This is a genomic window from Curvibacter gracilis ATCC BAA-807 (assembly GCF_000518645.1).
Taxonomy (GTDB): Bacteria; Pseudomonadota; Gammaproteobacteria; order Burkholderiales; family Burkholderiaceae_C; genus Curvibacter; species Curvibacter gracilis.
The window spans coordinates 339,554-431,925 of record NZ_JADZ01000004.1 but is presented as its reverse complement, the minus strand read 5'-3'; the positions used below and the strand labels follow the sequence as shown (position 1 = coordinate 431,925).

Below are 92,372 nucleotides of genomic sequence, written 5' to 3'. Positions count from 1 at the left end.
GGCTCGGGTGCAGGCTCGGGTGCAGGCTCGGGTGCAGGCTCGGGTGCAGGCGGTATCGCCGGTGGAATCGGTGGCTGTTCAGTGGGGGGCGTTGGAACGACATCTCCCTCCAGCACCGGCAGGCGCGTGCCGCACTGTCCGCACACCTTGGCCAAGGGCCCTGCCTTGGCCTGGCAGCCCGGGCAAACACGGCCTGCTGCCACGGGTGGTGGCGGATTCGGGCTGGTTTGAGGCTCGTGGGTGTCGCACATCACGGTGGGCAAGCGATTGCGACAGTTACCACAAAACCTGGCGTTCACACTGACGACTTGATCGCAGTGAGGACATCTCGCAGCAGAGGCCTCTTTCGAAGCCGACTGGTCAGAAATCACCGGAGGAGCAACATCCCCCGAGAGGCGCGTGCCGCACTGTCCGCACACCTTGGCCAATGGCCCCACCTTGGCCTGGCAGTCCGGGCAAACACGGCCTGCTGCCGCGGGTGGGGGCGGATTCGGACTGGCTTGAGGCTCTTCAGGGCGCTGCGCCGGGGTGGCCAATTGTTGGCTGCAATGGCGGCAGAACCGGGCGGTGGCACTGACGACTTGATGGCAATGGGGACACTGCACTGCAGGCTCCTCTTTCGTGGGTAAAAAGGAGGACGCGCCGACGCCGGCAACACAATGCTCGACCAGCACCCCTCCCCAATGGACAGATCAAATATGGGAGGCGGTGTCTTAAAAATAAGCTGCGGATATTCACCATCCCTCTGGATGGACCCTGGTCTTTTGCTTGACAGATGCCCACCCTCTCAGCGATCTAGCACTCACTGAGCCACCAGCCCATGCTAGGGTGCCTCATTGAACAAGCCCATAGGACGATGTTCCATGCCACCACACATCGGTCATACGTTTGAAACCAAGGGCGCGACCAACGCTGATCGGTCGTGCCCGGCTTGTATAGTTCACCCGCGTCGGTTGAGTCATTTCAAAATGACAAATAAAAACCCAGGGAGGGTCAGTGCGTGCTCAAGAAAATCAACCAAACCCTGCTCGATTTGTACGACCATGCCCATCAGGGCGGCGTTCAAGCCCTGAGCGAACAGGTCTTCAAACGACTGCAAGAAGTCTTGCCTGGTGAATCCGGGGCTTTGTACGAAGCGCGGATGTCGCCCGATCAACCCACCCGGGTTCAGTCGTGCCTTGCCTTTGGCAATGCCCGCGAGAAAATCAACTACCGGGTCAGCCATGTCGACTCTGATCGCCTGCGCGGGGCGGGTGGGGTTCGCTCGCGCGACCGCCTGATTGAGCGGGCCACCCGCCAGCCAGGCCAAACCTTCAGCCAAGATATTCACAGCATTGGCGATAAGCAGATTTACGCCTATGCCAAAAAATTCGAAAGCCGGCAGGCCCTGTTGCACGTACGACAGCAAGGCCAGCAATACCAATTGTTCTCACTTTGGCGGGCCAGCCTGAATAAACCATTCTCAAGCGATGAACTCAAAATCGGTACCCTGGTGATTCCGCATGTCTTCAAGGCCTTGGATATCGCCCAAACTTTGGCTTGCATGAAGAATGGGCAAGACAACCAACTGATCTGCAACTGGCGGGGCGATATCGTGATGCAAGTCGGCCGCAGTGCTGAACTGCTGGAGCACGAATGGCCGGGCTGGACCCAGCCCCGCCTACCCGATGTCCTTCTGGACACCTTTCGCACCAGTTGGGGTCAACGCGCCATGGATTTTGTGGGCCGAAGAATCCGCGCCCATGCGCAAATCAGCGAATCACTGTTACTGATCCAATTGAAAGCCCGTGACAAAAACACCGACCTCACCGCGGCTGAGCGCCTAGTGGCGGAATGGGCAGCTCACGGCCTCAGTTACAAGGAAATCGGACAAAAGCTGGGCACATCCCCCGCCACGGTGAGAAACCAACTGCACCGTGTTTATCAAAAACTAGGGGTGACGGGAAAGGCGGCTCTGCGCGCCTCGTGACTCACACGCTAACAGACCCGCTAGAAGCTATAAGAGCCTTGATAGTTTCCTTGGGATCTATAAAACATTTCAAACTGATCGGAGAAGGCGCCCATGTGGGCGCCATTTCGCTCGTCATCCACGGATGCCCCGCGCCCAAGCGCCCAGGCCCTAGCCCCCATGCCGGGCACGGGCCCCATAGGTCACCGTTCCATGGACAGGGACCGCTGGCTCGATTGCAATGCCTTGACCAGCCAACAACAGGGAGAGGGGGAGAAATGCCATGCCTGCCGTGAGCATCGTGATGCCGGTGTACTTCGAAGAGAGCGGCCGCCTGCTTCGGGCGATTCAATCGGTGCTGGACCAAGCTGTGGACCTCGAACTGCACCTGGTCGCAGACGACGGCCTCGACTACTCGACCCTGCTGAGCGATGCCCGTATCCGCCACCACCGCACCGGTGGCGTGGGACGAGGCCCGTCTGCAGCGCGCAACCTGGGCCTGAGTCAATGCCGGGGCGAATGGGTGGCGTTTCTGGACAGCGATGACTACTTCTCAGCCCACAAACTCGAACGCCTGATCCCTTTGGCCCGCCAGCATGGACTGGCCCTGGACAACCACCAAGTGGTGTTTTCCGATGGCAGCGCGGCACCCGCCTCGATGGTGGCCGCGGATACCCCCTCGGGACTGCAGGACCTGGATTTTTGTCTGGCGATCAATAACCCCTTGTGGCCAGTTTTTGATCGCCGTTGCATCGGCCCCGCCCGCTTTCTGGAAGACCTGCGCTTTTCCGAAGATTCGCTATTCAACCTCTCGGTGATCGCCCAGAACAATGGCCACGCCGGTTTCCTCAACGAAGCCCTGCACCACTACGTGGTGCGGCCCGACTCGCTGTCGCGCCGCGGCCCGGTGGGTGATGTGGCCGAACAAAGCTACCTGCGCATTCTGCAGGCACTGAACAGCGCACCCCTGCCCCAGGAAACACGGCGCACACTGTGCGACTTTTACGCACAACGCATCGCCACCAACCGGGCCTTTGTTCAGTGGGCCGGCCAAGCCGGCAATGAACGCCTGTCGTTTCAAACCTTTGTGATTCAAAACGAACAACACAGCTCAGCCCTTGCAGGCTGAGGCATTTGGCAATGGTGTCACCACGCCGAATCCGATGGCAAAACGCTCACAGCGGTATCACGGATAGCGCCCGAAGCACAGTATCAAGCAGCCTCACGCTCCTGCATGGAGGCCTCAAAATCTGCCTGTGAAATTGAAAGGGCATTCAATTAAACAGGGGCGGGTCTTGCATTGGCCCATTGCCCCCTTCAACTTGCTCAAACCCGACTGCCAAGCTATCGCCGACTGGCTGATGGCAACGCATGGTGCTCCCAACACAAACCCATTTCACGCCAGGCGCACAAGAACAACCCAAACAGGGATTGGCGTCTTTATCAGGCACATCCCCGCCACTGACAGCAAGGCCACTGACCGACGCCTGCACGATTTGCAAGTGCCTTGTACCGTACAGAATTTCAGCAATATTGGAATAGTGAAGAATTTCTGAGTAACAAAGGGCAAAATGAAAAAATCGACCTAAGTGCTCCTCTTTATTAAATGTCGAAACTCACCCTGCACGCCAAGGCAATTTACTAAAACCTTGTGACGCTAATTCATTGCCAGAAAAGTAAATATTAAACCCAGCCAATGTTGGCTTTATCAAAATAAGACCAAGCCCAAAGAGAGGAAGAAGAACAATCAAACACATTAAAGCCAATATCGGATAAATTATCGACAGTGTTGCACAGTACTTTCTACCATCACCAATCTCGATTCCAAACAAGAAGTTATCACACCCCACATAAAGAGTTGGCACCAAATCCATTTTGAAGGCTCTTGAAAGAAAATTATCAAGATTTTTTGGAACCTTAATATTTTGAAGCAAAGTACCATCCGAAAGCTCGATCACCGGATATTTAAAGTAACTTTTATCGATGACAGCATTACCAAGTAGGGCTATATTTCCGGTATATTTTTTCATACATCTTTCTTTCAAACGATTCCTGGCCCACGGGCACCTACCTTAAAGCACCCAAGCAAATCATTTGCACCACGCTTTTAAATATTAAATATTTGATCCTGAGTTTTCACTTGGGCATGCAACTCGTCGGATTCGTCATCCCAAATGACAGCAGGTTGCACCATTCACCCGGCAATTAAAAATTCGGCCACCCTTCTGCTTCACTTGGAAATAAGTATTAGTGCCATCCATGTGCTTGGACAAAAGACTGATTTCACTGTAATCAACGCCCAAAACACCGGACGCCTTGGTCACCAGATCGGCATCCGACAACATATTTTTTCCGTCACAGTCGAGCAAGCGGTCGTCATCAGTGCCATGGTCGTGATGACCAAACCCAAAAAAGCGGTTTTCTTCACTTCAAAATCACCCTCAACAAAAAAGCATCTATTTCAAGCCGCCTTGTACTGAGCCAATTATTCATGGTGGTTTTTGCCCACGCTAACGGTCAAACCCGGATTACCCCATAGAACGATGTTCCATGCCGTGTCCCATACGCCATGGCTTACCATCGCACGACTCCAGAGATAAACCCGCCACCCAGTAATATTGCAATTTCGATCAAATCAATCAATTCAAAGTCTGCAAATTCATTCAAGCCCACGCCCCTTGTGCCGACCGCCCTCGCTGACTTCTTGAACCACCTGCGCGCCCACCCCGCCGCCCAAACCCGCTTTCTCGACCGGGTGCGGCGCGATGCGTTGGCGCGCCTGTTCTACCAACACCCCGGGCTGAGCCGCCATGCGGTTGAAGATGCGATCGGCCAGGCCCTGATGGATCTGGTGAGGGGGCGGATCGGAGCCGGCTTTGTGTGCGCCGAGTCGGCCCACAGCAGCGCCTATGCCGATGCGCTGGCGCGCTACCTAGTGACGCAGATCGTGCCGCGCAAGCTGGTGGACCTGTACCGCACCGAGCAGCGTGGCGGGCCCAAGCTGTCGCTCGAAGCCCTGTGCGAAACCCCCGAGGGCGAGTCGTGGCTGGAGCGCGAGATCGGCCGCCAGGGGCTTCACCCGGGCCCGGTGGCGCTGGAGCAGGAGCAAGACCTGCAGCGCCTGCAAAACTGCCTGCAACAACTGAGCCCCCCCCTGCGCGCCGTCGTGGACGGCCGGCTGGCCGATGAATCGCAGGCCCAGACCGCCGCCCGCCTGGGCCTAGGCAAGGTCGAGACTGTGAAGAGCCGCATGTTCTCGGCCCTCAAGAAGCTGCAACAATGCATGGGCAGCCAGGCCCTGGCCGCAGGGCCCCGCGCCGGAGCCCCCACATGAGCCTCACCCCACCTTCCCCCCCGCCGCAGGATCCGGATGACGAGCGCCCCTTGAGCGCCGAAGAGGCCCTCTGGGTCGAGGCCCTGTACCGCCCCCTGAGCGCCACCGAGCAGGCCGAACTGGCTCGCAGCCCACAGGCCCCCTGGCGGCTGCGGGTGCTGGCGGCCTGGGGCCAGTTGCAGGCGCGCACGCAGGCCGAAGAAGGTCGGGCGGCAGCCCAGGCGCGCTTTGCCGCCCTGTTGCAGCCGGCTGCAGCCCAAGCCCATGGGGTGAGCCCGCTCTGGGCCGCCTTGCGCCATTGGGTACAGCAGCATGTGGGTGCCACGGTGTCGGTGCTGGCGGTGCAGACCGCGGCCCTGCTGTGGCTGGCCTGGCCCGCCACCGCCCCGATGCAGGGTGTGACCGAGCGCGGCGCAGGCCCGCATTGGCGTGGCGTGACGGCCGCTTGCGCCCCTTGGCGTGTGCAGTGGCGCAGCGATTTGACCGTGGCTCAGCAAGAGCGCGCCCTGCTGCAACTGCAGCTGCAAGTGCGCTCGGGCCCCGATGAGGCCGGCCGCTACACCCTGGCCGGCCCCGGCACGGCCGCCGAGTTGCAGGCCGCACTGGGTCCGTTGGTCACCCACCTGGAAGCCAACCCCGACTGCTCCACCCCCCAACCCAGCCCACCCCCTGCAAAGCCATGAAGCCAAGCCCCTGGAAAAATCCCCTGAATCTGGTCGCCGGCTGGCTGGGCCGGCGTGAAAGTGCCCTGCTGCTGCTGCTGATCGTGCAGCTGGGCGTGGCCTTGGGCCTGATGTCGGCCTGGCAGGCACAGGCCCCTCGCAGCACTGGGGGCAGCCGCGGCGCCGAGGCCCCGGCCTGCGGGCCGATCGAGGTGGCGTTTGCGCCCGGCGCCAACATGGGCAGCCTGGGCCGCTGGCTGGGCAACTTCAATGCCAGCATCGTGCAGGGCCCCAATGAGCGCGGCGGCTTCGAGCTGCGGGTGCCGGGCCAAAGCCCGGAATCGGTGCGTGCCAGCCTGGGGCCACTGGCCGAATCGGTGCAGGTCAATCCTCTGTGCCCGGGCCGGCCATGAACCGGCTGCAGTGGTTGAAGCCCACCAGCGGGCGCGCCCTGGGCCGTGACATCGGGGCCGGGGTGCTCGGGGCCCTGGTGTTTTTCAACGAATACCTTTCGCTGGCCAATTCGGCCGCCGGTGGCCACCTGGCGCAGGATCTGCCGCTGTGGGTGGGCCGCACCAGCCTGCGCTGCGTGCTGGCCGTGATCGTGGCGGTGTTGCTGGTCACGGCCCTGTCGCTGCGCCCGCGCCAGCTCATCGGGCCCCGCGCCAGCCCCATGCTGGTGTTGGGCTGGCTGCTGTGGGTGGGCTGGCAGCTGCCGCCCATCCAGGCCCAAGGCATGCTGGGCCTGAGCTGGGTGGCCACCGGCCTGGTGGTGGTGGCGGGCCTGACGCAGCTGATGCTGGCGTTGTTCCGCGCCGGCCCCTGGATGGGCCGCACCTTGTCGCCCCTGGTAATCGGAGCCACGCTGTTTGCCGGGGCCATCGGCATGATCAGCTCTGAAGTGGGCAAGCTGGCCAACTGTGCCCCCACGGGCAATTGGCAGGGCCTGATGGTGGCCGCCTCGGTGGTGGTGCTGAACCTGATCTGGAAGCTCGTGTTTCGCAAGCGCAAAGCCTGGAAAGACCTGGGCCTGGCGGTTGGCATGGTCAGCGGCTGCGCGGTGTATTTCGTCTGGCGCGAAGTGGCCCCCGATCCGGGGCTGTGCCGCACGCTGGGCAGCGCAGCGGCCAACCCCGGCGCACTGATCGAATGGCTGGACTGGAGCGGCTTCTGGCCGGCGCTGCAAGAGCCCCGCCTGGTGCTGCTGCTGAGCCTGGGCGGCCTGGGCCTGGGTACGGTCTGCACGGCCGACACCTTCAGTGCCCTGAACATGCTGACCCCCGACCCGAAAAAAGACCCACAGCCCGCCCAGCCCCTGTCATTGAACTGGGAGTTGCTGGTCAACGGTGCCGGCAATTTCATCTGCGGCCTGCTGTGCCTGCCGCCGGTGGCCACCTCGCTGAGCCGCAGTCAGTTGCAGGCCGCACAAGACGGGGGCGCGCTGGCCGCGCTGTTCCACGGCCTGACCCTGGCGGCCCTGCTGGCCTGGGGCCTGCCCCTGGTGGCCCTGATTCCGCAGGCCGTGCTCGCCGGCTGTGTGGTGCTGGTGGCCATGGACATGCTGACCGAACCCCTGCGCACCCTGATGCGCTGGATGCTGCACGAACACCAGCCCTCGCCCGCCCTGGGGCGGGCCGTGCTGCTGGTGCTGCTGGTGGTGGCGGTGGGCCTGGGGGTGCACAACTCGGCCATCGGCATGGTGTGCGGGCTGCTGCTGAGCTGGCTGGGCCTGCTGATCGCGCGGCCCCGGGCCAGCGCCACCTTGCAGTGGCGCGGCCAGGCGCTGGAGCTGAGCCTGGACGGCGACTGGCTGTTCTTCAACGCCCGGCATACGCTGGACGCGCTGGAACCCCAATTCCAGGCCATGTGCCAGACCCTTCGCCAGGCCCAGTCCCACCCCCCCACATCGCTGGTATTGCGCCTGCACAACATCGGGCGGGTGGATTTTCTGGCCCTGAGCCAGTTGCAGAAAACCCTGACGAAATGGACCCAGAGCGGTCTGCCCCTGGGCATCGAAGGCGCGGGCCAGGTGCCCGACGAGGTGCTGCGTCTGCTGTGGCACCAGACCATTCAGGCCCAGAAGGCCTGAACGCCTCTCCGGTTCAACCCCAGCGAAGGGGTCAAGAAATTTCTTGAAAACAGCACCAACCTTTTGCGCCGCCGCGCGAATCAGGGTGGAGGCCCCGCTGCGCCAACTGCAAGCCGGGCCCGGGCGCGCTCAGCGCCAGCGCTTTTTTTCAATCAACCACCGACAGGAGCCCCGCCATGACAAGCACCTCTTTGAGCCAGCTTTACCAACGCGTGATCGAAGACCACATGGGCCTGCTGACCCGCGTCGACGATGACGGCGACGTGCACTTTCGCCACCCCGAATACGGGCACTTCTACATCGCCCTCGACGCTGAGCGCGACCCCGAGTACCTGTCGATCTGCTATCCCAACTTTATGAGCGAGGAGTCCACGCCACTCGGCGTGGCCGAGGTCCTGCCCCTGATCAACCAGACCAACCGCAGCTGCAAAGCCGCCCACGCCTGGTTGGTGGAGCACGCTGGGGGGTTTCGCATCAGCGGCAGCGTGGGCTGTTTTCTGGCGGCCTGCGACCAGGCCCCCAGCGCCGGGCTGATCCAAGTGGTGCTGCCCCGCAACCTGGCAGCCCTGCGCCATCTGGCCCGCACGGTGCAACAAGCTTGCCAGGAGCAGGCCGCTGCATCGACCCATTGAGCCGCGTCACACCTCTATTGCAATGATTTTTTACATTTAAGATCGCAATAAATTACTTATAAATTTAGACCTTTGCATTTATGCATCTGCTGACAGGGAGGCGGGGCAAAAACAGACTCAAACCGTGGCCCCACGGGCTGATGATTCTGATTTTCTCCTTTTGGATCATAGGCTTGGCTGCACCAGCGCATGCAGTGGAGGCCGTAGGCCGCAAGCTGGCGCTGGTGATCGGTAACAGCACTTATGCCCCGGTGGTGGCTCTGAAAAACCCCGGACGTGACGCCGATATGATCGCCGCGTCACTGACTCGACTGGGTTTTGCTGTTTCTTTACAAAAAGACCGCAACCAGCAGCAGATGAACCAGGACGTGGAGGCCTTCGCACGCCAGGCGTCGGGTGCCGACGTGGCCCTGGTGTACTACGCCGGCCATGGCCTGGAGGTGGATGGGCAGAACTTTCTGATCCCGGTGGATCAGTTTCCCAACCAGTTGGCCACCGCTGATCTCAAGCGCGCAGGCCTGTCGATCAATGCGATTCAAACAGCCTTGAACCGGGCCCAGGTGCGCGTGTCTGTGCTGGTGATGGACGCCTGCCGCAGTCTGCCCGGCCGGGGCAACGCCTCCCAGGGCTTTGCAGAACCCGTGCCGGCGCGGGGCCTGCTGCAGTTGTTCTCCACCGCCCCGGGCAAGGCGGCCGCGGACGGTGCCGGCAGCAACAGCCCCTTTGCCACCGCCTTCAACCGCCACCTGCAAAACCCCCAACTTAGCCTGAAGGAAATCGTCGAGCTGACCCAGGCCGAGGTGGACCAGAGCACCCAGGGCGCGCAGCGCCCCTGGGTGGTCAGCGGCCTGGCGGGCGATCTGCGCCTGGCCGGCCCTGCCGTACCCGAGGCCAGCCGCCGCGGGCGCGTGCCCGCCGCTGGAGCGGTGCAGACGGCCTCGCTGCAGAGCAGTTCACAGCGCCGCGGCAGCGGCCCGCCCGACACCCCTTTTCTGCGTCTGGATGCCGGCAACCACCTGGGGCCGATCTGGGCCCTGGACAGTGACGCCAGCGGTCGCTGGCTGGCCACGGCAGGCGACGACAAAACCGTGCGGGTGTGGCAACTGCCCGAGGGCCGCCTGCACAGCACGCTGCGCCCCCCACTGGGCGACGGGCCTGAGGCCCGCCTGCTGGCCGTGGCCCTGTCGCCCGATGGAGAGCTGGTGGCCACCGGGGGCGCCACCGGGCTGAGCTGGGACGGCAGCGCCTCGGTGTATCTGTTCGACCGCCGCCTGGGCCAGATGCGCCGGCGCTTGGCCGGCCTGCCCGGCCTGGTGTCGCAGCTGGCCTTCAGCCCCGATGGGCGCCTGCTGGCCGTGGGCCTGAGCAGCCGGCAATTTCAGGTGCGGGTGTACGCGCTGGACTCGGAGGCCGAGCCCCAGATCCTGGCGGCCGAGGCGGCCGACAACCGCCCCATGGTCAGCACGGCGGTGGCCTGGGCTGCCGACGGGCGACTGGCTGCCGCCGGCAGCGATGGTCAGCTCTACAGCTTTGGCCGTAATGAGGGCACCGGCCGCATCACCCCCCGCCCGCTGGCCGCCGTGCGCCTGCCCACACTGGCCAGTACCCCGAAAAGCCTGAGCTTTGCCCCCGACGGCCGCACTCTGGCCGTGGCCTATTCGCCCCTACTGACGGCCCCCGCGGGCAGCGGCCCCGGTCCGGTGCTGGAGCTGCGCGACGCCGCCACCCTGCAGCCCCAACTGGCCCTGGACACCCAGGGGCTGAGCAATCGATTCCCGGCCGACACCCCGGCCATGGACCTGGGCCGTGCCGCCCAGTTGGCCGGCCTGGACCGCGTGGCCTGGAGTGCCGACGGCCAGCAGCTGCTGGGCGTGGGGCAGTGGAGTGTGGACGGCTTCACCCAGGCCCGGGTCTGGAGCAGCCGCAGCGGCCAGGTGCTGCGCAATGTGGCCACCGGCCGCAACACCGCCCTGGCCGTGCGCCAGTTGTCCCAGGGCGGCTGGGTGCTGGGCTTTGGCGATGGCGCCTGGGGCCGGCTGGACGGTGCAGGCCAATGGCAGGCCCTGGCGCCCTCACCCGCTGCCGACCTGCGCGGCAGCTGCTGCCAGGGCGCCCTGCGCCTGGACCCCGAAGGCCAGCGCGTGCAGTTTGGCCTGGCGCCCTGGGGCCGCCAGCCCCAGGTGTTTGACCTGCGTCGCCGCGAGCTGCGTGCCGGCCCGCTGGCCCAGGGCCTGCTGCCGCTGCAAAACCAGCTGGGCGTGCAGGACTGGATGAACAACACCGCCCCCCAACTCAACGGGCAAAGGCTGGTGGTGAACACCGGTGGGCGCCCGCACCCACTCGATGAGCCCACCCAGTCGCTGGCCGAGCTGCCCGACCGCAGCGGCTTTGTGCTGGGCACGCAGCTGGCCCTGCATCGCTTTGACCGCCAGGGCAGCGCGCTGTGGAGCGCGCCCCTGCCCGGCATTGCCTGGGGCCTGAACATCGACCGCAGCGGGCGCCTGCTGGTGGCCGCGCTGGGCGATGGCAGCCTGCGCTGGTTTCGCCTCAGCGATGGGCAGGAGCTGCTGGCCTTGTTTGTGCACAGCGACGGCAAGCGCTGGCTGCTGTGGACGCCCTCGGGCTACTTCGACGCCTCGCCGGGCGGCGAAACCCTGGCCGGCTGGCACCTGAACCGCGGTGCGGGCGAGAGTGCCGACTTCTTTGCCCTGCAGCAGTTCCGCGAGCGCTTTTACCGCCCCGATGTGATTGACCAGTTGCTGCTCACCCTGGACGAAGAACAGGCCCTGACCCAGGCCAACGCCCGGGCCCAGCGGCAGGAAGCCCGCGCCCGCGTCGACCAGTTGCTGCCCCCGGTGCTCGAAGCGCTGGACGCCCCCAGCGGCTTTGCCGACAGCACGCTGACCCTGCGCCTGCGGGTGCGCAGCGCCGACGACGCCCCGCTGCGGCGCCTGCGGCTGTGGGTCAATGGCGCCGTGCCCGCCCCCGCGGACTGGCAGCAAAACACCGGCCCCGACGGCGAGTTGCGCCTGCGCCTGAAACTGCCCCTGCGCGACAGCGTGTTGCGGGTGCTGGCCGACAACCGCCATGGCAGCAGCCAGCCGCTGCAACTGAACCTCAGCTGGCAGGGCGCCAGCAGCCCCCCCGCCAGCACAGCGCTGGCCCGTCCCTTGCCACGCGGCGCCAGCGAAGGCGCCCAGGCCCTGCCGCGCCTCTGGCTGCTGGCCGTGGGCGTATCGCGCTTTGCCGACCCGGCCATGCCCGCGCTGCGCTTTGCCCACCTGGACGCCACCGCCTTTGCCGACACCCTGCGCCAGCAAGCAGGCCGCGCCTACCGCGAGGTGCAGACCCGGGTGCTGACCGATGCCCAGGCCGACCAGGCCAGCATCCTGGCCGGCCTGCAGTGGCTGCAGGCCCAGATGGCCGAGGGTGATGTGGGCATGGTGTTCCTGGCCGGCCACGGCTTCACGATCGGGGCCGACCACCGCTACTACTTTGGCAGCCACGATGCCCGGCTGGACCAGTTGCCCGACACCGGCGTGCCCTACAAGGCCATTCAGGACACCCTGGTGGCCCTGAACCTGCGTGGCGGCGGCAGCCGCTCGGTGTTTTTCATCGACACCTGCCACGCCGGCCTGGGCCCGCTGAACGCGCGCGGCAGCGCCGTGAAGCTGAGCAATGGCGAAGCCATGGCGCAAGAGCTGAGCCGCCCCGACAGCCAGGTGCTGGTGTTTGCCAGCAGCCGCGCCGACCAGCTCAGCTGGGAATACCCCCAGGCCGGCCACGGCGCCTACACCCAGGCCCTGCTCGAAGGCCTGGGCAGCGCCTGGAAGGCCGACCCCTACGGCCTGGGCCAGGTGACCTACAAGGGGCTGGACGCCTGGGTCTCGGCCCGCGTGCCCGGCCTTACCCAGGGCCAGCAAACCCCGCGCCTGATCACCCCGGCCGGCGGGCTGGATGACTTTGCCCTGGCCCGACGCAACGCGCCCTGACCCCCGCCAGCCCAACATGCACAACGACCTGAATACTCTGGTCCTTCGCCTCTACGATCTGGCGCAGCAGGCCAACACGGAAGAGTTCTCACAACAGATCCTGCGCGAGATCCGGCCGGTCATTGCTTTTGACTCGGCCGCCATCTATTCGCTCACGCTGTTCCGAGACCGCACTATTCGTTTCAATGCCTGCCTGTCCGAATCGGACGCACGCGACAAGCTGGCGTTGCGTTTCAAAACCGTCTGCAGTGAGACTCTGGACGAGCAAGGCCGTGTGCGCAGCCGCGACCGACTGGTAGAACGCGCTTTCAACCGCCCCGGGCGCTCTTTTCATGCCGACGTGACGGCTATTGGCGACAAAAAATTGTTGGCCTATGCCAGGCAATTCGGCACTCAACACGCTTTTCTGCACACAGCCCGACTGGGTCAGGACTTCGGTGCCATCTCCTTGTGGCGGGCCCGGGCACCCAATCACTACCAACTGCGTGATGTGGCGGCCGGCAACCTGCTGTTGCCCCATGTCTTCAAGGCCCTGCAGATCAAACGCAAGATCACCGCACTCCAATACGGCCACGACCACCCTACCCACTGTCAGATCGTGTGCGACGAGCGCGGTAACCTCTTGTTCAGCGACGGCGGTGCCAGCGATCTGCTGGACCAGGAATGGGCCCAATGGAGCCCCCCCTACCTGCCCACGCCCTTCCTGCACGACCTCATGCGCCAGGGCTACTACCAGGGCCGCTGCCTGCGCGCCACTGTGCAGTCCAGTGCCCGCCTGTTCGTCATCCGGCTGCAGGCCGTGGCCACAGGCCAGCAACTCACCCCTGCCGAACTGGCCGTGGCCCGACTGGCCGCCCGTGACCTGAGCTACAAGGAAGTCGCCCGCGAACTCGGCACTTCGCCTGCCACCGTGCGCAACCAACTGCACAGCGTCTACGGCAAGCTCAACATCAGCGGCAAGGCGGCTTTGAGCCATGCCTTGCGGGCCGCCTGACCTCGACGAAAGCCGTAACGCCCCCATGGACACGCTTCATACCCGGCTCCTGCGCCTGTACGACAACGCCCAGCAGGCCACCGTGGACGAGTTCGCCCAGTCGATGCTGCCCGAGTTGCGCGCGGTGGTCGGTTTCGATTCGGCGGCCATCTATTCGCTGACCCTGCTGCCGGACAAGTCGATCCGCTTCAATGCCTGCCTGTCCGAGGCCGATGCCCGCGACAAGCTGGAATACCGCGTGCGCGAGTTGCGCGACGGCCACATGGAAGCCGGTGGCCGGGTGCGAAGCCGGGATCGACTGATTGAACGAGGCTTCAACCAACCGGGGCGTTCCTTCTTCCTGGACACCCGCTCGGTCGGTGATCGTGAACTGCTGGAATACACGCGCCGCTTCAAGACTGAACACGCCTTTTTGCACGCTACCCGCATGGGGCGGGAGGTGGGCGTGCTGTCGCTGTGGCGCTCACGCAGGCCCGATGCATTTCAGCTGGCCGATGCGGCGCGCGGTGATGTGCTGATCCCGCACCTGTTCAAGGCGCTGCAGATCAACCGCAAGATCACCGATCTGGGTGAAAAAGCCGGCAATGGTTCGGCCTGGCAGATCGTTTGCGACGAACAAGGGGGCATTCTGTTCAGCGACGAGGGGGCCAACACCCTGCTGGGCCAGGAATGGGCCCAATGGAGCCTGCCCCGCCTGCCCACGCCCTTTCTGCACGACCTCATGCGCCAGGGCCACTACCAGGGCCGCTGCCTGCGCGCCACCGTGCAGTCCAGCGCCCGCCTGTTCGTCATCCGGCTGCAGGCGGTGGCCGCAGGCCAGCAACTCACCCCTGCCGAGTTGATCGTGGCTCGCCTCGCCGCCCGCGACCTGAGCTACAAGGAGGTGGCCCGGGAACTGGGCACTTCGCCTGCCACCGTGCGCAACCAACTCCACAGCGTCTACGGCAAGCTCAACATCAGCGGCAAGGCGGCTTTGAGCCATGCGCTGCGCGCCGCCTGACACCATGGTTCGGCTCCAGACGCACTGCCCATGAACATCAATCCTTTCCTGCTGGATCTGTACCACCAAGCCAGTCAGACCGACGCTGCCAGCCTGGGTACCCAGGCCCTGAACGATCTGCAGGGCCTGCTGCCATTCGAGGCCGGTGCTCTCTACTCCGTGTCGATGTTCGAACAACAGGCCCTGCGCTTCAACGCCTGCCTGTCTTACGGCCACGCGCTGGAGAAGCTGCGCTACCGCTTCGAGCATGTGGCCAACGAACGGCTGAACGCGCAACAGGAGGTGTGCAGCCCCGACCGCCTGCTGCACCGCGCCACTCGCCAACCCGGCCACACCTTTGCGCAGGATGTGTCGGGCATTGCCAGCCCGGGGATCCGGGCCTACGCGCGCCAGTTTGAAACCGCTCATGCCCTGCTGCACACCCAGCGCCAGGGGCAGCATTACCAGATGCTGTCCTTGTGGCGGGCCGACAAGCGCCAGGCTTTCGCGCAGGAGGAGCTGTACCGGGCCGACCTGCTGCTGCCCCATGTGTTCAACGCGATGGCCCTGGCTGACCAGTTCCAGGCCCGCGCCACCCTGCCAGGGGCCACCTCCCAGGCCGAGCTGGTGGTGGATCGTCAGGGCCATATCGTCATCGCCAGCCTGCAGGCGCTGGATTGGCTCAGCCAGGAATGGACGCAATGCAACGATGCCCGCCTGCCCGCCCCGCTGACGCAGGCCTTGTTCGACAGCCCGCAGAGGCGCTTTCAGGGGCGGCAGATCAACGCCGAACTGCGCCCTGGCGGGGCCCTGTGGCGGGTGCGCCTGCAACGCCGGGACAACCCCCAGCAACTGACGCTGGCCGAGCAGCGCGTGGCCCGGCTGGCCGCGGGCGGCCTGAGCTACAAGGAGGCCGCACGCGAACTGGGCATTTCACCGGCCACCGTGCGCAACCAGCTGCACAGCATCTACGGCAAGCTCAACATCAGCGGCAAGGCGGCCCTGGGCCATGTGCTGCAGGCGGCCTGAGGCCCGGGCCCAGACCGGTCATAGAACAATGTTCCATAGCCTGCGTCGCCTGGATTCCCTAGCATGGCTAACGTGCGGCGACCCGCCGGCCGAGGCCCGACCACAGCCCCCGAACACCGACGCGACCCACACCAGGCCGGCCTCCCGAACCGGACGCACCTCTTGATTTCTGACCCCGCGCAAGACGACCTGCCATGACTCCTGTTGCCATGAAACCCCGCCCTTGGCTGCCCCTGGCGCTGGCCACCAGCCTGCTGCTGTTGAGCGGCTGCGCCGTCGACCCCAACAATGGCCGCAACCTGCTGGACCTGGACGAGGTCACGGCCACCCAGATCCAGTCCTTCGCCCTGTCGCAGAAGAACGGTGTGCTGCGGCGCACAGTGCAAGGCCGCTTCCAGCTCAAGCTGTATGACCGCAACGGCGTCATCAACCTGCCCGCCGAGCCCAGCGGCTACCTGATCAGCCACAGCAGCGTGCTGCCCGACGGGGCCACGGTGCTGGTGCTGAACGCCCCCCGGCCCAACTGCAGCGGCCACAGCTACATCTACCTGCTGCGCACCAGCGCCGCCGAGAGCCGGGTGATGGAAACCAATCAATGCGGCCCGCTGGACTTTCAGACCGACCCCGCCGGCCCCCTGTGGCTGGCCCAGGCCCGCAGCCCCGTGGCCAATGGCCTGCTGTGGGTGGTGCGCGATGGCCAGTTGTTCAGCGCCCAGGATCCGCGCCAGGCCCCGGCGGCCGACCGCAAGGCCGGCGCCCCCGGCCAGGCCCCCGGTACCCCGGGGCGCCCGGGCGGCGGCACCGCACTGCCACAGGCCAACGGCTGGCACATCGAACACGGCGGCAGCAGCAAGCAGGCACCGGCGCCAGCGCCCCCCAGCAACAGCAGCGGCGCCAGCAATGCGTCCGGCGCCAAAGCCAACAACAGTGCGGGTGCAGGCAACAACACCAATGCAGCCAACACGACCGCCAGCGCCAACAGCCGCTTCATCCTGCCCACCAAAGCCCTGGAGCCGGCCTCGCTGCCGCAGGCGCAATCGGTGGTGATTGACATCAAGAAATGAATTTTCTCTCCGCGCTACGCGCCGACACCCCGCCCCACCCGGCCTCTCAGTCCGCCCACCCAGAGGATCTGCTCAAGTCGACCCAGGCGCCGGCTGCCACGCCAGGCCTCTGGCGCAGGTTCCGTGACTACTTCTTCCCCAGTGCCAAACGTGGACCGGTGCTGTACCTGCTGACCAGCATTACGCTGGTTTATCTGCTGCTTGAATTTGCCTTCAACGCGCGGCTGCTGGATGCGGTGGGCGGCATCAGTTCGGCGGATGCCATCGAGGGGATCGAAATCTGGGGTCGCTGTCTCTCTGGCTTTGCGTGTGCCTTGTTCTTTTGGCCCCTGGTGCTCAAAGGAAAAATAACCGGGACGAGCAAGCGCCTTCTGACGCTCGGCGCGGTGACGGGGGTGGTCATGAGCGTGATGTACGTCGGCGAGCGTGAGTTGGTCGATTTCATCGTCCGGATGTCGTCGCCGGCCCAACGTTATGCCTCGGCCAACCTGATGCTGCTGCAGCAATCGTTGGTGACAGGCGATGCCCATGTGCAAGACCTGGATCTGTCGGTGCGCCAGATGAACGCACCGGACGGCAAGGCGTTTCTGGCCACGTTCCCGATCCTGCTGCTGCAGATCAACGACGTGGAAAAGCGCATTGCCGATCAGAAGGCCACCCTGGTGCGGCGCGCCGTGGACAAGGCCTACGGCGGCCCGGTGGGCGCGTTCAACCACTATGTCGATGCCCTCAAAGAGCTCAAGACGGCCTACGACGGCCAGTACCTGCCCGGCACCCGCAAATACCAGGCGGCATTGAACACCATCCCTGCGCGCCAAGCCGAGGCCTGGGCCGACTACGAGCGCAGCCTGCGCCTCAAAGGCATGTCGCCAGACTCGGTGCCACTGATCCACCACGATCGGGTGCGTCGTGAGGTGCGCCGCAAGGGCGTGACCGTGCCCAACAACTGGCGGCCCAATGACCACGCCGGCTTCAACCAGGCTATTGCTGGATCGGTGAAGTCCACCGCCGACAACGAGTACCAGGCCGGCGTGCGCAATGCCCTGGGCGAGTACATCGCCCCCAATCTGTCGGCTGAGGCCTTCATGCTGAGCCCACCAATCCAGCGCCGATTGCTGGCAGGCCTGCGCTTTCCCTGCGAGGTCACGGTCAAGCTGGGCTATCAGACGCCAGCAGAGTTCGACCGCGGGGTGTACGGCCACGTGGTGGATTTGGTCACACGTCAAAAGCTCAACAGCCTGAGCGGGCGGCTGGAGGACTACGCCAACGGTGCCCGCTTCGAACACAGCGGCAAAGACAGCATGCGCGCCCTGATCGCACCACCCATGGCTTTGGCATTCTCTGTGGCGGGCGCTGTGGCGCACATCCTGAAGCTGACCTTTTTCTTGCTGCTGGAATGTGCTTTGGCCCTCCACTTCCGAAATGGTTGGTACAAGTTTGGCGCCATCATGCTCGGCATCGTGCTGATGATGGCCAGCTTCAGCACCCTCTTGAGCAGCCAGATCACGCGCCAACCGCTTTACCAGCAGCACGTGCACGCCGCGGCGCTGAATGACCAGGGCGGGCTCATCAGCCTCTGGCACGCCCCTTTGGTCCATGCCATTCGCGGCACGATCCAGGTGCAGCCTTATGCCTACCCGCTGTTCGAGTGGGTGCGGCACGCGGTGTTCCAGGATCTGGACTTCGGCTTCCAGCCCGATACCGGTCCTGCGCCTGCCCCCAGCCACGCCCCAGAAAAGCCCGCCTCATGCGTCAAAACCTCCTGAACCCGCGCGCGCTGCGCGCTGCCCTGCGGGGCCTGGCCCTGAGCCTGAGCTGGGCCCTGGCCCCGATGGGCCATGGCGCCCCTTCGACCGAGGCCCCTGACGCCCAGTTGCTGGCCCAGCAGGCCGTGCTGGCCGATGACATCTACGCCAGCGCGCCCAACGGCGAAAGCCGTTTCGCAGCCCTGCACCCGGGCTTTCAGCTGATCACCGACCCGGGCGTGAGCCTGCTGATGGCCTGGCGCTACGAAGCCGAGCGGCGGCATCTGAGCCTGGTGTTTCGCGGCACGGTCAATGCCGCCAACTGGATGGACGATCTGCGCCAGGGCCTGCAGGGCGCCAGTGCCGGGCCTGGCAGCGCCCCAACGGACAATGGCTGGATGGCACGCTCGCGGGAGGGGCTGACGGGTGGCGTGCGCGCCGGGGGCCCGGGCCAGGGCATCTACCCACGTTCGCGCCAGCTGATCGAGCAGTTGCTGCGCGAGCAGGGCCTGCGCCCTGCCAGCGTGAGCCTGGCCGGCCATTCGCTCGGGGGTGGGCTGGCCCAATACAACGCCCTGTTCTTTCCGGGCCTGGCCACTGTGTATGGATTCAACCCCGCCGCACTCAATGTGCGCAGCGTGGAGCAGGCCGGCAGCAGCCCCGAGCAGGCGGCCCAGGCCAACCCGCACTGGCTGTACAGCACCCGTTACCACGGCGCCGGCTGCGGCGACCGCCGGGGCGCACAGCGCGATGCGGCCCTGCCCTGCCTGGTGCTGGACGATGTGGTGTCCTCGCTGAGCCAGCAAAGCCGCCGCCTGAGCGACAGCGAATCGGTGCAACTGGGCCCGCTGCACAGCGTGGACGTGTTCGAGGTGGAAGATGCCTGGCCCTTGGGCCTTCGCGTGGGTGAGGCGCAGCGCGAAGCCGTCAAGCCCGTGATCCTGCTGGCCCTGGGGCGCCCGGCAGAGCACCGGGCGGACCCCCCCACGCCCTCCAACACCGCACCCCCCGGGCTGGGGCGCCTGCTGCAGGCCACCCGACAGGCGGCCCAATCCTTCAAGGAAGGACAACAGGAGGCCCAGCAGATCTACCAGAACCAGATTCGCCCGCGCGGCACCGACCTGCTGATGCTCTATACCCGCCCGGCCCACTCGATGCGCCTGCTGCGGGCCCGGCTCTGCCGCGAGGCGCCTGGCGCCCATTGCCCAGCCCCTTCCAACGAAGTCTTGTCACGCCCATGATCTGCCCCCTCACCCCCCGCACGGCACACGCCACCCGCCGCTCGCACGGTCGCCTGCAACGTGGCGCCCTCAGCCTGCTGCTGGCCTGCAGCGCCCTGTTGGCCGCGGCACAGGAGCTGCCGCGGGCCGAAGACCTGAATGGCCTGGAGCAAAGCGGCTACCTGCCACTGGATGCCTTGCACACCCCCCTGCTGCACCGCCTGGGCGGCAGCGACCCCGGCGATGATCTGACCCTGCTACGTGGTGCTGTCAGCGCCCTGCCGCCCCACCTGCGACAGGCCGGCCAGGAGCTGAACGCCAGCAATGAATTCGTGGCCCACGCGGCCCTGCAAAAGCTGCAACCTTACCTGGCCGAACGCACCCAGCTGATGACCCAGGCCCAGGGCTGGAGGGCCCACGTGGAGGTCAAGCTAAGCCCCTACGACTTCAGCCGCCACCGTTTCACCATGACCCTGAACCTGAACACCCAGGTTCAGGGCAGCGCGCGCGATCTGCACTGCCTGGGCAGCTACGCCAAAGATGCCAAGGGCGACGCGACGCTGTGCGTGGAACCCACCAATTGGGACCGGGGCAGCCTGGCTTTTGAATACCTGGTGGTAGACCGCGACGAGCAGGCCGAGAGCCTGCGCGACGACATCCAGAACCGGCGCATCCAGTTCATCTTTTTGCTGAAGAAAGAAGGCCCCTTGCGCGTCAACCGCAACAGCAAGCTGCGCCTGGGCCTGTTCGGCCACCCCATCAACGAAATCCAGCCGGCACGGGTGCTGGCCCTATTGGCAGTGGATGCGCGCAACCAGCGCATCCTGTCCATCACCCCCATGCCCTGAAGCGGCGTTTTCATCCTGTTCTCGTCGGTTATGACCCTATTTTTTGCCATGACACGCCACCCCCTCCAGGCCTTGCTGCTCCCTTCCGTTCTGGCCCTGATGCTGCAGGGTTGTGCCACCGCCCCCCCGGCCACGCGGTATTTCGGCGTGGTGCAGTCGGTGCACGACACCGAGCGCATCGAAACCGAATCCAACAAGACCAATGCCGTTCTGGGCGGCTTGGCCGGGGCCGCCGTGGGCAGCCAGATGGGCAAGGGCCGAGGCAAGACGGCCATGACCTTGCTCGGCGGCGCCGCCGGTGCGGCCGCAGGCAGCCAGATCAACGCACAACAGGTGCGCGTGCGGGTGCAGGTGCTGAGCGTGCAACTGCCCCAGGGCCAGTTGATGAACCTGGAGGTGGTTGACGGCCAGTACCAACCCGGCCAGAGCGTGATGCTCAAGCAGGTTGGCAATCAGGTGTCGGTGGATCTGCCCTGAGAAAGTGGCTTGTGTCCAACCGACTTGCCAGCATCAGCCCCAGGGTGCTGGCGACGCACCTGCGCTTTCTCGAACAGCAAGGCCTGATCTCCAAAAAGGTCTATCCGGTCGTGCCACCACGCACCGAATACAGCCTGACCCACTTGGGCACCAGCCTGTCGGGGGTGATCCAGGCCATGGCAGTGTTTGGCGCGGCGCTGGACACCCCGCCCCCGGCCACGCCAGAGGCTTGAGGCTCGCCCTCTCAGGGCTTGCGCACCACCTGTTGCGACAAGGGGTAGCCCCCCATGGTGCCCACGGTGCCGTACACCGCGGCGGCCGTGCCCGTCATGCAGCTGGCGCCCATCATGCCCAGGGCCGTGCAGTCGGCATAGGCCGTCTGCTGCAACTGGGCGTTGCTCAGGGCGGCGCCGGGATCGTCGGTGTTGACAAAGACCAGGGCATAGGCATTGCCCACCCCACCGGCTGACGGGTTGGCGGCGGCCGGGTAGCCGAAGTAGCGGGCATCGCTGGCCACGCCGGGGCGCCAGCCTTCGTTGCCATGGGCCACCACAAAGGTGTTGTTGGTGGCCAGGTAGAAGGCCCCCACCAGCACGCCCGTGCCGGTGCTGTCGGCATAGTGCACGCCTTGGCGGCTCAAGGGCACGGTGGTCATGGGGGTGTCGGTCATGGACTCGGTCAGCAGCCCGCTCAGGCCCGAGACGCTGCGCGTGGTGGAGTTGAAGCTGAAGCTGCCCGTGAAGATGCTGTTGTTGGGCTGGGTCTGCGGCTCGTAGAACGTGGCGGTGACCTGGTAGTCGGTGATCACCTGGACCGGCTCCGAGGCCGGGCCGGTGCCCTGCGCATTGACCGCATTCACCACCCAGGCATAGCCAGCGCAAGACGTGCCGCAGGCCACCTGGATCGGCGACGCACTGGCGCTGGCGCTCAGCCCCGCCGGCACCGAGCTGACCTGGTAGCCCGTGATCGGCGAGCCCCCGCTGGCGGTGGCGCCGATGCTGATCACGACCGTGCGCGCATCCGCGCCCAGCCGGGCCTTGAGCCCCGTGGGCGCTTCGGGCACCCCCACCGAGGTGGCGGGGCGCACGCTCAGGGTCTGGGCCACCTGGGCGGCGGCGGCGTACAGGTTGTTGCCAGCCTGGTCGGCCGTGACGGTGCAGGTGCCCAGGGCCAGGCCTTGCACCAGCCCACTGCTGGCGTCGACGCTGCAGACCTGGGGCGTGAGGCTGCCGTAGCGCACGGCCAGGCCCGAACTGGCCTGCGCCGTGACCGTGGCGCTGCCCCCCAGCGTGAGTGCCGGGGCGCTGCCGAAGCGGATGCTTTGCGCGGCCAGGCCCTGGGTCTGCACCACCAGGGTTTGGGTGAGCTGGGGCGCTGGCTGATAGTCGGCATTGCCGGCCTGGTTGGCCGCCACCACGCAGCTACCCGTGCTCAGGGCGGTGACCCGCCCGGTGTCCAGCACCTGGCAGACGGCCGGGGTCAGGCTGCTGAAGCTGACACTCAGGCCCGAGCTGGCGGTGGCGCTCACCTGGGCGCTTTGCCCCAGGATGAGGGCTGGCGCCGGGCCGAACTGCAGGGTCTGGCTCTTGGCCAGGGTGGCGGGGGCGAGGCCGCCGCCGCAGGCGCTCAACAGGCCGGCCAGCCCGGTGCCTGAAACCAGGGCCAGCGCCCGGTGCGTGGCCTGCGGCCAAGACCGGGGCCTTGCCGGCCCCAGGATGCGGGAGATGAATGTGAGCATGGAAGAGGTTCCTCAGAAGTCAAGACGCAGCGCCAACTGGATCGAGCGGCCCTTGCCGGGCACGGGCACGCCCCAGGCGATGCCATTGATGGCCATGGACGAGCCCTGGCCCAGGTAGGCCCCACCCAGGGGCGCGCTGTAGAAGCGGTTGAAGAGGTTGTCGATGCCGAAGTCGAAGCGGGCCTTCTGGAACTGGTAGCTGGCGCGCCAGTTCAGCAAGGCATAGCCGGCGGTGGGCATCTCGTTGCGCACCTGCGAGACCCGGGTCTTGGCGCTGACGGCCAGCCACTCCAGGCTCTGGCTCCAGGCACCGCGCTGCTGCTCGATCGACCAGCGCAGGTTCAGCGGCATCAGGTTGTACAGGCCGTCGCCGGTGACACGGTTCGTGCCCTGCACCCAGTTGAGCACGGCCCGGGTCTGCAGCGTGCCCAGGCTGGCGTGGCGGCCCAACAGCGCCCGCCCGGACAGGTCCAGCCCCTGCATGCGGGCCTGCTGATTCAGGTATTGCAGGAGCACGAAGCTTTGCGTGTCGGTCTGGTTGGCGGCGGCGCACTGGCCGATGGCGCAGCGCTGGGCGTCGATGTAGTTCTCGATCTGGGTCAGGTACACGGTGCCGCGGACCTGCCAGTCGGGCTCGGTGCCCGGGCCGGCATCGGGCGCCGGTACGGCCTGCCAGTCGGCCGTGGCGCTCAGGGTGTGGGCCACCTCGGGGCGCAGGTTCTGGTTGCCGATGTAGCCATTGCCGTCACCGGCAAAGTTGTTCATCAAGGCGGCCATGGCCTGGGTGGACCAGGGGTAGCGCTGGTACAGGCTGGGCGCGCGCGACTTGCGCGCATAGCCCAGCTCGTAGGTCTGGCCGGCGGCGGGGGTGTGGCGCACCAGGGCCGTCAAATCCCAGTTGAGGTCGGAGCGGCGGTGCCCCTGGGCATTGAAGCTGGCGGCATCGTTGCCCCACAGGCTGGCCAGGCTGTTGTTGTAGCCCTGGGCCGGCGCTGCGTCCGTGGTGACCGAGCTCAGGCGCAGGCCGAGCAGGCTGCTCCACTGCAGCTGCCATTGGGCCTCCCACTCGGCAAAGGCATCGTGGCGTTGGCGCCGCCCGTAGTTCAGGTTCCAGAACGCATTCGGGCCCATGGTGCCGCCCACCGGGGGCCACCAGTCGTTCAGGCTGTGGTGCTGGGCCTCCAGGCCCAGGCGCAGCAGGTCGCGCTCGGTCCAGTTGATGTGGGCCTTGAGCGAGGCGCCCAGGGTGCGGGCCTGGGTGTTCATGGGCATGCCGGTGCCGTAGCTGTCGCGGTCGACCCCCATGTCCATGCGGTGGCTGGTGCGCTGGCTGTAGGCCTGGGCCAGCAGCTCGCCCCACTCATACTGCCCTTGGTAACGGGCATTGAGCTGGGTGTTGCGGTTGCCCGTCATGTCCATGCGCTGGTTGGGGTAGCCCTCGAAAGGGATGTCCTGCTGGCTGGCGGTGAGCTGCAGCCAATGCGTGTCGTGCCGCAGGGCCAGGCCCAGGCTCTGGTTGCGGGCCCGGTAGGCGGAAGAGCCCAGCTCGTCGCCCGCCAGCGCGCCGCCCGAGGTGGCCGCAGCCGCCTTGAATGGCGCCGCAGCGTGGTAGTTGTCCGACTGGGCGCTGGAGCCGGTGTAGCTCAGGCTCAGGCCCTCATTGGCCACCACCAGGGCGGCATCGGCGCCACGGCCGCGGCCATTGCTTCGGTAGAAGCTGCCCAGGTGGCCCTGGGTCAGCAAACCCTCGCCTGCGGCGGCGAACTGGGGCGCCGCCGACTCGACCTGCACGGTGCCGCCCAGGCTGTCGCCCCCCACGCTGACCGGCGTGATGCCGGCAAACACCCGCACCCGGGCCACGTTCGAAGCATCGATGTAGGACAGCGGTGAGTTCATGTGGTTGGGGCAGGCCGCCATCAGGTCCATGCCGTCGACCTGCACCCGCAGGCGCTCGTCGGCCAGCCCGTGGATGACGGGCAGCGACGACACGCCGCCCGCGCCGTACAGGCTGAGCCCGGGCAGCCCGTCCAGCAGCTCGGCGGCATCGCTGCTGCCCAGGCGCCGTGGGGTGAGGGCCGCGCCTTCGAGGCGCAGGCGCCCCGGCAGGCTGCGGCTCTCGTTGCCGGGGGCGGTGTCGGTGACCGTGACGGTGGAGAGCGTCGCGGTGGAGAGCGTGGAGCTCGCAGCTGGCGTGTCTTTCGCCGCGATCAGAGGCGCCGAAGTCTGGGCCATCAGCAGGCCGCTGGCCGAACTGGCCAGCAAAGCCATCAGACCGCGGGTGCAGGCTGGGTGTCGTTTCATGGGGTTCTCCTTTTGCCAGGGGGCGGGCTCTGGAACGGATCTGCGTGGCGCGGGTCGCGCAGGAAGGTGGGGTCCGTCAGGGTCTTGAGGAAGGCGAGCAGGTCGGCCTGGTCCTGGCGGCTCAGCGCCCGTGGACGTACCAGCGCGCTCTTGAGCGGGCTGGCTCGCCCATCCCCCGCGTCGGGCCCCTGGGTGATGCGGCGCCCGCCGTCGGCGTACAGGGCAATGGCTTCTTGCAGCGTGGCCACCGAGCCGTCGTGCATGTAGGGCGCGGTGACCTCGATGTTGCGCAGGGTGGGTGCGCGGTAATGGCCCATGTCGGCCGCCTTGCCGGTGATCTCGATCAGGCCGGGGCTGGCCGCCGGGTAGGCCCCGCGCCCATCCAGGTTGTACAGGCCCTTGTTGTAAAAGCTCACGTCGACGTCGCGCGTGGCCACGGTCAGAAACTGGTTGCTGAAATTGGGCTCCTGGTGGCACTTGACGCACTCGGCCTGGCGGAACAGCTTCAGGCCGCGGGCTTCAGTCGCACTGAAGCGGGCTTTGCCTTCTTTCACCCGGTCGTACTTGCTGTTGAAGCTGAGCAGCGAGCGCTCAAAGGCCGAGACCGCCTTGATCACGTGGTCCCAGCTGATGGCGCCCTGCGGGTCTTCGGGGAAGGCCGCGGCAAAACGCCGGGGGTAGCCGGGCTCGGCCTGCAGGCGCTGCAGCACCTGCTGCACGTTGGCGTCGTTCACGCCCATTTCAACCGGGGTCTCGCCAAAGACCGGGTTGGTCATCTGGCGCTCCAAGGTGATCAGCGCGGGGTTGGCCCAGGTGTAGGTGGCATTGAACGCCACATTGGCCAGCGACATCGGGCTGCGCGGATGCGCCTCGCCGGTCGAGCCCAGGCCGTGGGCACGGCCATCGGTGAAGGCCAAGCGCTGAAAGTGGCACGAGCCGCAAGACTGGGTGCCATTGCCCGACAGGCGCTTGTCATAGAACAGAAAGCGGCCCAGCTCGACCTTGGCCGATGACATCGGGTTGTCGGCCGGCACGCGCGGTGGCGCCACATCGGCAGGCAGTTGCCAGACCCAGTCTGCGGGCCCGGCACCGGCCCTCTTGAGCGAGGCCGCAGAGACGGCCGGCGTGGTAATGGGCGCGATGTGCCCGGGGCGCTCACTGGAGGCAAAAGCCGACTGACCAGGGCACAGAGCCCCCGCCATCAGGCTCACACCCAGCCAGGCCCCTGGCCACCGGGCACCCCAGGCATCAAGCGTGGTGGTGCCCATGGATCACAAGCCCACAGCCTTGAAGGCGCTCTGGGTCTGGCCCGAGATCGGCTGCCCCGTGCCCGTGCCGTCGCTGTTGAAGGTCAAGGCCAACACACCGAAAGGCCCGACGCATTTGGCATCGGTGGGGCTGGACATGCAGCTGTTGGCCACGCTGAAATCGGCGCTGGCAAACAGTGTTTTCACGTCCAGCGCAATCGCCTGGGTGTTGGGGTTGAAGCTCGAAAAGGTCAAAGGCACGCGGTTCGGCGCGGTGCAGCTGGTGATCGCCACCCCGTTGGCCGGATCGCCCACACAGCCGGTGGAGCCGAGATGCAGCAGGGTCATGGGGCTGCCCGTGTCGGTGCTTTGCAACTCCACCTTGGTGAACTTGCGGCCACCGCGCCAGTTCCAGGACATGCCGGGGTTCACATCAGAGCGCAACACCGCCGGGGTGGCCGGGTCGGTCGAGTTGAGGTGGTTGAGCGAGAACGGCACGCCCAGCGTCATGGTGACGCCCACGTACTGCCCGGCCGGCACGGTGCCCTGGATCAGCTTGTTCAACGAGGCGGCCGCCGTGCAACTGCCCACGCCCGTCTGCGACAGGGTGATCAGGCTCACGCTGTCCGTGCCCTGGTAGTTGTTGTTGTCGGTGCCCGACAGCGTCAGCGCCACCGAGCTGCCATCGGCTTTCAGCAGCTTCACGTTCGAGATGTAGAAGCGCAGGTCCTGGATCTGGGCCCCACTGCTCTTGCTGCCCAAGCCGGCCACGGCCGTGCCGCACTGGATCGGGGTGCTGCCGGCATAGGCGGCGAACTGTAGCTTGACGGCGCCGCTCGCATCAACCGACCAGCCATTGCTGCTACCGCCGTCGCCACCGCCGCCGCAGGCACTCAACAAGGCCGACAGCGCCAGGGCGGCGCTGGCTGCGCCAAGAAGGGATTTGGAATACCGGGACGTAGAAAAGCAAGCCATGAATAGCTCCTGCATCAAATGGCTGAAAAAGAAGGGTGCGATCGAGCACCAGCACCCCACGCCGAGAAGGTGGGTCTGGTGTTCCGATCAGAAAGTGAAGTGAAGCGGCACGGCGCAGCCAACCCTCAGGGGGTGGTGACGGGCGTGTGCACTCCGGGTGCGCGGTGCCCACAGGGCAACCGCCACCAGATGGCGCCACAAGGTGTTGAAAGGGCCTGGGCCAGGGCTGTGCCGCCGCAGACCGGCTCGCTCAAGCGAGCAGGCACGCAGCGCACCCCAACAGGTCTGGGAGGGCCCTCAGGCCAGAGGCGGGGCGCGTGGATGCGCCAGACGCAGGTCCGGGCGCAGATCGGGAACAGTGGGGGCCGGCAACCGCCAGCGGGGCCGCTCAGGCGCCAGCACCGGCAGCTCCAGGCTGGGCGCCGGGCCCAGGCGATCGAGCATGAGCACGCAGTAGGCGCAGTCATCGATGCTGACGGCCGGGGTGTCCGACAGATCGGCCAAGGCCACACGGGCCAAACCCTTGCCAGAAGCCGGGGTCGCCGAGCACACATCGGCCCAGATCAGGGCCGATGGTTGCTGCGCCGCCAGGGCCCGCGAGACCGTGGGCATGAGCGAGGCCAGCACCATGGCCGCCACCATCCACCAGCTGGCAAGCCGGCGGCCGGGGGCACTGCGGAAGGTGTTGCTCAAGTGGCGCATGGACAGCGGAAGATTATGCAGCCATGGGTTCACAAAAGGCTTACATCAGATCAATGAATCTTCATCGCAACACGGGCCCCTGAGCGCAGACGGACGGGATCGAGAATGTGCCATGCGCTCAAGCCTCAGGCCTTGCGGAACAGGCGCACCACGAGCCCACGCGCCCATCGAACCAGGGGCGAGTGCTCGTGGCGTCGGCTCCAGTGCACAGCGACATTGAAGGCATTGGACGGTAGCTCGGTATCGAGCAGCAAGAAAGGCCCGTCCTGCACGAATTCGCGCGCAATCGCCAACGGCATGAGGACCGCCAGGTCAGAGTGGCGCACGATGCCCGGCAGCGCCAGAAAGGTCGACGTCGTGAGCTTGATCTGCCGGTCCAGACTGGCGGCGCGCAGCATCTGGAGCGTTTGCGCATGCGAGCGCACGGCCACCAACTCCAGGGAGTGCATCTTTCGCAGGCTCAGGACGGGCCGCTTGAGCGACTCCGTGATCGGATGTCCTTTGCGCAGCAGCACCACATAGCGGTCCGACAGCAACTGTTCGCTGGCCGAGCCGGTCAGCTCGGGCAGAAACCCGATGGCGAGATGGATGTCCCCGTTGTCCAGCGCCAGCCCGATCTCAGACTGGGGCAACGCCCTCGCCTGCACCTGGATACCGGGGGCCACCCGCCTCAACTCGGACATCAACTCCGGCAGAAACCGCGCCTCGCCGATGTCGGTGAGGTGGATGCGCAACTCGGTGCTGGAGCTGCGTGGGTCAAAGGTGTTGTCGGAGGCCAGTCCGGCCTCCAGATGGGCCAGGCCGGTCTGCACCGAGCGCGCCAGGTCGTCGGCCCGGGGCGTGGGTCGGACGCCGCCACGGGTCCGCTCGAACAGGGGATCGCCGAGCGCCAACCTCAGCCGTGTCAGGGCCTGGCTGGTGGAAGGCTGGGACAGGCCCAGCTGTTCGGCGGCACGGCTCACGTTGCGGGTTCGATAGATCACATCGAAGACCCTCAGGAGGTTCAGATCGAGCTGTTCCATTTATTGGGTTTTCCAATGGCACTTAGTAGGCTCATATTGTTGCCCGACTTATTGCTTGTGCCCAAACTCGCGTCATCAAACAAGTTGTTGAACCAGACGGAGACGCCATGCCCATCGAATCGCCCCCCCGACCCACCGTGCGCGAAGCCTTTGTGCGCTTGATGCGAGACCTGGGCATCGACACGGTTTTCGGCAACCCGGGCTCGACCGAATTGCCCATGTTCCGCAACTACCCGAAGGATTTCCAGTACATCCTGGGCTTGCAGGAGTCGGTGGTCGTCGGCATGGCCGACGGGTATGCGCAGGCCACGCGCAACGCGGCCATGGTCAACCTGCACTCGGCAGCAGGCGTGGGCCACGCCATGGGCAACATCTTCACGGCGTTCCGCAACCAGACGCCCCTGATCATCACGGCCGGCCAACAGGCCCGTTCCATCCTTCCGTTCGACCCGTTTTTGTCGGCAACCCAGGCCACCGAACTGCCGCGGCCCTATGTGAAATGGGCCATCGAGCCCGCCCGCGCCGAGGACGTGCCGCTGGCCCTGTTGCGGGCCTACCAGGTGGCCATGCAGGCGCCCCAAGGCCCCGTCTTCATCTCGATCCCGGCGGACGACTGGGAGAAGACCTGCGATTGGGTAACGCCACGGCAGGTCAGCCATGCCAGCGCCCCGGATCCCGCCCTGTTGGCGCAGGTGGCCAAGGCCCTGGCGGACAGCCGCTCCCCCGTCATCGTCGTCGGTGCAGGGGTGGACCGCGATGCGGCCATGGAGGCCGTGGTCAAGCTGGCCGAGCGCCACCAGGCGCCGGTCTACACCGCCCCCATGAGCGCGCGCTGCGGCTTTCCCGAGCAGCACCCACTGTTCTCGGGCTTTCTGCCGCCGATGCGCGAACGCATCGTCGCCACCCTGGCAGGCCACGACCTGATCCTGGTGCTGGGCGCACCGGCGTTCAGCTACCACATCGAGGGCCAGGGCCCCCATATCCCCGAGGGCAGCACGCTGTGGCAGATCGTCGATGATCCGCACACTGCGGCCTGGACACCTGCGGGCCACAGCGTGGTCTGCAGCGTCCGGCTGGCGGTGCAAAGCCTGCTGGCAGCGCCCTCGGGCGAGGCCCTGCGCAGCGCACCAGCGGCTCGGCCCGCCGCCGAGCGGGCTGAGCCGACCGGCCCGATGTCGGTGGCCTTCGCGCTGCAGACGCTCGACGAGCTGCGCCAGCCCCATGACGTGGTGGTGGAAGAGGCGCCCGGATCCCGCGGCGTGATGCAGCGCTACCTGCCCATGCCTGGGGCGGACTCGTTCTACACCATGGCCAGTGGCGGGCTGGGACACGGCATGCCGGCCGCGGTCGGCGTTGCGCTGGCGCGTCGCCAACTCGGCCTGCCAGGCCGCGTGATTGCCTTGATCGGCGACGGCTCCAGCATGTACTCGATCCAGGCCCTGTTCAGTGCCGCGCGCCTCAAGCTGGCACTGACCTTCGTCATCCTGAACAACCGGCGCTACGCCGCGCTTCAGGACTTTGCGCCGGTGTTCGGCTATGCCCCCGGCGAGACGCCCGAGGGGACCGACCTGGACGGCCTCGACTTCCCTGCACTGGCCGCTGGCCATGGTCTGCCCGCTTGGCGTGTCGACCAAGCCGACGCACTGCACGAGGCCCTGGCCAAGGCCCTGAACCACGATGGCCCCTGCCTGATCGAGCTCGTCGTGGCCTGAGCCACGCCCTCCGATATTTCCATCCGAACCACAAGGAGACATTCATGCAAAAAATTCAGCTTCTGATTCAGGGTGAGCGCTGCGACGCCACCTCGGGACGCACCTTTGAACGCCGCAATCCGCTCGATGGTGAGGTGGCGACATGCGCACCTGCAGCCACCCCAGCTGATGCGATCCGTGCCGTGGAGGCGGCGCAAAAGGCCTTCCCGGCCTGGGCCGCACTGGGCCCGGGGGCTCGCCGCGCCTTGTTGCTGAAGGCTGCGACCGCGCTGGAAGCAAAGTCCGCCGCCTTCGCGGCCACGATGGCAGCGGAGACAGGCAGCTCGGCCATCTGGGCCGGCTTCAACGTGCATGTCGCCGCGGGCATGCTGCAAGAGGCTGCGTCCCTGACCACCCAGGTGGGTGGTGAGCTGATTCCCTCCGATGTGCCAGGCAGCCTGGCCATGGCCGTGCGCCAGCCGGCGGGTGTGGTGCTCGGCATGGCGCCCTGGAACGCCCCGGTCATCCTGGGCGTGCGCGCCGTGGCGACTCCCCTGGCCTGTGGCAACACGGTGGTCCTCAAGGGGTCCGAGATGTCGCCCGCCACGCACGGGCTGATCATCGAGGCACTGCAGGAGGCGGGTTTGCCCGCCGGGGTCGTGAACTTCATCACCAACGCACCGGAGGACGCCGGCGCCGTGGTGGAAGCCATGGTGGCCCACCCTGCCGTGCGCCGGGTCAACTTCACCGGCTCCACCCGGGTGGGCCGGATCATCGCGAACCTGTGTGCCCGACACCTGAAGCCCGCCGTCCTCGAGCTGGGTGGCAAGGCACCTCTGCTGGTGCTGGAGGACGCAGACCTGGATGCCGCGGTACAGGGTACCGCCTTCGGCGCCTTCGCCAATTCAGGACAGATCTGCATGTCGACCGAGCGCATCATCGTGGACCAGGCGATTGCCGACGACTTCGTGGCCCGGCTGACGGCCAAGGCCAAGTCCCTGCCTTTGGGCGATCCACGCCAGGGCCCGGTGGTTCTGGGCTCGGTGGTGGACATGAGCACGGTGAAGCGTTGCAACGCCTTGATCGATGACGCCCTGGCCAAGGGGGCGACCCTGCTGTGCGGCGGCAAGGCCGACTCGACCCTGATGCCTGCCACCCTGCTGGACCACGTGACACCCGACATGCTGATCTACCAGGAGGAGAGCTTCGGCCCGGTCAAGCCCATCGTGCGGGTGGACGGTGTGGATGCCGCCGTGGCCTGCGCCAACGACAACGCCTTCGGCCTGTCGGCTGCCGTCTTCAGCCGCGACATCGCCAAGGCCTGGAACGTGGCGCGCCGCATCGAGTCCGGCATCTGCCACATCAACGCCCCCACGGTGCACGACGAGCCCCAGATGCCCTTCGGCGGTGTGAAGGATTCGGGCTATGGCCACTTCGGTGGGCGTGCCGGCATCGAATCCTTCACGGATCTGCGCTGGGTGACCCTGCAGACGACCGAACGCCACTACCCGTTCTGAGTGATTCGCTGGCGCGTGCCCTGCCCCCCAAAAAATCATGGAGACAACATGGACAAACAACGCCTCTCTCGCTTGGCGGGTGGCCAGGGCGCCCGACGGGCCCTGGGCGCCGCGCTGACCGCCCTCTCGCTGGCCCTGCCCGGCCTCGCCCTGGCGCAGGCCTGGCCAGCCAAGCCCATCAAGATCATCGTGAACTTTCCGCCTGGCGGCGCGGCAGATCAGATTGCCAGATCCCTGACGCAGCCCCTGCAGGAGGCGCTCGGCCAGCCCGTGCTGGTCGAGAACAAAAGCGGTGCAGGCGGCAACATCGGCGGTGAAGCCGTGGCCAGATCGGCGCCCGACGGCTACACCTTGCTCATGAGTTCAGGGGGCATGGTCTCGGTCAACCCGCACCTCTATCCCAAGATGTCCTTCGACCCGGGCAAAGACCTCGAGCCGGTGGCCGCCGCAGCCCGCGTGCTGGTGTTCCTGGTGACCTTGCCCAGCTTTCCGGCCAAGGACGCCAAAGAGTTCCTGGCCCAGCTTCGAGCCCACCCGGGCAAGCTGTCTTTCGGCTCGCCGGGCAATGGCAGCTCGCCGCACCTGGCCGCCGAGATGATGAAGTCGCAAGCCAAGGTGTTTGCCACACACGTTCCCTACCGGGGCGCGGCCCCAGCGCTGACCGACCTGTTGGCTGGGCAATTGGATTTTCTGTTCGATCCAGGCGTGGCGATCCCGCAGATCAAGGCCGGCAAGCTCAAGATCCTGGCTGTCGGCAGCCTCCAGCGCTCGCCCCTGTTCCCCGATGTGCCGACGCTCGACGAGGTCGGCTTGAAGGGCTTCGATGCAGATACCGTGTTTGGGCTTTACGCGCCGGTCGGCACCCCGCCCGACATCGTCAGCCGACTCAATCGCGAGGTCAACAGGGCGCTGGCTCTGCCGGGCCCCCGCGAACGCATCCTGGCTCTCGGTGGCGAGCCGGCACCGATGACGCCCAGCCAGTTCCACACCAAGGCACTGGAGGACGGCCTGCGCTTCGGCAAGCTGATTCGCGACCGAAAGATCCTGGGAGATTGACGCCCATGCCGCCCAGCCTTGGATTTCACCAACCTGCCGCCTGCGCGGCGCAGCCCCTTGAGACGCGGACCACCGCGGGAGTTTCACCATGAAGATTGTTGTTGTCGGCGCAGGCGCCATGGGATCGTTGTTCGGGGGACTGCTGGCAGAGAGTGGCCATGCGGTCACGCTGGTGGACGTGAACGCAGCACATCTGCTGGCCATCCGGGCCAAAGGGCTTCATCTCCAGACAGACGAGGGTGACCGGTACATCCGTGGCCTTCGCGCCTGCCTGCCGTCAGAGGCCTCGGAGCCACCAGAGCTCATGCTTGTCTTCACCAAGACCTTGCATACCGCCGCCGCGCTGGCCGGGGTGCGACACCTGATCCAACCGGACACCTATGTTCTGTCGCTGCAAAACGGCCTGGGCAATGTGGAGACCCTGAGTCAGCATGTGGCACCGGAGCGCGTTCTGATCGGGGTGACCACCTGGCCCGCCGACCTCGCGGGCCCTGGCCATATCCGCTCCCATGGCCAGGGGGTGGTGCGCATGATGGCGGCAGACGGCTGCGACCGCCCCTTCGTGGCGGCGGCGGCGCAGGCGCTCAACGAGTGCGGTCTGGCCAGTACGGTTGACGCCGCCGTATGGTCCTCCATCTGGGAGAAAGTCGCTTTCAACGCCGCGCTCAACAGCATCTGCGCGGTCAGCCAATGCACGGTCGATGAGTTGGGCCAGGGCGACGGCCAGGCGCTGGCCTTTGCCGTGGTCGACGAAGCACTGGCGGTGGCCCAGGCCGAGGGCATCCATGCGGATGTCGAGGCCTGCAAAGCCAAGGTGGCCTCGGCCATCGCCCACCACCGGGGCCACAAACCCTCGATGCTGCAGGACGTGTTGGCCGGCCGGCCCACCGAGATCGAGGCCATCAACGGCGCCATCGTGGCCCACGCACAAGACCACGGCATCCCGGTGCCGTGCACCCGCACCCTGCTGCAGCTCGTTCGGCTGGTGCAGGCCCGTGGCGCAGCCAGCCCCCCGGCTGCTTGAACCGGGTCCCGACCTCTCAAACCATTCCAAGGAGACAAGCATGCACACCCGACGTTCCATTCTGCTGAGCACCGCCCTGATGGCCTGTGGCAGCCACGGCACCGCTTCGGCGGACGCCTATCCCTCCAAGCCCATCCGCTGGGTGGTCGCCTATGCCGCCGGCGGAGGCTCGGACGCCTTGGCCCGCACCGTGGGCACACAGCTCGCGGCCCAGTTGGGGCAATCGGTGCTGATCGACAACAAGCCGGGGGGCGCGACCGTGATCGGCGCCGAAAACGTGGCCAAGTCGCCGGGCGACGGCTACACGATCTTCACCGCCGACAACGGCACCCTGGTCTTCAACACCGCCCTGTTCAAGAAGCTCTCCTACGAGCCGCAGAAGGACTTCGCCCCGGTGGGGATGATGGCGCGCTTTCCGCTGCTGCTGGCCGTGAACCCGAACGCGGGCTACGCCGACGTGAAGGCCCTGCTGGAGGCGGCACGGGCCAACCCCGGCAAGATCAACTTCGCCACCCCGGGCGTTGGCAGCCCGCACCACCTGGCCATGGAGATGCTGAAGGCCCGCAACAAGCTCGATCTGGCGCACATCGCCTACCGCGGAGCCGCCCCGGCCATCCAGGACGTGGTGGGCGGCCAACTGCCCCTGATGGTGGTCGACTCGGCCGCCGGGATGCAGATGATCAAGGCCGGCAAGCTCAAGCCGCTGGCCACGTTCTCCAGGTCGCGCCTGTCCGCCCTGCCCGATGTGCCGTCGCTGATGGAGCTGGGGTACACCGACATCGAGGCCGTCGCCTGGCAAGGCCTGGTGGTGCCGATGGCCACACCCAAGGAGACGGTGGCCCGCCTCAGCGCGGAGCTGCAGAGGGCACTGCAGACAGAGGCGGTTCGCAGCCAGTTCGCGGTCATGGGCATCGAACCCACCCCCACCGATGCAGCCAGCATGCAAAAGCACTGGGCGCAGGAAAGCCAGTACTGGCCCCGGCTGATCCGCGAGCGCAACATCTCGCTGGACTGACAGGGCGCCGCGCGCCCTGCGGGCCGGCTGGGCCGATCACGAGCGCAGCAGGCCGGTGCGTTCGTGGCAATTGATGTACTCAAAGCGCTGCTCGCTGGAGCGCAACACCGAGACTTCGTGCGACAGCCGCAGGGCCAGTTCCAGGTTCATGTCCTGCACCAGGCGCATGAAGCCTTCGAAGATGGCGCTGTGGGTGGCATGGTCACGGGCCCAGCGCTCCATGTCGGCGAGGCTGGCCCACCAACTGAGTCCATAGCTTTTCTCGGCCGGGTGCAGATCCTTGTCCACAATGCGCAGGTAGCGGCTGGACAGACAGCCGATGGCCAGGCCGGCCTCGCTGTCGAGAAAGTCCATGCCTGCCCGCAGCACAGGCTCCACATCACGCACATAGCGCTCCCGCTCCAGGCCTGCAGTTCTTGACCAGTCCTGCCCCGAGCGGATCAGGGCGAGGTGATCGACCGCAGAAAACGCCACGCGGGCACGCCGGTTGGGCCTGGGCACCGGGCTGGCAGGTGCCGCGGCGGTCAGCGCTTCGGTCAGCGCTTCGGTCTGTGAGGCGGGCAGGCGGTCCCGCATGCTGCCCCAGTAGCCATGCTCGCGGATCTCTGCGCTCATGTGGCTGGCGAGTCGACCGAAGCCCTCAAAACCATCCGGGCTGGAGTACAGCGTTTCAAGCCGTTGCGGGGCGGGGCTGGCCACCTCCATGAACCAGCCACAAGCTTCGTCCAAGCGATGCTCGCTGTTCCACCAAGCCCCAAAGGCAAGCCCTTGGCGCCATTGTTCGAACCGGGCGGCATCGCGCCAATAGCCCGTCCAGACCAGCGTGCGGAAGCCCGCCTCATCGGTCCCCTGGGCGATGTCGTGGTGATCGGGGGCGTGCTCTGCCAAATCGCACCAAAGGCCGACGGCCGCCCGGGCCAGGGCCTCGCCCTCGGGGCTGCGGAACTGGGCCCCCAGAAAAGCAACGGTCATCGGCTGCAGCGCGTCGCCGAAGCGGGCCGTGAAGGCCGGGTTGGGGGGGCTGTAGTCATCCCCGCGGGTGGGTGGCCGGGAGCGCGGGCAACGCAGTGCCAAGGGAATGGCAGATTCCATGGAGATCTCCTGTCAACAAGGGTGGGTCAGGGGTGCCCGAGCCGAAGTCCATCCGGCTCCTGCACCTCGAAGTTCAGCATCAGGGTCACGATCCAGTGAGCCTGCTCGCGCAGCGCCTGGGCGGCAGCGGTCAGTTCCTCGACCAGCGCCGCGTTCTGCTGCATGGCCTGGTCGATGTCCAGGGTGCGGCCATTCATCTGCGCCACCCCCTGTGCTTGTGACTGGCTGGTCTGCAGGATCAGCCCCACACCACCGAGGGTCTGCTCCGCGTTGGCGGCCAGCTGCGTGATTTCGCGGACGGCCTGTTGCGCCTGTTGCGCCCCATGCTGACTGTGTTCCTGGCTGTCCAGCACGATCTGCTTGATGTCGCGGGCGGCCTGCGCCGACTGCTGTGCCAGCTGGCGCACCTCACTGGCCACCACGGCGAAGCCCCGTCCATGCTCACCGGCACGCGCCGCCTCGACAGCGGCATTGAGCGCCAGGATGTTGGTCTGGTTGGCAATGCCGTCGATGAGGGTGCTGATGCTGGAGATGCGGTTCGCACTGTCGTTGAGGTGCTGAATGGAGGACTGGAGGCCTTGCAACTGGCCCGCATTGCGTCGCGCATCCCGTGCCGAGTCACGCGAAAGCTTTTCAGCCTCCTGAGCCCGCAGATGGTTGTCCTGTGCCGCCGCCTCGAGCCCCGCCACCAGGTGTGCGAGCACCTGCACGTGGCTGGACTGCTGTTCGGTGCGATGGCTGAAGTCCGCACTGCCCTGGGCCACTTCCTGGCTGGCAGCGGCCACCTGCCGGGCCGCATTGCGGATGTTGATCACCAGCCCGTTCCAGTGGGCAGCCATGGCGCGCATGGCCCCCATCAACTCGGCAAGTTCGTCATGCCCCTGCGCATCGTGCTCAAAGCGGAGCAGGCCGCGCGCCAGATCGCCGGCACCCTGGCGGGCCAGGGTCAAGGTCTTGTGCAGGCGCCGGATCACCGGCCACACCAGGCCCATGCCGCAGGCCAGCGTGCCGGCAATGGCCAGCACGGAGGCCAGCCCCGCCAGATCCCGGCGGGTCTGTGCCTCCTGCCCCAGGGCCGAAGCCTGCTCAGCATTCACCGCGCTCAGGCGTCCCAAGGCCTGCTGCGAGGACTCATAGACGGCCCGGGCATCGCCATTGAGCAGGTCCGTGGCCTGCAACGGAAGACCATCGGCCATCAGACGGCGCATGCTGCGGTCGTGCTGCAAGTAGCCATCCCAGGCCTGGGTGAAAGCCGACAGCGCCTGCTGCAGATCGCTGCCGGCCATGCCGGTGGCCAGCATCCCGGCCTGCCGGCGCACGTCTTGGAGTTGCCTGTCCATGGCAGCCTCCAGTGCCGGTCGATCACTTTCCGCCGCCAGGCTGTACTGGAACTGCGCAATCCGGAAGTTGGCGGTGACCGACCCCAACTGCTGCAGCGCAACGCTGGCGGGCAGGCGCCGGGCCACGGCCTCGGCGCTCACCTGCGACAGCCCCCAGACCGCCCATGCGCCGACGGCCGCTTGCAGAGTGCCGGCCAACATCATGAGCGCAAAGGCCAGCCGCAGCCGGTTTCGGATGGAGACAGGGATCAGCTTGGGCACGGCTGCTTGCTCCGCCTTCAATCGGCCGGGGTGGCTTCGGGCTGCAGGTCTGCCGCGTCCAGGGGCAGCGCAAGGTGCTCGACCCGTGCAGCCTTCTTGCGGTTGAGCAGCAGGCGGTGCACATCGGGCCGCGAGTAATGGCCCACCGGGTCCATGGCATTCTTTGCGACCCCGATCTGGCCGAGGTCGATCTCGGCAATCAACAGGCCTTCGGCGTCCTCCGGCAACTTGTCCACCAAGGGCGCGCCGTCCGGCCCGTAGATCACCGTGTGCCCGCCACCGACATGGGTCAGGGCATGCTTGTCCGGGGTGTCGCACAACTCATCGACCATGGCCTGGGAAATGATGGCGCAGGGTGAGATCACAAAGCAGCCGCCTTCCACCGCGTAGACCTTGCTGACGGCGTTGTTGACCTCCCAGCCCAGGGCGTGGGCAAACGGCTCGTAGGTCGAAAAGCTGGGCCAGGCCGCGATGTGGACCTGCTCATGCTGAGAAAACATGGCGTAGCGATTGAGCGACAGGAGGTTTTCCCAGCAAGACAGTTCGCCCAGTCGACCCAGCGGCGTGTCGTGCACCTTCAGGTCGCTGCCATCGCCCTCGCCGAACACGGTGCGCTCGGAATGGGTCGGCCGCAGCTTGCGCCGCTGCGAGATGGTTTCGCCATCGGGGCCGATCAGCCACTGGGCAATGTAGAGGCTGCCCCCACTGCGCTCGGACAGCCCCAGCGAGGCGGTGATGCCGGCGGCCTTCACAGCCTGGCGCAAGCGCTCGGCCTGCGGGCTGTCATAGGACAGCGAATTGTCGAAATAGCGCTGCACGAAGCCGCGGCCGATGGCCCAGGCCGGCGCCCCCAGCCAGATGTGCCACGGGTAACCCGGGAGGAAGGTCTCGGGAAATGCGATCAGGCTGCAGCCCTTGTCGGCGGCCTCCTGGATCAGGCGGATGCATTTGTCCACCGTGGCATCCAGGTCCAGCCAGACCGGTGCAGCCTGGACTGCGGCAACTTTGTACTTGGGATGGGAAATGCCCATGGTGTTTACTCCAGAGTGAATTGAAAAGGCAGGTGGGTTGGAAGGAAGTGGCAGACCTCAGGGCATCCAGCGCCGGGTCCGCAAGGGGTCGAGATCGGGCCAGCGGCGACGCACCAGGCCCCAGGCACCTTGGGGCGACAGCACCATCGTGACGATGGCGATCAGGCCCAGCGCCACGAAATACCAGACGCCGTAATCGGCGCTGGACTCGCGCAGCGCAAAGAAGATGACCGTGCCGATGACCGCCCCCTCGATGTGGCCGATGCCGCCCAGCACGGAGATGAAGATGGCCATCGCCGTCCATGACAGACCGAAGCTCGCATCGGGACTGACCTGCAAGGTGTTCATGTAGGCGATGGCACCCGCCAGACCCGACAGGCACGCACACATCAGCCACAGCAGCAGCCTGGCGCGTGTCACCGCAACGCCGCTGGCGCGTGCCGCGGGCTCGCTGTCGCGGATGCCGGCCAGGGCCAGGCCGAGCGAGCTCTTCAACAGCCCCCTGGCCCAGAACAGGGCCAGAACGGCCACCGCCAATGCGGCCCAATAGGTGCCCAGGTTGCGATCTGACCGGCTGAACCCGGCCAGTGTGACCAGGGGCATGCCACCGCCGGCGCCGAGCGCATCGCTGTTGAGCACCAGAATGCGCATCAGCTCGGCCAGCACCCAGGTCCCCACCGCGAAATGGGCACCGTTGAGTCGAAACATCGGCAGCGCCGTCAAGGCCGCGAACAGACCGGTGACCCCCATGGCCAGCGGCAAGGTGGCCCAGGGGTTCCAGCCCAGCTGGTTGGACAGGAAGAACAGGGCGTAGGCCCCCACACCGACGAACACATGCAGCCCCACCACCACCAGGCCGCCGAAGCCCGCCAGCAGATTCCAGGCCATCGCGATCGCGAACACCGTGAAGACTTCCACCAGCAGACGCTGGGTGGCGAAGCCCGAAAACCAAGGCAACGCAGCCAGGGCGCCAACCAGCGCAAGGCTGACCAGAAGGCCGCGCCAGGACCGGAGCGCGGATCGAAACACAGAGGGCATGGCCATGTTTTCTTTTCTTTCTATCAATGCTTTTGCGTGAAGGGACGGAACAGCCCTTGTGGGCGGACCAGCAACACCACGAGGAAGGTGAGGTGCCCGAAGAAGGCCCCCAGGCCGGGGTTGACCTGGGCCCCCAGGACATGGGCCAACCCGATCAGCAAGCCGCCGAAGAAGCTGCCCCACAGGTGGCCCAGCCCCCCCATCACAACGGCCTCGAAGGCGAACAGCAGTCGCTCCGGGCCAGCCATGGGGGCAAACGGCGTGCGCATGCCGTAAAGCACGGCGGCCAGTGCGGTGACCACCATGACCAGGCCGGCCATCAGTGCAAAGAATCGCTTGTCATCCACCCCCACCAGCCGCGCCGCCGGCGCGTCGTCGGAGACGGCGCGGGCCTGCCGCCCACCATGGGTGTGGGCCACGAGCAAATGCATGACGGCATACATCAGCACGCTGACCGCGCCGATGAGCAGTGGAAACACGCCGACCGAAACGCCGCCAAGGTCCAGACCCCGCAAGGTCAGATCGCCCGAGGGCAGGTGGCGCGTGTCGGCACTGAACACCTCCAGCAGCAGGTTCTGGATGACCACCGACAGGCCGAATGTCACCAGCAGGGGGGAGAGTTCATGCGCCCCGACCACCCGGTTGAGCAGCACCGCCTGCAGCAGCCAGCCGACGCAGAACATGAGGGGCAGGACCACGGCCAGGCAGACCAGGGCGGACCACCCGGTCGCCTCCATGACCGTCCACGCCACATACGCCCCCAGCACGATCAAATCGCCGTGGGCCAGGTTGATCATCTTCATGACCCCCAGGCTCAGACTCAGACCCAGCGCAAACAGGGCGTAGAGCGACCCCAGCAACAGCCCGTTGATCAACAGTTCGATCCAATTGTTCATGCCCATCACACTCCGAAGTAAGCCGTGGCCACGTCGTGGCGGTCTGCCTGCGCGGACAGGCCTTGCAGCACCACACGCCCCTTTTGCAGGCAGACAAAATGATCCGACTCGCGCAAGGCGCGCTGCACGTTCTGCTCCACCAGCAGCAAGGCCATGCCCGAGGCCCGCGCCTGCCGCAACAGTCGGTAGACCTCGTCCACCGCCAGGGGTGAGAGCCCGAGCGACACCTCGTCACACAGCAGATAGCGCGGGTTGCACAAGAGCGCACGGGCGATGGCCACCAATTGCTGCTGCCCCCCGGACATGGCCGTGGCGGGCCGGCTCAGCAAGCCGCGCAAGACCGGCATCTCATCGAGCACGCGCTCGCTCGTCCACGCCCCCGGTCGACCGTTGCGCTCGGCCAGTTGCAAGTGCTCGCGCACCGTGAGGCTGGCAAACAGGCGCCGACCCTCCGGCACCAGCGCAATGCCTTGGTGCAGGCGCTGCAACTCATGCCCCTGGCTGATGCACACCCCATCCAGAAGAATGCTCTCGGGCCGTGCGCGCAACGCACCCGCCAGCGTGCGCAGCAGCGTGGTCTTGCCGGCGCCGTTGGAGCCGATCAGGGCCAGCGTCTGTGCGGGTGCCAGTTGCAGACTGACATCGAACAAGGCCTGGAACAGCCCATAGTGGGCATCCATGCGATCAACCTGCAGCATGCTCGACCTCCGCTTGCATCTCCAGTTCCGAGCCCAGGTAGGTCTCGCGCACCAGGCGACTGGCGATGACATCGCCGGGCAGGCCGTCGGCCAGCAAGGCACCTTCCGACAGCACGACCAGGCGCCGTGCCACCTTCACCAGTGCATGGACCAGGTGTTCGATCCAGAGCACGGTCACGCCCTGCGAATGGATCTCGGCCACCAGCTCAAGCAACTGGTGGACTTCGGCGTCCGTGAGCCCGCCACCCACCTCATCGAGCAGGAGCAGCTTGGGCCCGGTGGCCAGGGCTCGGGCCACTTCCAGGCGCTTGCGCTGCAGCAGCGTCAGCCCCCCGGCCATCTGGTTGCCGACCACCGCCAGCCCACAGCGGCGCAAGGCGTCGTGCGCCGCTGCAGCCGCCTGATCGCCGTGCATCCCGGCCCCGTAAATCGCGGCCACGAGGGTGTTCTCATAGACGGTCAGGCCGCTGAAGGGCTGCGGAATCTGGAACGTCCTGCCGATGCCTGCCCGGCAGCGCTGGTCCGCCCCCTGGGTCGTGACGTTCTCACCGTCGAGCCAGACCTCGCCGCTGTCACAGCGCAAGTGCCCGGCGATCAAGCCGAAGGCCGTGGTCTTGCCCGCCCCGTTCGGGCCGATCACCCCCACGAACTCGCCCCGAGCAACCTGCAGGTCCAGGCCCTTGATGACCCGGGTGGCCCCGTAGGACTTGGTGACTTTTTTCAGTTCCAGCAACACGTCAGCCCTCTCCATCAGGCCGGAAGCAGTTCGAACTTGCGCTGAACCGGGATCTCAGGTGCGGTGCCGTTGTGCGTGACGACGATGTCGAGGCGCCCCTTGTCGTCGATCACCCATTGCCCGCCCACGACCCGCATCTTCGACACGTTCTTGATGCCGCTGCCGGCAAAGTCCAGTCGGCCGATCACCGTGTCCTGGCGCAGGCTGCGTATGGCATCGGCCACCTTCTGCGGGTTCTTGGGATCGCCGCTGGCCTTGAGCGCCGCCACACCGGCTTCAATCAGGGCGTGCATCACGCCGATGGGCTGGGTCCACTCCTTGCGGGTGGCGGTGGTGTAGGCGTCGGCGAGCTGGCGGGCGGTCTGACCGGTCAGGCTGCTGCGGAACGGGTAGGCCGGAGACCACCAGATCTCGGTGGACATGCCATGCGCACTCTTGCCCAGCGCCTTCACGCCACCCGGGAAGAGCAAGGCCTTGGCGATCGTGGCGACCTTGGGATGAAAGCCCATCTGCGCGCTCTGCTTGACGAAGCCCGACCACTCGGGCGGGGCAAACAGGCCGGTGACGATCTCCACGCCCTCGTTCTTGAAGGCCTGTATCTGCGCCGAGAAGTCGCTGCCACCCGGCGCGAACTTGCCGATGTCCACGATCTTGTAGCCGGCCTTGGCAAACATCGCCGGCATGCCCATCTTCAGATCGCCCATGGCATTGCCAGGCAGCGTGTTCTCGAACGCCGCACCGATCACCTTGGGCAGCTTCAGGTCCTTCCAGATGTCCAGGTAGACGTTGGCAATGTCGTCGATGCCCCAGAAGAAGTGGAAGACGCTCTTGAAGCCCTTGGCCGGGTCGCCCTTCATGGGAAACATCCAGGCCTGCCAGGGGCCCATGGTGGTGATGCAAGGCACCCCATTGATCTCGCACTGCTGGGCGATGCCGGGGCCGATGGTGGCCTGGCCCAGCATCAGGTCCACACCGTCCTTGTTGATGAGCTCCGCAGCGAGGTTGGATTGGCGGTCCGGGTTGCTCTGGTCGTCCTTGGCGATGAATTCGACGCGGTAGGTCTTGCCACCGATGTTCAGCCCATTGGCAAGCGCCTTCGAGGCGTTCTCCAGAATGAAAGGATCGGCCTCGGCAAACGGTGCAAACGGCCCGGTGCGATGGGTGAGGTAGCCGATCTTGATGACATCGTCGGCAGCAAATGCCTGCGGTGCCGCAATGCTCGCTGCGGCAAGCGCCGAACCTTTGACCAGGAACTTTCGCCGGGTTTCGCTGCCGGCGGGGGTGAGCAGATCGTCTTGCATGTGTGCCTCGTGGAGGTGGGTGAAATCGAGGCTTGAGCTTAGGTGGGAGGACCTGTTGCAGCTTGGCTGGATGCTGCGCCACGCTTGGCTCGTTCCGACATCGCGGCTTCTGTGCGAGCCCGGTGTCGGAGCACTTGCTCCGATCCGACCCGCCAGTTGACTGCATGCGGCACAGGCGTCCCGCCAGCCCGATTTCGACACCCCACCCAGGGTTGAACCTGATGCCTTGAATCAACGTCCGCCTTAACTTCGGCCAGCAGGCGCGCGTCTTGCTTGGAGCGTGGGGTCTGTGCCCCCCGCCGGCAAAGCCCCACATCGTTCCTACAACGCCTCAGATCTTCGGAATTGCCCCATGAACAACTCTCTTCACGCAGATCCAGTGACGCTCTCCCTGGACACGGCGACTGCGGGCCGGGCACGCCACCGACTGGACACTCAGCAGGTGCCTGAACATCAGCGCTTCGAGTACTGGCTGGACATGATCTGCTCCATCTATGTGCAGCTCGAATGCGACAAGCCGACGGCAAGAGATCTGTTCGGAGAGATCGAGTTCTCCCGCATCGGCGGACTGGACCTGACCGAACTGCGGGCCAATGTGCAGCGTGTGCGCCGCACCTCGCTGCACACATCACGGGCCGGCGAAGACTTCTGTCTGGTGCAGCTGCAGCAGGCAGGCACCGGCGTGGTGTGCCAGGACGGGCGCATCGCCGTCGTGAAGCCAGGCGACTTCGTGGTGTACGACTGCACCCGCCCCTACGAGTTGCTGTTCGAGGAGGAAGAGCACCATGTTCTCGTGCTCAGGCTGCCGCGCACCGACCTGGAGCGGCATGTCAGTGGCCTGGAGGAGCTGACGGCGACCACCGTGGCCGGCGATGGTGCGGCCGGGCACCTGCTGCTGTCGATGGTGAGCACCCTGCGCCATGAATCCGAACGCCTGCACCCCGCCTCGGTTCAGGGTGTCTCGGACGCCATCACCCAGATGATCGCCGCGGGGCTGCGCAGCCTGCCCCATGCCAACACCCGTCGCCCGTCCAACCTGCAGGCCTACCATGTCGCGCGCATCAAGGCCTTCGTGAAAGAGCGCCTGAAAGACCCGGCCCTCTCCGTTGCCAGCGTGGCCCAGGCCGCCCGGCTGTCCCCCGACCATCTGGCGCGCCTGTTCCGCAACGAACCGGTATCGCTGTCGCGCCTGATCTGGCAGTGGCGCCTCGAAGGCTGCCAGCGTGACCTGACCGCCCCCATGCTGGCCAACCGCACCGTGAGCGATATCGCCTTCTCGTGGGGCTTCAACGATGCCGCCCACTTCAGCCGCTCGTTCAAGGAGCAGTACGGCATGTCGCCGCGCGAGTTCCGCCAGCAGGCCCTGTCCATGCGGCCGGTTGGAGCCATGGCCGCAGAGTGAGTCCTCGGCCCGCTGCGCGGTGCCTCTGCCATTCAGGCAGGCACACCGCCTGACATGGCGCCCGCCGCCACAACGCCCCGGCTCATCACTGGCCAAGGCTGGGTTTTCTTGCCCCCACCCCGACACTGACAGCCAGGCCACCGGGCGATCGATCTTCCACGACCTGGCGCCCAGAGGGGGCTCGTCGCTCCGCCACGATTCACGGCCAATCTCCGCAGACCGCCCGGCCCCATCGCGCCGCTGAGAGGGCCGGTTTTGACCGAAGTCGATTCCAGAACAGCCGGATACGGGATCGAGGCAAGTCCGACATTTCCGGAACATTCGCAGGTCGGAGCAGGACAAGCCGGAAAGCGCAGTCGATTCCACAATTTTCAACAGCTGCCAGCCCCCCGCTGGCAGCCCCTGACCAGGCCTTCGTGGCGGCCCCATCACGGTGAGCCCGGCCCATTGACCGGGCCAGGCCACCAGCACTGCAGACAGGCAGGCGCTGGCAGGGACACACCAGCCGCAGCGCAGACGCCTCACAGCTCGCGACGGCTGGGTGTTTGACACAACCGAGAACCCACAGGAGTTGACTTGAAAAACAGATTGTTCCCTTTCGCCGCCGCGGCCCTGGTGGGCTGGTCCGGCCACGCCCTGGCCACCGAGGGTGGTGGCTCCACCTACCCTTCCGGGGTGGAAAACTTCATGGTGGGCGCCGTGCCACCACCGGGCCTGTATGTGTTGAATTACGACAACCTCTACGTGGCCGACAAACTGAAGGATGGCCTGGGCCAACAGGTGCCGGTGCCCGGCTTCAAGGTCAATGCGGCAGTGGTCGCCACCCGGGTCGTCTGGTCCACACCGCAGCCGGTGTGGGGCGGCAATCTGGTGTTTCACACCATCATCCCCGTGGTGGACCTGAAGGTATCGGCCGCCGGTGCCAGCCAGCACAAGACGGGGGTGGGCGACATCACGGTCGGCGTCGGCATCGCGCACCACCATTCAGAGGCCCTTCACACGGCCACCGGCCTGGATCTGGTGCTGCCAACAGGCGGCTACGACAAGACAGACCTGGCCAACATCGGGCGCAACTATGCCTCGCTGCAACCCCTGTTCGGGCTGACCTACCTGCAGTCCAGGGGTTTCAATGGCGACTTCAAGATCACCTTCAACCTGAACCAGAAAAACAAGGACACCCAGTACCGCTCAGGTGACGAGGTCTTCGTGGATTTCGCGACAGGCTACGGCCTGGGCAACGGCTGGACCCTGGGCGTTGGCGGCTACGTGCGCCGCCAATGGAGCAGCGACACCCAGGCCGGCGCGGTGGTGGCCAACAGCCGCAGCAGTGGCTTTGCATTGGGCCCCTCGCTGCGCTACGACAACGGCAAGGGTTGGTTCATCACGGCCAAGTTCCAGGCCGAGAGCGCCGTGCGCAATGGCACCGAAGGCAAGGCCTTCTGGATCAAGACGGCCATCCCGTTCTGATCGCTCGCCCGCCCGCCCACACCCAGACACCCAGACACCCCGGCCACCAGCCCGCCGGCAGCTGCGTTTCTCCGAGGAATCCATCCTCCTTGCCCGTCACGCTGCGAGGTGTGGCGGGCGTCTTTTTTTAAGACACCGCAGTTTGCGCGCCCTGGTGCCAGCGCTGTGGCCCAGCGCGCCGAATCACAGATGCCTGCCAGCTCAGGCGCGGGCTCTGCCTGCATCCTTACCGCCCGCCATCACCGGGTCGCGGCTGCGCCAGTTCAGCGCCGCTGAAAACGCAAGGGGCTGAAAGCCGCCAGATCCTGCTGCACGGGCAGCCCGGCTGCCAGCCGGGCTGCCCACTGGCCGGTGCGGGCCGAGCCGCCCAGGCCCACGTGGCCATGGCCGAAGGCCAGCACCACATCGGGTGAGTCGGCCGAGGGGCCGATACAGGGCAGGCCGTCGGGGGTGCTGGGGCGGTGGCCGAGCCAGCGTTGCACGGCATCGGGCTCGGGGCTGGGGGCCAGGCCTTCGAACATGCTGCGCAGGTGCCGGTACAGGATGTCGGCGCGGCGCCAATCGGCCGCCGCGTGCAGACCCGCGATTTCGACCTGGCCGGCGGCTCGCAGGCCGCCCTCCATCCAGTGGACGATGAGCTTGCCGTCGGCGGCCATCATGGGCAGGCGCGGGCCGCGGGTGGGCTGCAGCACCTGCACGTGGTAGCCGCGCTCGGACTCCAGCGGCACCGGCGTGCCGGCCGCCGCGGCCAGGGCGGCCGAGCGTGCACCGGCACAGATGACCGCCGCGTCGCACGGCAGTTCGCCCTGCTCCGTCAGGACCGCGCGCAGGCGCCCGCCCTCCAGACGGAAGCCGGTGGCCCGCGCAGGCCACAGCGCGGCCCCCTGCGATTGGGCATGGCGCGCCAGGGCCGCCACATAGCGGCCCGGATCGCGGCATTGGCCCGCCTCGGGCACATGGATGGCAAAGCGGTAACGCGGGTCCAGATCGGGCTCGCGCTCACGCAAGGTGGCTTCGTCCCATTCGACCCACTGCACGCCGGTGCGGGCCCGCACCCGCCAGGCCAGTGCCTCGCCCTCAAACTCTTCGCGCGAGCGAAACACATGCAGCAGGCCACGCTGCTCGATCAGCTGCGGCACGCCGGCCTCGCCGGCCAGGCGCTGGTGCAGCGCGGGCGCGTCGACCAGCAGGGCCCGCAGCGCATGGGCCGTGCGCTGCACCCGGGCCTCGGTCCAGCCGGACGCCAGGTAGCGCAGCAGCCAGGGCAGCGCCTTGGGCAGGTAGGGCCAGCGCACCGCCAGGGGCCCCAGCGGGTCGGCCAGCCAGCCGGGCACCCGGCGCCAGGCGCCCGGCAAGGCCGGCGGGATCACTGAATGCGACGACAACCAGCCTGCGTTGCCATAACTGGTGGCGTGGCTGCCACCGGCTGCCTCGGGCTCCACCAGGGTCACGCGCAGCCCCAGGCGCAGCGCCTCGATGGCGGTGGCGCAGCCCACGGCACCGGTGCCGATGACGGCCACATGGCGAGGCGGCACGGAGGGATCGGGGGTATTCATGTGCGGGGCGCCGGTTTCGTGCGACGGTTGCACCGGGGTGGTGCGGATGGGGGTGGTCACAGTGCTTCCCTCGGTGGAGCGGTCGTTGAAATGGCAGCGATGATCGACAAGGATCTGCTCGGGTGTGCCTGTCCTGAAGCAAAAAACCCGCCCAGGCTTGTGACCAGGGCGGGCGTCGGTTCACTTCAGGGCCCGGTGGGGGTGTCCCACCCCGGGCGCCTCAGGTGATCTGAAGATCATTCGTCAGGCGAAGGATCAGTATTCCCAGAAGATGCGTTGCAGTTCCTTGCTGTCGCTGGTCTTGGTCAGGGCGACCATGGCCAGGATGCGGGCCTTTTGCGGGCGCAGGTCGTGGGCCACCACCCAGTCGTACTTGTCGTCGGGCTGCTCGGCATTGCGCAGCACGAAGCCATCGGGCACGCGGGCCGAGCGGATGATCTGCACGCCCTGGGCACGCAGGCCTTGCAGGGCAGGCACAGCCTGGGCCGCCACCGAGCCGTTGCCGGTGCCGGCATGGATCAGGGCCTTCACGCCGGCCTTGCCGTAGGCATCGATGCCGGTGGTGTTCATGTTGCCGTAGCCGTACACGATGTCCACGGCGGGCAGGGTCTTGATGTCGTCGATGTTGAACTCGGACGCATTGGTGTGGCGCTTGACCGGCGCGCGGAACCAGTAGTTGCGGCCTTCCACCACCATGCCCAGGGGGCCCCATTGGCTCTTGAAGGCTTCGGTCTTGATGTTGATGGTCTTGCTGACGTCGCGGCCGCTCTGGATCTCGTCGTTCATGGTGACCAGCACGCCCTTGCCGCCGGCATCCTTGCTGGCGGCCACGCTGACGGCGTCGTACAGGTTCAGGGTGCCGTCGGCCGACAGCGCGGTGCCGGGGCGCATCGAACCCACCACCACGATGGGCTTGGCGGTGTGCACCACCAGGTTCAGGAAGTAGGCGGTCTCTTCGAGCGTGTCGGTGCCGTGGGTGATGACGATGCCGTCCACGTCAGCCTGCTTGCTCAGGGCCGAGACGCGGCGCGCCAGGGTCAGCAGGTGCTCGTTGGTGAAGCTCTCGGAGGCGATCTGGAAGACCTGCTCACCCGTGACCTGGGCCACGTTGCCCAGTTCGGGCAGGCCGGCCAGCAGCTTTTCGACCGGCACCTTGGCGGCGGCGTAGGTGGCGCTGTTGGCAGCCGAGGCGCCAGCACCGGCGATGGTGCCGCCCGTGGCCAGCACCACCACATGGGGCTTGGCGGCCTGGGCCAGAGCAGCTGCCGACAGTGCGCTGAGCGCCATGGCGGCCAGCCAGCGTTTCATTCCTTGACGGGTGGTCATCAACATGAGGGGAAACTCCTGAGTTCGGGTCTTGAGGGGGAACACGCAGCCCTCGGGTGGGGCGCTGCACTCGTCCCGCAGGGTAGCCGCGGGATGGCCGATGCTAGGGGCGACACCACGCCGCCGATGCGGAATAATCGACCGCAGGGTGTGAATTCCACTCATATCCGCATTAACCCTGATTCACCCCGGGCCCCCATGAACCTGAGGCAACTCGAAGTTTTCCAGGCCGTGCTGCAGACCGGCAGCATGAGCGCCGCCGCACGCCTGCTGTGTGTCACGCCCTCGGCGGTCAGCAAGGCCGTGGCCCACACCGAGCTGCAACTGGGCTATGCGCTGTTCACGCGCAGCCCGGCCGGCCTGACCCCCACCCCCGAGGCCCAGGTGCTGGCGGCCGAATCGGCCGGCATCCACCGCCAACTGGAGGGCCTGCGCCAGACGGCGCGCAACCTGGCGCGCGGCGAAGGCGGGCAGATCCGGCTGGCGGCCATCCCCTCGATCAGCCACAACTTTCTGCCCAGCCTGCTGCAGGCCCATGCCGGTCGCCACCCCCAGGTGGGCATCGAGGTGCGCACCCTGAACCAGGACCAGATGGCCCCGGCCCTGCTCACGCACAGCGTGGATTTCTGCCTGGGCTTCTACCCGCACCCGCACCCACAACTGCACAGCGAGCTGCTGGTGAGCGGGCGCCTGTTCCTGGCCGTCACGCGCGAGCTGTGGACCTGGTCGCTGCGCGGCAGCCCGCCGCTGGCCTATGGCCGGCTGGCCCAGGTTCCCGTGATCCGCCTGGTGGGCAACGACCCGATGCGTCAGGCCATCGACGAGCTGGCGCAACGCCTGGGCGTGGTGGACAGTGGCGGCATCCAGGTGCAGACCTCGCAGTTGGCGCTGGAGCTGGTGCGCCGGGGCATGGGCTGGACAGTGGTTGATTTTCTGACGGCCCAGCACCTGGACCCGCGCACCATGGTGGCGCTGGAGCTGCACGAGCTGCCCCCCATGTCGCTGTACAGCTACCACAGCCCCAACCACCCGCCCGGCCAGGCGGTGCAGCGCATGCTGGGCATGCTGCCGGCGCTGCTGCAACAGACGCTGTCGACCCCGGCGAGGGCCTGTTAACACTGATTTCGCCGGTGCGAAGCCTGCTGGCCAAGCGCCAATCAAGGCGCGTGTCGCAGCCCAGACCGGGCGTCTGGGCAAGACACGCAACGCCGAGTGGCGCTTGGCCAGCCGGCTTCCCTTCGGGTTGGAGCCCAAAAGGCCGATCGCGGCGTTGCCAATCCTCGCTGGGTCACCGACCCAGCTGCGGTTGGCGCCTTGCGCTAGGCCTTTTGGATCTCCAACGCATCCGGCGAAATCAGTGTTAACAGGCCCTAGGGCGCCCCAACCAAACGCCCCGGCTTGAGGCACACTGCATCCACACCGCTGGTCAGTGCGGCCAGCCCCTTCATCCAATACTGCGGAGACTGAACTGATGCGACTGAAGACCACTGCCCCCATCGCCCTGGCCTTTGCCGCCGGCCTGCTGGCCGGCCCCTGGGCCACCGAGCTGCTGCGCGACGCACACGCCCAGACCGTGCCGCTGGCCCCGGCCGCCATCGACATCGCAGCCCTGACCGATGCCGACCTGCCCGCCACGCCCAACCCCGATTTGCGCAGCAAGACCCTGGTGGTGACCGACCAGGCCACGCTGGCCGTGCAGACCGGCAACGTGGGCAAGCACTATCACGCCAAGTCGGACGAGATCCAGTACATCGTCGAGGGCACAGGCACCGCCTGGCTGGGCGACCGCCTGGTGGACATCAAGCCCGGCATGCTGCTGGTCATCCCCAAGGGCACGGCCCATGCCGGCACCGTGGCCAGCAGCGGCCGCTTCAAGGCGATCGCCATCAAGGTGCCGCCGCAGGCCAGTGGCGACACCGTGTTCATGAACTGAGTCGGCGCAGGGGCCCGATCAGCCTCCAGCGAGGCGGCTCTTGCTGGCCTCCAGCTGATCCAGCAGCGAGTACCAGGCCACGCCCGCCGCGATGTAGAAGCGCTGCAGCCCGTGCAAGGGGATGCGCCGCATGCGGGTGACGGGGTAAGGAAACGGTGCCCCTCCCGCCAGATCGCCGGCCGTCAGACGCCGGGCGATCTGCTGGCCCAGGCTGGTGCACAGGGCAATGCCGCGCCCATTGCAGCCCAGCGCCAGGGTCACGCCGGGTGCGGGCTCGTGCACATGAGGCATGAAGTCGCGCGTGATGGCGATGCGACCGGCCCAGCGGTACTCGTACTGCAAGGGCCCCAGGCCCGGAAACAACAAGGCCAGCGAACGCTCAAGGTGGACAAAATCGGGCGCACCGACCGGGTCGCTGAAATGGCCGCGCCCGCCCATCAGCAACCGCCCCTGGGCGTCTTTGCGGAAGTACAACAGCAAGCGCTGCGAGGTGGAGGCCGTCTCGCCCCCCGGCAGGATGGCAGCGGCCGCGTCACCCTGCAGCGGGCGCGTGGCCACCATGAAGCTGTTGGCCGCCAGCACGGTCTGGCGCAAGCCCGGCCAGAGTCCATCGGTGTAGCCATTGGTGGCGATCACCACGCGGTCGGCGCGCACCGTACAGCCCCCCGGGCCGGTGGCCACCCAATGCCCCCCCACACGCTGCAAGGCGCTCACCGGGCTGTGCCCGTGCACCTGCACGCCCAGCAACTGGGCGGCCTGCAAAAGGCCTCGTGCATAGGCCAGCGGCTGCACCCCACCGGCACGGCCATCGAGCCAGCCCCCGGCAAAGGCCTCGGTGCCCACGCGGCGCGCCACCGCGGCCCGGTCCAGCCACTCGACCGGCACACCCCGCACGGCCCATTGGCGCGAACGGGCCTGCAGGCCGGCCAACAGTTTCTCGTCGTAAGAAAGCTGCAGCCAGCCGGCGCGCACCGGATCACAGGCGATGCCATGTTTACGGATCAGCTCGAACACCAGATCGGCCGAGCCGGACACCACCTCGATCAGCGCCTCGGCCCGCTCGGGCCCCAGCAAGGCCCTGAGTTCGTCGGGGTCGTGCTTGAGGGTGGGGTTGACCTGCCCGCCGTTGCGCCCTGAGGCGCCCCAGCCCGGCTCGCGGGCCTCCAGCACCACCACCCGCGTGCCCGCCTGGGCCAGGTGCAAGGCGGTGGACAGGCCCGTGTAGCCGGCGCCGATCACGAGCACATCTGTGCTGATCGACTCGGCCAGCGCCGGCGTGGCGGTGGCCGGTGGGGCCGTGGCCGCCCACAGCGAGGGCGGCATGGCTTCGGAATACCGTGGGTTCATGGGGTGGGCTCCAACGTGGCCTGGGCAGGCTGGTGCAGCACCCGGCGCAGAAAATCCTGGGTGCGCGCGTGGCGCGGTGCGCCCAGCACCTGGGCCGAGCTGCCCTCTTCAACGATGGTGCCGCTGTGCAGAAAGCACACGCGGTCGGCCACCTCGCGGGCAAAGCCCATTTCGTGGGTGACCACGATCATGGTCATGCCTTCACGGGCCAGGGCACGCATCACCTCCAGCACATCGCCCACCAGCTCGGGGTCGAGGGCCGAGGTGGGCTCGTCAAACAACATGGCTTCGGGCTTCATGGCCAGCGCGCGGGCAATCGCCACCCGCTGCTGCTGCCCGCCGGAGAGCTGGGCCGGGTAGGCCTGGGCCTTGTCCACCAGGCCCACCTTGTCGAGCAGATCCAGGGCCAGCGCGCGGGCCGGGCCGCGGGCCTGGCCCAGCACATGCACGGGGCCTTCCATCACGTTGTCCAGCACGCTGCGGTGGGCAAACAGGTTGAAGCGCTGGAACACCATGCCCATGCGGCAGCGCAACTGGCGGATGGCCGGGCTGCGCACATCCACCGGCTGGCCAAAGGCACGGATTTCGCCGCCCTCGTAGGTCTCCAGCCCGTTGATGCAACGCAGCACGGTGGATTTGCCCGAGCCCGAGGGCCCGATCAGGCACACCACCTGGCCGGCCTCCACGTTCAGGCTGACGCCCTTGAGCACCTCGTGGGCGCCGTAGCGCTTGTGCAAGTCGCGAATCTCGATCATGGCCTGCGGGCTCCCTTGCGAAGGTGGCTTTCCAGTTTCTTCAGGCCGGCCACCAGGGGCAGGCTCAGCACCAGGTACAACAGGGCCACCAGGGTGTAGACCGTCATGTTCTGGAAGGTGGACGAGGCAATCAGCTGCCCGGCCCGGGTCATTTCGGCCACGGTGATGGTGGACACCAGCGACGAGTCCTTGAGCATCATCACCAGCGTGTTGCCGTAGGGCGGCAGCGCAATGCGAAAGGCCTGCGGCAGGATCACCCGGCGCATGATCAGCGCCGGCCCCATGCCCATGGCCAGGGCGGCCTCGCGCTGGCCGGGGTCGACCGCCTCGATGCCGGCCCGGAAGTTCTCCGCCTGGTAGGGCGAATAGGCGATGCCCAGGCCGATCACGCCGGCCTGGAAGGCCGTGAGCTGGATGCCGATGTCGGGCAGCACAAAGTAGATGTAGAACAGCTGCACGATGATGGGCAGGCCGCGGATCAGGTTGATCACCGCTCCCCCGCCCCAGGCCAGGGCGCGGATCGGTGACAACCGGGTCAGCGCCAGCACCAGGCCCAGCACGGTGCTGAAGACAAAGGACAACAGCGTGACCTCGACCGTGACCACCGCCCCCTGCAACAGGATGGGCAGGAACTCACGCGCATGTTCGATGAACTGGGATGCACTCATGAAGCGCTTTCAGATCGGGGCGCGCAGGCCTCAGATGCCCCACTTCTGCACGATCTTGGCCAGGGTGCCATCGGCCTTGATGGCGGAAATGGCCTTGTTGAGCCGGGCCAGGGTCTCGGTATCGCCCTTGCGCACCACCAGGCAGACATCGCCCACATTGACGGGCTTGTAGCTATCGACCAGGCGCACCCCCTGGAAGGTGTTCTGCCGGATCTGGTAGGCCATGATGGGCTGGTCGGCCAGCGCCGCCTTGATGCGGCCCAAGGCCAGGTCGCGCGCCAGGTCGGCCACCGAGTCGTAGCTGCGCACCTCCTTGAAGATGCCCTTCTTGTTGAGCATGTCCAGGAACACCGTGCCCACCTGGGCCCCCACGATCTCGCCCTTGAGTTCATCGAGTGAGGTGTAGGGCTTGGCGTCGTCGGCCTTGACCAGCAGACCCTCGCCATAGGAATAGACCGGGTCGCTGAAGTCGACCACCTGCTGGCGTGCCGCCGTCTTGAGCATGGCGGCCGAGATGATGTCGATCTTGTTCGAAGTGAGCGATGGGATCAGGGCCGAAAACACGGTCTGCTGCACGTTGACGCTGAAGCCACCGGCCTTGCCCACCGCCGTCACGGTGTCCACCATCATGCCCTGGATGGAGTTGCTCTTGACGTCCAGAAAGGTGAACGGAATGCCGGTGGCCGTGGCCCCCACGTTGTAGCTGGATGCACCGCCCTGGGCCCATGCACCCGAAGTGACACAGGCAGCGCACAAGATCAGGGCAGCACGGCGAAGAGGTGAGGCAAGTGACATGGAAAGCTCCTAGACGGGCAAGGCCCGGGGGTGGATGAAGGGGTGAAGATGCACCGTTGGATGCAACGACCATGCCAATCATCGATTCACTCAACTCTTATTTCAATTAATACAAACCACTATTCGACGCTATAGAATCGAATATCGATTTTTAAGTACCATGAACCCCATCCAAGACCCCCAAACGCCTGGCCCCGACGAGGCGCCCGCCGCCAGCAACAGCTTGCTGTTCAATCAGTCACTTGAAAAAGGTCTGGGGGTGCTGCGGGCTTTCAATGGCCAGCGTCGCACCATGACGATCGCCGAGGTGGGCGAAGCGGTGGGCATCAACAAGAGCTCGGCCCAGCGCATGGTCTACACCCTGGAGCAACTGGGCTACCTGCGCAAACACCCGCAGACACGGCGCTACCAACTCGCCCCCCGGGTGATGGAGATCGGCTTCAACTACCTGTCGGCCAATCCGATGATCGAGATCGCCAACCCCTTTCTGTCGGAGCTGTCGAACGTCACCACCGAAACCTCTTGCCTGACCGAAGGCGATGGCGAAGACATGGTCTATGTGGCCCGCTTCGTGAGCGCCCAGTTCGTGCCGGTGCACATGCCCATCGGCAGCCGCATCCCCATGTACTGCACCGGCTCGGGCCGGGCCTACCTGAGTGCGCTGCCCGAAGCCGAAGCCCAGGCCTTGATCGAAGGCGCGCACCGGGTGGCCCACACCCAGCACACGCTGACGGCGGTGGCCGACATCCTGGACACCCTGCGCCAGGCACGCCAGCGCGGCTACGCCATCAACCGCGAAGAACTCTTTCTGGGCGACATGACGCTGGCAGCCCCCGTGCTGGGCGCCAGCGGCCGCCCGCTGGGCGCCATCCATGTGGTGGCGCCCACCAGCCGCTGGACGCTGGAAGAAGCCGAACGCAAGCTGGCCCCGCCGCTGCTGCAGTGTGCGCGGGCGGTCAGCAGCTCGGTGCGCACCATGGGCTGAATGCGCCCGGCCTGGGTTAGAGTTCGGCCATCTGTCTGCCCTACCCCACCATGAACCGACTGCAAACCGAGCTGAGCCGCCTTTACCTGCCCTCTGGCGCCGCGCCGCCCCAGGGCGACGTGCCCGAGCTGGCGCTGGGTGGCCCCGACGGTGAACTGCGGGCGGCCGTGCTGGAGCTGGCCCGCCCGGCCGATTGGCCGGCGCTGTCGGCGGTGTGGCAGGGCGTGCAGGCCGATCTGGGCTTGCCGGCCCCGGCCATTGCCATCAATGGGCTGGACGGCTACCAACTGTGGTTCTCGTGGACGCAGCCACTGCCGCAGGAGCAGGCCCAGGCCTTTTTGCGGGCCTTGTGCCAGCGCTACCTGCCCGGCGTGCCCGAGCGCCGCCTGCGCCTGCTGCCCCAGCCTGGGCAGGGCGTGCCCCAGGTGCCGGCGCTGCGACCTGACACCGGTCTGTGGTCGGCCTTTGTGGCGCCCGACCTGGCTGCCGTGTTTGGCGACGAGCCCGCCATCGACCTGCCGCCTGGCCCCGACGCCCAGGCCGACCTGCTGGCGCGGCTGAGCAGCATGCGCCCCGGCGACATGCTGCAAGCCTGGGAACGGCTGCAGCCGGCGCCAGCCCCCAAAGCACCCGCACCGGCCGAGCCCCAGAACGCCCCCAATACCCACGCCTATACCGGCCCCCATACCGCCACCGGGCCCGGCCCCGGGCTGAGCCCCCAGGCCTTCTTGCGCGCCGTGATGGACGACCCCAGCGTGCCCCTGGCCCTGCGCATCGACGCTGCCAAGGCCTTGCTGGCAGCAGGGTCCACCCCAGGCTGAACACCATGCGGCGCACAGCTGGCCCGGCCCACCCGCAGCAACCGGGGCTGGACATGCTGCGCGGTCTCTGCACCCTGCTGGTGGTGCTGCACCATGCGGCCATCACCTATGGCGCCATCGGCGGCTGGTATTACCGCGAGGTGGCCACCAGCCCGCGCCTGGACGTGCAGTTGCTGGTCTTCTTCTGCACCGTCAACCAGGCCTGGTTCATGGGCCTGTTCTTTCTGCTGGCGGGCTACTTCACGCCGCCGGCCCTGGCCCGCAAGGGCCTGTTCGATTTTGTGCGTGGGCGCCTGCTGCGGCTGGGCCTGCCCCTGCCGGTGTATGGCACGCTGATCGGGCCGGCCACCATCGCGCTGGCCGCCACCGCGCGGGGCAAGCCCTGGGGGGAGACCTTTCTAACGCTGCTCCAGCACAACACCTTCGAGAACGGGCCACTGTGGTTTGCCCAGGCACTGCTGCTGATGACCGGCGCGGCGCTGGCCTGGTGGTGGGGCCGAGGGCGACTGCCCGGGCCGGCGGCTGGCCCTTGGCAGCCAGATGCCCGCCCCTGGCCACGCCGCCGCACGCTGCTGCTGGCGGCCCTGGCCACCGGTGCCACAGCCTGGCTGCTGCGCCAGGCCTGGCCCGTCGGCGTCAATGTGTGGGGCCTGCAACTGGGCTATTTCGCCAGCTACGCGCTGCTGTTCGGGGTGGGCTGCCGCGCGGCCCGGTCGGCCTGGCTGGAGCGCCTGCCCGGCACCGAGCTGCGGTTCTGGTGGCGGCTGGCCCTGTGCTGTCTGCCCGTGCTGCCGCTGCTGTATGGGCTGGGCGCGCGTTGGCCTGAACTGCGCTCGGCCATCCTGCCGGTGGCCTATGCCTTCTGGGAGCCCCTGGTGGCCTGGGGCATCTTGCTGCGTCTGCTGCAGGCCTTCGGGCCCGGATGGCGCCCCACACGCCGCTGGCAGACCGACCTGTCGCGCCGGGCCTTTGCCATCTATGTGATCCACCCGCCCGTGCTGGTGGCTGTGGCCCTGGCCGGCGCGGGTGTGGGCGCGGCACCGCTGCTGAAATGGGCCGTGACCGGCAGCCTGTCATGCCTGCTGTGCTTTGTGCTCGCAGGATGGCTGCTGCGCGCGCCTTGGCTGGCCCGATTGCTTTGACCGGTGCACACCAGGGCGCGAGACCTCGCCCACGATGGGCAACTGCCGCAGGCCGACCTGGGATGCCATGGCATGGTCTCGACAGAGCAAGATCAGCATCAGCAATAAATTCAAATATTGAAGTATTTGAGCGCCCTTGAAAGACCAGCCACCGGGTTGATCTCATCGAGCGGCATCTGAACATCAAGCTGCAGCCGCTCTTAGGGCGATAAGAACCCCGTGACAGAACTCGCCAGCCCTGGCTAGAACGCTCAGGGTTAATACGGTGTCTTTCGCCAACTTACTTCAGTATTGTAATCATCTGCCGAATGCTAACGTTGTCTTTCGGCACATGATTCGAAGCAAGCCCTGGAGACACCATGTCCGCGACACCCGCCCCCCTGCCCCGCCTGTTGGCGCCACCCACCGCCATCTATCGGCTGAGTTCACTCGGCTTGATCGGTTTGATTTTTTCGCTGTCTGCCTGTGGCGGCAGCGACTCGGGCCCCCGGGTGGCCGTCGGTGCCACCCCTGCCAACAGCTGCAGTGCCGCCACCTTCTCGTACGGCAACCTGACCATCACCTCAGCCAAGCTGGTGGCCGCAGGCTCCACCGAAGCCGCCGGCAGCAGCGGCGTCACCGTCACCAACCCCGAGTACTGTGATGTGGTGGGCACCCTGAATGCCCGCACCGGCGCCATCGATGGCCGCCCCTACGGCATCGGCTTCGAGATGCGCCTGCCCACCCAATGGAACGGCCGCTTCTTCTACCAGCCCAACGGCGGTCTCGACGGGTCGGTGGTGGCCGCCGTCGGCGATATCCTGGGCGGCGGGCAAGCGGCCACGGGCCTGACCAAGGGCTTTGCCACCCTCAGCACCGACGCCGGGCACCAGCCCGACACCTCGGTCAATGCCAACATCAATGGCGGCGTGTTCGGCATCGACCCCCAGGCCCGCCTGGACTATGGCTACAACGCCGTCGGCAGCCTCACCCCCATGGCCAAGGCCCTGATCAAGCAGTATTTCGGCAAGCAGCCTGATCGCTCGTACATCGTGGGGACCTCCAATGGCGGCCGCCACGCCATGGTGGCCGCCTCGCGCTTTGGCGACCAGTTCGACGGCTATGTCGCCGGGTCGCCGGGCTTCAACCTGCCCAAGGCGGCGGTGGCTCAACTGTGGGGTGCCAACCAGTTGGCCACGATCTCCAGCAAGTTCACCAGCGGCGCCAAGGCCGGGCTGCCCGATGTGTCGACCAGCTTCAGCGTGAGCCGGGATCTGAAACTGGTCTCCAACGCCATCATCGCCAAATGCGACAGCCTTGACGGCGTGGCCGATCAATCGGTCAACGACATCCAGGCCTGCCAGGCGGCCTTCAACATCAGCACCGCCGTGCCCACCTGCACGGGTGCGGCCGATGGCACCTGCCTGACCGCGGCCCAGAAGACGGTCCTGGCCAACATGCATGCCGGGGCGAAGAACTCGGCCGGGCAGGCGCTGTACACCCAGTTCCTCTGGGATGCCGGCATCTACAACACTTCATCGTCGGGCTGGTTCACCTGGAAGACGGCCAACGCCACCGGCCCGCGCGATCCCTTGTCCGTGGGCTTTGTGTTCACCACCCCACCCACATCGACCAGCGTCATGACCGGCGTGGACCCGACGATCCTGAACTTCGTGCTCGGCTTCAACTTCGACACCGATGCGCCCAAGATCTTTGCCAGCAACAACACCTACACCCAATCGGCCATGAGCTTCATGACCCCGCCCGATCTGCTGATGAGCAAGATGGTGGGCAACGGCGGCAAGATGATCCTGGTGCAGGGTTCGTCCGACCCGGTGTTCTCGGTCCAGGACACCATCAACTGGTACAACAGCTTCCAGTCGGGCTGGAATGATCAGGCCCAACTCTCGGCCCGCCTGTTCATCGTGCCGGGCATGGGCCACTCGCGGGGCGGGCCTGCCACCGACAACTACGACATGGTGGACGCCATCGTGAACTGGGTCGAGTACGGCAAGGCCCCCGACAGCGTGCTGGCCACCGCACGGGGTGTGGGCGGCACCATCGCCTCGACCAATGCCGACGTGCCGGCCAGCTGGTCGCCGAACCGCACCCGCCCGCTGTGCCCCTACCCGAAGGTGGCCCGCTACAACGGGTCCGGCAGCGTGGAATCGGCGGCCAGCTTCAGCTGCCGATGAGGAGGCCCGTCATGACATCTGATGTCTCTGGCACCGGCCCGGTGGGCATGCAAGCCCTTGCGCGACGCCGTTGGCTCGGGGCCAGCCTGCTGGCCGGCACAACGCTGATGGTCAGACCCGGCCGGGCCGCCGAAACCCCGGCCACCGCCACCACCGACCGGGTGCCCATGGCCTTGCCACGCACCGAGTTCGTCTACGAAGCGGTCTGTGACCTGGAGCCGACCCTGGACCTGGGCACCTCACCCTGGGGCGAGCGCCGCATGGTGCCGATCGCGGGTGGCACCTTTGAAGGCCCCGGCCTGAAGGGCAAAGTGCTGCCCGGCGGCGCCGACCGCCAGTTGATACGCCGCGACGGCGCCCGTGCGCTGGACGCGGTGTACGAGCTGCAGACGCATGACGGCGTGATCATCTCGGTGCGCAACCGCGTGCTGGTGCGCCCGCCCAAGGACGGCAGCGGCCGCTACGCGTTTTCAACACTGGAGATCGTGGCCCCCGAGGGCCGCTACGGCTGGCTGAACGACCACGTGCACGTGGGCACACTCGACAGCCTGCGGCCCCAACGCGACGCGGTGGTGATCCGGGTGTTCCGCCTGGTCTGATCCCTGACACCGGTGCAGAGCCGGGTAACTGTGCAGTAAGTCGAGCCGGCGGACCATGCGTCATCGCCAGACCCGTTTGCCATCCTCATGCCCTTGTGAGGAGCGGGTCTGGACCTGATGAACGGAGGTTCAGACCATGAAGGTTCGACACCCCACCGCGTCCTGGGCGGCCAGCGGAGCGAGCCACTGCGCCCTTGCCACGCGCGCCAACGTGGCCCGGGCACAGCATGAAGAGGCCAGCCTGCGGCACAGCGCCCCCCGGCGCCGCAGAACCCTGTTGCTCACACTCCTGGCCGCGGGCCTCAGCCCATGGGCCCTGGCCTCGCCCGTCCCCCCTGTGCAATCCGCCGTGGGCCAGCTGCAGCGCGAGTGGGAGACCATCCGCTACCAGAAGGCCGCCGGCGACCGCGAAAAATGGTTCGAAGGCCTGGCCACCAAGGCTCACATGGTCAGCGAGACCTACGAAGGCCGGGCCGAGCCCCTGATCTGGGAGGGCATCGTGCTCGGTTCGCTGGCCGAGCAAAAGGGCGGCCTGGGCGCCCTGCCGCTGCTCAAGCAGGCGCGCAGCCGCTTCGAGCAAGCACTGCACATCAACGACCAGGCACTGGAGGGCTCGGCCTACACTGGCCTGGGCGTGCTGTATTACAAGGTGCCGGGCTGGCCCCTGAGTTTTGGCGACAAGGCCCAGGCACGCACCCTGTTGACCAAGGCGCTGAGCCTGCAGCCCCGGGGCCTGGACGCGAACTACTTCTACGCCGAGTACCTGGTCGAGTCGCGCCTGCAGGCCCAGGCCCTGCCCTACCTGGAAAAGGCGCTGGCCGCACCGGATGGCCCGGGCCGGCCACTGACCGACGCCGCCCGCCGCCATGAAGCCCGAGCCTTGCTGGACAGGATCAGGCAGGCGCGTTGAGCCTGCAGCACTTGCGCGCCCAACGGCACCGCGCCCCACCCCATCGCCGGCGCTCCACCACCCATCTTCAACGCCCTCAGCCCAAAGATGAACAAGCCCATGCACGAAGACCTGATAGCTCTACCCCGTACCCACCCGGAAGCGCCCCGCGCCGACTCGCTCCCTGCGGCCGCCACCGACAGCCCCCTGCCCCGGCTGCTCACGCGGCTGTTCTTTCTCTCGGCGGTGATCACCGGCCACCAGGCCCTGGCACCCGGCCTGTACCTGATGACCGTGCAAGGGCCGGCATTGCGCGGGCGGGTCTGGGCGCCTGGCGACAAGCTGCAGATCAAGGTGGGCCCCGGCATGACGAATCGCAGCTACACCCCCATCGACTGGAACCCGCAGACCGGTGAGACCCGCTTTGTGGCCCATGCCCTGGCCCTGGGCCCGGGCAGTGAATGGGTGCACCATGCCCGGGTGGGGCAGGCCGTGGCCTTGATGGGGCCACGCCGGTCGCTGGACCTGTCGGCCTGGCCCTCGGCCACCGGCGTGCTGGTGGGCGATGAGACCAGCATCAGCCTGGCGGCCGCATGGCGCCCGGCCCGCGTCGTCCTGGAGGTGGATCAGCCCGAGCACATCCACGCCCTGCTGCAGACCTGGCACCTGCAGGCCGAACTGGTGGCCCGGCAAAGCGATGACGCCCATCTGCCCGCCCTGTCGGCGCTGGTGCTGGCGGGCGCCGAAGCATCCTCGCGCTACGTTCTGACCGGGCGGGCACGCACCATCCAGAGCCTGCTGCCGACACTGCGGGCACACGGCGTGCCCCGGCAGCGGCTGCTGAGCAAGGCCTACTGGGCACCCGGCAAGGCCGGCCTGGACTGAGGCGCGCCGGGCCGTCAGGCAGGCGCAGCTCAGCGCCCACCGCTGGGGGCATCGCATAAGCTCGGCTGCGGGCTCAGCCCTGGCGGCTGAGCAGCTGGCGACACGGCCTGGGGGGCCACCCAGGCCTCACCCGACTCGATGCGGCGCGCCATGTCGTCGAGTTGCTGCGCCGATTCAGGCGCCACGGGGTTCATCCAGGCCAGGGCATAGCAGATCACCAACAGCGTCAACACCAAGCCGGCCACACTGCGGGCGACGGGTGCCTTCAGGTGGCGCCGCAGGGTGGCGGCCTGGGTGAACAGATGCACGCCCACGGCAGCCACCAGAAGGATGCCGAACACTTTGTGCACCGGGTGCAGGCGCATCGTGAAAGAGGGTTGGTCCACGACCAGCATCATCAACCCCGAACTGGCCATGCCCACAAAGGCCACCAGCAGCACAGAGGTCGTCAGGCGGCGCATCATGGCAGAACCTCCTGCGCGATGGCGGGCTGCAGACCCAGCCTGAACTCGGCCCCGGGCTCGGCATTGCGCGCGCTCAGGCACCAGCCGTGGGCCTGGGCCACTTCCAGACAGATCGCCAGCCCCAGGCCGGCCCCCACGTCGCGCCGCCCAGGGGCTCGCCAGAAGCGGTCGTACAGGCGCGCAAAGTCGGCCGGCGCGATGCCCGGGCCGACGTCGCGCACCACCACCGCCTGGGCCTGCAGCCGCAAGGTGACGTTGGAGCCTTCGGGCGCGAAGCCGATGGCGTTCTCCACCAGGTTCTTGAGCAGCACGAACAGCGCCGAGCGATCGCCTTGCACACCCTGGGGGACCGATTCGATGTCGGGCACCAGGCCGACGCCGGCGCGCTGGGCCAGGGGCGCCAGAAAGTGGCACACCTCCCAGACGATGGCCTCCAGGTCGAGGTCGGCATGGCGGTAGCTGCGGGGCTCGGTCACCTCGGCCAGCACCAGCAATTGCTGCACCTGGCGGGAGAGCTGGTCCACGTCCTGGATCAAGGCCTGGGTATCGGTGTCGCCCAGCTCCATCTGCCCCTTGAGCAAGGCCAGCGGGGTCTTCAACTCGTGGGCCGCATCGGCCAGGAACTTCAGCTGCCGGGCAAACGCATCCTCCAGCCGCTGCAGGCTCTCGTTGAACGACAGCACCAGGGGCTTGAGCTCGCGAAACACCCCTTCGGTGCCCAGGCGCAGCCCCGGGCGACTGAGCTGGATGCGGCCCGCCTCTTCGGACAACCGGCTCACGGGAGCCAGCAAACGCCGGAACAGAAAGAACTGCACCGCCCCGAGCAGCAGCACCGAGAGCACCGCCATGAGCAGCATCAGGCCTCCCAACCGGGCCCCATTGCCGGCATGGAACAGCACCACCAGCCGCTCGCTGAGGCCGACCTGAAGCCACAGCCTGCGCGGGCCGCCATCCGGGCTGGGCACGGAGACCGTGCGCACCCGCATGGGCAGGCCCTCCACCCACACCCGGCCATGGGCTTCTTGCGGGGTGGGCGCCGGCGCGGCCCCTGGCCAGACCTGTCGGGCCCGCGCAGAAGACCACAGCAGTTCATGGCCCTGTTCGTCGAAGATGCGATAGACCAGGTCCAGCGGTGCCAGCTCGGACAACCACCGAACCTCGTCCGGAATGGCGATCTGCGTGGGCTGGCCCTGGGCATCGAAATGCACGCGGTCGGACAGTTCGGTGGCCACGGCCAGGGTGGAGTGGTCCACCCAGTGCAGCGGATCGCCGCGCAGAAACCAGAAAATGCCCAGGGCGATCAGCGACAGCGTGAACAACCAGGCCACGAGGTAGGTCCACATCAGCCGGGCGCTGAGGCTGAGGTCAGCCCACTTACAAGGCTTCAAGCGCATAGCCGACCCCCCTCAGGTTCTGGATCTTCACGGTCGAGCCCAGGGCCTGGATCTTCTTGCGCAGACGGTGCAGGGCCACATCGAGGGCATTGGGGGTGACGGCCTCCTGCAGCCCCCAGGCGGCAGCCTCGAGGGCACTGCGCCGTATCGGATCACCCGCCCCCTTGATCAGGGTGAGCATGATCTGCAGCTCGGTGCGGGGCAACAGCACCGATTGCTGCTCGCACACCAGCAGGGCCTTGTGGGGCTGCACCTGCAGGTCGGCAAAACGGGGCTCCAGCGAGGTCTGCTCGGGCGCCCGGCGCAGCAAGGCACGCGTGCGGGCCACCAGCTCTTCCACCGAGAACGGCTTGGTCAGGTAGTCGTCGGCCCCGCCTTCCAGACCGGCAATGCGGTCGTGCAAGGCATCGCGCGCGGTCAGGATCAGGCAGGGCAGCTGCTGGCCGCTGTCGCGCCAGCGCCGGATCAGCGACAGGCCGTCACCATCGGGCAGTCCCCGGTCGACCAGTGCCGCCGAATAGGCCTGGCTTTGCAGCGCCGCCCAGCCCTGGTCCATGCGCTCGAGCACATCGCACTCGACGCCGGCCTGCGCCAGGGCTCTTTTGATCAGGCTGGCCAGCCTGGGATGATCCTCGATCAACAGGACGCGTTGCACGAGCCGACTCCCTTTCAAAACCGATACAGGTAGCCTACACGCACCATGGGCAGGGTCGAGCGGTCCACCAGCGGGCTGTCCTTGATCGACGAGCCCAGGCGGGTCACGCCCAGGTCCACAAAGGTGGTCTGATTGGGTACCAGCCGGTAGTCCAGGCGCACGGCCAGTTCGGTGTTCAAGGTGCCCTTGGCCTGGTAAGCGGCACGGCCGGAGCGGGCCTCGGACTGCTCCACGCCATAGTAGTACTGCACGTACTTCTGGTCCTGCCAGCTCAGTTGGGCCCGCGGCGCGATGCCGAAGCCGCCCAGGTCAAACCGGCGCTCCACCCCGACCTTGAGCTTTTGCCCCTTGCTGTTGCCCGAGGCGTCGCCCGCCAGCTCGGCAGACAGTTGGGCCAGCTCGGTGCGCCAGGCCACCCGCGTACCCACCCAGAAGCTGGCCTTGCGGTCGGCCATGCCGGCCAGGGTGGGGGAATCCTTGGCCTGGTAACCCTCGTCGGCCCCGTAGGCCAGCGTCAGCCCGAAGGCCACCGGCCCGGCCTGCCCCAGCTTGAACTCCAGGCCCGGACCGAACACCCGGACCCAGGCGTTCTCATACGTCACCATGGGGAAGACCTCGGTCTTGTGCCTGAAATCCTTGTAGGCCCGGACCCGGGGAAACACCACGCCGCCGACACCCCAGCCGTAGCCAGGATCAGCGTCGGCTGGTGCACCATCGGCCCAGGCGGCGTGGGCGCAGGCCAGGCACAGGGCCAGGGCGGTCAAAGGCAGGCGCCGTGGCATGTGTGGGTTGATTGCTTTCATGAGATTCCTTCAAAACAGGGAAGACATCTCATGCTCACCGACATCGACTTACCGCACCGTTACTGGGAACGGCTTTTGCCGTTGCTGCCCTGAGTCTTCTGCCACAGCCTCGGACGGCAGCAACACCCGCAAGCCGCGCGTGATCAGTCCTGGCTGCGGCCGACCGTGCCGAACGAAATCCATTCGTTTTCCAGGTCTTCCTCGATGCGGCTGAAAGCCTGGCTGGCCTCAACGGTGCCCAACGATTCATAGCGGATCTTGCGCACCAGCGAATCGAGCGCCTTGGTCTTCTTCCAGAACCAGGCGGATTTTTGCTCGAACCGGAACACGGTGCTGGCCGTCAGCATGACGGCGGGCAGGGCCGCCATGGAGGCGGTGAACCAGGTGGGTATGTCATGGATGGCGGCCGTGATGCCCGAGCCAATGCTGGCCAGGACAATGACACCCGATACCGCGTAGGCCAGAAAGTAGTTGCGGATCGCGAAGCGCCGCGCCGCTATCGCGGCAGCAGCGATCTCTTCGTGGATCGCACGCGCCAATTCATCATCGGAAGGATTCATGGTGGGCTCCAGGCGTCGGGCTGCAGCCGCCCCGCAGGGGGAGAGGGCTGGTAACGCCTGGGCATTCTGCAACCGGGCGCACGACGCAGCAAGCGCCTGCAGCCCAGGATGGCGCTCAGAAGCTGTGCTTGATCCCCAGCGAGACGCCGGTGCTGGTGGCACTCAGACCGGCGCCCTGGTAGTCGCGTTTCCAGCGCGTGTTGTCGGCCTCCAGGTAGACCAGAGAGCGCGTCGACAGCTTGTATTCGAGGAAGGCGATGGTGCGGTTGTAGCCATCGTCCACAGCCGCGGTCCGCGAGCGGTTCACGCGGTAGTGCCCCACCAGCAGATCGAGCTGCGGCGTGAGCGGCCAGGTGCCGCCCAGGCCCAGCACCTGGTTGCGGGTCTTGGCCGTGGCCGAGGTGTCGGCGCTGTGCCCGCTGTAGGTCAGGTTCAGCCGGCCTGCCCCGACAGGAACCGCCACGCCACTGACATAGCCGTTCAGGGTCAGGCCCGTGACGGTCTTGAATTGGGTGTAGGCCAGAATCCCCTGCCAGCTGGCGCTTTTGTACTCGACACTGGCGCCGTTGGACGAGAGCTTGCTGTTGCTGTCAGCCTGATTGCCGAATGCGTGCATCACGCGCGCGGTAGTGTTGCCCACGCTGTAGGCGTACTTCAGCGAGTTGTCCAGACGGTAGCTGCCCGTGCTGGAGCCCGAGGCCCCGTACTCGATGCCCAGTTGGTGGGCGCTGAGTGCCGAGATCGCCACATTCGAATTGAGGCTGGCAAAGCGCGTGGCCAGGGGATCGACCGGCAGCACCGCATCGGCCAGCAAGGTGTTCTGGCGGCCCAGGGTGAGCGTGCCCAGATCGCCCTTCAATCCGGTGTACGCGCCCCGGTCAAAGAACTTGGTGCTGCTGGCGGTGGCGCCGGTGTTGATGTTCAGACCGGACTCCAGGAAGAACAGGGCCTGCAGCCCGCCGCCCAGGTCTTCGGTGCCACGGTAGCCCAGACGGCTGGTGGTGTTGATGCCGCTGTTGATCATGCTGGCACTGCCGACCGAGCGGGCATTGGCAGGGTCCATGCCCGATGTGCTGCGCACACCTGCGTCCATGATGCCGTAGACCACGGCGCTGCTCTGGGCCAGCACCTGGCCCGACGCCAGCAGGCCCAGCAACAGCGTGGGCACGGCATAGCCCGCCCGATGGGGCGCGTCTTTGTTCTTCATGCAAGTCTCCTCGTTTCCCGAGATGTCGTTTTGGTGAATGTGCTTGGCCACCCCGGCGCCCGCGGCTCATCACGTGGATGGGCGTGGCCGGGCTCCCAAGGCGAAAGCGGCGTGATGATGCGGGGAGACAGGCATTTGTTCAATTGCATTAATTTGATTTATAAATGCCCCATGCGCATCAATATCGAATTGGGAGAACTGCAGGCCTTTCTGGCCGTGGCCGAGAAGTCCAGCTTCAAGGCGGCGGCCGAGAGCCTGTTCATCTCGCAGCCGGCGCTCAGCCGGCGCATCGAGAAGTTGGAGCAGGAGCTCAAATGCCAGCTGTTTCAACGCACCACGCGGCGCGTGGCCTTGACGGACGAAGGCCGTCAGCTGCAGGCCCATGCCCAGATCGTGATGGAGGAATTGCGCCTGGCCTACCAGGGGCTGGAGGCACGGGCGCTGGCCCGCACCGGCAAAGTCACCGTGGCCTGCGTGCCCTCGGTGGCGCATCACATCCTGCCAGCAACGCTGGGCCGCTACCGCAGCCTGCACGAAGGCGTGCGCGTGAAGATCATCGATGAGAGCGCCCAGATGGTGCTGGACAGTGTGCTGCACGGCCACGCGGATTTCGGCGTGAACTTTCTGGGCAGCCAGGAGGCGGATCTGGACTTTCTGCCCATCCGCACGGAAGACTATGTCGTGGTGGTGCCCGAGGACCACGGCCTGGCGCGGCGGCGCAGCGTGTCGTGGAAGTCGCTGCTCAAGCAGCCTTTGATTGCCGTGTCCAGCAGCAGTGGCAACCGCCTGCTGATCGACAGCGCCATCGCCCGCACCGGCATGCGCCCCAGCATCGGCTACGAGGTCAACCACGTGACCGGGGCCCTGAGCCTGGTGGCGGCGGGCCTGGGCGCCGCGGTGTTGCCGGCCCTGGCCGTGCAAGGCCCGCTGCAAGCCGGCTTGAAAGGCGTGCCCCTGACCGACCCCACGGTCTCACGCACCCTGGGGCTGATTGTTCACAAGGGTGCCCGCCTTCACCCCGAAGCCCAGAGCCTGGCAGACCTGCTGGTGCAGGCCATCCAGGCGGTGTGACGGCGGAAGGCCGGGCACGCCTGAAAGGGTGCCCCGGCCGCCTGCTTCAAAGCTGGCAGCTGAAGTTGGCCGCCGACTCGATGTCGCCCGAGCCCTTGTAGCGCGCCACCTTGGGGTAGACACACAAAGGCCGTGTGCGCGTGGCCGACCAGGTGCTGGGCACATCGGCGTTCACGCCGCCCGCGTTGCCGGCACCCCGGGCCGTGGCCACCACCTGATCGGGCGCCTGGCCTTGCTCGACCCAGGCCACCAGCGGGGTGATCATGTCGAACTGGTCGGTGGCCGGGCCACCGGAGCAGTGGTTCATGCCCGGCACGCGGAACAGGCGGGCGAAGTTGGTGGCATCGCCTCCGTTGGCGGCGTTCAGGCCGTCGATCAAGGCCACGGTGTCATTGACCGAGAAGATCGGGTCGCTCACGCCGTGGTAGACCATCACCTTGGCGCCCCGGTTCTTCACCGCCGACAGGTCGGTGGGTTTGGGCGGCGTCATGAAGCTCATGCCCGACTCGGTGTAGGTGCTGTTGGTGGCGTTGATCTGGGCCACCAGGGTGTCGATGTTGGCCCCCAGTGTGAAGGCCGGCCCGTTGAAGGTGGCTGCGGTCTCGGGCGGGGTCTTGAAGATCAGGCCCACGGCGCCCGAATCCAGCACCAATGGCGCCGTGAACTCCCAGAAGGCCACCCCGGCACCACCGTGCCCGCTGTCGAACGGAAAGCTGTTGTACACCGCAGCGCCGGCACTGGTGCTGGGTCCTTTGAAGATGTTGGCCACGGCCGTCTTTTGCGCTGCGCTCAGGCAGGTGCCGTCGCGGCTGCCAGAGCAGGTGGGCACGTCGGTGGCGATGTTGAAGGCGCTTTGGCAGGCCTTGGTGTCCTGGATCAGGCCGTCGGTGGCGCCGTCGAGTGCATCGCACTTGGCCAGCACCGCCTTGGACACCAGGGTGCGCTCGGCGGTGGTGTAGGCGGTGCCCAAACCGGCCGGTGTGCTGGGGTCACTGCCTGCGGTGACCAGGCTGGCGTATTGCTGGCCACGGTAGATGCTGCGCACCGCCGCCTTGGGCAGGTTGTAGCCGGGGGCTCCGGCCAGAAAGCCGTCGTACTGGTCGCTGTAGCGTGCCGCCCCGACAAGGGTGTGTCGACCGCCGTTGGAGCAGCCCCCCAGGTAGGACCGATCGGGGCCCTTGCCATAGGCCAGCTGGATCACGTTCTTGGCCATGGGGGTGAGTTTTCCTACCGCCTGGTAGCCATAGTCGAGACGGGCCTGGGGGTCGATGCCGAACGTGGGGTTCTGGGCTGCGGTGTGGCCGGCGTCCGAACTCAACACCGCAAAGCCTTGCAACAGAGCATGGGTCTGCGGGCCGCCGCCGAAGCCACCGGTGGCGGTCAACACATTGCCGTCGGTGCCGCCGTTGGCCTGGTAGAAAAAGCGCCCGTTCCAGTTGACCGGCAGGCGCATCTCGAAGCCGATGGCATAGGTCTGCCCGTCGACGGCACTCACGCGCTGATTCATCTTGCCGGTGACCAGGCAGTGCGCCGGCACGGCCTGGCCCGCCACCGTGAGCGTGCCGGCGGCCACCGTGCTGGTGCCCGTGATGGCTGTGTTCTGCAGGGCGCCCAACTTGCTGGCCAAGGCCTCGCAGGTGCCGGACAGGCTGGCACCTGTGGCGGCGCCCAGTTGGGGAATCACCACCCCGCCACCCCCACCGCCACAAGCCGACAGCAGGGCCGCCGCCAGGCTGACGGGCAGCAAGTACCAGCCGCCTGAATGGTTTGAATTTTTAAGCATATTGAAGTCTCCTCGTGGGCTTTATTGCAGTTTTATCGCCTGATTGACCTTTATGGGCCACTCAACTAATTACTGTATGTAATTAGTTTCGGAGGCATGACTAGGGAATACACGAAGAAAAAGGCGGCTGGCCAGGGGATGAATGCACGCACGCGGCCATCAGCGCGCACACCGCGCGATCAGCGCTCAAATGACGAAGACGTGGCCCGTCCGGACTCCCTGCGCGAGCGCAGGCAGCCAGTCAACATGCCAAGGGGCTCAGCGGGTCTCCGGCTCGCCCTGAGACAGCACCCAGGCCGCCAGTTGGTGGGCCTCGGCCTCGGTGACACCGGGCTGGCGCGGCATGATCACGCGGCCCCAACGCCCCACCGAGCCGGCGCGGATGATCGCCGCCAGCCGCTCGGGCGCCTCCGGGTCGCCCCGGTAGCGTTGCGCCACCTGGGCATACCCGGGCCCCACCTGCTTGTGCACCAGGCCGTGACAAGACAGGCAACCGTGGCCACGCGCCAGGGCCAGACCCGGGTTGGGTGCCTCACCCGCCGCATCGCCAAAGGCCACCCACAACAGCCCGGCCAAGCCCAGTGCCAACAGGCTGCCCAGTGCCACAGGCCAGAAATGACGGAGACGTTGGATCAAGACCCGGGCTTTCAGACTTTGCGGTGGGCCGCCACCTTGGTCAGCAGTTCGAACAGCAGGGTGCGCTCACCGGGGCTGAGGTGGCTCAGCAGGTCGGCCTCCATGCGGTCGATGATGGTCTCCAGCTTTTGTACCAGCGCCTCGCCGGCCGGTGTGAGGCGCAGGTGCTGCACGCGCCGATCGGTCTCGCTGCGCTCGCGCTGCAGCAGGCCGCGCTCTTCGAGCCGCCCCAGCAGCAGCGTGAGGTTGGGGCCAGGCACGTTCATGGCCACCGACAGGCGCTTGGGCGTCACATGTTCATTGGAGGCCACCAACATCAGCAGGCTGAACTCCAGCTTGTTGAGCTGGCATGGGGCCTCGATGTTCGCCTTGAAGAGCCGGTTGGTGGGGATGGACGCCTGCGCCAGCTGGTAACCCAGCAGGCGGGTGAGCCGATGGTGATCAAGGTGGCCGGGGCCGGTGGGGTCAGAAACACGTGTGCTGGGCATACCGCGGCAAGTGTAGCGCCGGCCAGATGCCCGCCCGACACGGCGGCGCCTGTCCATGAAAACCCTGCACAAAGCTAACCGTATAAACTATATATACTGTTTACACTGATTGCATCGCATCCGATGCGGCACCCCTCAAGCTCCACCTCGAAAGGAGGTTAGAACAATGACTTATCTGCTGGCACTCTTGGGCCTGGCCTTGCTGATGGCCTGGCGGCGCCACCTCCACCTGGGGCGCTATCGCACGGTGCGCAGCCGGCGTGTGGGCTGGCTGACCGCCGAGCTGCGCTACCGCGACTTCCTGGAGGCCCCGAATCAGGAGGCGTTTCCCGAACCACGTGAAGAGCGGCTGGTGGTGTGGCGTCTGCTGGGCTGCGTGGTGTATGTGCGCCGCCGCAGTGTGGCCCTGCCCAGCCAGTGCGACGCACGCATCAACCACATCAGCGAGCGCGATTTTGACGCCCGCTTTGAAAACGACTTTCGGCTGACCGCCTGGTAGGCGACCGATCAAGACGGCAGCGGGCTTCAGTGCCCGCGCACCAGGCTGAGCAAGGCCTCCGGTGCGCCATACAACACCTGCCCCGTCACCACCCTTGAGCCACCCGCTGCCTGCACCTGCAGGGCCGGCACCCCTTGAAGCCCCAGTTGCTGCCAGGCACTGCGGGCTTTTTGCATGCGCTCACGGGCGTGGGCCAACAGGCCGGCGTCGCCGGCCTGCAAGGCCTGGGCCGCAGCCTGCAGGCCCAGGCGATTGAGCAAGGCGACCACCACCGCAGCGTCACTGGTGGCCAGGCCTTCCACATAGCGGGCATGCTGCAGGGCGTGCAGGGCCTCCAGTTCGCGCCCGGGGGCGGTGATCTGCACGGCACTCAGGGCCCGGGTCGCGGGCCCGGAATCAAAGTTCCGCGTGGGGTCGCCCAGCACCTGCTCGCGGTAGGCGGGGCTGAACACCTGCCCCGTCAGGGCCTGGATGCGCTGGTCATTGGCCCAGGCATAGGCGGCCATGCCACTGTCCATGGGGCGTGCCGCCTCGTCGGCAAACAGCCCCACGGGAGCCAGGCTCAAGCCGATGTCGGGCTGGCCCTGCAACACCTTGAGGGCTGGCACCGCGCCATAGCACCAGCCGCACAGCGGGTCAAAGAAATAGCGGACCTGGACGGGGGCGGACTGGCTCATGGGGTACTGCGGCATGTTTGACTGGTTGAGGTGATCGATCAGTGGCTGCTCAGCGGCTTACCACTTCATTTCGCCCTTGTTGACCTTGGCGCCCAGGTCCAGCGACATGGCACCAGGCAGGCCCGGATAGGCCTGGTTCATGCCCTGCACCACCGCCGCACTGTTGGCACCCTTGGCCAGTTGCTGCTCAAAGGTCTTGAGGTAGGCGCTGGTGAAGCTCAGGTTGGCCGCGGTCAGCGGGGTGGCCGCTGCCATGTGGCCGGGCACCACCACCTCGGGCTTCAGGGCGGCCATTTCGTCCAGTTGGGCGACCCAGGCGGCACGCTCGGCCACGGTCTGTGTGTCAGCCGTCCAGACGTGCATCTGGCCGAACACCCCCAGGGCGCCGGTGATGGTCTTGATCGAGGGGATCCACACATAGGGGCGGTGCGCCAGCAGGCCTTGGGTGCCACGCAGCTCGATGACTTCGCCATCCACGCTCAGACTGTTGCCCTGCAAGGCCTTGGGCAGCACCGGGGTGACCGGGGCGTTGGCGCCCATCTTGGGGCCCCAGTAGGCCAGTTTGCCGGCCAGCTTGGCCTGGATCTTCTCCAGCACGGCCGGGGTGGCCACCACTTCGGCGGCCGGGAAGAAGGTCTTCAGCGTTTCCACACCGAAGTAGTAGTCGGGATCCGCCTGGCTGACCACGATGGTCTTGAGCTGGCGGCCCGAGTCGAGCACATTGGCGGCGATGCGCAGAGCATCAGAGCGGGTGAAGCCGCCGTCGATGACCACCGCCTCCTTGGCGCCATAGACCAGAGTGGAGTTGACGTTGAAACTGTTCGGACCGGCGTTGTAGACCTGCAGCTGCAAGGGCTCGGCCTGGGCGGCGGCGGCAAAAGCCAGGGACACGGTGGCGGCGATGACGGTGGTGCGGAACATGGTGAGGTCCTGAGGTTGGGTTGCGATGGGGTGAAGTTTAGTTTCGTAAAACGCGCAGATAAACCCGATAATCTGCGCATATCTGTTGCACAAATCGACCAAATCATGGACCGACTCACCGCCATGCGCGTGTTTGCCGAGGTGGCCACGGCCGGCAGCTTCAGCGCCGCCGCCGAGACGCTGGAGATGTCACGCTCGATGGTCACGCGCCATGTGGGCGAGCTGGAGCAATGGCTGGGTGCCCGCCTGCTGCAACGCACCACCCGCCAGGTGACCCTCACCGATGCGGGCGAGAACTGCCTGCGCCGCTGCCAGCAGATGCTGGCCCTGGCCGACAGCCTGCAGGAAGAGACAGACACCCACGGCGACACCTTGCGCGGCCTGTTGCGCGTGACCTGCAGCGTGTCGCTGGCCTACGCGCAATTGGCGGCCATGCTGACCGACTTTCTGAGCCGGCACCCGCAGCTCAAGATCGACCTCAACGCCAGCGAGGCGGCGCTCAACCTGGTCGAAGCCCGGGTGGACCTGGCCATCCGCATCAGCAGCGACCCCGACCCCATGCTGATTGCACGCCCGCTGGCGCCCTGCGAATCGCACCTGGTGGCCGCCCCGGCCTACCTGGCCCGCCAGGGCCGGCCCGAGCAACCCGAAGACCTGGGCCGACACCGCTGCCTGAGCTATGCCAACTTCGGCAAACATGTGTGGCGCCTGTCGCGCGGCGCCGAGACCCGCGAGGTGGCGGTGGCCGCGTACTTCAGCGCCAACGAGGCCACCGCCCTCATGCAGGCCACCTTGGCCGGCGCCGGCATCGCCCTGCTGCCCACCTACCTGGTGCACGCCGAACTGGCCGCCGGCCGGCTGCACACCGTGCTGCCCGACTGGCAGCTGCCCACCCTCACCATCCAGGCCCTGTACCCCTCGCGCCGGCAGTTGTCGCCCGCCGTGCGCGCCTTGCTGGATGAGCTGGTGCTGCGCTTTGCCAACCCTCCGTGGCAGGCCGTGGTGCCGGCCCTGGGCTCAGCTGCGCCAGGGCCCCAAACCCTGCACATGCGGTGAGGCCTGAGGTGGGCCCCAGTGCCAGGGCCAGGCCCCACGCAGGTGCAGCACCTGGCTCAGGTGCAGGCGCAGCACGCGCTGCGCCCCGGCAAAGCCGCGCAAGGCCGCAGCGTCGGTCAGCAGTTGGGCCTGGGCCAGCACGTACAGCAGATCACCCCTCTCAAAGTCGATGAACAGCAGGCCCGCACGCGGCTCGAGCAACAGATTGCCCAGGGTGTTGAAGTAGAAGTTGCCGCTGAAGTCGGGCACGCTGAGCTGACCAGGGTGATCCACCCGCACAAAGCCCGGCGGGCCGCCGCGGTGCGACACGTCCACCCCATGGCGTGGGTCGCTGCTGGTGCCGCTTTGCGGGTGCGCCGTGGCCACAAAAAAGGTGTCGGCCTGCGCCACCAGGGCCTGGGCCTGCGAGCTCAGGGCGCTGTGCCGTTCGATCGGCGCGGGCTCGACAAGGCTTGCGCTGCCGGCGCGGCGAGGCAACAGCTCACGCGCCACGATGTATTTTGGGCAGTTGCCAAAGCTCTGCCCCACTTCGATCAAGGCGCTGTCGTCGTCCTGGGCGGTGATGCGGCCATTGAGCCGGTTGCGCCGACGTGTGACCGGCTCGATGCCCAGCAAGCCCACGGGCCGCCCCGCCTGCCAATGATCTGCCGTGGGGTCGCCCGCCAGGCCACTGCCCTGCCAGCGCAGGCGCAAGTGGCTTGCGTCGGGCACCTGCATGAAGCCCGCGCCCCCAGCCCGCAGCGAGGCCCAGGGCTGACCGTCATCGGCCACGGTGCCGGTGACCACAAAAGGCTGCTGGGCAAAAAACTGCTGGTGCTGCTCGGGCATGTGGTCGCGCAGCACCCGCCCACCCGCCTCGGCCATGCGCTCGCGCAGCATGGGAGACACCTGGTGTTGCAAGGCTTGCTCGCCTTCGTGGAAGGCCTCCAGCGGGTCCGGTGGGCGGACGGCAGTCATGCGCGCAGGCCCACCGGGCTGCGGGGCATGGGCACAAAGCCCGGCAAGGCCTCCACCTTGCGCAGCCATTGCTGCACCGCCGGGTAGGGCTGCAGCGACACCTGGCCTTCAGGTACCGCCTCGGTGTAGCTGTAAAGGGACAGGTCGGCCAGCGACACCCGATCACCCAACAGCCAGCTCTGCCCTTGCAGGTGCGCCTCCATCACCGCCAGCAGGGCATGCGCCGTGGCGATGGGGCCCTCGGGTGAGAAGGGGCGCTTGAACAGCACGATGGCGCGGGCCGCTGCCGCACCCTGGGCCAGCGGGCCGGCCGCGATGCTGAACCAGCGCTGCAGCCGGGCCTGTTGCAGGGGATCCTGGGGCCACCATTCGGGCCCGGCATACCGGCGCGCCAGGTACACCAGGATGGCGTTGGAATCGGGCAGTGTCAGCTCACCGTCCTGCAGCACCGGCACCTGGCCCAGCGGATTGAGGGCCAGAAAGGCCGGCGTCTTGTGTTCACCCGCCGCCAGATCGACGTCGATGGCCTCAAAGCGCAGGCCCAGCAGCGACAGAAACAGCTCCACCCGGTGGCAATGGCCGGACAGGCGCATGCGATGCAGGCGCAGGCGGGGTGCCGGGTGGAGTGAGGACGAGGCGACGGTGTCCGGCGAGGCGATCGAAGAGGTCATCGGGGATTCCTGAAGAGGGGTGAGAACAGGACAGGATTCTGGTTAATCCACTCGATTGAATAAATACTTCAAAATTGATCTCACTACTCCATAAAACGGATGAATACCCCATGGACAAGCTCAAGGCCATGCAGACCTTTGTGCAGATTGCCGATGCCGGCAGCCTGAGTGCCGCGGCACGCGCCCAAGGGGGATCACTGCCCGCCGTGGTGCGCACCCTGGCCCAATACGAAGCCCACCTGGGGGTGCGCCTGTTCAACCGCAGCACGCGGCGCATCTCGCTCACGCCCGACGGACGCCAGCACCTGGCCAGTTGCCGGCAACTGCTGGGCGCCGTGGCTGAAGCCGAAGCCGCGCTGCGCGAGGGCGCCACCCAACCCACGGGCACGCTGACGGTGACCGCGCCGGTGCTGTTCGGGCAGCTGCACGTGGCCCCCGCCGTGACCCGCTTCGTGCAGCAGCACCCTCAGCTGCAATGCCGTGTGGTCCTGCTCGACCGCGTGGTGAACCTGCTCGAAGAAGGCTTTGACATGGGCTTGCGCATCGGCCACCTGGACGACTCGTCCCTGGTGGCGCGCGCCCTGGGCGAAGTGCGCCGCCCGGTGGTGGCCAGCCCGGCTTACCTGGCCCGTGTGGGCAGCCCCCAGCACCCACGGGATCTGCAGCAGGCCAATTGCATCCACCGCCTCGACGGGCGCAATGCCTGGGGCCCGTTCCAGGAGCACGGCCGGCTGTTTGAGGTGGAGGTGTCGGGCCAACTCGCCTTCAACCACAACGCGCCGGCTGTGGCGGCCTGTGTGCTGGGCGGCGGCTTCGGGCATTTCTTCAGCTACCAGGTGGCGGCAGAGCTGCAGCGCGGCGAACTGGTCGAGGTGCTGCAGGCCTTTCAAGGCCCGCCCACCCCCGTTCAGGTGGTCTACCCCCATGCGCGCCTGCTGCCGGTGCGGGCCCGCTTGTTCATCGACTGGATGCGACAGGAACTGGCAGGCTTTGCGCCCGAAGCACCCGCCCTGACCTGAGCCACCGCCTGCCAAGGGGCCCAAACGGGTGCCCACGGGTGCCAGCAACACAGGCTTGACAGCAAAACTGTTAACGTTACCATTCACATTTAGTGGGCATGAAAGCTTCTTCCTATGGCAGCAGCGTTCGGCCACTTTCATAAATGACAACGACCCTCAATACGAGCAGCCCCCGAACATGACCGAGCCCAGCACCGCCCCCCTCTACATCACCATGCACGCGCTCGACAACGTGGCCATCGTGGTCAACGACGGCGGCCTGCCGGCCGGCACCCGCTTCGCGTCAGGCCTGGTGTTGCGAGAGAAGGTGCCCCAGGCCCACAAGGTGGCCCTGGTGGACATCGCCCAGGGTGAAGCGGTGCGGCGCTACAACGTGCCGATCGGCTATGCCTTGCAGGCCATCCCGGCCGGTAGCTGGGTGCATGAGCGCCTGCTGCAGATGCCCGCCGCACGCGAACTGGAGGGCCTGCCGATCGCCACCGTCAAGCCCGAACCGCTGCCGCCGCTGACGGGTTACACCTTCGAGGGCTACCGCAATGCCGACGGCTCGGTGGGCACGCGCAACATCCTGGCCGTGACCCAGACCGTGCAGTTCGTGGCGGGTGTGACCTCCTTCTGTGTTTCGCGCATCAAGGCCGAGTTGCTGCCGCGCTACCCCCATGTGGACGACGTGGTGGCCCTGGAGCACACCTATGGCTGCGGCGTGGCCATCGACGCGCCCGATGCCGTCATCCCCATCCGCACCGTGCGCAACATCAGCCTCAACCCCAACTTTGGCGGCGAGGTGATGGTCATCAGCCTGGGCTGCGAAAAGCTCCAGCCCGAGCGCCTGCTGCCCCCGGGCAGCATCCCCATCCGCGACGAACGCGGCCAAGCCACCGGCGCCGACGCGCCGCTGGACACCATCTGCCTGCAGGACGAGGCCCATGTCGGCTTCATGTCCATGGTCGATCACATCCTGCGCCAGGCCGAGGGGCACCTGCAGCGCCTGAACGCCCGCCGCCGCGAGACCGTGCCCGCCAGCGAGCTGGTGGTGGGCGTGCAGTGCGGTGGCAGCGACGCCTTCTCAGGCGTGACAGCCAACCCGGCCGTGGGCTTTTGCACCGATCTGCTGGTGCGCGCCGGCGCCACCGTGATGTTCTCGGAGGTGACGGAGGTGCGCGACGGCATCGACCAGCTCACCGCCCGCGCCGCCAGCCCCGAGGTGGCCCAGGCCATGATCCGCGAGATGGCCTGGTACGACGCCTACCTGAACCAGGGGCGCGTGGACCGCAGCGCCAACACCACGCCCGGCAACAAAAAGGGGGGCCTGTCCAACATCGTCGAGAAGGCCATGGGCTCGATCGTGAAAAGCGGCAGCTACGCCATCACCGGTGTGATCTCGCCCGGCGAGAAGCTCACGCAAAAAGGCCTGATCTACGCGGCCACCCCGGCCAGCGACTTCATCTGCGGCACGCTGCAGCTGGCCGCCGGCATGAACCTGCATGTGTTCACCACCGGCCGCGGCACGCCTTACGGGCTGGCCGAGGTGCCGGTGATCAAGGTGGCCACGCGCAATGACCTGGCCCGGCGCTGGCATGACCTGATGGATGTGAACGCCGGACGCATTGCCAGCGGCGAAAAGACCATCGAGCAGGTGGGCTGGGAGCTGTTCGAGCTGATGCTCGACGTGGCCAGCGGCCGCAAGAAGACCTGGGCCGAGCAGTGGAAGCTGCACAACGCCCTGGTGCTGTTCAACCCGGCCCCGGTGACCTGACTCTTTCAACCCAAGCGATTTCTCAACCAAGAACCACGGAGACAAGCATGAGCGAACCCCAACCAACCCCGGCCCGCCGCCAATTCATGAAGGCCGCCACCGGCGCCGGCCTCGCGGCACTGAGCGGCCTCGCCGCGGCCCAGAAGATCGCCTTCACGCCGAATGCGCGCTACCCCGACCAGGCTGTCGAGGTGCTGGACCCCAGCTTTCTGAAGTACCGCATCTACAGCAGCTCGGTCGAGCAACTGGCCAGCGGCATGCGTTGGGCCGAGGGGCCGGCGTATTTTCCGGCCGGGCGCTACCTGCTGGTGAGCGACATCCCGAACAACCGCATCATGAAGTACGACGAAACCAACGGCGCCTTCAGCGTGTTCCGTGAGCAGGCCAACTACGCCAATGGCAACACCCGCGACCGCCAGGGCCGGCTGCTGACCTGCGAACACTCGCTGACCCGCCGCGTGACCCGCACCGAGCACAACGGCAAGATCACGGTGCTGGCCGACCAGTACGAAGGCAAGCGCCTGAACGCACCCAACGACATCGTGGTCAAGTCCGACGACAGCGTGTGGTTCACCGACCCGCTGTTCGGCATCAACGGCGAATGGGAAGGCTTCAAGGCCAAACCCGAGCAGGCCAGCACCAATGTGTACCGCATCGACCCCAACGGGCAGATCCGCGCCATCATCACCGATCTCGTGAACCCCAATGGCCTGGCCTTCTCGCCCGACGAGAAGAAGCTGTACGTGGTGGAGTGGAAAGGCACCCCCAGCCGCAGCATCTGGTCCTACGACATCGCAGCCGATGGCAGTGCCTCGAACAAGACCAAGCTGATCGACGCCAATGGCCCCGGCGCCCTGGATGGCTTCAAGGTGGACCGCGACGGCAACCTGTGGTGCGGCTGGGGTTCGGACGGCCGCCTGGGTGTGAACCCGGCCGACCACGATGGGGTGCGCGTGTTCACCCCCCAGGGCAAGGCGATCGCCCACATCCATCTGCCTGAGCGCTGCCCCAACCTGACCTTTGGCGGCCCCAAGGGCAACCGCCTCTACATGGCCAGCTGCCACTCACTTTACGCGCTGTATGTCGAGGCCGAAGGCGCAGTCTGAGCCGCTGTTGTTTTAAATCAGGCTCGGGCCGGGTGGCACAGCCCTGGTGTCATGCAAAATCGGGGCTGGGCTGAACCCAGCCCCTTGCCCCAACCCCGGCCCGACCTTGACCGTGACCCCATCCCGCCAGCAGCCTCCCCGCAAAGCCCCAGCCCGTGCGCTGGAGTTGGTTGAACAGTTGGCCGCGCGCATCCAGGCGGGCCAGCTGCGCGCGGGCGACAAGCTGCCGGCCGAGGCCGATCTGATGGTGCAGTTCGGTGTCAGCCGCACGGTGGTGCGCGATGCCCTGACCAGCCTCAAGGCCCGTGGCCTGATCTACGCGCACCAGGGCCTGGGCACCTTTGTGGCGGCGCTGAACAACGCCCGCCCCTTCTCGATCGACCCGGCCAGCATGCACACCCTGCCCGACCTGCTGGCCGTGCTGGAGCTGCGCATGGGCCTGGAGCCCGAGGCCGCCGCCATGGCGGCCCAACGGCGCACCGAGGCCCATCTGCAACAACTGCGCCAGTCACTGGACGCGGTGACCCAGGCCTGGCTGGCCAACCTGGACCCCGTGGGTGCCGATTTCCGCTTTCACTGCGAGATTGCCCGTGCCTCGCAAAGCCCGCACTACATCGCGATGATGGGCACACTCAGCCCCGGCAGCCTGCCGCGCTGCTGGCAGACCACACAAGACCCGGTGGAAGAAGGCCGACGCAACTACCTGGACCATGTGGCCGACGAGCACGAGGAGATCTACTCGGCCATCCTGCACCAGCAGCCCGAGGCCGCGCGCGCCGCCATGCGCCTGCACATTGCCAAGAGCCGAGAACGCCACCGCGCGCTCGAAGCGCGCAGCAAAGCAGGTTGAAACGCAGATTGAGGCGGCGCACCGTGCCGCCCGCCTGGGGCCAGCTCAGTTGGCCTGCGAAACCAGTGGCCGGCCCGCAAAGAAGGCTTCCAGGTTCTCGATCACCCGGTCGGCCATGGCTTGGCGGGTTTCGTGCGTGCCGCTGGCCACATGGGGCAGCAGCACCACCTGGTCCATCTGGCGCAGGGCCTCGGGCACATGGGGCTCATCCTCGAACACATCCAACCCGGCGCCGGCAATCGTGCCCTCGGCCAGGGCCTGCACCAGGGCAGCCTCATCGATCACGCTGCCACGCGCCACATTGATGATGAAACCCTGAGGCCCCAGGGCCTGCAGCACGGCCTGGTTGACCAGGTGGTGGGTGGCGCTGCCGCCAGCCGCAGCGATCACCAGAAAATCGCTCCAACGCGCCAGTTCGAGCAGACTGGGCTCGAAGGTGTGGGGCGAGCCCGCCACCGGCTTGCGGTTGGTGTAGCGCACGCTCATGTCAAAGCCGCTGGAGCGCCGGGCGATGGTGCTGCCGATGCGCCCCATGCCGAAAATGCCCAGCTTCTTGCCGCTGACGCGGGTGGTCATGGGGTATTTGCCCGACTCCCAGGCGCCGCGGCGCACAAAGCGGTCGCCGGCGGCGATCTGGCGCGCCGCGTCGATCAGCAGGCCAAACGCCAGGTCGGCCACGCAGTCGGTCAGCACCTCGGGGGTGTAGCCTACCTGCACGCCGCGGGCGCTGGCCGCGGCCACGTCGATCTTGTCCAGGCCGACACCAAAGCTGGAGATCACCTTCAGCTGAGGCAGCGCCTCGATGATGGCCTTGTCGACCCCGATGGCCGCCGAGGTGACCAGACCGGTGAAGCTGGGGCCCTGGGCCTGCAGGAAGGCGGCCGGGTCGGCCTCGTCAGCCAGCCGGTGCACGGCGTAGCGGGCGGCCAGGGCGGCCTCCAGCTGAGGCATCTGGCGGCCGATCTGGAGCAGGCGGGGAGTGGTGGTGGTCATGGAAGAAGCTCAGGCCTTTCTGGAGTGGGTTCAGTCAACATGGATGTTCTTGTCGGCAATGATCTGGGCATAGCGCTTGCGGTCACTGGCGATCAACTTGGCAAAGGCATCGGGCGTGCTACCCACGGGTAGGGCCCCCAGCTCGGCGAGCCGCGCCTTGACCTCGTCCAGCGCCAGCACCTGACGGATGTCGGCCGAAATCTTATCGGTGATCTCACGCGGGGTACCGGCCGGGGCCAATAGCCCGACCCACGAGATGGAATCAAAGCCCGGGATGGCGCCTTCGGCCAGCGTGGGCACCTGGGGCAAGGCCGGCACCCGGGTCTTGCCGGTGACGGCCAGGGCCCGCACCTTGCCGCTCTTCAGGTGCCCGCTCGATTCGAGCACGGTGGCAAAGCACAACTGCACATGGCCGGCCAACAGGTCGCCCACGGCCGGGCCACCGCCGCGATACGGCACGTGCTGCACCGCCGTGCCCGAGCCGCTCTTGAACATCTCGGCCGCCAGATGCATCGAGCTGCCGGCGCCCGAGGTGCTGTAGCTCATGGCATCGGGCTTGGCCTTGGCCAGGGCGATGAACTCTTCCACCGTCTTGGCCGGCACCTGGGCGTTGACCATCATCACCAGAGGCAGCTCGGCCACCAGCGACACCGGCACAAAGGCCGTGTCAGGGGCGTAAGGCATGGACTTGTACAGCGAGGGGTTGATGGCCTGGGTGCCGATGTTGCCGAACAACAGGGTGTAGCCGTCGCCCTTGGCCTTGGCCACGAAGTCGGCCCCGATCATGCCGGCGGCGCCGCCCTTGTTGTCGACGATGACCGACTTGCCCCACTTCTGGCTCAGGCGGGTGGCGATCAGGCGCGCGCTGGTGTCGGTGCCGCCCCCGGGCGGAAACGGCACCACCAGGGTCACCGGGCGGTTGGGGTAGTCACCGACTTGGGCATGCACGGCATGGCCGATTGCGCAGAGGCTGAGCGCGGCCAGGGCCAGGGTGCAGCGGCGGCCAAAGAAAATGCGGGGGGTGGTCATGGTTGTCTCCAGGGGTTCTTCTCAGGGTTCTTGTCGGGGGTCTTGTCGGGGGTCTTCTCGGGGTTCATTCGGGTTCGATGCCGGCTTGCTTGATCACCCGGCCCCAGGCCTCGTACTCGGCCTGTTGAAAGCGGGCCAGGTCGGAGGCCGAACCAAAGGCCACCTCGTTGCCGGTCTGCTCGACAAACTGGCGCACGGCCGGGGCGGCCATGGCCTGGCGCAGCAGGTCGTTGATGCGGGCCACCACCGGTTGAGGTGTCTTGGCCGGGGCATACAGCGCATTCCAGTGATGCGCCTCGTAGCCCGGCAGGCCCGATTCGGCCAAGGTGGGCACCTCGGGCACCAGGCGCGATCGGCTGGGGCTGCTCACGCCCAGCGCCCGCAGCTTGCCGGCCTTGACCTGGGGCAGGCTGGTGGTGAGGTCGACAATCATCATGTCGACCTGGCCGGCCACCAGGTCCATCACGGCCAGGGGGTTGGCCTTGTAGGGCACGTGGTTGAGGCGCACCCCGGTCATGGCCTGGAACTGCTCCACCGCGATGCGCGCCGACGAACTGCCCGAGCTATAGTTGAGCTGCCCGGGTGATTTGCGCGCCAGCGCGATGAACTCGGCCACGGTGTTGGCCTTCACCGAAGGGTGCACCACCATCAGCATGTTGCCCTGGATCAACTGGGCCACCGGCGCAAAGTCGCGCAAGGGGTCGTAGGGCAGCTTCTTGTACAGGTGCGGGTTGGCGGCCTGGGTGGTGTTGGTGGTGATGAAGAGGGTGTACCCATCGGGCGCGGCCCGGGCCACGGCCTGGGCCGCGATGCCACCGAAGGCGCCGGCCTTGTTGTCCACCACCAGGGGCTGGCCGGTCAGGCGCGCCCATTCGGTGCCGATGGCGCGGGCCAGGCCATCGCTGGTGCTGCCCGGGCTGGAGCCCACCACCAGGGTGACCGGGCGGGCGGGGTAGGTCGCGGGCTGCGACCAGGCCAGCCCGGCCAAAGCCACCAGACCCAGGGTCATCAACGCGCAGCGGCGCAGAGGCCGTCGAACAATGCTCATGTCTTTGTCTCCGTCGTGAAATGCCTCAGCCGCTTCTCTGGCGGTCTTCGATGGCAAGGAACAGGGGTGGGGTGGGTTCAGGTGCTCAGGCTGTTGTCGGGGCGCTGGCCGGCCAGGGCCTGGGCCAGGCTGGCCAGCACCATCTCGCCCATGGCTGTGCGGGTCTCCCAGGTGGCGCTGGCGCGGTGCGCCTGCAAGGTGGTGTTGGGCAGGGCAAAGAGTTCGGGGGGCACATGGGGCTCGTCCACAAACACATCCAGGCCTGCGCCGGCGATGCGCCCGGCCTGCAGGGCGGCCACCAGATCGGCCTCGTTGACCAGCTTGCCGCGCGCAATGTTGATCAGGTAGCCGCCCGGGCCCAGGGCCTCCAGCACGTCGGCGTTGACGATGCCCTGGGCCTGGTCGGCCGCAGCACACAAAATCAAGGCGTCACTGCGCCGGGCCAGCTCGCGCAGGTCGGCCACGAAGTCATGCGGCACATCGGGCATGGCGCGCAGATCGGTGTAGGCCAGCGGGCAGCCAAAAGCGGCAGCACGCGTGGCCACAGCGCGGCCCACCCGGCCCATGCCCACGATGCCCACACGCATGCCGCTGAAGCGGCGCGCCAACGGGATGGCGCTGGGCTGGGGGTGCAGCGGCCACTGGCCGCCGCGCACAAAGCGGTCGCCCGCGCAGATGCCGCGGCAGGTGGCGATCAGCAAGCCGATGGCCAGGTCGGCCACGTCTTCGGTCAGCGCTCCCAGGGTGGCGGTCACGTGGATGCCGCGGCTGCGTGCATAGGCCAGGTCCACCGCATCGGTGCCCACGCCGTTGATGGCCACCACCTGCAGTGCGGGCAGGCGCGCCATCAGTTCGTTGCGGATGCCGGTGTGCCCGCCGCTGACCACGCCTCGGATGTGCGCGCCCTGTTCAGCCAGAAAGGCCTCGGGGTCGGCCTGTTCATAGAAGCGATGCACCTCGTAGAGCGCGTTGAGGCGCTCGTTGACCGAGGGGATCAGGATGGGGCTGAGCTGCAGCACATGGGGTTTCATCACGCGGGCTTTCGGGTCTTGGGGGTTCAGATCGGGTCGACGCCGGGCAGGTGCTCAGCCACGGCCCACGAAGGGCATCTGGCTGGCCATCACGGTCATGTTGAGCACATTGGCCGACAGGGGCAGGCTGGCCACATAGCGCACGGCATCGGCCACGTGCTGCACATCCAGCATGGGTTCGGGTGCGATGCTGCCGTTGGCCTGGCGCACGCCACGGGTCATGCGCTCGGACAACTCGGTGAGCGCATTGCCGATGTCGATCTGGCTGCACACGATGTTGAACTCGCGCCCATCGAGCGCAATGCTCTTGGTGAGGCCCAGCACCGCATGCTTGCTGGCGGTGTAGGGGCTGGTGAAGGGGCGTGGCGTGTGCGCCGAGATCGAGCCGTTGTTGATGATGCGGCCGCCCTGCGGGCTTTGCCGGCGCATCAGGCCGAAAGCGGCGCGGGCACACAGAAAGACGCCGGTCACATTGGTGTCGATCACGTCTTTCCAGCGCTCCAGGGGCAGCTCGTCCATGGGCACGGCCGGGGCGTTGATGCCGGCGTTGTTGAACACCACATCCACCCGGCCAAAGCGGGCTTCAACGTGCTCGAACAAGGCGGCCACGCTGGCCGGGTCGCGCACATCGGTGGGCACGGCCAGCGCGGTCTGGCCGGCGGCCTGGGCCGCCTGGGCCAGGGCGTTCAAGGGCTCGGGGCGGCGCCCGGTCAGAACGACGCTGAAGCCGTCCTGCAGCAGGGCCAGGGCCACCGCCCGGCCAATGCCGCTGCCGGCGCCCGTGACCACGGCCACGCGTTGAGAAGAGCTTGCTGGGTTGTCGGTGCTCATGGGAATCCTTGTCCGATGGGTGTTGAATGCAGGGTTGAAAAATGAAGAGCAGGCCCTCTTCAAGGCGGCTCCGAATGGCGTGACTTGCGGAACTGCGTGGGCGACATGCCCTGGGACTTGCGGAAGCAGCGCGAGAAATAGGCCTCGTCGGCAAAGCCGCAGGCCCAGGCGATGTGGCTGATGGCCTTGTCGCCCTGCAGCAACTGGGTGCAAGCCAGGCGCATGCGCCGCTCCAGCACCAGGTCGGTGAAGCTCAGGCCGGTTTCCTTGCGCAACAGGTGGGTGAGGTAGTTGGGCGACAGGAACGCCGCCGCCGCGGCCGCCTTCAGGTTGAGCCCGGGCTCGGCCAGATGGGCGCGGATGTATTTCTGCACCCGGCCCAGCGCGTCGCGGCGGCCCAGCCTCTGCACCTGGCTGCTGCCCAGTTGCTGCAGTGGTTGTTGGTACCGGCTGCACACGAGGCCGATCAACTGCAGCAGACAGCCCCGCAGTTGCAACTCAACACCCCATTCACGCTGGGCGGCCAGCGTCCGCATCCGGGTCAACAGCTGCATCAGCGCGGCAAAGGCGGCGTCATCGCTCAGCACGAAATCCAGGTGCTCCTGAAAGCGGAAAGGGGCCAGTTCCAGTGCCTCGCCCAGGGCGATGTCTTCCAGGTCCAGCGGGTCGCAGTGCAGGTGGGGCAGCAAAAAATCCTGGCTGAAATTGATCAGCACAAAGTGGCCCTGCGGCGGCTGTGGAATCCAGTGCAGCCGCTGCGGCAGCACAAAAGCCAGGGCACGTGGGGGCAAGGGCCGCACGACTGCCCCCAGGTGGTGGCAGGTCTCAGGCCCCAGGTTGATCTGGATCTGGAAGTACTCGTGCCGGTGCGGGCTGCTCGCCGTGGGCCCGTCGGCCTTGTCACGGATGTCGAAATCCAGTTGCGCGCTGCGCTGCGCCATGCCGAATGTGGGCGCGGGTGGTGGGGCTTCGGGTCGGGAGCGGCGGGGCATGGCTCAGCGGATTTTTCAGGTGGTGGGCGCAGCCACCGTGAGCTCGAACTGCCCCACACCGGCGATGCCACCGCTGATGCGGTCACCCGGCAGCAAGGGCCCCACACCGGCCGGCGTACCGGTGTAGATCAGGTCGCCCGGCTGCAGGGTGACCGACTGCGACAAGGCGCTGATCAGTTGCTCCACCGGGTGCAGCAGGTCCGCCAGATCGGCCTGCTGCCGGGGTACGCCGTTCACGCTGAGCCAGATCGCCCCCCGACGCGGGTGCCCCACCTCCGACACCGGCCGCAAGGGGGTGCAGGTGGCGCAGGCATCAAAAGCCTTGCTGCCCTCCCAGGGCCGGCCCGCGGCCTTGGCCGCGTGCTGCAGGTCGCGCCGCGTCAGGTCCAGCCCCACGCCGTAAGCCCATACATGGCCCAGCGCATCCTCGGGGGCAATCGAAAAGCCACCGCGCCCGATGGCCACCACCCATTCGATCTCATGGCAGAAATCGGCTGTGAGCGGTGGGTAGGGAATGCTGCCTTCGGCCAGGCACACCGCATCGGCCGGCTTCATGAAATAGAAGGGGGCCTCGGGCACCGCCCCGCCATCACCCGGCCAGGGGTAGTTGCGCCCGATGCAATACACCCGCCGCAGCGCAAACCGTGCCTCACACCCCTGCACCGGCAAGCTGGGCTGGGCCGGGCGGGCAAACACCAGGGAAGTCATGTCGTCTCCAAATGGGGCCGTTCATGGCGACGGCTTGGCAATGAGTGTCGTTGTCATCCCTGATGAATCCTTGGATAGAGCAGTCCTTCTGTTGGATTATTCAAGGCATCTTTGCATCTCAAACGTAGATGACAACGATACCATCATTTGCAAAAAGGACACTGAAGGCGGATTACGGGCGGACGCCTGGGGTCCAAAATAGGGGCTCGTGGCCTGAGGCGCCATGCCAACGCGGCGCCCCACCTGCCTGCGCGGCACCTCAAGCCGACGCCATGAAGCCCCAGAACAGGAACCCGTCGCCATGGAAATCAGGCAGATCGAAGCCTCCGAGTTGAACGCCTTGCTGGCCCTGTACCACCACCTGCACAGCGGTGACGATCCGCTGCCCGAGGCGCAGGTGGTGCAGACCGTGTGGCAGGAGCTGCTGAGCAACCCCCGCTATCGCTACTTCGGCGCCTATGTGGGCGGCCAGCTGGTGGCCAGTTGCAACCTCACGGTGATTCCCAACCTCACGCGGGGATGCCGGCCCTACGGGGTGATCGAGAACGTGGTGACCCACGCCGCGCACCGCCAGCACGGGCACGGCAAGGCCGTGCTCAGGCACGCGCTGGCACAGGCCTGGTCGGTGGGCTGCTACAAGGTCATGCTGCTCACGGGCCGCAAAGACCCGGTCACGCTGCGGTTCTATGAATCCGCCGGCTTCGACCCCCACGGCAAGCAGGCCTTCATCGCCAAACCGCCCGGCTGATGGTCCGAGGCCTTTGGCCAGCGCCGCCACATCGCCCGGTCATGGCTTCTGAATGGAGGCGTCCCTGAGCCAGAATGAGGCCCCACGCACGGGCCCATCGAAGGGGTCATCACGCGAAAAAAAAGGCCCGGCACGCACCACCATGCCCGCCCGCCACGGGGCTCAACGGGCTGCAGGACTCTGGGCGCCGGCCAGGAACAAGGTCTCGATCATGCCCGGCAGGCTGGCCCGCGCAATGCGCCCTCGCCGCTCGGCGTCCATCAGGCCGGAGAGCAAGGAGATCAGGCTTTCACTGAGCACGGCGGCGCCGATCTCGATGCGAAACAGGCCCTCGCGCTGGCCCCGGACGAAGAACTCGTCGAGCACCGAGAAGTAGTCCGTCCAGGTCGCTGCGGCGCGGGCGTCTTGCAAGGTGTCTGGCTTCCAGTAGTAAATCATGAAGGCCGCCAGCTCGCTGTGACGCAGTTGGCCCTCGATGAAGCGCCGCAAGGCATCCACGGTGGGCGCCTTGTCGAGCTCTGCCTCCTCCAGGGACCGATTCATCAGATAGGCGCCATGGGCCATCAGCCGATCGACGAGTTCTTCGCGGGTTCTGCTGAATCGGTAGAGCGTTGCCTTGCTGATGCCAATGGCTTGTGCAAGCTCCTGCAAGGTCGCTCGTGGCTTGTCGACCAAGGCAAGGGCTAGAGCGGCGAGAACACGCTCGTCTTCGGCATTCAAAGGGGTGCTGGTCATCAGTAGGGAATGCTTTCTTGCCTGCGCTCCAAAGCCTGGGCGCGTGGGGAGATGCACTTGTTGTTCGCCCATTCTAATTTCGGCCACCCGTGCGACAAAAGAATCCGACTCGCCTAGAATGAATCTTTTTTGATTCATTTGAATCTTTTTACACCCCCTCATTCGGCATCCAGAGCCCCCTCTCTGATGAACAAGTCCATGCTCCGCTTTTCAGAACGAACCGCTGCCTCGGTTTTCGCAACCGCCATCAGCACGCTGCTGGTCGCCTGCCAGCCCGGCGGATCGGTCACGCAGGCCGAACCTCAGCGGCCCACGGTCGAGGTCGTGAAAGTCGAGCTGCAGACCCTGCCTCTGGTGCAGGAGTTGCCCGGGCGCCTGGTCTCGACCCGGGTGGCCGAGGTGCGCGCCCGGGTGGCAGGGATTGTGCTGGCGCGTCATTTCCAGGAGGGGTCTGATGTCAGACCCGGCCAGTTGTTGTTCAGCATCGACCCCGCACCGTTCCGTATCGCCCTGAACCGGGCGCAAGCCGAGCTGGCCAAGGTCGAAGCCGCCCTGGCCGAGGCCGAGGCCGTGCTGCGCAGATACCAGCCCCTGGTCAAGGCCAATGCCATCAGCCAACAGGAATTCGATGCCGCTGCGACCGCCGTCAAGACCCAGCTGGCCAATCGCCTGGCCGCCAAGGCGGATGTCGAGTCGGCCCAGATCAATCTGGCGCACTGCGAGGTCAAGGCCCCGATCGCGGGGCGGATCGGTCGGGCCCTGGTCACGCAGGGCGCTCTGGTGGGACAGGGCGAAGCCACCGCGCTGGCCAACATCCAGCAATGGAGCCCGATCTATGTCGACTTTGTGCAGCCCGCCGCCGAAGTGGTGCGACTGCGCGAAGCCCAAGCCGGCCTGCCCAAAGGCCACACGCTGTTGCCAAAGCTGCAGATCAGGCTGGAAGGCTCAAACCGGGTTCATGAAGGCCGCCTGCTGTTCTCGGACATCACCGTCGACCCCAGCACCAGCCAGGTCTCCTTGCGCGGTGAATTCAACAATGCGGAGGGCCTGCTGATGCCGGGCATGTATGTGCGCGTGCTGATGACGCAGCGCCACGACACCCAGGCGGTCTTGCTGCCGCAGCGCGCTGTCAAGCCTGCTGCCGAGGGCCCCTCCCTGGTCCAGGTGGTCGGGGCCGATGACAAGGTGGAGGCCCGCGCCGTGCAGACAGGCGCCATGTATGGCGCGAACTGGCACATCGCCCAGGGGTTGCGCTCCGGCGAGCGGGTGATCGTGGGGGGGCAGCAAGTTCGCCCAGGCGACCTGGTCAGCGTCAAACCCTCTTCGGTTCCCACAGCAGGGCCAGCCGCCCAGCGTTGAGCCACCGACCCTTGTCCGAACCTGAGAACCCCCGAGATGTCTGCATTCTTCATTGGCCGCCCCAACCTGGCCTGGGTCGTCGCCATTTTCATCACCCTGGCGGGCCTGCTGGCGATCCCTTCGCTACCGGTCTCGCAGTTCCCGGTGGTGGCACCGCCCCAGATCACCGTGACGGCCACCTACCCTGGTGCCTCGGCCAGCACCGTGGTCAGCTCAGTCACCAGCATCCTGGAAGAGGAAATCAACGGCGCGCGTGGGCTGTTGTACTTCGACTCGTCCAGCTCCAACAGCTCGGCGGAGATCACCGCCACCTTCAAGCCCGGCACGGATCCGGCGCTGGCCCAGGTGGACGTGCAGAACCGCCTGAAGAAGGCCGAGGCCCGCCTGCCCACGGCCGTGACGCGGCAGGGCCTGCAAGTGGAGCAGGCCAACGCCAGCTTCCTGCTCATCTACGCCCTCAACTTCAAGGGCGATGACGAAGGCCAAGACGTGGTCGCGCTGGCAGACTACGCGGCACGCACCCTGAACAACGAGATTCGGCGCATTCCAGGCGTGGGCAAGCTGCAGTTGTTCGGGTCCGAAGCGGCCATGCGGGTCTGGGTGTCGCCGCAGAAGCTGCTGGGCTATGGCCTTTCGGTTGCCGACGTGAACAACGCCATTGCCGCGCAGAACGTGCAGGTGCCGGCAGGCAGCTTCGGCAGCCGGCCCGGCACGGTGGAGCAGGAACTGAGCGCCACGCTGGCCGTCAAGGGGATGCTGGAATCGCCCGAGGAGTTCGGCCGCATCGTGCTGCGGGCCAACCGGGACGGCTCCGCGGTCAGGCTGTCGGATGTCGCCAGGCTGGAGATCGGGCGCCAGGACTACAGCTCCGAGAGCCGGCAAAACGGCAAGAAAGCGGTGGCCGTGGCTGTCCAGCTGGCCCCGGGAGCCAACGCCATCCAGACGGCCGATGCCGTCAAGGCCCGCCTGCAGGAGCTGGCGGCCAACATGCCGACGGACATGGAGTACTCGATCGCCTACGACACCTCCTTGTTTGTCAAAGTGGCCATCCAGAAGGTCATCCAGACCTTGCTGGAGGCAGTGGTCCTGGTGTTTCTGGTGATGTTCCTGTTCTTGCAGAACGTGCGCTATACCTTGATCCCCACCGTCGTGGTGCCCGTGTGCCTGATGGGTACTTTTGCCGTGATGTGGGGCCTGGGCTTTTCGGTCAACATGATGACCATGTTCGGTCTGGTGCTGGCCATCGGCATCCTGGTGGACGACGCCATCGTGGTGGTGGAGAACGTCGAGCGACTCATGGCCGAAGAAGGCCTGTCGCCCCAGGACGCCACCCGCAAGGCCATGACCCAGGTGAGCGGCGCCATTGTCGGCATCACCCTGGTGCTGGTGGCGGTGTTCCTGCCCCTGGCGTTCATGTCCGGCTCGGTGGGGGTGATCTATCGCCAGTTCTCCTTGTCCCTGGCCGTGTCGATCCTGTTCTCGGGGTTTCTGGCCCTCACACTCACGCCGGCTTTGTGCGCCACCTTGCTCAAGCCGCCAGCACCCGCAGGTCACACCGATCAGCGTGGGTTCTTTGGCGGGTTCAACCGTGCCTTCGGCGGCCTGACGGGTCGCTTCGAAAGGCTCAACAGCCGTTTGCTGCGCCGAACCGGTCGCGCCATGGGCGTGTACCTGCTGGCCCTCGGGCTGCTGGGCTGGCTTTACCTGCGGGTGCCGGAGTCGTTTGTGCCGGCTGAAGACCAGGGCTACTGGATGGTCGATGTGCAACTGCCCCCCGGGGCCACCTACCCCCGGACCGAGACCCTGGTGAAGCAAGTCGATCAGTACCTGATGTCGCGCGAAGGCATGGACTCGGCCTTCAGCATCCTGGGTTTCAGCTTCTCAGGC

87 protein-coding genes (1 of these 87 cut by a window edge) are annotated in these 92,372 nt (G+C 66.7%); 44 read left to right on the top strand and 43 right to left on the bottom strand.

Features of this window, described 5'->3' with window-relative positions; translation table 11 throughout:
• A partial coding sequence (locus L880_RS36780; protein WP_425389160.1) for a double zinc ribbon domain-containing protein occupies positions 1–605 on the bottom strand: 605 nt, incomplete at its 3' end.
• A 395-nt stretch (positions 606–1,000) separates the two neighbouring features.
• Between L880_RS36780 and L880_RS0101975 the strand changes: the two genes are divergently transcribed.
• Both L880_RS0101975 and L880_RS0101970 read left to right on the top strand, forming a co-directional pair.
• The gene (locus L880_RS0101975; RefSeq protein ID WP_027474237.1) at positions 1,001–1,969 is read left to right on the top strand and encodes a helix-turn-helix transcriptional regulator; all 969 of its coding nucleotides are present in this window, start codon (positions 1,001–1,003) and stop codon (positions 1,967–1,969) included.
• A gap of 262 nt (positions 1,970–2,231) precedes the next feature.
• A complete protein-coding gene (locus tag L880_RS0101970; protein ID WP_027474236.1) occupies positions 2,232–3,077 on the top strand; it encodes a glycosyltransferase family 2 protein in 846 nt (281 codons plus the stop codon).
• Positions 3,078–3,564: 487 nt separating this feature from the next.
• Here L880_RS0101970 and L880_RS35395 read toward each other — a convergent pair whose 3' ends face one another.
• Positions 3,565–3,978, bottom strand: coding sequence for a hypothetical protein (locus L880_RS35395; RefSeq protein WP_157462539.1), 414 nt, complete (start codon positions 3,976–3,978; stop codon positions 3,565–3,567).
• 144 nt (positions 3,979–4,122) lie between these two features.
• Between L880_RS35395 and L880_RS35390 the strand changes: the two genes are divergently transcribed.
• The 16 genes from L880_RS35390 (at position 4,123) to L880_RS31290 (ending at position 21,246) form a co-directional block, all read left to right on the top strand.
• Positions 4,123–4,428: a hypothetical protein gene (locus tag L880_RS35390; RefSeq protein ID WP_157462538.1), complete on the top strand. Its 306-nt coding sequence runs from the start codon at positions 4,123–4,125 to the stop codon at positions 4,426–4,428.
• Between the two features lie 224 nt (positions 4,429–4,652).
• Positions 4,653–5,282 carry an RNA polymerase sigma factor gene (locus tag L880_RS0101965; protein ID WP_169737710.1) on the top strand — a complete coding sequence of 210 codons (630 nt, stop codon included), beginning with the start codon at positions 4,653–4,655 and terminating at the stop codon, positions 5,280–5,282.
• Positions 5,279–5,965, top strand: coding sequence for a hypothetical protein (locus L880_RS0101960; RefSeq protein ID WP_157462536.1), 687 nt, complete (start codon positions 5,279–5,281; stop codon positions 5,963–5,965). The genes L880_RS0101965 and L880_RS0101960 overlap by 4 nt, the downstream gene beginning before the upstream one ends.
• The gene (locus L880_RS0101955) at positions 5,962–6,357 is read left to right on the top strand and encodes a hypothetical protein (protein ID WP_027474233.1); all 396 of its coding nucleotides are present in this window, start codon (positions 5,962–5,964) and stop codon (positions 6,355–6,357) included. Before L880_RS0101960 ends, L880_RS0101955 begins: the two co-directional genes overlap by 4 nt.
• Complete coding sequence (locus L880_RS0101950; RefSeq protein WP_157462535.1) at positions 6,354–8,033, top strand: SulP family inorganic anion transporter; 1,680 nt, start codon at positions 6,354–6,356, stop codon at positions 8,031–8,033. The genes L880_RS0101955 and L880_RS0101950 overlap by 4 nt, the downstream gene beginning before the upstream one ends.
• 176 nt (positions 8,034–8,209) lie before the next feature.
• The gene (locus L880_RS31300) at positions 8,210–8,665 is read left to right on the top strand and encodes a hypothetical protein (RefSeq protein ID WP_157462534.1); all 456 of its coding nucleotides are present in this window, start codon (positions 8,210–8,212) and stop codon (positions 8,663–8,665) included.
• A 173-nt stretch (positions 8,666–8,838) separates the two neighbouring features.
• On the top strand, positions 8,839–12,657 hold the full coding sequence (locus L880_RS0101940; RefSeq protein ID WP_169737709.1) for a caspase family protein: 3,819 nt from the start codon (positions 8,839–8,841) through the stop codon (positions 12,655–12,657).
• Positions 12,623–13,651 carry a response regulator transcription factor gene (locus tag L880_RS0101935; protein ID WP_027474230.1) on the top strand — a complete coding sequence of 343 codons (1,029 nt, stop codon included), beginning with the start codon at positions 12,623–12,625 and terminating at the stop codon, positions 13,649–13,651. The genes L880_RS0101940 and L880_RS0101935 overlap by 35 nt, the downstream gene beginning before the upstream one ends.
• Before the next feature lie 25 nt (positions 13,652–13,676).
• The gene (locus tag L880_RS0101930; protein WP_027474229.1) at positions 13,677–14,651 is read left to right on the top strand and encodes a helix-turn-helix domain-containing protein; all 975 of its coding nucleotides are present in this window, start codon (positions 13,677–13,679) and stop codon (positions 14,649–14,651) included.
• Between the two features lie 30 nt (positions 14,652–14,681).
• A complete protein-coding gene (locus L880_RS0101925) occupies positions 14,682–15,659 on the top strand; it encodes a helix-turn-helix transcriptional regulator (RefSeq protein ID WP_027474228.1) in 978 nt (325 codons plus the stop codon).
• Positions 15,660–15,868: 209 nt separating this feature from the next.
• Positions 15,869–16,723 carry a hypothetical protein gene (locus L880_RS0101920; RefSeq protein ID WP_027474227.1) on the top strand — a complete coding sequence of 285 codons (855 nt, stop codon included), beginning with the start codon at positions 15,869–15,871 and terminating at the stop codon, positions 16,721–16,723.
• Positions 16,720–18,489, top strand: coding sequence for a hypothetical protein (locus tag L880_RS0101915; RefSeq protein ID WP_027474226.1), 1,770 nt, complete (start codon positions 16,720–16,722; stop codon positions 18,487–18,489). Before L880_RS0101920 ends, L880_RS0101915 begins: the two co-directional genes overlap by 4 nt.
• Entirely contained in the window at positions 18,471–19,709 is a 1,239-nt protein-coding gene (locus L880_RS0101910; RefSeq protein ID WP_027474225.1) for a Tle-like phospholipase domain-containing protein, read from the top strand. The genes L880_RS0101915 and L880_RS0101910 overlap by 19 nt, the downstream gene beginning before the upstream one ends.
• A complete protein-coding gene (locus L880_RS0101905; RefSeq protein WP_027474224.1) occupies positions 19,706–20,536 on the top strand; it encodes a hypothetical protein in 831 nt (276 codons plus the stop codon). Before L880_RS0101910 ends, L880_RS0101905 begins: the two co-directional genes overlap by 4 nt.
• 48 nt (positions 20,537–20,584) lie before the next feature.
• Positions 20,585–21,013 (top strand): glycine zipper 2TM domain-containing protein, encoded by a 429-nt coding sequence (locus tag L880_RS34125; protein WP_245614874.1) that lies wholly within the window; start codon positions 20,585–20,587, stop codon positions 21,011–21,013.
• 11 nt (positions 21,014–21,024) lie between these two features.
• Entirely contained in the window at positions 21,025–21,246 is a 222-nt protein-coding gene (locus L880_RS31290; RefSeq protein WP_043328087.1) for a winged helix-turn-helix transcriptional regulator, read from the top strand.
• Between the two features lie 11 nt (positions 21,247–21,257).
• Here L880_RS31290 and L880_RS34120 read toward each other — a convergent pair whose 3' ends face one another.
• The 6 genes from L880_RS34120 to L880_RS0101865 form a co-directional block, all read right to left on the bottom strand.
• Entirely contained in the window at positions 21,258–22,751 is a 1,494-nt protein-coding gene (locus tag L880_RS34120) for a fibronectin type III domain-containing protein (protein ID WP_051442960.1), read from the bottom strand.
• A gap of 12 nt (positions 22,752–22,763) precedes the next feature.
• Positions 22,764–25,052, bottom strand: coding sequence for a TonB-dependent receptor plug domain-containing protein (locus tag L880_RS0101885; RefSeq protein WP_245614872.1), 2,289 nt, complete (start codon positions 25,050–25,052; stop codon positions 22,764–22,766).
• Positions 25,049–26,320, bottom strand: a complete 1,272-nt coding sequence (locus tag L880_RS0101880; protein ID WP_027474221.1) for a methanobactin export MATE transporter MbnM — start codon at positions 26,318–26,320, stop codon at positions 25,049–25,051. The genes L880_RS0101885 and L880_RS0101880 overlap by 4 nt, the downstream gene beginning before the upstream one ends.
• Before the next feature lie 3 nt (positions 26,321–26,323).
• A complete protein-coding gene (locus tag L880_RS31280) occupies positions 26,324–27,274 on the bottom strand; it encodes an MbnP family copper-binding protein (RefSeq protein WP_169737707.1) in 951 nt (316 codons plus the stop codon).
• Between the two features lie 297 nt (positions 27,275–27,571).
• The gene (locus L880_RS0101870; RefSeq protein ID WP_027474220.1) at positions 27,572–27,976 is read right to left on the bottom strand and encodes a DUF2946 domain-containing protein; all 405 of its coding nucleotides are present in this window, start codon (positions 27,974–27,976) and stop codon (positions 27,572–27,574) included.
• Between the two features lie 125 nt (positions 27,977–28,101).
• Positions 28,102–28,998 carry a LysR substrate-binding domain-containing protein gene (locus L880_RS0101865; RefSeq protein ID WP_027474219.1) on the bottom strand — a complete coding sequence of 299 codons (897 nt, stop codon included), beginning with the start codon at positions 28,996–28,998 and terminating at the stop codon, positions 28,102–28,104.
• 107 nt (positions 28,999–29,105) lie between these two features.
• Between L880_RS0101865 and mdlC the strand changes: the two genes are divergently transcribed.
• From mdlC to L880_RS0101840, 5 genes are all read left to right on the top strand, one after another.
• Positions 29,106–30,710: a benzoylformate decarboxylase gene (gene mdlC / locus L880_RS0101860; protein WP_027474218.1), complete on the top strand. Its 1,605-nt coding sequence runs from the start codon at positions 29,106–29,108 to the stop codon at positions 30,708–30,710.
• 44 nt (positions 30,711–30,754) lie between these two features.
• Complete coding sequence (locus tag L880_RS0101855; protein WP_027474217.1) at positions 30,755–32,206, top strand: aldehyde dehydrogenase; 1,452 nt, start codon at positions 30,755–30,757, stop codon at positions 32,204–32,206.
• 48 nt (positions 32,207–32,254) lie between these two features.
• Positions 32,255–33,262 carry a Bug family tripartite tricarboxylate transporter substrate binding protein gene (locus L880_RS0101850; protein ID WP_051442958.1) on the top strand — a complete coding sequence of 336 codons (1,008 nt, stop codon included), beginning with the start codon at positions 32,255–32,257 and terminating at the stop codon, positions 33,260–33,262.
• Positions 33,263–33,350: 88 nt separating this feature from the next.
• Positions 33,351–34,286 carry a ketopantoate reductase family protein gene (locus L880_RS0101845; RefSeq protein WP_027474215.1) on the top strand — a complete coding sequence of 312 codons (936 nt, stop codon included), beginning with the start codon at positions 33,351–33,353 and terminating at the stop codon, positions 34,284–34,286.
• A gap of 40 nt (positions 34,287–34,326) precedes the next feature.
• Positions 34,327–35,301, top strand: coding sequence for a Bug family tripartite tricarboxylate transporter substrate binding protein (locus L880_RS0101840; protein ID WP_027474214.1), 975 nt, complete (start codon positions 34,327–34,329; stop codon positions 35,299–35,301).
• 36 nt (positions 35,302–35,337) lie between these two features.
• Here L880_RS0101840 and L880_RS0101835 read toward each other — a convergent pair whose 3' ends face one another.
• The 8 genes from L880_RS0101835 to L880_RS0101800 are packed head-to-tail and all read right to left on the bottom strand — an operon-like array spanning position 35,338 to position 43,694.
• The gene (locus tag L880_RS0101835) at positions 35,338–36,393 is read right to left on the bottom strand and encodes a phenylacetaldoxime dehydratase family protein (protein ID WP_027474213.1); all 1,056 of its coding nucleotides are present in this window, start codon (positions 36,391–36,393) and stop codon (positions 35,338–35,340) included.
• Between the two features lie 26 nt (positions 36,394–36,419).
• Positions 36,420–37,994, bottom strand: a complete 1,575-nt coding sequence (locus L880_RS0101830; RefSeq protein WP_027474212.1) for a methyl-accepting chemotaxis protein — start codon at positions 37,992–37,994, stop codon at positions 36,420–36,422.
• A 17-nt stretch (positions 37,995–38,011) separates the two neighbouring features.
• Positions 38,012–39,025 carry a carbon-nitrogen hydrolase family protein gene (locus L880_RS0101825; protein WP_027474211.1) on the bottom strand — a complete coding sequence of 338 codons (1,014 nt, stop codon included), beginning with the start codon at positions 39,023–39,025 and terminating at the stop codon, positions 38,012–38,014.
• A 57-nt stretch (positions 39,026–39,082) separates the two neighbouring features.
• On the bottom strand, positions 39,083–40,069 hold the full coding sequence (locus L880_RS0101820; protein ID WP_027474210.1) for a branched-chain amino acid ABC transporter permease: 987 nt from the start codon (positions 40,067–40,069) through the stop codon (positions 39,083–39,085).
• 17 nt (positions 40,070–40,086) lie between these two features.
• Entirely contained in the window at positions 40,087–40,959 is an 873-nt protein-coding gene (locus tag L880_RS0101815) for a branched-chain amino acid ABC transporter permease (protein ID WP_027474209.1), read from the bottom strand.
• A 5-nt stretch (positions 40,960–40,964) separates the two neighbouring features.
• Positions 40,965–41,657, bottom strand: coding sequence for an ABC transporter ATP-binding protein (locus tag L880_RS0101810; protein ID WP_027474208.1), 693 nt, complete (start codon positions 41,655–41,657; stop codon positions 40,965–40,967).
• Positions 41,644–42,393, bottom strand: a complete 750-nt coding sequence (locus L880_RS0101805; protein ID WP_342669152.1) for an ABC transporter ATP-binding protein — start codon at positions 42,391–42,393, stop codon at positions 41,644–41,646. Before L880_RS0101805 ends, L880_RS0101810 begins: the two co-directional genes overlap by 14 nt.
• Before the next feature lie 14 nt (positions 42,394–42,407).
• On the bottom strand, positions 42,408–43,694 hold the full coding sequence (locus L880_RS0101800) for an ABC transporter substrate-binding protein (RefSeq protein ID WP_051442957.1): 1,287 nt from the start codon (positions 43,692–43,694) through the stop codon (positions 42,408–42,410).
• Positions 43,695–44,046: 352 nt separating this feature from the next.
• Between L880_RS0101800 and L880_RS31275 the strand changes: the two genes are divergently transcribed.
• Positions 44,047–45,096 carry an AraC-like ligand-binding domain-containing protein gene (locus L880_RS31275; RefSeq protein WP_084460900.1) on the top strand — a complete coding sequence of 350 codons (1,050 nt, stop codon included), beginning with the start codon at positions 44,047–44,049 and terminating at the stop codon, positions 45,094–45,096.
• Between the two features lie 576 nt (positions 45,097–45,672).
• Complete coding sequence (locus L880_RS0101790) at positions 45,673–46,563, top strand: SphA family protein (protein ID WP_245614870.1); 891 nt, start codon at positions 45,673–45,675, stop codon at positions 46,561–46,563.
• A gap of 263 nt (positions 46,564–46,826) precedes the next feature.
• Here L880_RS0101790 and L880_RS0101785 read toward each other — a convergent pair whose 3' ends face one another.
• Together L880_RS0101785 and L880_RS0101780 are read right to left on the bottom strand one after the other, a co-directional pair.
• The gene (locus L880_RS0101785) at positions 46,827–48,119 is read right to left on the bottom strand and encodes an NAD(P)/FAD-dependent oxidoreductase (RefSeq protein ID WP_157462552.1); all 1,293 of its coding nucleotides are present in this window, start codon (positions 48,117–48,119) and stop codon (positions 46,827–46,829) included.
• A gap of 255 nt (positions 48,120–48,374) precedes the next feature.
• Complete coding sequence (locus tag L880_RS0101780; RefSeq protein WP_420536223.1) at positions 48,375–49,445, bottom strand: asparaginase; 1,071 nt, start codon at positions 49,443–49,445, stop codon at positions 48,375–48,377.
• 198 nt (positions 49,446–49,643) lie between these two features.
• Here L880_RS0101780 and L880_RS0101775 point away from each other — a divergent pair, with 198 nt between their 5' ends.
• Both L880_RS0101775 and L880_RS0101770 read left to right on the top strand, forming a co-directional pair.
• Positions 49,644–50,561: a LysR family transcriptional regulator gene (locus L880_RS0101775; protein ID WP_027474202.1), complete on the top strand. Its 918-nt coding sequence runs from the start codon at positions 49,644–49,646 to the stop codon at positions 50,559–50,561.
• A 355-nt stretch (positions 50,562–50,916) separates the two neighbouring features.
• Complete coding sequence (locus tag L880_RS0101770) at positions 50,917–51,378, top strand: cupin domain-containing protein (protein WP_027474201.1); 462 nt, start codon at positions 50,917–50,919, stop codon at positions 51,376–51,378.
• Positions 51,379–51,396: 18 nt separating this feature from the next.
• Here the strand turns inward: L880_RS0101770 and L880_RS0101765 are convergent, their stop codons facing one another.
• From L880_RS0101765 to L880_RS0101750, 4 genes are read right to left on the bottom strand one after another with little or no spacing between them, the layout of a single operon-like run.
• Positions 51,397–52,725 carry an NAD(P)/FAD-dependent oxidoreductase gene (locus L880_RS0101765; protein ID WP_027474200.1) on the bottom strand — a complete coding sequence of 443 codons (1,329 nt, stop codon included), beginning with the start codon at positions 52,723–52,725 and terminating at the stop codon, positions 51,397–51,399.
• On the bottom strand, positions 52,722–53,480 hold the full coding sequence (locus L880_RS0101760; protein WP_019572413.1) for an amino acid ABC transporter ATP-binding protein: 759 nt from the start codon (positions 53,478–53,480) through the stop codon (positions 52,722–52,724). Before L880_RS0101760 ends, L880_RS0101765 begins: the two co-directional genes overlap by 4 nt.
• Entirely contained in the window at positions 53,477–54,148 is a 672-nt protein-coding gene (ehuD, locus tag L880_RS0101755) for an ectoine/hydroxyectoine ABC transporter permease subunit EhuD (protein WP_019572412.1), read from the bottom strand. The genes L880_RS0101760 and ehuD overlap by 4 nt, the downstream gene beginning before the upstream one ends.
• Before the next feature lie 30 nt (positions 54,149–54,178).
• A complete protein-coding gene (locus tag L880_RS0101750; RefSeq protein ID WP_027474199.1) occupies positions 54,179–54,943 on the bottom strand; it encodes an ABC transporter substrate-binding protein in 765 nt (254 codons plus the stop codon).
• Between the two features lie 160 nt (positions 54,944–55,103).
• Between L880_RS0101750 and L880_RS0101745 the strand changes: the two genes are divergently transcribed.
• The 7 genes from L880_RS0101745 (at position 55,104) to L880_RS0101715 (ending at position 62,438) form a co-directional block, all read left to right on the top strand.
• Positions 55,104–55,928 (top strand): IclR family transcriptional regulator, encoded by an 825-nt coding sequence (locus L880_RS0101745; protein WP_027474198.1) that lies wholly within the window; start codon positions 55,104–55,106, stop codon positions 55,926–55,928.
• Between the two features lie 50 nt (positions 55,929–55,978).
• A complete protein-coding gene (locus tag L880_RS0101740; protein ID WP_027474197.1) occupies positions 55,979–56,749 on the top strand; it encodes a hypothetical protein in 771 nt (256 codons plus the stop codon).
• A 5-nt stretch (positions 56,750–56,754) separates the two neighbouring features.
• The gene (locus tag L880_RS0101735) at positions 56,755–57,891 is read left to right on the top strand and encodes an acyltransferase family protein (protein WP_027474196.1); all 1,137 of its coding nucleotides are present in this window, start codon (positions 56,755–56,757) and stop codon (positions 57,889–57,891) included.
• Between the two features lie 359 nt (positions 57,892–58,250).
• Entirely contained in the window at positions 58,251–60,065 is a 1,815-nt protein-coding gene (locus L880_RS0101730; RefSeq protein WP_084460899.1) for a tannase/feruloyl esterase family alpha/beta hydrolase, read from the top strand.
• An 11-nt stretch (positions 60,066–60,076) separates the two neighbouring features.
• Positions 60,077–60,664 carry a DUF3237 domain-containing protein gene (locus L880_RS0101725; protein ID WP_245614869.1) on the top strand — a complete coding sequence of 196 codons (588 nt, stop codon included), beginning with the start codon at positions 60,077–60,079 and terminating at the stop codon, positions 60,662–60,664.
• Between the two features lie 136 nt (positions 60,665–60,800).
• Positions 60,801–61,574 carry a tetratricopeptide repeat protein gene (locus L880_RS0101720; protein WP_245614867.1) on the top strand — a complete coding sequence of 258 codons (774 nt, stop codon included), beginning with the start codon at positions 60,801–60,803 and terminating at the stop codon, positions 61,572–61,574.
• Between the two features lie 87 nt (positions 61,575–61,661).
• Positions 61,662–62,438 carry a siderophore-interacting protein gene (locus L880_RS0101715; protein WP_051442955.1) on the top strand — a complete coding sequence of 259 codons (777 nt, stop codon included), beginning with the start codon at positions 61,662–61,664 and terminating at the stop codon, positions 62,436–62,438.
• Positions 62,439–62,467: 29 nt separating this feature from the next.
• Here L880_RS0101715 and L880_RS0101710 read toward each other — a convergent pair whose 3' ends face one another.
• The 6 genes from L880_RS0101710 to L880_RS0101685 all read right to left on the bottom strand — a co-directional run bounded on the left by L880_RS0101710 (position 62,468) and on the right by L880_RS0101685 (position 67,521).
• The gene (locus tag L880_RS0101710) at positions 62,468–62,902 is read right to left on the bottom strand and encodes a DUF4405 domain-containing protein (protein ID WP_027474191.1); all 435 of its coding nucleotides are present in this window, start codon (positions 62,900–62,902) and stop codon (positions 62,468–62,470) included.
• A complete protein-coding gene (locus L880_RS31270) occupies positions 62,899–64,245 on the bottom strand; it encodes a sensor histidine kinase (RefSeq protein WP_051442954.1) in 1,347 nt (448 codons plus the stop codon). The genes L880_RS0101710 and L880_RS31270 overlap by 4 nt, the downstream gene beginning before the upstream one ends.
• A gap of 31 nt (positions 64,246–64,276) precedes the next feature.
• On the bottom strand, positions 64,277–64,951 hold the full coding sequence (locus tag L880_RS0101700; RefSeq protein WP_027474190.1) for a response regulator transcription factor: 675 nt from the start codon (positions 64,949–64,951) through the stop codon (positions 64,277–64,279).
• Between the two features lie 14 nt (positions 64,952–64,965).
• On the bottom strand, positions 64,966–65,754 hold the full coding sequence (locus L880_RS0101695; RefSeq protein ID WP_027474189.1) for a MipA/OmpV family protein: 789 nt from the start codon (positions 65,752–65,754) through the stop codon (positions 64,966–64,968).
• Positions 65,755–65,897: 143 nt separating this feature from the next.
• A complete protein-coding gene (locus L880_RS0101690; RefSeq protein ID WP_027474188.1) occupies positions 65,898–66,314 on the bottom strand; it encodes a hypothetical protein in 417 nt (138 codons plus the stop codon).
• A gap of 115 nt (positions 66,315–66,429) precedes the next feature.
• Entirely contained in the window at positions 66,430–67,521 is a 1,092-nt protein-coding gene (locus L880_RS0101685; protein WP_027474187.1) for a porin, read from the bottom strand.
• Between the two features lie 171 nt (positions 67,522–67,692).
• Here L880_RS0101685 and L880_RS0101680 point away from each other — a divergent pair, with 171 nt between their 5' ends.
• Positions 67,693–68,592, top strand: a complete 900-nt coding sequence (locus L880_RS0101680; protein ID WP_027474186.1) for a LysR family transcriptional regulator — start codon at positions 67,693–67,695, stop codon at positions 68,590–68,592.
• Positions 68,593–68,638: 46 nt separating this feature from the next.
• Here L880_RS0101680 and L880_RS0101675 read toward each other — a convergent pair whose 3' ends face one another.
• From L880_RS0101675 to L880_RS0101665, 3 genes are all read right to left on the bottom strand, one after another.
• On the bottom strand, positions 68,639–70,375 hold the full coding sequence (locus L880_RS0101675) for a tannase/feruloyl esterase family alpha/beta hydrolase (RefSeq protein ID WP_051442952.1): 1,737 nt from the start codon (positions 70,373–70,375) through the stop codon (positions 68,639–68,641).
• 258 nt (positions 70,376–70,633) lie between these two features.
• Entirely contained in the window at positions 70,634–71,011 is a 378-nt protein-coding gene (locus tag L880_RS0101670) for a c-type cytochrome (protein ID WP_027474184.1), read from the bottom strand.
• Positions 71,012–71,022: 11 nt separating this feature from the next.
• Positions 71,023–71,499: a MarR family winged helix-turn-helix transcriptional regulator gene (locus L880_RS0101665; RefSeq protein WP_027474183.1), complete on the bottom strand. Its 477-nt coding sequence runs from the start codon at positions 71,497–71,499 to the stop codon at positions 71,023–71,025.
• A 166-nt stretch (positions 71,500–71,665) separates the two neighbouring features.
• Between L880_RS0101665 and L880_RS0101660 the strand changes: the two genes are divergently transcribed.
• A complete protein-coding gene (locus L880_RS0101660; protein ID WP_027474182.1) occupies positions 71,666–71,998 on the top strand; it encodes a hypothetical protein in 333 nt (110 codons plus the stop codon).
• A 26-nt stretch (positions 71,999–72,024) separates the two neighbouring features.
• Here the strand turns inward: L880_RS0101660 and L880_RS0101655 are convergent, their stop codons facing one another.
• On the bottom strand, positions 72,025–72,675 hold the full coding sequence (locus L880_RS0101655) for a DsbA family protein (RefSeq protein WP_043328252.1): 651 nt from the start codon (positions 72,673–72,675) through the stop codon (positions 72,025–72,027).
• A 57-nt stretch (positions 72,676–72,732) separates the two neighbouring features.
• A complete protein-coding gene (locus L880_RS0101650; protein ID WP_027474180.1) occupies positions 72,733–73,596 on the bottom strand; it encodes an MBL fold metallo-hydrolase in 864 nt (287 codons plus the stop codon).
• Positions 73,597–73,701: 105 nt separating this feature from the next.
• On the opposite strand from L880_RS0101650, the gene L880_RS0101645 reads away from it, so the two are divergent.
• Positions 73,702–74,652 (top strand): LysR family transcriptional regulator, encoded by a 951-nt coding sequence (locus tag L880_RS0101645; RefSeq protein ID WP_027474179.1) that lies wholly within the window; start codon positions 73,702–73,704, stop codon positions 74,650–74,652.
• On the opposite strand, the gene L880_RS0101640 is transcribed toward L880_RS0101645, so the two are convergent.
• On the bottom strand, positions 74,614–75,609 hold the full coding sequence (locus tag L880_RS0101640; RefSeq protein ID WP_027474178.1) for a pyridoxamine 5'-phosphate oxidase family protein: 996 nt from the start codon (positions 75,607–75,609) through the stop codon (positions 74,614–74,616). The genes L880_RS0101645 and L880_RS0101640 overlap by 39 nt on opposite strands.
• Positions 75,606–76,280 (bottom strand): glutathione S-transferase family protein, encoded by a 675-nt coding sequence (locus L880_RS0101635; protein ID WP_051442951.1) that lies wholly within the window; start codon positions 76,278–76,280, stop codon positions 75,606–75,608. Before L880_RS0101635 ends, L880_RS0101640 begins: the two co-directional genes overlap by 4 nt.
• 110 nt (positions 76,281–76,390) lie before the next feature.
• On the opposite strand from L880_RS0101635, the gene L880_RS0101630 reads away from it, so the two are divergent.
• From L880_RS0101630 to L880_RS0101615, 4 genes are all read left to right on the top strand, one after another.
• On the top strand, positions 76,391–77,299 hold the full coding sequence (locus tag L880_RS0101630; RefSeq protein WP_027474176.1) for a LysR family transcriptional regulator: 909 nt from the start codon (positions 76,391–76,393) through the stop codon (positions 77,297–77,299).
• A 178-nt stretch (positions 77,300–77,477) separates the two neighbouring features.
• Positions 77,478–79,055, top strand: coding sequence for a galactarate dehydratase (garD, locus tag L880_RS0101625; RefSeq protein ID WP_027474175.1), 1,578 nt, complete (start codon positions 77,478–77,480; stop codon positions 79,053–79,055).
• A gap of 47 nt (positions 79,056–79,102) precedes the next feature.
• The gene (locus tag L880_RS0101620) at positions 79,103–80,161 is read left to right on the top strand and encodes an SMP-30/gluconolactonase/LRE family protein (RefSeq protein ID WP_027474174.1); all 1,059 of its coding nucleotides are present in this window, start codon (positions 79,103–79,105) and stop codon (positions 80,159–80,161) included.
• 112 nt (positions 80,162–80,273) lie between these two features.
• Positions 80,274–81,011: a FadR/GntR family transcriptional regulator gene (locus L880_RS0101615; RefSeq protein WP_051442997.1), complete on the top strand. Its 738-nt coding sequence runs from the start codon at positions 80,274–80,276 to the stop codon at positions 81,009–81,011.
• Positions 81,012–81,056: 45 nt separating this feature from the next.
• Here L880_RS0101615 and L880_RS0101610 read toward each other — a convergent pair whose 3' ends face one another.
• The 7 genes from L880_RS0101610 to L880_RS0101580 all read right to left on the bottom strand — a co-directional run bounded on the left by L880_RS0101610 (position 81,057) and on the right by L880_RS0101580 (position 87,643).
• The gene (locus tag L880_RS0101610) at positions 81,057–82,004 is read right to left on the bottom strand and encodes a 2-hydroxyacid dehydrogenase (protein WP_027474172.1); all 948 of its coding nucleotides are present in this window, start codon (positions 82,002–82,004) and stop codon (positions 81,057–81,059) included.
• A gap of 30 nt (positions 82,005–82,034) precedes the next feature.
• Positions 82,035–83,033, bottom strand: a complete 999-nt coding sequence (locus L880_RS0101605) for a Bug family tripartite tricarboxylate transporter substrate binding protein (RefSeq protein ID WP_043328079.1) — start codon at positions 83,031–83,033, stop codon at positions 82,035–82,037.
• Between the two features lie 64 nt (positions 83,034–83,097).
• Entirely contained in the window at positions 83,098–84,081 is a 984-nt protein-coding gene (locus L880_RS0101600; protein WP_051442950.1) for a Bug family tripartite tricarboxylate transporter substrate binding protein, read from the bottom strand.
• 77 nt (positions 84,082–84,158) lie between these two features.
• Entirely contained in the window at positions 84,159–85,112 is a 954-nt protein-coding gene (locus tag L880_RS0101595; protein ID WP_027474169.1) for a 2-hydroxyacid dehydrogenase, read from the bottom strand.
• Positions 85,113–85,166: 54 nt separating this feature from the next.
• Complete coding sequence (locus tag L880_RS0101590; protein ID WP_027474168.1) at positions 85,167–85,943, bottom strand: SDR family oxidoreductase; 777 nt, start codon at positions 85,941–85,943, stop codon at positions 85,167–85,169.
• 59 nt (positions 85,944–86,002) lie between these two features.
• Positions 86,003–86,935: a helix-turn-helix transcriptional regulator gene (locus tag L880_RS0101585; protein ID WP_245614865.1), complete on the bottom strand. Its 933-nt coding sequence runs from the start codon at positions 86,933–86,935 to the stop codon at positions 86,003–86,005.
• 15 nt (positions 86,936–86,950) lie between these two features.
• Entirely contained in the window at positions 86,951–87,643 is a 693-nt protein-coding gene (locus tag L880_RS0101580) for a fumarylacetoacetate hydrolase family protein (protein WP_027474166.1), read from the bottom strand.
• Positions 87,644–87,944: 301 nt separating this feature from the next.
• Between L880_RS0101580 and L880_RS0101575 the strand changes: the two genes are divergently transcribed.
• A complete protein-coding gene (locus L880_RS0101575; protein WP_027474165.1) occupies positions 87,945–88,391 on the top strand; it encodes a GNAT family N-acetyltransferase in 447 nt (148 codons plus the stop codon).
• A 162-nt stretch (positions 88,392–88,553) separates the two neighbouring features.
• Here the strand turns inward: L880_RS0101575 and L880_RS0101570 are convergent, their stop codons facing one another.
• On the bottom strand, positions 88,554–89,126 hold the full coding sequence (locus L880_RS0101570) for a TetR/AcrR family transcriptional regulator (protein WP_027474164.1): 573 nt from the start codon (positions 89,124–89,126) through the stop codon (positions 88,554–88,556).
• 198 nt (positions 89,127–89,324) lie between these two features.
• On the opposite strand from L880_RS0101570, the gene L880_RS0101565 reads away from it, so the two are divergent.
• Both L880_RS0101565 and L880_RS0101560 read left to right on the top strand, forming a co-directional pair.
• On the top strand, positions 89,325–90,485 hold the full coding sequence (locus tag L880_RS0101565; protein ID WP_043328073.1) for an efflux RND transporter periplasmic adaptor subunit: 1,161 nt from the start codon (positions 89,325–89,327) through the stop codon (positions 90,483–90,485).
• Between the two features lie 36 nt (positions 90,486–90,521).
• A protein-coding gene (locus L880_RS0101560; RefSeq protein ID WP_027474162.1) for a multidrug efflux RND transporter permease subunit crosses the window boundary here: on the top strand, positions 90,522–92,372 show its 5' portion. The gene runs 1,305 nt beyond the window's last position; the window shows 1,851 of its 3,156 coding nt (coding positions 1–1,851); it begins with the start codon at positions 90,522–90,524; its stop codon lies beyond the right edge, outside the window.

Bases quoted from the DNA above. Each gene is read 5' to 3' on its own strand.
- L880_RS0101970 (WP_027474236.1), top strand. From the start codon at position 2,232: ATGCCTGCCGTGAGCATCGTGATGCCGGTGTACTTCGAAGAGAGCGGC.
- L880_RS35395 (WP_157462539.1), bottom strand. From the start codon at position 3,978: ATGAAAAAATATACCGGAAATATAGCCCTACTTGGTAATGCTGTCATC.
- L880_RS35390 (WP_157462538.1), top strand. From the start codon at position 4,123: ATGACAGCAGGTTGCACCATTCACCCGGCAATTAAAAATTCGGCCACC.
- L880_RS0101960 (WP_157462536.1), top strand. From the start codon at position 5,279: ATGAGCCTCACCCCACCTTCCCCCCCGCCGCAGGATCCGGATGACGAG.
- L880_RS0101955 (WP_027474233.1), top strand. From the start codon at position 5,962: ATGAAGCCAAGCCCCTGGAAAAATCCCCTGAATCTGGTCGCCGGCTGG.
- L880_RS0101950 (WP_157462535.1), top strand. From the start codon at position 6,354: ATGAACCGGCTGCAGTGGTTGAAGCCCACCAGCGGGCGCGCCCTGGGC.
- L880_RS31300 (WP_157462534.1), top strand. From the start codon at position 8,210: ATGACAAGCACCTCTTTGAGCCAGCTTTACCAACGCGTGATCGAAGAC.
- L880_RS0101935 (WP_027474230.1), top strand. From the start codon at position 12,623: ATGACTTTGCCCTGGCCCGACGCAACGCGCCCTGACCCCCGCCAGCCC.
- L880_RS0101930 (WP_027474229.1), top strand. From the start codon at position 13,677: ATGGACACGCTTCATACCCGGCTCCTGCGCCTGTACGACAACGCCCAG.
- L880_RS0101925 (WP_027474228.1), top strand. From the start codon at position 14,682: ATGAACATCAATCCTTTCCTGCTGGATCTGTACCACCAAGCCAGTCAG.
- L880_RS0101920 (WP_027474227.1), top strand. From the start codon at position 15,869: ATGAAACCCCGCCCTTGGCTGCCCCTGGCGCTGGCCACCAGCCTGCTG.
- L880_RS0101915 (WP_027474226.1), top strand. From the start codon at position 16,720: ATGAATTTTCTCTCCGCGCTACGCGCCGACACCCCGCCCCACCCGGCC.
- L880_RS0101910 (WP_027474225.1), top strand. From the start codon at position 18,471: ATGCGTCAAAACCTCCTGAACCCGCGCGCGCTGCGCGCTGCCCTGCGG.
- L880_RS0101905 (WP_027474224.1), top strand. From the start codon at position 19,706: ATGATCTGCCCCCTCACCCCCCGCACGGCACACGCCACCCGCCGCTCG.
- L880_RS34125 (WP_245614874.1), top strand. From the start codon at position 20,585: ATGACACGCCACCCCCTCCAGGCCTTGCTGCTCCCTTCCGTTCTGGCC.
- L880_RS34120 (WP_051442960.1), bottom strand. From the start codon at position 22,751: ATGCTCACATTCATCTCCCGCATCCTGGGGCCGGCAAGGCCCCGGTCT.
- L880_RS0101885 (WP_245614872.1), bottom strand. From the start codon at position 25,052: ATGAAACGACACCCAGCCTGCACCCGCGGTCTGATGGCTTTGCTGGCC.
- L880_RS0101880 (WP_027474221.1), bottom strand. From the start codon at position 26,320: ATGGGCACCACCACGCTTGATGCCTGGGGTGCCCGGTGGCCAGGGGCC.
- L880_RS31280 (WP_169737707.1), bottom strand. From the start codon at position 27,274: ATGGCTTGCTTTTCTACGTCCCGGTATTCCAAATCCCTTCTTGGCGCA.
- L880_RS0101870 (WP_027474220.1), bottom strand. From the start codon at position 27,976: ATGCGCCACTTGAGCAACACCTTCCGCAGTGCCCCCGGCCGCCGGCTT.
- L880_RS0101865 (WP_027474219.1), bottom strand. From the start codon at position 28,998: ATGGAACAGCTCGATCTGAACCTCCTGAGGGTCTTCGATGTGATCTAT.
- mdlC (WP_027474218.1), top strand. From the start codon at position 29,106: ATGCCCATCGAATCGCCCCCCCGACCCACCGTGCGCGAAGCCTTTGTG.
- L880_RS0101855 (WP_027474217.1), top strand. From the start codon at position 30,755: ATGCAAAAAATTCAGCTTCTGATTCAGGGTGAGCGCTGCGACGCCACC.
- L880_RS0101850 (WP_051442958.1), top strand. From the start codon at position 32,255: ATGGACAAACAACGCCTCTCTCGCTTGGCGGGTGGCCAGGGCGCCCGA.
- L880_RS0101845 (WP_027474215.1), top strand. From the start codon at position 33,351: ATGAAGATTGTTGTTGTCGGCGCAGGCGCCATGGGATCGTTGTTCGGG.
- L880_RS0101840 (WP_027474214.1), top strand. From the start codon at position 34,327: ATGCACACCCGACGTTCCATTCTGCTGAGCACCGCCCTGATGGCCTGT.
- L880_RS0101835 (WP_027474213.1), bottom strand. From the start codon at position 36,393: ATGGAATCTGCCATTCCCTTGGCACTGCGTTGCCCGCGCTCCCGGCCA.
- L880_RS0101825 (WP_027474211.1), bottom strand. From the start codon at position 39,025: ATGGGCATTTCCCATCCCAAGTACAAAGTTGCCGCAGTCCAGGCTGCA.
- L880_RS0101820 (WP_027474210.1), bottom strand. From the start codon at position 40,069: ATGGCCATGCCCTCTGTGTTTCGATCCGCGCTCCGGTCCTGGCGCGGC.
- L880_RS0101815 (WP_027474209.1), bottom strand. From the start codon at position 40,959: ATGAACAATTGGATCGAACTGTTGATCAACGGGCTGTTGCTGGGGTCG.
- L880_RS0101810 (WP_027474208.1), bottom strand. From the start codon at position 41,657: ATGCTGCAGGTTGATCGCATGGATGCCCACTATGGGCTGTTCCAGGCC.
- L880_RS0101800 (WP_051442957.1), bottom strand. From the start codon at position 43,694: ATGCAAGACGATCTGCTCACCCCCGCCGGCAGCGAAACCCGGCGAAAG.
- L880_RS31275 (WP_084460900.1), top strand. From the start codon at position 44,047: ATGAACAACTCTCTTCACGCAGATCCAGTGACGCTCTCCCTGGACACG.
- L880_RS0101785 (WP_157462552.1), bottom strand. From the start codon at position 48,119: ATGAATACCCCCGATCCCTCCGTGCCGCCTCGCCATGTGGCCGTCATC.
- L880_RS0101780 (WP_420536223.1), bottom strand. From the start codon at position 49,445: ATGACCACCCGTCAAGGAATGAAACGCTGGCTGGCCGCCATGGCGCTC.
- L880_RS0101775 (WP_027474202.1), top strand. From the start codon at position 49,644: ATGAACCTGAGGCAACTCGAAGTTTTCCAGGCCGTGCTGCAGACCGGC.
- L880_RS0101770 (WP_027474201.1), top strand. From the start codon at position 50,917: ATGCGACTGAAGACCACTGCCCCCATCGCCCTGGCCTTTGCCGCCGGC.
- L880_RS0101765 (WP_027474200.1), bottom strand. From the start codon at position 52,725: ATGAACCCACGGTATTCCGAAGCCATGCCGCCCTCGCTGTGGGCGGCC.
- L880_RS0101760 (WP_019572413.1), bottom strand. From the start codon at position 53,480: ATGATCGAGATTCGCGACTTGCACAAGCGCTACGGCGCCCACGAGGTG.
- ehuD (WP_019572412.1), bottom strand. From the start codon at position 54,148: ATGAGTGCATCCCAGTTCATCGAACATGCGCGTGAGTTCCTGCCCATC.
- L880_RS0101750 (WP_027474199.1), bottom strand. From the start codon at position 54,943: ATGTCACTTGCCTCACCTCTTCGCCGTGCTGCCCTGATCTTGTGCGCT.
- L880_RS0101745 (WP_027474198.1), top strand. From the start codon at position 55,104: ATGAACCCCATCCAAGACCCCCAAACGCCTGGCCCCGACGAGGCGCCC.
- L880_RS0101740 (WP_027474197.1), top strand. From the start codon at position 55,979: ATGAACCGACTGCAAACCGAGCTGAGCCGCCTTTACCTGCCCTCTGGC.
- L880_RS0101735 (WP_027474196.1), top strand. From the start codon at position 56,755: ATGCGGCGCACAGCTGGCCCGGCCCACCCGCAGCAACCGGGGCTGGAC.
- L880_RS0101730 (WP_084460899.1), top strand. From the start codon at position 58,251: ATGTCCGCGACACCCGCCCCCCTGCCCCGCCTGTTGGCGCCACCCACC.
- L880_RS0101725 (WP_245614869.1), top strand. From the start codon at position 60,077: ATGACATCTGATGTCTCTGGCACCGGCCCGGTGGGCATGCAAGCCCTT.
- L880_RS0101720 (WP_245614867.1), top strand. From the start codon at position 60,801: ATGAAGGTTCGACACCCCACCGCGTCCTGGGCGGCCAGCGGAGCGAGC.
- L880_RS0101715 (WP_051442955.1), top strand. From the start codon at position 61,662: ATGAACAAGCCCATGCACGAAGACCTGATAGCTCTACCCCGTACCCAC.
- L880_RS0101710 (WP_027474191.1), bottom strand. From the start codon at position 62,902: ATGATGCGCCGCCTGACGACCTCTGTGCTGCTGGTGGCCTTTGTGGGC.
- L880_RS31270 (WP_051442954.1), bottom strand. From the start codon at position 64,245: ATGTGGACCTACCTCGTGGCCTGGTTGTTCACGCTGTCGCTGATCGCC.
- L880_RS0101695 (WP_027474189.1), bottom strand. From the start codon at position 65,754: ATGAAAGCAATCAACCCACACATGCCACGGCGCCTGCCTTTGACCGCC.
- L880_RS0101690 (WP_027474188.1), bottom strand. From the start codon at position 66,314: ATGAATCCTTCCGATGATGAATTGGCGCGTGCGATCCACGAAGAGATC.
- L880_RS0101685 (WP_027474187.1), bottom strand. From the start codon at position 67,521: ATGAAGAACAAAGACGCGCCCCATCGGGCGGGCTATGCCGTGCCCACG.
- L880_RS0101680 (WP_027474186.1), top strand. From the start codon at position 67,693: ATGCGCATCAATATCGAATTGGGAGAACTGCAGGCCTTTCTGGCCGTG.
- L880_RS0101675 (WP_051442952.1), bottom strand. From the start codon at position 70,375: ATGCTTAAAAATTCAAACCATTCAGGCGGCTGGTACTTGCTGCCCGTC.
- L880_RS0101665 (WP_027474183.1), bottom strand. From the start codon at position 71,499: ATGCCCAGCACACGTGTTTCTGACCCCACCGGCCCCGGCCACCTTGAT.
- L880_RS0101660 (WP_027474182.1), top strand. From the start codon at position 71,666: ATGACTTATCTGCTGGCACTCTTGGGCCTGGCCTTGCTGATGGCCTGG.
- L880_RS0101655 (WP_043328252.1), bottom strand. From the start codon at position 72,675: ATGAGCCAGTCCGCCCCCGTCCAGGTCCGCTATTTCTTTGACCCGCTG.
- L880_RS0101650 (WP_027474180.1), bottom strand. From the start codon at position 73,596: ATGTTCCGCACCACCGTCATCGCCGCCACCGTGTCCCTGGCTTTTGCC.
- L880_RS0101645 (WP_027474179.1), top strand. From the start codon at position 73,702: ATGGACCGACTCACCGCCATGCGCGTGTTTGCCGAGGTGGCCACGGCC.
- L880_RS0101640 (WP_027474178.1), bottom strand. From the start codon at position 75,609: ATGACTGCCGTCCGCCCACCGGACCCGCTGGAGGCCTTCCACGAAGGC.
- L880_RS0101635 (WP_051442951.1), bottom strand. From the start codon at position 76,280: ATGACCTCTTCGATCGCCTCGCCGGACACCGTCGCCTCGTCCTCACTC.
- L880_RS0101630 (WP_027474176.1), top strand. From the start codon at position 76,391: ATGGACAAGCTCAAGGCCATGCAGACCTTTGTGCAGATTGCCGATGCC.
- garD (WP_027474175.1), top strand. From the start codon at position 77,478: ATGACCGAGCCCAGCACCGCCCCCCTCTACATCACCATGCACGCGCTC.
- L880_RS0101620 (WP_027474174.1), top strand. From the start codon at position 79,103: ATGAGCGAACCCCAACCAACCCCGGCCCGCCGCCAATTCATGAAGGCC.
- L880_RS0101610 (WP_027474172.1), bottom strand. From the start codon at position 82,004: ATGACCACCACCACTCCCCGCCTGCTCCAGATCGGCCGCCAGATGCCT.
- L880_RS0101605 (WP_043328079.1), bottom strand. From the start codon at position 83,033: ATGACCACCCCCCGCATTTTCTTTGGCCGCCGCTGCACCCTGGCCCTG.
- L880_RS0101600 (WP_051442950.1), bottom strand. From the start codon at position 84,081: ATGAGCATTGTTCGACGGCCTCTGCGCCGCTGCGCGTTGATGACCCTG.
- L880_RS0101595 (WP_027474169.1), bottom strand. From the start codon at position 85,112: ATGAAACCCCATGTGCTGCAGCTCAGCCCCATCCTGATCCCCTCGGTC.
- L880_RS0101590 (WP_027474168.1), bottom strand. From the start codon at position 85,943: ATGAGCACCGACAACCCAGCAAGCTCTTCTCAACGCGTGGCCGTGGTC.
- L880_RS0101585 (WP_245614865.1), bottom strand. From the start codon at position 86,935: ATGCCCCGCCGCTCCCGACCCGAAGCCCCACCACCCGCGCCCACATTC.
- L880_RS0101580 (WP_027474166.1), bottom strand. From the start codon at position 87,643: ATGACTTCCCTGGTGTTTGCCCGCCCGGCCCAGCCCAGCTTGCCGGTG.
- L880_RS0101575 (WP_027474165.1), top strand. From the start codon at position 87,945: ATGGAAATCAGGCAGATCGAAGCCTCCGAGTTGAACGCCTTGCTGGCC.
- L880_RS0101570 (WP_027474164.1), bottom strand. From the start codon at position 89,126: ATGACCAGCACCCCTTTGAATGCCGAAGACGAGCGTGTTCTCGCCGCT.
- L880_RS0101565 (WP_043328073.1), top strand. From the start codon at position 89,325: ATGCTCCGCTTTTCAGAACGAACCGCTGCCTCGGTTTTCGCAACCGCC.